108 protein-coding genes, 1 tRNA gene and 2 pseudogenes (1 of these 111 running past the window's edge) are annotated in these 112,085 nt (G+C 60.9%); 50 read left to right on the plus strand and 61 right to left on the minus strand.

Annotated elements, in window-relative coordinates; genetic code table 11:
* Positions 1-75: 75 nt before the first annotated feature.
* Genes HMPREF2808_RS02765 through HMPREF2808_RS02785 form a run of 5 tightly spaced genes read right to left on the minus strand, consistent with a single transcriptional unit; the run spans position 76 to position 6,420 of the window.
* Entirely contained in the window at positions 76-1,848 is a 1,773-nt protein-coding gene (locus tag HMPREF2808_RS02765) for an ABC transporter ATP-binding protein (protein WP_029158873.1), read from the minus strand.
* Complete coding sequence (locus HMPREF2808_RS02770) at positions 1,841-3,589, minus strand: ABC transporter ATP-binding protein (RefSeq protein WP_070529421.1); 1,749 nt, start codon at positions 3,587-3,589, stop codon at positions 1,841-1,843. Before HMPREF2808_RS02770 ends, HMPREF2808_RS02765 begins: the two co-directional genes overlap by 8 nt.
* A 7-nt stretch (positions 3,590-3,596) precedes the next feature.
* Entirely contained in the window at positions 3,597-5,066 is a 1,470-nt protein-coding gene (locus tag HMPREF2808_RS02775; protein ID WP_070623601.1) for an ABC transporter ATP-binding protein, read from the minus strand.
* Positions 5,063-5,788 carry an energy-coupling factor transporter transmembrane component T family protein gene (locus HMPREF2808_RS02780; protein WP_010187692.1) on the minus strand — a complete coding sequence of 242 codons (726 nt, stop codon included), beginning with the start codon at positions 5,786-5,788 and terminating at the stop codon, positions 5,063-5,065. Before HMPREF2808_RS02780 ends, HMPREF2808_RS02775 begins: the two co-directional genes overlap by 4 nt.
* A complete protein-coding gene (locus tag HMPREF2808_RS02785; RefSeq protein ID WP_012714931.1) occupies positions 5,785-6,420 on the minus strand; it encodes an MptD family putative ECF transporter S component in 636 nt (211 codons plus the stop codon). Before HMPREF2808_RS02785 ends, HMPREF2808_RS02780 begins: the two co-directional genes overlap by 4 nt.
* A gap of 140 nt (positions 6,421-6,560) precedes the next feature.
* Here HMPREF2808_RS02785 and HMPREF2808_RS12925 point away from each other — a divergent pair.
* Positions 6,561-6,838: pseudogene (locus HMPREF2808_RS12925) on the plus strand (IS481 family transposase); the annotation flags it as partial.
* Between the two features lie 21 nt (positions 6,839-6,859).
* On the opposite strand, the gene HMPREF2808_RS02795 reads toward HMPREF2808_RS12925, so the two are convergent.
* The 5 genes from HMPREF2808_RS02795 to HMPREF2808_RS02815 form a co-directional block, all read right to left on the minus strand.
* Positions 6,860-6,932, minus strand: a tRNA-Arg gene (locus tag HMPREF2808_RS02795).
* 71 nt (positions 6,933-7,003) lie between these two features.
* Positions 7,004-7,297 (minus strand): mycoredoxin, encoded by a 294-nt coding sequence (locus tag HMPREF2808_RS02800; RefSeq protein WP_010187687.1) that lies wholly within the window; start codon positions 7,295-7,297, stop codon positions 7,004-7,006.
* Positions 7,297-7,842, minus strand: coding sequence for a dihydrofolate reductase (locus HMPREF2808_RS02805; protein ID WP_070623605.1), 546 nt, complete (start codon positions 7,840-7,842; stop codon positions 7,297-7,299). The genes HMPREF2808_RS02800 and HMPREF2808_RS02805 overlap by 1 nt, the downstream gene beginning before the upstream one ends.
* On the minus strand, positions 7,842-8,666 hold the full coding sequence (locus HMPREF2808_RS02810; RefSeq protein ID WP_070623608.1) for a thymidylate synthase: 825 nt from the start codon (positions 8,664-8,666) through the stop codon (positions 7,842-7,844). The genes HMPREF2808_RS02805 and HMPREF2808_RS02810 overlap by 1 nt, the downstream gene beginning before the upstream one ends.
* Before the next feature lie 70 nt (positions 8,667-8,736).
* On the minus strand, positions 8,737-9,609 hold the full coding sequence (locus HMPREF2808_RS02815; protein ID WP_070563304.1) for an NAD-dependent epimerase/dehydratase family protein: 873 nt from the start codon (positions 9,607-9,609) through the stop codon (positions 8,737-8,739).
* A 104-nt stretch (positions 9,610-9,713) separates the two neighbouring features.
* Here HMPREF2808_RS02815 and HMPREF2808_RS02820 point away from each other — a divergent pair, with 104 nt between their 5' ends.
* Positions 9,714-10,382, plus strand: coding sequence for a TetR/AcrR family transcriptional regulator (locus tag HMPREF2808_RS02820; protein WP_070563307.1), 669 nt, complete (start codon positions 9,714-9,716; stop codon positions 10,380-10,382).
* Positions 10,383-10,423: 41 nt separating this feature from the next.
* Here the strand turns inward: HMPREF2808_RS02820 and HMPREF2808_RS02825 are convergent, their stop codons facing one another.
* Positions 10,424-11,182, minus strand: a complete 759-nt coding sequence (locus HMPREF2808_RS02825; RefSeq protein WP_210386592.1) for a 3'(2'),5'-bisphosphate nucleotidase CysQ — start codon at positions 11,180-11,182, stop codon at positions 10,424-10,426.
* Positions 11,183-11,216: 34 nt separating this feature from the next.
* Between HMPREF2808_RS02825 and HMPREF2808_RS02830 the strand changes: the two genes are divergently transcribed.
* The 5 genes from HMPREF2808_RS02830 to HMPREF2808_RS02850 all read left to right on the plus strand — a co-directional run bounded on the left by HMPREF2808_RS02830 (position 11,217) and on the right by HMPREF2808_RS02850 (position 19,891).
* The gene (locus tag HMPREF2808_RS02830; protein ID WP_070623611.1) at positions 11,217-16,142 is read left to right on the plus strand and encodes an ATP-dependent helicase; all 4,926 of its coding nucleotides are present in this window, start codon (positions 11,217-11,219) and stop codon (positions 16,140-16,142) included.
* An 87-nt stretch (positions 16,143-16,229) separates the two neighbouring features.
* Complete coding sequence (locus HMPREF2808_RS02835) at positions 16,230-17,498, plus strand: alpha-hydroxy acid oxidase (protein ID WP_070623613.1); 1,269 nt, start codon at positions 16,230-16,232, stop codon at positions 17,496-17,498.
* Between the two features lie 27 nt (positions 17,499-17,525).
* Positions 17,526-18,347 (plus strand): DNA-formamidopyrimidine glycosylase family protein, encoded by an 822-nt coding sequence (locus tag HMPREF2808_RS02840; protein ID WP_070623615.1) that lies wholly within the window; start codon positions 17,526-17,528, stop codon positions 18,345-18,347.
* 10 nt (positions 18,348-18,357) lie between these two features.
* The gene (locus HMPREF2808_RS02845; RefSeq protein WP_049155174.1) at positions 18,358-18,771 is read left to right on the plus strand and encodes a YccF domain-containing protein; all 414 of its coding nucleotides are present in this window, start codon (positions 18,358-18,360) and stop codon (positions 18,769-18,771) included.
* 52 nt (positions 18,772-18,823) lie between these two features.
* Positions 18,824-19,891, plus strand: coding sequence for an HNH endonuclease signature motif containing protein (locus HMPREF2808_RS02850; protein ID WP_070520636.1), 1,068 nt, complete (start codon positions 18,824-18,826; stop codon positions 19,889-19,891).
* A 142-nt stretch (positions 19,892-20,033) separates the two neighbouring features.
* On the opposite strand, the gene pgi is transcribed toward HMPREF2808_RS02850, so the two are convergent.
* The 3 genes from pgi to HMPREF2808_RS02865 all read right to left on the minus strand — a co-directional run bounded on the left by pgi (position 20,034) and on the right by HMPREF2808_RS02865 (position 23,103).
* Positions 20,034-21,668, minus strand: coding sequence for a glucose-6-phosphate isomerase (pgi, locus tag HMPREF2808_RS02855; protein ID WP_070623618.1), 1,635 nt, complete (start codon positions 21,666-21,668; stop codon positions 20,034-20,036).
* Between the two features lie 101 nt (positions 21,669-21,769).
* Positions 21,770-22,501, minus strand: a complete 732-nt coding sequence (locus HMPREF2808_RS02860) for a S1 family peptidase (RefSeq protein ID WP_239248570.1) — start codon at positions 22,499-22,501, stop codon at positions 21,770-21,772.
* Between the two features lie 239 nt (positions 22,502-22,740).
* A complete protein-coding gene (locus HMPREF2808_RS02865) occupies positions 22,741-23,103 on the minus strand; it encodes a chorismate mutase (protein ID WP_070520647.1) in 363 nt (120 codons plus the stop codon).
* A 121-nt stretch (positions 23,104-23,224) separates the two neighbouring features.
* Between HMPREF2808_RS02865 and pcrA the strand changes: the two genes are divergently transcribed.
* Positions 23,225-25,750, plus strand: a complete 2,526-nt coding sequence (gene pcrA / locus HMPREF2808_RS02870) for a DNA helicase PcrA (protein ID WP_070520652.1) — start codon at positions 23,225-23,227, stop codon at positions 25,748-25,750.
* A gap of 4 nt (positions 25,751-25,754) precedes the next feature.
* On the opposite strand, the gene HMPREF2808_RS02875 is transcribed toward pcrA, so the two are convergent.
* The 5 genes from HMPREF2808_RS02875 to HMPREF2808_RS02895 all read right to left on the minus strand — a co-directional run bounded on the left by HMPREF2808_RS02875 (position 25,755) and on the right by HMPREF2808_RS02895 (position 31,864).
* Complete coding sequence (locus HMPREF2808_RS02875; protein ID WP_070520656.1) at positions 25,755-26,510, minus strand: M23 family metallopeptidase; 756 nt, start codon at positions 26,508-26,510, stop codon at positions 25,755-25,757.
* A 386-nt stretch (positions 26,511-26,896) separates the two neighbouring features.
* Positions 26,897-29,593, minus strand: coding sequence for an FtsX-like permease family protein (locus HMPREF2808_RS02880; protein ID WP_070597470.1), 2,697 nt, complete (start codon positions 29,591-29,593; stop codon positions 26,897-26,899).
* A 1-nt stretch (position 29,594) separates the two neighbouring features.
* Complete coding sequence (locus tag HMPREF2808_RS02885) at positions 29,595-30,311, minus strand: ABC transporter ATP-binding protein (RefSeq protein WP_070520666.1); 717 nt, start codon at positions 30,309-30,311, stop codon at positions 29,595-29,597.
* The gene (locus HMPREF2808_RS02890) at positions 30,308-30,859 is read right to left on the minus strand and encodes a PadR family transcriptional regulator (protein ID WP_070520673.1); all 552 of its coding nucleotides are present in this window, start codon (positions 30,857-30,859) and stop codon (positions 30,308-30,310) included. The genes HMPREF2808_RS02885 and HMPREF2808_RS02890 overlap by 4 nt, the downstream gene beginning before the upstream one ends.
* A gap of 252 nt (positions 30,860-31,111) precedes the next feature.
* Complete coding sequence (locus tag HMPREF2808_RS02895; protein ID WP_070520676.1) at positions 31,112-31,864, minus strand: M23 family metallopeptidase; 753 nt, start codon at positions 31,862-31,864, stop codon at positions 31,112-31,114.
* Between the two features lie 366 nt (positions 31,865-32,230).
* Here HMPREF2808_RS02895 and HMPREF2808_RS02900 point away from each other — a divergent pair, with 366 nt between their 5' ends.
* From HMPREF2808_RS02900 to purH, 3 genes are read left to right on the plus strand one after another with little or no spacing between them, the layout of a single operon-like run.
* Complete coding sequence (locus tag HMPREF2808_RS02900; RefSeq protein ID WP_246818499.1) at positions 32,231-33,943, plus strand: cell division protein PerM; 1,713 nt, start codon at positions 32,231-32,233, stop codon at positions 33,941-33,943.
* A gap of 41 nt (positions 33,944-33,984) precedes the next feature.
* Positions 33,985-34,590, plus strand: coding sequence for a phosphoribosylglycinamide formyltransferase (gene purN / locus HMPREF2808_RS02905; protein WP_070531639.1), 606 nt, complete (start codon positions 33,985-33,987; stop codon positions 34,588-34,590).
* A gap of 39 nt (positions 34,591-34,629) precedes the next feature.
* Positions 34,630-36,162, plus strand: a complete 1,533-nt coding sequence (gene purH / locus HMPREF2808_RS02910; RefSeq protein ID WP_070520683.1) for a bifunctional phosphoribosylaminoimidazolecarboxamide formyltransferase/IMP cyclohydrolase — start codon at positions 34,630-34,632, stop codon at positions 36,160-36,162.
* Positions 36,163-36,277: 115 nt separating this feature from the next.
* On the opposite strand, the gene HMPREF2808_RS12930 is transcribed toward purH, so the two are convergent.
* On the minus strand, positions 36,278-36,721 hold the full coding sequence (locus tag HMPREF2808_RS12930) for a hypothetical protein (RefSeq protein ID WP_232755556.1): 444 nt from the start codon (positions 36,719-36,721) through the stop codon (positions 36,278-36,280).
* Positions 36,722-36,998: 277 nt separating this feature from the next.
* On the opposite strand from HMPREF2808_RS12930, the gene HMPREF2808_RS02915 reads away from it, so the two are divergent.
* Both HMPREF2808_RS02915 and HMPREF2808_RS02920 read left to right on the plus strand, forming a co-directional pair.
* Positions 36,999-37,913: a hypothetical protein gene (locus HMPREF2808_RS02915; protein WP_070520686.1), complete on the plus strand. Its 915-nt coding sequence runs from the start codon at positions 36,999-37,001 to the stop codon at positions 37,911-37,913.
* 17 nt (positions 37,914-37,930) lie between these two features.
* Positions 37,931-38,872 carry a serine hydrolase gene (locus tag HMPREF2808_RS02920; RefSeq protein ID WP_246818500.1) on the plus strand — a complete coding sequence of 314 codons (942 nt, stop codon included), beginning with the start codon at positions 37,931-37,933 and terminating at the stop codon, positions 38,870-38,872.
* Positions 38,873-38,889: 17 nt separating this feature from the next.
* Here the strand turns inward: HMPREF2808_RS02920 and HMPREF2808_RS02925 are convergent, their stop codons facing one another.
* The gene (locus HMPREF2808_RS02925; protein WP_070623621.1) at positions 38,890-39,573 is read right to left on the minus strand and encodes a hypothetical protein; all 684 of its coding nucleotides are present in this window, start codon (positions 39,571-39,573) and stop codon (positions 38,890-38,892) included.
* A gap of 144 nt (positions 39,574-39,717) precedes the next feature.
* On the opposite strand from HMPREF2808_RS02925, the gene HMPREF2808_RS13875 reads away from it, so the two are divergent.
* From HMPREF2808_RS13875 to HMPREF2808_RS02935, 3 genes are all read left to right on the plus strand, one after another.
* Complete coding sequence (locus tag HMPREF2808_RS13875; protein ID WP_256388838.1) at positions 39,718-39,990, plus strand: protein kinase domain-containing protein; 273 nt, start codon at positions 39,718-39,720, stop codon at positions 39,988-39,990.
* Between the two features lie 5 nt (positions 39,991-39,995).
* On the plus strand, positions 39,996-41,039 hold the full coding sequence (locus HMPREF2808_RS02930) for a serine/threonine protein kinase (RefSeq protein WP_256388839.1): 1,044 nt from the start codon (positions 39,996-39,998) through the stop codon (positions 41,037-41,039).
* A 134-nt stretch (positions 41,040-41,173) separates the two neighbouring features.
* The gene (locus tag HMPREF2808_RS02935) at positions 41,174-41,854 is read left to right on the plus strand and encodes a DNA-binding response regulator (RefSeq protein ID WP_118854842.1); all 681 of its coding nucleotides are present in this window, start codon (positions 41,174-41,176) and stop codon (positions 41,852-41,854) included.
* On the opposite strand, the gene HMPREF2808_RS02940 is transcribed toward HMPREF2808_RS02935, so the two are convergent.
* The 6 genes from HMPREF2808_RS02940 to rpmB form a co-directional block, all read right to left on the minus strand.
* Positions 41,851-42,567: a TetR/AcrR family transcriptional regulator gene (locus HMPREF2808_RS02940; RefSeq protein ID WP_070520700.1), complete on the minus strand. Its 717-nt coding sequence runs from the start codon at positions 42,565-42,567 to the stop codon at positions 41,851-41,853. The two genes, HMPREF2808_RS02935 and HMPREF2808_RS02940, sit on opposite strands and share 4 nt — an antisense overlap.
* Before the next feature lie 88 nt (positions 42,568-42,655).
* Positions 42,656-43,450: a hypothetical protein gene (locus HMPREF2808_RS02945; protein WP_070623627.1), complete on the minus strand. Its 795-nt coding sequence runs from the start codon at positions 43,448-43,450 to the stop codon at positions 42,656-42,658.
* Between the two features lie 241 nt (positions 43,451-43,691).
* Positions 43,692-43,946, minus strand: coding sequence for a 30S ribosomal protein S18 (rpsR, locus tag HMPREF2808_RS02950; protein WP_010187626.1), 255 nt, complete (start codon positions 43,944-43,946; stop codon positions 43,692-43,694).
* Positions 43,947-43,961: 15 nt separating this feature from the next.
* On the minus strand, positions 43,962-44,267 hold the full coding sequence (rpsN, locus tag HMPREF2808_RS02955) for a 30S ribosomal protein S14 (RefSeq protein WP_010187625.1): 306 nt from the start codon (positions 44,265-44,267) through the stop codon (positions 43,962-43,964).
* Positions 44,268-44,270: 3 nt separating this feature from the next.
* A complete protein-coding gene (rpmG, locus tag HMPREF2808_RS02960; RefSeq protein ID WP_010187624.1) occupies positions 44,271-44,435 on the minus strand; it encodes a 50S ribosomal protein L33 in 165 nt (54 codons plus the stop codon).
* A 2-nt stretch (positions 44,436-44,437) separates the two neighbouring features.
* Complete coding sequence (rpmB, locus tag HMPREF2808_RS02965) at positions 44,438-44,674, minus strand: 50S ribosomal protein L28 (protein WP_005279911.1); 237 nt, start codon at positions 44,672-44,674, stop codon at positions 44,438-44,440.
* A gap of 474 nt (positions 44,675-45,148) precedes the next feature.
* Between rpmB and HMPREF2808_RS02970 the strand changes: the two genes are divergently transcribed.
* From HMPREF2808_RS02970 to HMPREF2808_RS03005, 7 genes and pseudogenes are all read left to right on the plus strand, one after another.
* Positions 45,149-45,418 carry a type B 50S ribosomal protein L31 gene (locus HMPREF2808_RS02970; RefSeq protein ID WP_070520710.1) on the plus strand — a complete coding sequence of 90 codons (270 nt, stop codon included), beginning with the start codon at positions 45,149-45,151 and terminating at the stop codon, positions 45,416-45,418.
* Between the two features lie 15 nt (positions 45,419-45,433).
* Entirely contained in the window at positions 45,434-45,607 is a 174-nt protein-coding gene (rpmF, locus tag HMPREF2808_RS02975; protein ID WP_010187615.1) for a 50S ribosomal protein L32, read from the plus strand.
* 239 nt (positions 45,608-45,846) lie between these two features.
* Positions 45,847-46,544: pseudogene (locus HMPREF2808_RS02980) on the plus strand (response regulator transcription factor).
* Entirely contained in the window at positions 46,541-48,151 is a 1,611-nt protein-coding gene (locus tag HMPREF2808_RS02985) for a sensor histidine kinase (protein ID WP_070623630.1), read from the plus strand. The pseudogene HMPREF2808_RS02980 and the gene HMPREF2808_RS02985 overlap by 4 nt, the downstream one beginning before the upstream one ends.
* Positions 48,152-48,262: 111 nt before the next feature.
* On the plus strand, positions 48,263-49,777 hold the full coding sequence (locus HMPREF2808_RS02995) for a S1C family serine protease (RefSeq protein ID WP_230307887.1): 1,515 nt from the start codon (positions 48,263-48,265) through the stop codon (positions 49,775-49,777).
* Positions 49,778-49,886: 109 nt separating this feature from the next.
* Positions 49,887-50,480: a MogA/MoaB family molybdenum cofactor biosynthesis protein gene (locus tag HMPREF2808_RS03000; protein WP_070597483.1), complete on the plus strand. Its 594-nt coding sequence runs from the start codon at positions 49,887-49,889 to the stop codon at positions 50,478-50,480.
* Positions 50,480-50,719 (plus strand): hypothetical protein, encoded by a 240-nt coding sequence (locus HMPREF2808_RS03005; protein WP_070520730.1) that lies wholly within the window; start codon positions 50,480-50,482, stop codon positions 50,717-50,719. Before HMPREF2808_RS03000 ends, HMPREF2808_RS03005 begins: the two co-directional genes overlap by 1 nt.
* A gap of 87 nt (positions 50,720-50,806) precedes the next feature.
* Here the strand turns inward: HMPREF2808_RS03005 and mscL are convergent, their stop codons facing one another.
* The 3 genes from mscL to HMPREF2808_RS03020 form a co-directional block, all read right to left on the minus strand.
* On the minus strand, positions 50,807-51,235 hold the full coding sequence (gene mscL / locus HMPREF2808_RS03010) for a large conductance mechanosensitive channel protein MscL (RefSeq protein ID WP_070623639.1): 429 nt from the start codon (positions 51,233-51,235) through the stop codon (positions 50,807-50,809).
* A gap of 374 nt (positions 51,236-51,609) precedes the next feature.
* On the minus strand, positions 51,610-52,254 hold the full coding sequence (locus HMPREF2808_RS03015; protein ID WP_070623642.1) for an SAF domain-containing protein: 645 nt from the start codon (positions 52,252-52,254) through the stop codon (positions 51,610-51,612).
* Positions 52,255-52,309: 55 nt separating this feature from the next.
* Positions 52,310-52,876 (minus strand): 5-formyltetrahydrofolate cyclo-ligase, encoded by a 567-nt coding sequence (locus HMPREF2808_RS03020; protein ID WP_070623646.1) that lies wholly within the window; start codon positions 52,874-52,876, stop codon positions 52,310-52,312.
* 70 nt (positions 52,877-52,946) lie between these two features.
* Here HMPREF2808_RS03020 and HMPREF2808_RS03025 point away from each other — a divergent pair, with 70 nt between their 5' ends.
* From HMPREF2808_RS03025 to glpR, 4 genes are all read left to right on the plus strand, one after another.
* On the plus strand, positions 52,947-53,876 hold the full coding sequence (locus HMPREF2808_RS03025; RefSeq protein ID WP_070623649.1) for a UTP--glucose-1-phosphate uridylyltransferase: 930 nt from the start codon (positions 52,947-52,949) through the stop codon (positions 53,874-53,876).
* Positions 53,877-53,964: 88 nt separating this feature from the next.
* The gene (gene glp / locus HMPREF2808_RS03030; RefSeq protein WP_070520746.1) at positions 53,965-55,257 is read left to right on the plus strand and encodes a molybdotransferase-like divisome protein Glp; all 1,293 of its coding nucleotides are present in this window, start codon (positions 53,965-53,967) and stop codon (positions 55,255-55,257) included.
* 18 nt (positions 55,258-55,275) lie between these two features.
* Entirely contained in the window at positions 55,276-55,992 is a 717-nt protein-coding gene (locus HMPREF2808_RS03035) for a GNAT family N-acetyltransferase (protein ID WP_070623652.1), read from the plus strand.
* Between the two features lie 160 nt (positions 55,993-56,152).
* Positions 56,153-57,382, plus strand: a complete 1,230-nt coding sequence (glpR, locus tag HMPREF2808_RS03040; RefSeq protein ID WP_371325873.1) for a divisome protein SepX/GlpR — start codon at positions 56,153-56,155, stop codon at positions 57,380-57,382.
* Between the two features lie 19 nt (positions 57,383-57,401).
* Here the strand turns inward: glpR and HMPREF2808_RS03045 are convergent, their stop codons facing one another.
* Positions 57,402-58,019 carry a DNA-3-methyladenine glycosylase I gene (locus tag HMPREF2808_RS03045; RefSeq protein WP_083299262.1) on the minus strand — a complete coding sequence of 206 codons (618 nt, stop codon included), beginning with the start codon at positions 58,017-58,019 and terminating at the stop codon, positions 57,402-57,404.
* Between the two features lie 41 nt (positions 58,020-58,060).
* Entirely contained in the window at positions 58,061-58,690 is a 630-nt protein-coding gene (locus HMPREF2808_RS03050) for a methylated-DNA--[protein]-cysteine S-methyltransferase (protein ID WP_371325872.1), read from the minus strand.
* Between HMPREF2808_RS03050 and HMPREF2808_RS03055 the strand changes: the two genes are divergently transcribed.
* On the plus strand, positions 58,653-59,066 hold the full coding sequence (locus HMPREF2808_RS03055; protein WP_070520761.1) for a DoxX family protein: 414 nt from the start codon (positions 58,653-58,655) through the stop codon (positions 59,064-59,066). The genes HMPREF2808_RS03050 and HMPREF2808_RS03055 overlap by 38 nt on opposite strands.
* Positions 59,053-59,742 carry a zf-HC2 domain-containing protein gene (locus HMPREF2808_RS03060; RefSeq protein WP_070520764.1) on the plus strand — a complete coding sequence of 230 codons (690 nt, stop codon included), beginning with the start codon at positions 59,053-59,055 and terminating at the stop codon, positions 59,740-59,742. Before HMPREF2808_RS03055 ends, HMPREF2808_RS03060 begins: the two co-directional genes overlap by 14 nt.
* On the opposite strand, the gene HMPREF2808_RS03065 is transcribed toward HMPREF2808_RS03060, so the two are convergent.
* The gene (locus HMPREF2808_RS03065) at positions 59,739-61,352 is read right to left on the minus strand and encodes a dolichyl-phosphate-mannose--protein mannosyltransferase (RefSeq protein ID WP_369815741.1); all 1,614 of its coding nucleotides are present in this window, start codon (positions 61,350-61,352) and stop codon (positions 59,739-59,741) included. The genes HMPREF2808_RS03060 and HMPREF2808_RS03065 overlap by 4 nt on opposite strands.
* Before the next feature lie 38 nt (positions 61,353-61,390).
* Between HMPREF2808_RS03065 and rsmI the strand changes: the two genes are divergently transcribed.
* From rsmI to HMPREF2808_RS03095, 6 genes are all read left to right on the plus strand, one after another.
* Positions 61,391-62,239 carry a 16S rRNA (cytidine(1402)-2'-O)-methyltransferase gene (gene rsmI, locus HMPREF2808_RS03070; RefSeq protein WP_070597491.1) on the plus strand — a complete coding sequence of 283 codons (849 nt, stop codon included), beginning with the start codon at positions 61,391-61,393 and terminating at the stop codon, positions 62,237-62,239.
* A 296-nt stretch (positions 62,240-62,535) separates the two neighbouring features.
* Positions 62,536-64,377: a BCCT family transporter gene (locus tag HMPREF2808_RS03075; protein ID WP_070623665.1), complete on the plus strand. Its 1,842-nt coding sequence runs from the start codon at positions 62,536-62,538 to the stop codon at positions 64,375-64,377.
* A 77-nt stretch (positions 64,378-64,454) separates the two neighbouring features.
* Entirely contained in the window at positions 64,455-66,287 is a 1,833-nt protein-coding gene (gene metG / locus HMPREF2808_RS03080; protein ID WP_070623668.1) for a methionine--tRNA ligase, read from the plus strand.
* A gap of 4 nt (positions 66,288-66,291) precedes the next feature.
* A complete protein-coding gene (locus tag HMPREF2808_RS03085; RefSeq protein ID WP_070623671.1) occupies positions 66,292-67,485 on the plus strand; it encodes an MFS transporter in 1,194 nt (397 codons plus the stop codon).
* A gap of 100 nt (positions 67,486-67,585) precedes the next feature.
* Positions 67,586-67,867 (plus strand): type II toxin-antitoxin system RelE/ParE family toxin, encoded by a 282-nt coding sequence (locus HMPREF2808_RS03090; protein ID WP_070565735.1) that lies wholly within the window; start codon positions 67,586-67,588, stop codon positions 67,865-67,867.
* Positions 67,868-67,901: 34 nt separating this feature from the next.
* Positions 67,902-68,162 (plus strand): HigA family addiction module antitoxin, encoded by a 261-nt coding sequence (locus HMPREF2808_RS03095; RefSeq protein ID WP_070520778.1) that lies wholly within the window; start codon positions 67,902-67,904, stop codon positions 68,160-68,162.
* A 183-nt stretch (positions 68,163-68,345) separates the two neighbouring features.
* On the opposite strand, the gene HMPREF2808_RS03100 is transcribed toward HMPREF2808_RS03095, so the two are convergent.
* Positions 68,346-68,849 (minus strand): GNAT family N-acetyltransferase, encoded by a 504-nt coding sequence (locus tag HMPREF2808_RS03100; protein WP_070563396.1) that lies wholly within the window; start codon positions 68,847-68,849, stop codon positions 68,346-68,348.
* A gap of 8 nt (positions 68,850-68,857) precedes the next feature.
* Positions 68,858-69,352 carry a GNAT family N-acetyltransferase gene (locus tag HMPREF2808_RS03105; protein ID WP_083299263.1) on the minus strand — a complete coding sequence of 165 codons (495 nt, stop codon included), beginning with the start codon at positions 69,350-69,352 and terminating at the stop codon, positions 68,858-68,860.
* Positions 69,353-69,376: 24 nt separating this feature from the next.
* Here HMPREF2808_RS03105 and HMPREF2808_RS03110 point away from each other — a divergent pair, with 24 nt between their 5' ends.
* From HMPREF2808_RS03110 to HMPREF2808_RS03125, 4 genes are all read left to right on the plus strand, one after another.
* Complete coding sequence (locus HMPREF2808_RS03110) at positions 69,377-70,201, plus strand: TatD family hydrolase (protein WP_070565737.1); 825 nt, start codon at positions 69,377-69,379, stop codon at positions 70,199-70,201.
* 246 nt (positions 70,202-70,447) lie between these two features.
* On the plus strand, positions 70,448-71,596 hold the full coding sequence (locus tag HMPREF2808_RS03115; protein WP_070623674.1) for a resuscitation-promoting factor: 1,149 nt from the start codon (positions 70,448-70,450) through the stop codon (positions 71,594-71,596).
* 33 nt (positions 71,597-71,629) lie between these two features.
* On the plus strand, positions 71,630-72,472 hold the full coding sequence (rsmA, locus tag HMPREF2808_RS03120) for a 16S rRNA (adenine(1518)-N(6)/adenine(1519)-N(6))-dimethyltransferase RsmA (protein WP_070623677.1): 843 nt from the start codon (positions 71,630-71,632) through the stop codon (positions 72,470-72,472).
* Complete coding sequence (locus tag HMPREF2808_RS03125; protein WP_070623680.1) at positions 72,469-73,407, plus strand: 4-(cytidine 5'-diphospho)-2-C-methyl-D-erythritol kinase; 939 nt, start codon at positions 72,469-72,471, stop codon at positions 73,405-73,407. Before rsmA ends, HMPREF2808_RS03125 begins: the two co-directional genes overlap by 4 nt.
* Positions 73,408-73,434: 27 nt before the next feature.
* Here HMPREF2808_RS03125 and HMPREF2808_RS03130 read toward each other — a convergent pair whose 3' ends face one another.
* The gene (locus HMPREF2808_RS03130) at positions 73,435-74,745 is read right to left on the minus strand and encodes a hypothetical protein (protein WP_070623684.1); all 1,311 of its coding nucleotides are present in this window, start codon (positions 74,743-74,745) and stop codon (positions 73,435-73,437) included.
* A 91-nt stretch (positions 74,746-74,836) separates the two neighbouring features.
* Here HMPREF2808_RS03130 and HMPREF2808_RS03135 point away from each other — a divergent pair, with 91 nt between their 5' ends.
* Positions 74,837-76,672: an ABC-F family ATP-binding cassette domain-containing protein gene (locus HMPREF2808_RS03135; RefSeq protein ID WP_070623687.1), complete on the plus strand. Its 1,836-nt coding sequence runs from the start codon at positions 74,837-74,839 to the stop codon at positions 76,670-76,672.
* Between the two features lie 52 nt (positions 76,673-76,724).
* Here the strand turns inward: HMPREF2808_RS03135 and HMPREF2808_RS03140 are convergent, their stop codons facing one another.
* The gene (locus tag HMPREF2808_RS03140) at positions 76,725-77,618 is read right to left on the minus strand and encodes a LysR family transcriptional regulator (RefSeq protein ID WP_232755559.1); all 894 of its coding nucleotides are present in this window, start codon (positions 77,616-77,618) and stop codon (positions 76,725-76,727) included.
* Positions 77,619-77,697: 79 nt separating this feature from the next.
* On the opposite strand from HMPREF2808_RS03140, the gene HMPREF2808_RS03145 reads away from it, so the two are divergent.
* Together HMPREF2808_RS03145 and HMPREF2808_RS03150 are read left to right on the plus strand one after the other, a co-directional pair.
* Positions 77,698-78,597, plus strand: coding sequence for an EamA family transporter (locus tag HMPREF2808_RS03145; RefSeq protein WP_070520801.1), 900 nt, complete (start codon positions 77,698-77,700; stop codon positions 78,595-78,597).
* On the plus strand, positions 78,594-79,247 hold the full coding sequence (locus tag HMPREF2808_RS03150) for an NAD(P)-dependent oxidoreductase (protein WP_005291837.1): 654 nt from the start codon (positions 78,594-78,596) through the stop codon (positions 79,245-79,247). The genes HMPREF2808_RS03145 and HMPREF2808_RS03150 overlap by 4 nt, the downstream gene beginning before the upstream one ends.
* A gap of 202 nt (positions 79,248-79,449) precedes the next feature.
* Here the strand turns inward: HMPREF2808_RS03150 and HMPREF2808_RS03155 are convergent, their stop codons facing one another.
* Positions 79,450-80,364 carry an AEC family transporter gene (locus HMPREF2808_RS03155; RefSeq protein WP_070520804.1) on the minus strand — a complete coding sequence of 305 codons (915 nt, stop codon included), beginning with the start codon at positions 80,362-80,364 and terminating at the stop codon, positions 79,450-79,452.
* Positions 80,365-80,521: 157 nt separating this feature from the next.
* Between HMPREF2808_RS03155 and HMPREF2808_RS03160 the strand changes: the two genes are divergently transcribed.
* Together HMPREF2808_RS03160 and HMPREF2808_RS03165 are read left to right on the plus strand one after the other, a co-directional pair.
* Positions 80,522-81,112 carry a hypothetical protein gene (locus HMPREF2808_RS03160; protein ID WP_070520808.1) on the plus strand — a complete coding sequence of 197 codons (591 nt, stop codon included), beginning with the start codon at positions 80,522-80,524 and terminating at the stop codon, positions 81,110-81,112.
* A gap of 99 nt (positions 81,113-81,211) precedes the next feature.
* The gene (locus HMPREF2808_RS03165) at positions 81,212-81,532 is read left to right on the plus strand and encodes a putative quinol monooxygenase (RefSeq protein ID WP_070520811.1); all 321 of its coding nucleotides are present in this window, start codon (positions 81,212-81,214) and stop codon (positions 81,530-81,532) included.
* Positions 81,533-81,600: 68 nt separating this feature from the next.
* Here the strand turns inward: HMPREF2808_RS03165 and HMPREF2808_RS13585 are convergent, their stop codons facing one another.
* The 3 genes from HMPREF2808_RS13585 to HMPREF2808_RS03175 all read right to left on the minus strand — a co-directional run bounded on the left by HMPREF2808_RS13585 (position 81,601) and on the right by HMPREF2808_RS03175 (position 85,433).
* Complete coding sequence (locus tag HMPREF2808_RS13585; RefSeq protein WP_246818502.1) at positions 81,601-84,168, minus strand: acyltransferase family protein; 2,568 nt, start codon at positions 84,166-84,168, stop codon at positions 81,601-81,603.
* 160 nt (positions 84,169-84,328) lie between these two features.
* Complete coding sequence (locus HMPREF2808_RS13590; RefSeq protein ID WP_210386953.1) at positions 84,329-84,550, minus strand: hypothetical protein; 222 nt, start codon at positions 84,548-84,550, stop codon at positions 84,329-84,331.
* Between the two features lie 85 nt (positions 84,551-84,635).
* Positions 84,636-85,433 (minus strand): HAD family hydrolase, encoded by a 798-nt coding sequence (locus HMPREF2808_RS03175; RefSeq protein ID WP_256388844.1) that lies wholly within the window; start codon positions 85,431-85,433, stop codon positions 84,636-84,638.
* A gap of 99 nt (positions 85,434-85,532) precedes the next feature.
* Here HMPREF2808_RS03175 and HMPREF2808_RS03180 point away from each other — a divergent pair, with 99 nt between their 5' ends.
* The gene (locus tag HMPREF2808_RS03180) at positions 85,533-86,567 is read left to right on the plus strand and encodes an enoyl-CoA hydratase/isomerase family protein (RefSeq protein ID WP_070565755.1); all 1,035 of its coding nucleotides are present in this window, start codon (positions 85,533-85,535) and stop codon (positions 86,565-86,567) included.
* 3 nt (positions 86,568-86,570) lie between these two features.
* Here HMPREF2808_RS03180 and HMPREF2808_RS03185 read toward each other — a convergent pair whose 3' ends face one another.
* The 3 genes from HMPREF2808_RS03185 to HMPREF2808_RS03195 are packed head-to-tail and all read right to left on the minus strand — an operon-like array spanning position 86,571 to position 90,073.
* Complete coding sequence (locus HMPREF2808_RS03185; protein ID WP_070623693.1) at positions 86,571-87,707, minus strand: DUF6882 domain-containing protein; 1,137 nt, start codon at positions 87,705-87,707, stop codon at positions 86,571-86,573.
* A gap of 20 nt (positions 87,708-87,727) precedes the next feature.
* A complete protein-coding gene (locus tag HMPREF2808_RS03190; RefSeq protein WP_070623696.1) occupies positions 87,728-88,870 on the minus strand; it encodes a glycosyltransferase family 4 protein in 1,143 nt (380 codons plus the stop codon).
* Between the two features lie 6 nt (positions 88,871-88,876).
* Positions 88,877-90,073, minus strand: coding sequence for an NAD-dependent epimerase/dehydratase family protein (locus HMPREF2808_RS03195; protein ID WP_070623699.1), 1,197 nt, complete (start codon positions 90,071-90,073; stop codon positions 88,877-88,879).
* A gap of 246 nt (positions 90,074-90,319) precedes the next feature.
* Between HMPREF2808_RS03195 and HMPREF2808_RS03200 the strand changes: the two genes are divergently transcribed.
* Positions 90,320-90,976, plus strand: a complete 657-nt coding sequence (locus HMPREF2808_RS03200) for a hypothetical protein (RefSeq protein WP_070520829.1) — start codon at positions 90,320-90,322, stop codon at positions 90,974-90,976.
* A gap of 128 nt (positions 90,977-91,104) precedes the next feature.
* Here the strand turns inward: HMPREF2808_RS03200 and HMPREF2808_RS03205 are convergent, their stop codons facing one another.
* Together HMPREF2808_RS03205 and HMPREF2808_RS03210 are read right to left on the minus strand one after the other, a co-directional pair.
* Positions 91,105-91,650 (minus strand): gamma carbonic anhydrase family protein, encoded by a 546-nt coding sequence (locus HMPREF2808_RS03205; RefSeq protein ID WP_070623702.1) that lies wholly within the window; start codon positions 91,648-91,650, stop codon positions 91,105-91,107.
* Between the two features lie 6 nt (positions 91,651-91,656).
* The gene (locus HMPREF2808_RS03210; protein WP_070597528.1) at positions 91,657-92,064 is read right to left on the minus strand and encodes a hypothetical protein; all 408 of its coding nucleotides are present in this window, start codon (positions 92,062-92,064) and stop codon (positions 91,657-91,659) included.
* A 35-nt stretch (positions 92,065-92,099) separates the two neighbouring features.
* Between HMPREF2808_RS03210 and HMPREF2808_RS03215 the strand changes: the two genes are divergently transcribed.
* Entirely contained in the window at positions 92,100-92,969 is an 870-nt protein-coding gene (locus HMPREF2808_RS03215) for a patatin-like phospholipase family protein (protein ID WP_070623705.1), read from the plus strand.
* A gap of 122 nt (positions 92,970-93,091) precedes the next feature.
* Positions 93,092-94,657 (plus strand): aspartate-alanine antiporter-like transporter, encoded by a 1,566-nt coding sequence (locus tag HMPREF2808_RS03220; protein ID WP_070623708.1) that lies wholly within the window; start codon positions 93,092-93,094, stop codon positions 94,655-94,657.
* Here HMPREF2808_RS03220 and HMPREF2808_RS03225 read toward each other — a convergent pair.
* From HMPREF2808_RS03225 to pth (HMPREF2808_RS03235), 3 genes are read right to left on the minus strand one after another with little or no spacing between them, the layout of a single operon-like run.
* Positions 94,654-96,285 carry a peptide chain release factor 3 gene (locus tag HMPREF2808_RS03225; protein ID WP_070623711.1) on the minus strand — a complete coding sequence of 544 codons (1,632 nt, stop codon included), beginning with the start codon at positions 96,283-96,285 and terminating at the stop codon, positions 94,654-94,656. The genes HMPREF2808_RS03220 and HMPREF2808_RS03225 overlap by 4 nt on opposite strands.
* 24 nt (positions 96,286-96,309) lie before the next feature.
* On the minus strand, positions 96,310-97,167 hold the full coding sequence (locus tag HMPREF2808_RS03230) for an SDR family NAD(P)-dependent oxidoreductase (protein ID WP_070563471.1): 858 nt from the start codon (positions 97,165-97,167) through the stop codon (positions 96,310-96,312).
* Between the two features lie 41 nt (positions 97,168-97,208).
* Positions 97,209-97,889 carry an aminoacyl-tRNA hydrolase gene (pth, locus tag HMPREF2808_RS03235; RefSeq protein WP_070623715.1) on the minus strand — a complete coding sequence of 227 codons (681 nt, stop codon included), beginning with the start codon at positions 97,887-97,889 and terminating at the stop codon, positions 97,209-97,211.
* 39 nt (positions 97,890-97,928) lie between these two features.
* Between pth (HMPREF2808_RS03235) and HMPREF2808_RS03240 the strand changes: the two genes are divergently transcribed.
* On the plus strand, positions 97,929-98,912 hold the full coding sequence (locus HMPREF2808_RS03240; RefSeq protein ID WP_070565794.1) for a nitronate monooxygenase: 984 nt from the start codon (positions 97,929-97,931) through the stop codon (positions 98,910-98,912).
* 64 nt (positions 98,913-98,976) lie between these two features.
* Positions 98,977-100,431 (plus strand): glyceraldehyde-3-phosphate dehydrogenase, encoded by a 1,455-nt coding sequence (locus HMPREF2808_RS03245; protein ID WP_070565795.1) that lies wholly within the window; start codon positions 98,977-98,979, stop codon positions 100,429-100,431.
* Positions 100,432-100,616: 185 nt separating this feature from the next.
* On the opposite strand, the gene HMPREF2808_RS03250 is transcribed toward HMPREF2808_RS03245, so the two are convergent.
* The 12 genes from HMPREF2808_RS03250 to HMPREF2808_RS03305 all read right to left on the minus strand — a co-directional run.
* Positions 100,617-102,149, minus strand: a complete 1,533-nt coding sequence (locus HMPREF2808_RS03250) for an ABC-2 family transporter permease (protein WP_070623718.1) — start codon at positions 102,147-102,149, stop codon at positions 100,617-100,619.
* Positions 102,142-102,885 carry an ATP-binding cassette domain-containing protein gene (locus tag HMPREF2808_RS03255; protein WP_070447115.1) on the minus strand — a complete coding sequence of 248 codons (744 nt, stop codon included), beginning with the start codon at positions 102,883-102,885 and terminating at the stop codon, positions 102,142-102,144. The genes HMPREF2808_RS03250 and HMPREF2808_RS03255 overlap by 8 nt, the downstream gene beginning before the upstream one ends.
* Positions 102,886-102,971: 86 nt before the next feature.
* Complete coding sequence (locus HMPREF2808_RS03260; RefSeq protein ID WP_070447113.1) at positions 102,972-103,643, minus strand: response regulator; 672 nt, start codon at positions 103,641-103,643, stop codon at positions 102,972-102,974.
* Complete coding sequence (locus HMPREF2808_RS03265; protein WP_070447110.1) at positions 103,624-104,829, minus strand: sensor histidine kinase; 1,206 nt, start codon at positions 104,827-104,829, stop codon at positions 103,624-103,626. Before HMPREF2808_RS03265 ends, HMPREF2808_RS03260 begins: the two co-directional genes overlap by 20 nt.
* Before the next feature lie 30 nt (positions 104,830-104,859).
* On the minus strand, positions 104,860-105,765 hold the full coding sequence (gene ppk2, locus HMPREF2808_RS03270) for a polyphosphate kinase 2 (RefSeq protein ID WP_070447108.1): 906 nt from the start codon (positions 105,763-105,765) through the stop codon (positions 104,860-104,862).
* A gap of 75 nt (positions 105,766-105,840) precedes the next feature.
* Complete coding sequence (locus HMPREF2808_RS03275; RefSeq protein WP_246818433.1) at positions 105,841-106,305, minus strand: PepSY domain-containing protein; 465 nt, start codon at positions 106,303-106,305, stop codon at positions 105,841-105,843.
* A 95-nt stretch (positions 106,306-106,400) separates the two neighbouring features.
* Entirely contained in the window at positions 106,401-107,279 is an 879-nt protein-coding gene (locus HMPREF2808_RS03280; RefSeq protein ID WP_070565799.1) for a fumarylacetoacetate hydrolase family protein, read from the minus strand.
* A gap of 5 nt (positions 107,280-107,284) precedes the next feature.
* Positions 107,285-107,833, minus strand: coding sequence for an aminoacyl-tRNA hydrolase (gene pth, locus HMPREF2808_RS03285; protein WP_070565801.1), 549 nt, complete (start codon positions 107,831-107,833; stop codon positions 107,285-107,287).
* Positions 107,834-107,932: 99 nt separating this feature from the next.
* Positions 107,933-108,589, minus strand: coding sequence for a 50S ribosomal protein L25/general stress protein Ctc (locus HMPREF2808_RS03290; protein WP_070565803.1), 657 nt, complete (start codon positions 108,587-108,589; stop codon positions 107,933-107,935).
* A 209-nt stretch (positions 108,590-108,798) separates the two neighbouring features.
* Positions 108,799-109,773 carry a ribose-phosphate diphosphokinase gene (locus HMPREF2808_RS03295; protein WP_070520869.1) on the minus strand — a complete coding sequence of 325 codons (975 nt, stop codon included), beginning with the start codon at positions 109,771-109,773 and terminating at the stop codon, positions 108,799-108,801.
* A gap of 36 nt (positions 109,774-109,809) precedes the next feature.
* Entirely contained in the window at positions 109,810-111,261 is a 1,452-nt protein-coding gene (gene glmU / locus HMPREF2808_RS03300) for a bifunctional UDP-N-acetylglucosamine diphosphorylase/glucosamine-1-phosphate N-acetyltransferase GlmU (RefSeq protein ID WP_070563486.1), read from the minus strand.
* 64 nt (positions 111,262-111,325) lie between these two features.
* On the minus strand, positions 111,326-112,085 hold the 3' portion of the coding sequence (locus HMPREF2808_RS03305; protein WP_070623721.1) for an MFS transporter. Its footprint extends 482 nt past the window's final position; the window shows 760 of its 1,242 coding nt (coding positions 483-1,242); the start codon falls outside the window, past its right edge; its stop codon occupies positions 111,326-111,328.

The raw sequence follows: 112,085 nt of genomic DNA on the forward strand, positions 1-112,085 counted from the left end.
CTTCAAGCGGAACTGCCAACAACGTAATGGGGGAGAAGGGTGCCCCCGCAAACAACGCCGATCTCGGTGCCCGCGTTAATCGCGTCCCGAACTGATTTTCCACCCGCGTGCTGCTTTGCGTTGCTGCCAGAAGTGACGGTAGATACCGGGGACATCGGAAAGCTCAGAATGCGTGCCCAGCTGGCTGACTTGCCCGTGTTCATCCAAGACTACGATTTGATCAGCAGATTTGATTGTATCCAGCTTATGGGCGATGACAATAAAAGTAGATTGCTCCCGTAGCTCGTCCATCGCAGCAAGAATGTTTGCCTCATTTTCTGCATCGAGCGCGGAGGTAGCCTCATCAAAGAGTACAATCGGCGCTTGCTTGAGAAGCGCGCGAGCTACAGATACGCGCTGGCGTTCACCACCGGATAGAAGCCGACCGCCTTCACCAACAGGAGTATGCCACCCTAGGCGGTTGGCAATAGAAGTCACGCCTGAAAGATCAGCTGCGCGGAAGACTTCCTCATCGGAGGCGTCGGGACGACCAACGCGGATATTAGCGATTAACGAGTCGTCGAAGAGGTAGACATCCTGAAAAACCATGGACAGTCTGGACATTAACTGTTCGGTTCCAAGCTCGCGGATATCTACGCCGTCAACCATCACCGCCCCGGAATCTACATCCCAGAATCGCGAAATAAGGCGCGCAATTGTGGTCTTTCCGGAGCCAGAAGGACCGACAATGGCGGTAACGGTGCCTGGTCGAGCATGGAAAGCGATATCTACCAATACTGGTTTATCGCCGTATCCAAACGTGACATTACGCAGCTCTACACTTCCCGAACCATCGCCTGGGCGCGGAGTAGTGGGTTCCGGTAGGGAAGGGGCATCGGTGATGAGCTCAGTTTCTGTGAGCGCGATACGGCCGGCATCTAAACCGACGAAAGAAGAACCCAGCTGCTCAAGCGTGCGGGTAAACCTCAAGCTGATTCCGATGATCGCAATTGTTTCTAGTGGCGATAGGGCGCCTTCAACGGCAAGATCCGCGGAGACCATAATGAGAGCCACAATGAAGATCTGCACTACTATGCCGTTGAGTAGCAAAGCTAATGTGGATACCCATAGCTCGCGTATTCGTGCTTTATGGTCGATTTCTAGCGCTTGCTCTAGTGGCGCAAAAACTTGTGATTGTCCTGCCGCGCGCAGGGCTGGTTGACGGTTAGCAAATTCTACGATGCGCTGGGAGAGCTCTTTACTCGGCCCCAGTGCGCGGTTCGATGCTTTCTCACGAATCCATGCAGCCAACTGCATCACCACGAGCGCCAATGGTGCGATGATAAGAAGGACCAAGCCCAGCTTCGGGTTCCAGAAACACGCTCCTACTAACAAGGTGACAAGTGCCGCGCTATCGCGGTATATCGTTCCTTGAATATGCGCAATGGTCTCGGCCGCCACCATAAAGCGATCTGAAACGAGGCGAGATAGGCCGCCGGTATTAGCCGGTACGAACCAGCCGAGCGGTAGCGTTGCTAATTTATCGCCCACAGTCGTGTGCGCGGCTCGGATGAAATCCAAGGCCGTGTGGTAAGAGGCCATGGTTGCGAAAAATCGTAGCGCAAAAGCTACGAGCGCAATTGCCAAAAGCGTCCACATCCATGGTGCGATCGTCGTATCCCCATCGAGTGCCTTTGTAAGTGGCACGAGCGTGAGAACGGCGAGGCCATCAAGCACGCCAACGATAAGCGATAGACAAGCATACCTTTTATTGAGCTTATGGCCTACAGGACTTTGCAGCTTTTTGACACTGCGAGTGAGTAGCGGATCACGAAGACGCGAACTAACAGGCGTAGTGGCATTAGACATGAGAATTATCCTTCATAGGCTTGAGGCAGATTATTTGGTCTGCTCCTTGGATGGACTCCGGCTTGTGGGCGATGACTAAGACGGTCTTGCCTCTGACGAGTGTGGCTAGAGCTGCTTGAATTTCTGCTTCGCAGTCAGGATCAGTTGCCGCAGTAGCTTCATCCAGGATCAAGATTGGGGCATTGGTAATGATTGCCCGGGCAATAGAAATGCGTTGCTGTTGTCCACCGGATAAAGAGGTGTCCTCACCAACAACGGTGTCGAGCCCAGCCGGTAAAGCGCGAATATCAGCAGCTATGTGCGCAGCCTCTGCGGCTTGCCAGATCTCTTCATCGCGGGCTTCTGGGCGTGCAAGGCGAATGTTTTCCCGAATACTCATACGCAGTAAGTGAGGATCTTGTAAGACGAAAGCCACAGTGCGGTACAAACTGTCGAAAGTGAGATCACGGATATCCACGTTGTTGATAGTGATTGTGCCCGAATCTGGATCCTGGAAACGCGCCAACATCGTTGCTGCTGTGGATTTGCCAGACCCGGAGGGGCCAATCAATGCCGTGACAGTGCCTGCATTTAGTTGCGCAGAAAAGTCTTGGAGGACTGGTGTGTCTGGGGCGTAGCTAAAGCTGACCTTATGGAACTCCACCTCCATGTCTTGACTATTGGCGTCGAGGCTCTTTTGGCCTTCTTTCACATGGGAAATTGTCATGACTTCATCAAGGCGCAACGCCGCATTGCCAGCGAGCTGGTAAGACCACATCATTTGGCCGACGGTTTGAATCGTGCCCGGGAGCACCAGCGCAATTAACGTTGTTGCGATGACTTCAGCGACCGTGACATAGCCACCAGCTATCAGCAGGGAACCGACTCCTAGATTGATAAGGATGAGGACAGGAACCGCCACCACAGACTCTGAGATTGCGGAAACACGCAGAAGCGGACGTACCCACTCGTAATAGAATTCCGCGAATTTTTGGGCAGCTTCGCGATATCGAGCGTGGGCTTTGCCAACGGTGCCGAAAGCCTTGACGACGGAAATACCTTCGGAGAACTCCACCGCAGTCGCAGAGACCTCACCCAGATAATTATCCATTTCCGCAGTTTTTGTGCCCATATCTTTCATTGAATATGCTTGGATTGCTAGGAAAATGGGCACAGTGGCAATAGAAAGTAGACCAAGGCGCCAATCCAAGATAAAGGCATAAACCAGAAGCGCGAGGGGCGTAAAGATCGCGGCGACCTTCTCTACAGGAGCATGGGCTGTCAGGGTGTGCAGAGTTAACGTATCGTCCTCGACGGCTTTGCGGACTTTGCCGGAATTAGTCTGGCTAAACCACGAGAGTGGTGCTTTCGCAATAGCGGTAATAATTCGGCGCCGGTTAATCCCCACCAACTTTGCATCAGCGAAGTGGGTGATTGCAAGGGCAAGGAAATAGAAGAATAGCTGGCCCAAAAATGCAGCAAGTAGCCATTTCACAATGGACGCGACGTCATCAGTATTGCCGTCGATTAGAGCATTTCCCAGTGCCACCAACGCGACGTAGGGTGCTACGGCGAGTACCGAGGATATAAGCGCGAGAAACTGTGCGAAGTAGATGGTTGTTTGCACTGGGGCCAGTAGTTTTTTTAGAGCGACCTGGCCGGCTTTTAGTTTTGCGCGAGCCTCTTCTTCCGGTGACGCACCGTGTGATTCTGGTGCGTGGGTTCTGCTTGATTCTGTGGAACTTTGTTTTAGTTCAGACATTTCTTTCTCAATTCTTGTTGATGTCAGTCATATCGATGATTCTGGTGACTGATTCTTGGATGAATTCGTGGTCATGGGTGATGACGATGACCACTGCTCCGCTTGCTGCAAGAGATCGAAGTAGCGCAGAGATGGATTGCAGTTGGCGCCAGCCCACGCCAGAGGTAGGTTCATCGAAGATGTAGATCGCTGCTTGCTCGGCTTGGGCTGAAGCTATGGCTAAGCGTTGCCGTTGCCCACCGGACAGAGACTGCGGATGCCGTTGGGCCATTCCTGCCAGATCGAGGCGATGGAGAATCTCATTGACATCGATGTGGTCCCGCTTCTTCTTTGCCAGTCCGAGCGTGACTTCTTCTTCGGTGGTGGCTGCGAATAATTGGCGGCCAACATCTTGCATCACCATGTACGCGGCACGTCTGCGGGCAGCCGCTCCTACTCGTTTGCTGTTCAAACGGAGACTACCGCCGCGTTTGGGAGAAGCAAGACCACAAATGATCCTGGCGAGGGTGGTTTTTCCAGCGCCGTTGGGCCCGATTAAGGCGGTGACTTCGCCGCTGGGGAAAAATGCGTGGTCAATGTTTAATACCTCATGTGCGCCATAAGAAAAACAGATGTTGCTTAGCTCGAGTCCGCTCCGCTGGGGATCGGCGTTTTCGAGCGTGGGTGGTACCGGCACGCTCGCGGGCAGGGGAACATGGTGTAAGCTGCGTAGCCCCAATTGTTTGCGTTCGGGTTCGTCTAAGGCATAAAACTCCTGAGCGCGGAAACTCCGCGTTATTTTTCCCTGAGTCAAGTAAATAACTTGGTCAGCGATATCTTTTAAGAAAAAGAGACGGTGATCAGCGATAATGATCGTTGTGCCTAATTCCTTCAAGCGGTGTAGCACGCGTGCAAGAATATCGATGCTTTCCATAGAGAGATTGGACGTGGGTTCATCGAGAAGCACGAGACTGCCCGGGGACACAAGCGCGCATGCGCATGCCACGGTTTGTAACTGCCCACCGGATAATTCTTTGAATCGCCGGCCCCAAAGATCGTTAATGCCTAGTAGCTCGACCGCTGATTGAATCCTCGACTCAATTTCTTTGGGATCTACACCAAGGTTTTCTAGCCCGAAGGCCAATTCTGCATTGACGCTTTCAGTGAAAAATTGTGTCCTTGGATTCTGGAATACTGAGGCGCTGAACTCGATGGCTCGGGACAGCGGTTCTTCCGCAGGGGTAAAAGCCTGGTCATCCTTTATAATAGTGATGGTGCCTAGTAGCTCTCCTGGATTGAAATGGGGGATGAGTCCGTTGATCAACTTGAGTACCGTGGACTTTCCCGATCCGGAATCACCGGTAATCAGTAGACACTGTCCTGGAGAGACAGAAAAAGACACATCAGATACACCTTGAATACCTGGCCGAGCTCCCAATGGATATGTAAAAGAAACGTTGTGGGCGTCTACACTGGTTGCGATACTGCGTTCGTTCATAAGTGGACCTCCGTGGGAAGCCAGACAGAGGCAACAACGAGGCCCAACCCAGCTAGTGCAGTTGCATCGACAAGCTTGAAGGAAAGATCGGCGGTGGTGGTTGGGCGTGCGGGTCCTCCCAATCCCCGGACAAGAGCAGAGGCAGCGAGCTCATCACCAGCGCGGACGACGGCACCTAATAAGGGGATGATCAACATCGCGGACGATTGTGTGGGCTGTGTGATCCAGCTTTTTACTCCAGGCTGGAGACCCCGAAGGACCATGGCATCGCGGATGGCTTTGGCTTCTGCCACGATGATCGGCAAAACGCGCAGGAATACCGCCGGTGGAATGGTGGCCCAGCCTGGTAAACGCAGGTCCCGCAGTGCTGAGGTCAACGTGGATGGTGTGAGAGTGAGCAAGCCGAATGTGCCGATGGACATGCTGATGACAAAACGGCTTAGCCACGAAAAAATTGCCGCTGAAAAAGCGAAAAATGTGGAGCCAGGAAGCTGTAATAGGCCCCAGTACCCTAGATAGGATAATGCAAAAGCGAACAGGCAAATAAGACCATAGTGTGGCTTTACTGTAGCTAGTGCGATGGAGCTGAAAGCGATAGAAATCAGCAGTGTCGGTAGGTGGCCGTGGCTGAGAGCTACCGCATTGATTACTAGAACAGAAAGCAGCACGGTCCGTGGATCGATCGAAGATCGATGAAGCACGCCCTGTTTTTGCAGGCTCACAGGAGACCAGCGCTTTCAAAGTGTTTGCGGCTGACGCGAACTCCGACCTTTCCTCCGATAAAGCCGACGATGAGCGCACAAATGGCCAGTACTCCAATGGTCCATGGCTGGAAGATATCCGACATGGCATCGGCATATTCTTGACCCATTTGGTCTGCGATATCGACGTAGTAGGAGTCCGTATCCAGAATTAGCGGGATAAAAGGCATAGAAATCCAGACACAGAAGACGCTGTAGGCAATAGGGAAGGATTTGGCAATACTGAGGTGGCTTTTTGTAATAATCAAATCCGCGATAAACCCTAGAATTATGCTTCCCAGCAGGGTCCAGAAGTAGTGTCCGGTGAGCATGAATGCTAGTCCGTTAATACCACCGACGAGGGTGAAAGCACCCATTTTGGGCGTGCGGGCGGCATAAAGCGCTAGCACGATTCCGTTTGCGATTGCCGCGATGAACCATCCAATAAACATGAATTGTGGTCCTGCGAATCCAATCATTCCGCTTACAAAGGTGATTACAAAGTAAAGTGCAGCAAAGATGCCAGCGTTGATGAGATCTCTGGTGTTTAAACGTGCCGTCGACCCACTGGATGAGCTTGCACTCCGTGCGGGCGTAGAGGACTGTTGGGTCATAGTAAACCTCGATTTATGAACAGCAGGAAAGGTAAGGCTTACCTAAGTTAGGTAATACTGTTTATAAAACATTTCAAGTTTTGATCTGAAGATTCACCCTTAATGGGGGTGAATGCAGATAAGTAGACATCAAACCAGACCACGACTACCGACTAAGTACCGACAAAATCGGCACCAACGGCAAGACAACCCTGCGATGGGGAGGCAAACTACGCCGCCTCTACATCGGACGCAGATGGGGCGGGGAACCAATCACCATGGTCTGCATCGACAACCACGTCGACGTCAAAATAGCCATCACTGGGGCACAAATCGCCGCCTACACACTCACCGAAGAAAAGATCTACTACAACTAGAAAGACAACGAACTCAACCCCAGTCGGGGCAACTAAAAAATCTCGAGACACCGACCGGAACGATGTCTCGAGACTTCACAGCGTGCCCCAGAGAAGATTCGAACTTCCGACACCGGCTTTAGGAGAGCCGTGCTCTATCCCCTGAGCTACTGGGGCGGGGGTGCGTTGCGCACCTAGGTAAGACTAGCAGCCCCGCGTGGGGCGGCGTTAAATGCGTCGCCTTTCGTTTATTCGCCGGCCAGCTCCGCGTACTTGGCGCGGACCTCGCTGGCGGAAGGGTTGGTGGCGTGGGTGCCGTCGGAGTAGAGGACGGTGGGCACGATGCGGTTGCCGTCGTTGACGGACTCGATCCAGGCGTTGATGTCGGCGGTGTCGGGGGAATCCGCTTCGACGTTGACGAGCTCGTATGGGGTTTCGGTGCGGTCCAGGTTTTTGATCAGCTTGGCACAGAACGGGCACCAATCGGCGAAGAAGATGGTGACGTGCTCAGTGGTTTCGGGAGTGGCAACGTTGGTGCTCATTAAGCAGCAGCCTTTCTGTCGTAGGTGAGGAAACGGTATTTCATCGGCAGCTCGCTGGGCGGCTGGCCGGGAATGGTGAGGTGGCCTGATTCGGAGGTCAGCCAGTCACTATCGGCAGATAGGCTGAATTCCTCCGGAACGCTCGGGGCGAGGACGACATCTGCGCCGTAGGCATCGCCCACTTGCACACCCATGAGGGTGAGCTCGATTGTATCCACGCGGTCGAGGGCGGAGCTATAAAGTTGGCCGCCGCCGATGATCCAGGCGTCGTCAAGCGTGGCGTCAAGTGCGGCGTCGAGGTTGTCCACCACGGTGGCACCCGCGGACCACTCGCCAGGTTCGCGGCGGGACAAAATGATGTTCTCTCGACCGGGTAGCGGGCGGAAGTTGGGGTTGAGGGACTCCCAGGTCTTGCGGCCCATGATGACAGGCGCGCCCATGGTGACCTCTTTGAAGTGCTTGAGGTCCTCCGGCACGTGCCAGGGCATGACCACGCCGTCACCAATGACACTGTCGAGGGACTGAGCCCAGATTGCGCCCAGCATTAGACGGACACCTGAGCCTTGATAGTGGGGTGGGGGTCGTAGCCGATGACCTCGAAATCCTCGAAGTCATAGTCAAAGAGGCTATCGGCCTTGTGGAGGTTAAGCTGCGGGTATTCGCGGGGCTCGCGGGAAAGCTGTTCTTTGACCTGTTCGATGTGGTCGTTGTAGATGTGGCAATCCCCACCGGTCCAGATGAGCTCGCCCACCTCGAGGCCTGCTTGCTGGGCAAACATGTGGGTAAGGGCGGCATAGGAAGCCAGGTTGAAGGGAACGCCGAGGAACATGTCCGCCGAGCGCTGGTAGACCTGCATGGAGAGTTTCCCGTCAGCGACGTAGAGCTGGAAGAGCAGGTGGCAGGGCATGAGCGCCATTTTGTCCAGTTCAGAAACGTTCCACGCGGAGACGAGGTTGCGGCGCGAATCCGGGTTGTTCTTGAGCGTGTCCAAGGCGACCTGGATCTGGTCGATGTGCTGGCCATCCGGCGTGGGCCAGGAGCGCCACTGCACGCCGTAGACAGGGCCCAGCTCGCCGTCCTCATCGGCCCACTCGTTCCAGATGCGGACCTTGTTTTCCTGCAGCCACTTCACATTGGAGTCGCCGCGCAGGAACCACAGCAGCTCACCAATCACGCCGTGGAAGTAGACCTTCTTGGTGGTCAGCAGGGGAAAAGACTCCGCCAAGTTATAGCGCAGCTGGGCGCCGAACAGGGAGAGGGTGCCGGTACCGGTGCGGTCGCCTTTGGGTGCGCCTTCTTCGAGGACACGGCGCAGGAGGTCCTCGTACGGTGTTTTGAGGGATGAAGAAGCAGTGGGATTTTCACTCATGACGTCCAAGTGTAGAGCGTTCAAAAAGTCTTAGGTAGTGAGGTAGGGCTACTAGTGGTTGGATTTGTCACTACGCCGACTGAGCTTGATGAATAGCCTTTAATGCTTCGTCGGTTGGGGTCGCCTGCCATGCGGACTTAGCTCCGGTAAGAATGGAGGGACGGTCCCACAGGTAGCTCATTTCTTGTAGGCCTCGCAGGTCCGTGCTGACAATGCCACCTAGCTTCAGCATCCATGGGCGAATCGTGATGGGGGAGTGTTGGCATCCGGCGCGTCGAGCAAATTCAGCTTGGGTGAGCGCGGGCGCGCAAGGCGTGGAAACTATAGGGGGTGTCGATTCGTTCAGTAGTGCGTCAGCTAGCGCACGGGCGAAATCGGGAAGGTACGTGACCGAGTGTTTAGCGTGTGCGTTAAAAAGAGCAAGGGGACGCTTCTTCCCAATGATGAGCTGATGGTAAACGCATCCGGGGCCGGCATCGGGTCCGTACAGATCGGCCGCGATTACCGAGGTAGTGCGCGAGGGAGAGGCTAAGCGGTTCTCGATTAGGGTCGCTCGAACACCGGGTTTGCCATTGTGGGATCGGGTTCGGGGCGTGTCAGGCGAAATTACCTCGTAAGTCTGGTCGAACCCATACATCGATTCGGGAAAGACAACGGGGATGCCCCGTTGGGCGGCTACCTCTAGCACGGTTTCTTCAGCTGGAATGAGCAGGTCGCGCCACTTTTGTGCGTCGTATGGGGCATGGATGCAGTGGGCAATTCCGTCGATCTGTTCTGGGTACGCGTCACTGTGTGTTGCATCGCCTTTCTTGAACTGCACGTTCCTACTGGCGGCGAAATGGGGCTGCCGTCGCGTCATGATTGTGCATGTGTGCCCTCTTTTAGCGAGTTCGCGTGAAAGTGATCGGCCCACGGGGCCTGCCCCGGTGATGAGAAAATGCATTAGGTGACCTCTGCTCTAAATAGTGACTAGTGCTCTCTAATTCTATAATTGCAGTTACTCAGATTCAAGAGCAGTGCTCTCTTTCTTGTTGATATAGTTTCTATATGTCAATGACCCCAAGAGCGCGTGCTCGCGAACAGACGATGTTGCGCATTGTTGAGGTAGGGCGGGAGCAGCTTGATAAAGGCGGCCCAGAAGCCTTGAATCTTCGTGCAATTGCACGTGATTTGGGGATAGTTTCTTCGGGTATCTACCGCTATGTGCCCGACAGGGCCCACCTATTAACGATGCTGATCGTTGATGCGTTTGAAGCACTTGATGATGCCGTCGCGCGAGGAATCGGTGAGGCTACCGAGACGCGGGACAGATTCCTGCGCCTTGTGTTTGCTATGAGGGCGTGGGCCTTGGAGTTTCCTCAAAGGTGGGCGCTTATTTATGGCACACCCATCATTGGATACGAAGCGCCTGCTTCAGAGACAACGGGCGCGGGTACGAAAGTTAGTAGGCGTCTGGCCGCGTTGTTAACTGAGGCCTCGGTTAAAGAGCTAGAACCGCGTTCATCTCAGTTCTCGCAAGACCTTGCGGCGACCTCTGAGGAGCTTGATGTGGAACTTCCCACTGACGTCATGGAAAAGGCGCTTGAGGTGTGGATACAGATAATTGGCGTGATTAATGCCGAGGTATTCGGTTACCTCGGCACAGACACGCTGCATGACTACCATGAGTTTCATGCTCGAATGGTTTCTCGTCTGGCTGACGAGTTGGGAATCTGACTTTCTTGCGCTGCGTAGGTAGCTAGCGCAGCGCGTGGGGCTTAGTAGCCGCCGTTGGCCTCCGCGTAGGCGGCGGCGTGCTCCAGAATCTCGTCTGCTAGCTCCGGGCGGCAGATCAAAAGATCCGGGATGAAGGTGTCCTCGTTATTGAACTTGATGGGGGAGCCGTCCAGACGCGAGCAGTGCAGGCCCGCGGCCAGAGCCACGCCCACCGGGGCGGCCTGGTCCCACTCGTACTGGCCACCGGCGTGGATATAAGCGTCATAGTCACCCAAGAGCACGTGGATGGCCTTCGCGCCCGCGGAGCCCGCGCCGACAGTTTCAAAGCCCATCTTCTCCGCGACATAACCCGCAACCTTTGGCGGGCGGTTGCGGGAGACCACGAACTTCTTCGACAGCGGGCCCGTCACCGCGCGCACATCGGAGGACTTAAATGTCACGCCCATGTCCGGCATGCCGACGGCCGCGTGGATCGGGGTGCCGTTTTCTACCAGCGCGATGTGGACGGCCCAGTCCTGGCGGCCGGTGGCGAATTCCTTGGTGCCGTCGAGCGGGTCAATGATCCACACGCGGTTCTTCTTCAAACGGCTCAAGTCATCGGCAGCCTCTTCCGACAGGACGCCATCCTGCGGGCGGTGCTGCTCAAGGACGCGGGCGATCCATTCCTGAGCGGCTTCATCGCCGGCATCACCCAGCGCCAAGCCGCGCAGCAGGCCACCGTTGCGCACGCCTTTGAGGATCTCGCCACAGCCATCGGCGAGGGAGTTGGTTAGACGAGAATCAGAAATCTCAACGGTCATAGTGACCAGATTAGCGCGCGCGATACAGTAGGGCATGTCCAAAAACGTTCTGGCGAAGTTCCGCCCGCAGGTGGCCGGTTGGTTCCAGGACGTTTTCGCCGCCCCCACCCCGGTCCAAGAGCAGGCGTGGGAGGCGATTTCCGGCGGCGCGAACGCACTGGTTGTGGCGCCAACCGGTTCCGGTAAGACGCTCGCGGCTTTCCTGTGGGCCTTGAATTCCTTGGTGGAGCGCGAAGGCCAGACCGCCCTGCCGCTGAGCAATGAACCCTCCCGCGAGGGCGCGCATGATGGCGTGAGAGTGCTGTATATCTCACCACTCAAGGCTTTGGGCGTGGACGTCGAGAACAATTTGCGCGCCCCGCTCAACGGCATTGCCCGCACCGCTGAACGGCTGGGCCAGGAGGTGCCGGATATTACCGTTGGCGTGCGCTCCGGGGATACCCCGCAGGCAGAGCGCGCCCGCCAGGTGCGCAAGCCACCGGACATCCTCATCACCACGCCGGAATCGGCCTACCTGATGCTCACCTCCAAGGCGGCGGGCATTTTGAAGACCGTGGATACCGTCATCATCGATGAAATCCACGCCCTGGCCGGCACTAAGCGCGGCGTGCACCTAGCGTTGACTTTGGAGCGCCTCGGGCTCATCGCAGGGGAGTTCCAACGCATCGGGCTTTCCGCCACGGTGCGCCCGCTGAGTGCTGTCGCGAACTTCTTAGGCGGCGACCGCCCCGTGGATATCATCGCCCCGCCCGCAAAGAAGTGCTGGCAGCTCGACGTCCACGTGCCGGTCGAGGACATGTCGGACCTGCCCACCCCGGAGCAGGGCTCGCCCATCGGGGAGGCGACTGTCGACGACCCCCTTGGCATCACCGAAGGCCCCCAGGATGCGTTGCGCGTGCAACGCGGAGTGGGAGACTCCGCCCTGCCCACGGCGAAGTCCATCTGGCCCTTCATCGAAGAAGAGCTCTACGCCGAAGTCATGGAGCACCGCTCCACGCTCGTCTTCGTCAACTCGCGCCGCACCGCCGAGCGGCTCACCAGCCGGCTCAACGAGCTTTATGCCCAGGAACATGACCCAGAGTCCTTGAGCCCAGCGACCCGGCGTGATCCGGCCCAGCTGATGAAGCAGGTCGATGTCGCCGGGAAGGCCCCTGCCGTCATCGCCCGCGCGCACCACGGTTCGGTATCCAAGGACGAGCGAGCGTTGACGGAAACCATGCTCAAAGAAGGCACGCTCAAGGCCGTGGTCGCCACGAGCTCCCTGGAACTGGGCATCGACATGGGTGCGGTGGAATTGGTGGTGCAGGTGGAATCCCCGCCATCGGTGGCCTCGGGCCTGCAGCGCGTGGGCCGCGCCGGGCACTCCGTCGGCGCGGTCTCCCACGGTTCCTTCTATCCCAAGCACCGCGCGGACCTCGTGCAATCAGCACTCACCGTCGCCCGCATGGAGGAGGGCCTCATCGAGGAGATGCACTCCCCGCGCAATCCGTTGGATGTCTTGGTACAGCAGACGGTGGCGGCGGTAGTGGCGTCGGCAAGCGCGGGCACGAGCGAGGGACTCGAAGCCGACGAATGGTATGACACGGTGCGCCGCGCCTGGCCCTATAAGGACTTGGCGCGCGAGGTCTTCGACTCCGTGCTGGACCTGGTCAGTGGTGTGTACCCCTCGACGGATTTTGCGGAGCTGAAACCGCGGGTGATCTATGACCGCGTGACGGGTGTGCTGACTCCGCGCCCCGGCGCGCAGCGCGTGGCGGTGACCAACGGCGGCACCATCCCGGACCGCGGCATGTTTGGGGTCTTCCTCGTGGGAACTGGTGAGGCCGGTTCCGCGCCGCGCCGCGTGGGTGAGCTCGACGAGGAAATGGTCTATGAAACTCGGGTGGGGGATATCTTCACGCTCGGCGCGACGAGCTGGCGCGTGGAGGAGATTACGCGCGACCAGGTGCTGGTGACACCCGCGCCAGGGCATACGGGGCGTTTGCCTTTCTGGAATGGTGACTCCGCGGGAAGGCCCTATGAGTTGGGTAAGGCGTTGGGCACGTTTCGGCGTGAAGCATTTTCGGACCCGTCCGTGGTGCGCGATGCTGATGAGCGCGCCCGCCGCAACATCGCCGCCTACTTGCAGGAACAGCACGAGGCCACCGGGCTCATCCCGGATGAAAAGACGCTGCTGCTGGAGCGCTTCACGGATGAGCTGGGGGATTGGCGCGTGCTGCTGCACACCCCGTTTGGCCGGCCGGTGAATGCGGCGTGGGCGCTGGCGGTGGGGCAGCGCGTGGCGGAGCGTACCGGGATGGATGCCCAAGCCGTGGCGGGCGATGACGGCATCGTGTTGCGCCTGCCGCAGGGTGAGGCGGACCCAGATGCCGCGCTGTTTCTTTTCGACGCCGATGAGATCGCGGACATCGTCACCGAACAGGTGGGAAACTCCGCGCTCTTCGCCTCTAGGTTTAGGGAGTGCGCGGCGCGAGCGCTGCTTCTGCCGCGGCGTAACCCGGGCAAGCGCGCGCCCTTGTGGCAGCAGCGCCAGCGCGCGGAGCAGCTTCTCGACGTCGCCCGCAACTACCCCTCGTTCCCCATCATCCTGGAGACCGTGCGCGAGTGCGTGCAGGATGTCTACGACCTGCCGGCGCTCACGGAGGTCATGCGGGAGCTGGCGCACCGGCGCATTCGCATCGCGGAGGTCACCACGGAGCAGCCTTCGCCGTTCGCATCTTCGCTGCTGTTCAACTACACCGGCGCGTTCATGTATGAGGGGGACTCGCCGCTGGCGGAAAAGCGCGCGGCGGCCTTGGCCCTAGACCCCGCGCTGTTGGCGAAGCTTCTGGGCACGGTGGAGCTGCGCGAGCTTCTCTCCGCTGAAGTTATTGCTGAAGTCCACGCCCAGCTGCAGCGCTCCACTCCAGAACGTCAGGCGCGCACCACCGAGGAGGTCGCGGACCTGCTGCGCGTGCTGGGCCCCATCCCGGTCGAGGAGTTCGGCGCGCACGCCACGGTGCCATTGAGTGCACTCGATGCGCTCGGTGCGCGGATCATGCGGGTGCGCATCAACGGCCGCGAGCACGTGGCCCAGGCGCTTGATGCGCCGCTGCTTCGCGACGGCCTGGGCATCCCCGTCCCGCCCGGCATCCCCGCCCAGCAAGCCACGATTACCGACGCCCTGGATCAGTTGGTCAGCCGCTGGGCGCGCACGCGCGGGCCGTTTGTGGCGCGCGATGTGCAGGAGGCCTTTGGCCTGTCGGCCGCGGTGGCGTATTCCACGCTCAACGGTCTGGACTCCATTTTGGCTGGCCACTACCGCCAGGGTGTGGAGGAGCAGGAGTACTGCGCGGCGGAGGTGCTCAAGGTCATCCGTTCGCGCTCGCTGGCGGCCGCGCGGGCGGCCACGCAGCCGGTTTCGCCTGCGGCCTTTGGGCGTTTCCTCCCTGACTGGCAGCAGGTGGCGGCGGTGGGCCGGCGCCCGGTGCTGCGCGGGGTGGATGGCGTCTTCGCCGTCATTGAGCAGCTGGCCGGGGTGCGCCTGCCGGCCTCGGCCTGGGAGAGCCTCATCTTGCCTGCACGCGTAGGTGATTATTCGCCGACGATGCTCGATGAGCTCACCGCCAGCGGCGAGGTTCAAATCGTGGGCGCGGGCAAGGCCGGCTCCAACGACCCGTGGATCATGCTGTTGCCGGCGGACTATGCCGCGCAGCTTGCCCCGCAGGTTTCTGCGGAGGAGGTGGGCTTGTCTATGCTGCAGACCCAGCTGCTGGAGGCCTTGCAGGGCGGTGGCAGTTACCTTATCTCCGATATTCAACCGCAGCTGAGCGGTACGTCCGAGGAGGTTCGCGAGGCTCTTTGGGGTCTGGTGGAGGCAGGGCTAGTCAGCCCCGATTCCTTCGCTCCTATCCGGGCCCACCTTGCCGCAGGCGGTCCCGCCGGGCGTGCGGCGCATCGCGCGCGGCGCAGACCATCGCGCTCGCGACTGCGCATGGGGCGCACTTCCTTTGCGCAATCGCTCAATGTGTCTGGTGCGCAGGCCGCACCAGACGTGGTGGGGCGGTGGTCGCTGTCCGTGCCCGCCGCCACGGATGCGACGTCGCGTTCCATCGCGCACGGCGAGGCCTGGCTGGACCGGTATGGCGTGCTTACCCGCGGATCCGTGGTGGCCGAGGACGTCCTGGGTGGCTTCGCCCTGGCTTATAAAGTGCTCTCCGGTTTTGAGGAATCCGGCAAGGCCATGCGCGGCTATGTCATTGAAGGCTTGGGGGCCGCGCAGTTCTCCACGCCTGCGGTCATTGATCGCCTGCGTGGGGTGGATGATTCCCCCGACGTCACGGGCTGGCCCTCCGGCACCCGCGAGCCGCAGGCCTATGTCCTCGCCGCGACCGACCCGGCCAACCCCTATGGCGCGGCGCTGTCGTGGCCCACTACCGACGCCGGCGAATCCGCAGCCCGCCCGACCCGCGCCGCGGGTGCCTTGGTGGTGCTCATGGATGGCTTGCCGGTGGCGCACCTGACCCGCGGGGGAAAGACGCTGACCACGTTCTTCAACGCTCTGCCCGAAGGAATCGAGCGCACCGAGGTACTAGCCGCAGTGCTTGCAGGCCTCAACGAGCTGGTTGCCGCCGGGCGCTTGAACAAGGTGGTTATTGAAAAGGCGAACGGGCGGCCTATCTTCGAGTCGAAGCTCGGCGGCGAACTGCGTGCACTGGGTGCGGCACTGACCCCGAAGGGCGTGCGGATTACTGGGGCTGCCCACACCGCCTCTTCCGGCCGTGCAGGACAGCACGGCCAATCTGGAGAAGCCGCGCGCTCCGCCGAGTCTTACCGTCCCGCACGTCACGGTGGGCGCCGTGCTGTCGAGGCGATGGAGGAGCTCACCTTCGATGATCCGGAGGATTCCACTGAGTCTGGTGGCCCATCGACTGCACCGGGCAGCCCAGGTGGTTTCCGCCCGCGCCGTCGACGCCGCTGAATGATATTCACCTTCATTTAGCCCACGGGCTTTTCATGGGTCTAACCTCAAAAGCTGATAGCCCAATAGAAAAGGAGTCTTATCGCCATGCGGCTGAAGCGCCAATTGCCTAACGTGTCCGAGCTGAAGAACCTCATGCGGTTCGAAGCGCCCAACCTCGACCGCCGGGCAGCACGCCTGGCAGAGGCCGCTGATGTGTGGGATCTGCGCAAGATTGCCAAGCGCCGCACCCCGAAGGCGGCCTTCGACTACGTCGATGGTGCCGCCCGCGATGAGGTCAGCTACCGCGAATCCCGCGACTTCTTCCGCGACGTTCGCCTCATGCCCAACGTGCTCAACGGCGCGCACGACATCTCCTTGAGCACTGAGATCGCCGGCGAGCCCGCGGCCCTGCCTTTCGGCATCGCGCCAACCGGCTTTACCCGCTTCATGCATGCCGAGGGCGAGGACGCCGGTTCCCAAGCCGCCCGCGACGCAGGCATCCCGTTTACGCTCTCCACGATGGGAACGCGCTCGGTGGAGGAGGTCGCGGCGTCGCAAGGCAATAGCGGTCGCCGCTGGTTCCAGCTCTACCTGTGGAAGGACCACTCCGCCTGCCAGGAGCTCATCGAGCGCGCTGCCGCCAACGGCTACGACACCCTCGTGGTTACCGTCGATACGCCCGTGGCGGGCCAGCGTCTGCGCGATACCCGCAACGGCATGCGCATCCCGCCGCGCCTGACCGCCGGCACGGTCTTCGACGCCGCGTGGCGCCCCGAGTGGTGGTTCAACTTCCTCACCACGGACCCGGTCACCTTCGCGTCGTTGACCTCGACCACGGGCACCCTGGGCGAGCTGGTCAACACCATGTTTGACCCAGGCCTCAACTTCGAGGATCTGGCGTGGATTCGCAAGCAGTGGACGGGCACGCTCTTCGTCAAGGGAATCGTCAACCCCGAGGATGCACGCAAGGTCATCGATCTTGGCGCCGATGGCATCGTGGTGTCCTCCCACGGCGGGCGCCAACTCGACCGCGTGGTCAACACCCTCCAAGCCCTTGAGGCCGTGCGCGCAGAGGTGGGACCGGACGTGGAGATCATCTACGACTCCGGCATCATGTCCGGCGTCGACATCGCCATTGCGCTGGCTCTGGGGGCGGACTTCGTCCTTATCGGCCGCGCCTACCTCTACGGGCTGATGGCCGGCGGCAAGGAAGGCGTGGACCGCGTCATTGAGCTGTTGGCAGAGGAGTTCAAGAACACCCTCCAGCTGCTCGGTGTGAAGAGGATCGAAGACCTGTCTCGCCAGCATGTGGTCACCCCGTGGGAGCCGGGCGCGTTGGCATTCGGTGAAGGAAGGAACACGCCGGTAGAGTAGGCACCCGTTTGGTGAGGAGGTTCTGCTGTGCCTGAGGGTGATTCGGTTCTGCAGCTGTCGAACCGGCTGCAGTTCATGGAGGGCCGGCGCGTGACCTCCTCCTCCCTGCGCGTGCCGCGCTATGCCACCGTGCGTTTCGACGGGCTGGTATGCGAGGAAGTCTGGCCCTATGGCAAGCACCTCTTCATGGATTTCGGCGGCGAGCTCATCCTTCATACCCACCTCAAGATGGAGGGCACGTGGGCCATCCACTATGCCGGGGACCGCTGGCGCAAGCCCGGTCACAGTGCACGCGTGGTGCTACAGATAGAGAACACCCCGCGCGATATTGAGTTGGTAGGGCATTGGCTAGGGCTGGTCGAGGTCTTTCCAGCCCGCGAGTTTGAGCAGCGCATGGCGTACCTAGGTCCCGACATCCTCGCGCCAGAATGGGAAGAAGGCGGATTCGAGGAGGCCGTTCGCCGCATCGAGTCGCGCCCCCAACGCAGCATCGGCGCCGCACTCTTGGACCAGCGCAACGTGGCGGGCTTGGGCAACGAATACCGCGCCGAGATCTGCTTCCTGGCCGGCGTTCATCCAGCAACACCTGTAGCGCTTGTCGACGTCCCCCAGATCCTCACCATCTCCCGTCGCCTCATCTGGGCCAACCGAGACTCGCCGGTACGTGTGACCACCGGCGTGAAAAGGGCAGGGGAGACCACCTATGTCTTCGGACGCAACCGTCAGCGCTGTCGGCGCTGCGGAATGCTCATTGAGAAGTCCACGCTGGGTGGTGTGGACGCCGGCGGCGACGAAGGAGAGTTGGAGCGCGTCATCTGGTGGTGCCCACACTGCCAGCCGCGTCGCTAGGCTGGGATGCATGAAGATCATTTTGAACATCATCTGGTTGGCAACTGGTGGCCTTGTCCTCGCACTGGGCTACTTTCTCCTAGGCATCCTGGCCTGCATCCCCGTCGTGACGATTCCTGCCGGTGTGGCCTCGATGCGTATGGCGAATTTCGCGCTGTGGCCCTTTGGGCGCTCCGTCATTCAACCGGTCAAAGGTACCGGTGGCATGTCTCGGTTCTCCAACGTTGTCTGGTTCCTTGTCGCTGGCCTGTGGTTGGCTATCGGCCACGTCACCACTGCAGCGGCGCAGGCCGTGACCATCGTGGGCATCCCGGTGGCTCTGGCCAACCTGAAGATGATCCCGGTGACGTGCTTCCCGTTCGGCCGCAAGATCGTGGACTCTGACCACATCCCCTTTGGCTGGGAATCGATGATTAAGCTCTAACGAGTATCTCTCCGGTTGCGGGGTTGCCTGGGGTGCCTTAGGGTTCTGAGTCATGGGGGATTTAGAAACCTACTTCTCCTACCGCAACTCGGGGATCACACTGGTGAAGCAAGCGGTAGGAGGCGAGAAGCGATTACGCGCACTCGGCGCTTCATCAGCTGACGCCGTCGAACTGGCGCGCTTAAACTACATCTACTTCGGCGCCACCAAGTTCACGGGTAAGCAACGCACGGCCCGCAGCCGAGCTTTAGAACAAGGCCATGACCTGGCCACGCTGAGCCTCATCGAGGCCTACACGAAGAAGCTGCAGAATCAGCTTCATGTGTGGAACCTGCGTGTAAAGCTCGCCGGCACGCCCGCCCACAGCATTCCCGCCGTGGCGGCAAAGCGCTTAAAGGAGCTCAAGCCCAAACGTATTCCCACGCCTGGGGTGCGCATGACCTACCGTGCTGATGGGCCGCACTCGCTGACCATTACTGATGACCCTCTGACTGTCACCGAGATGCGCGGCGTGCTGGAATCCATCAACCAGAGCAATCTGCTGGAAGCAGCCAACCACGTCTTCTTCAATAAATCCCACGGCGGAACCAAACCTGCTGTTCTCACCAGCGTGGTCGTCACCTTGGACAAGCTCGACAAAATTGTTAGCGGCGATGGTGATGACATCGTGCTTGAGCTAACTAATGGCGGCCGGATGACCGGCGCGGAGTTTCTGAACTACAAGTTCGCCGAGATCGGCTACGTAACCCTCATCCACCCCACGATCGGGCCGGTGTGGCTGCACCGGATGAAGCGTTTAGCCGGGTTTGAGCAGCGCATGATGGCCAGCGCCGAGCATCCCACCTGTGCCAGGAAGGGATGTAATAAACCTGCTGATTATGCCCAGGTGCATCACCTAGTGCCGTGGAAAGCAGGAGGTACCACCGATCCACCGAATCTGACAATGTTGTGTGCCTATCACAACGGCGTTAATGATGACGACCCAGAGAAACCAACAGGTGCTGGCTACGTGTTTAGGATTCGCGGCGGTGTGGACTACATCCCGCCCTGGGGAGAACCAATCACCGCTCAAGTGGCATATCAAGCCGCGCAACGCGGACTCGGACCGCCCGGCGGGTAAACCGCCACGAAATACAAAGGACACGCACCACCACGCGGATGCCCACAGGGCATCCGCGGCCTTGGCGATCTCGCACGTCGATTGCCCGCTAAAAACGGGTGAGCCCCCGACCGTTCGGCCGGGGGACGTCGCCAAGCAGTGCTTAGCGGTGGTTGCGATACCAACCGATCAGAGCATCGGTCGAGCCGTCGCCGGATGCGGCCTCCTCCTTGCCGGAGACTGCCGGTGCCAGGTCATTGGCCTGCTGCTTGCCCAGCTCCACGCCCCACTGGTCGAAGGAGTTGATGTCCCAAATGATGCCCTGGGTGAAGACGATGTGTTCGTAGAGTGCGATGAGCGCGCCGAGGGCCTGCGGGGTGAGCTCCTCCGCCAGGATCGTGGTGGACGGGCGGTTGCCCGGCATTACCTTGTGCGGGACCACAGCCGGGTCCACGCCCTCGGCGGCAATCTCTTCCGCCGTCTTACCAAAAGCCAGCACCTTGGTCTGTGCGAAGAAGTTACCCATGAGCAGGTCATGCATCGAACCGGTGCCGTCCGCGGTGGGGAAGTCTTCCTTCGGACGGGCAAAGCCGATGAAGTCCGCCGGGATGAGCTTGGTGCCCTGGTGCATGAGCTGGAAGAAGGCATGCTGGCCGTTGGTGCCCGGCTCGCCCCAGTAAATCTCACCGGTCCCGGCGCTCACGGCGGTGCCGTCGCGGCGCACGGACTTGCCGTTGGACTCCATGGTCAGCTGCTGCAGGTAGGCCGGGAAGCGTCCGAGGTCCTCGGAGTAGGGCAGCACCGCATGGGTCTGCGCGCCGAAGAAGTTGGAGTACCAGACGCCGAGCAGACCCATCAGCGCCGGAACGTTTTGCTCCAGGGGCGCGGTGCGGAAGTGCTCATCCATGGCGTGGAAGCCCTCGAGGAAGCGCATGAAGTCCAGCGGGCCGATGGTGCACATCAGCGACAGACCGATGGCGGAATCGACGGAGTAGCGCCCGCCCACCCAGTTCCAAAAACCAAACATGTTCTCAGGATCGATGCCGAACTCCGCGACCTTCTCCGCGTTGGTGGAGACCGCAACGAAGTGCTTGGCGACGGCCGACTCATCACCATCAAACTGCTCAATCAGCCAGCGGCGAGCGGCATGGGCATTGGCGAGGGTTTCCTGGGTGGTGAAGGTCTTGGAGGCGATGATGAAGAGGGTGGAGCCGGCATCGAGGCCGTCGAGAGTCGCGGCGAGGTCCGCCGGGTCGACGTTAGAAACGAACTCCGCGCTGATACCCGCTACCTCGTAGGAACGCAGCGCCTTGGCAGCCATCGCGGGGCCCAAGTCGGAACCGCCGATGCCGATGTTGACGACCTTCTTGATGGTGTGGCCCGTATGCCCCAGCCACGCACCGGAGCGCAGCGCAGTGGCGAAGTCACGCATGCGGCCCAGAACCTCGTGGACGTCGGCGGCGACGTCTTGGCCGTCGACGCTCAAGTCCTTCTCCACAGGCAGGCGCAGCGCGGTGTGCAGCACAGCACGGTCCTCGGTGTTGTTGAGGTGCTCGCCGGTGAACATGGCGTCGCGGCGGCCCTCGACGTCCGCGGCGCGGGCAAGATCCACCAAAGCGGTGACGACTTCCTCATCGATGAGGTTCTTCGACAGGTCCACGTGCAGGCCCGCAGCATCGAAAGAAAAGTCTGCGGCGCGGGAAGCGGAGTTGGCAAAAAGCTCACGCAGGTTGAGGTCCTTCTTGCTCTCAAAAAGCGAGGTGAGCGCGGCCCACTGCGGCTGAGCGGTGATGTCCATTGCAAAAGCCTTTCTGGCAGGTAGCAGACATGAAACTTACTGTGTCCACCGTAGTCCAGAAATCTCTTCGGTGCCGAGACAGAAGGCTGCGCTGGGTTGAGCTAGGCGTAAAGCTTGAGGCCGAATTGCTTCATTGTGTTTGCGATCTCCATGGCGCCCGTCTCGGAGCCGGAGTAATCGTAATAGTCGCCAAAGGACACGACTCCTGCTGCATATAGTTTGCCGTCGATGGAGGCGTAGACAGGACCACCGCTATCACCGGTATCGCTGTAGCTGCCGAAGGTGAAAAGCCCTTGAGCACCGAATCGGTCGATGAAAGGGTCGCAGGCAATGCCTGCTGTGGAACCGGCAAAGCACAACGTGGGCTTCTTTCGCGTGATTTCTTCCAGGCTCATCCATCCGGCTAAAGGCGCATTGAGCGCCGGTGAGGTAGATACTTCGGCGTCGGGGTTGGACACTTCGATCAGCGCAATGTCGGCCGAGTTGATGCTATCTGTGTTGGTGTTGCTGGCCTTCATTACCATCTGGCCTATCTCTACCTCGCTGCCGGAGCGATCTTCATAGTAGAAGCTGTCGCCCTTGTCCCCGCAGTGTCCGGCGGTAAGGATAAAGAGGCGCTGCCCATCGCCGGCGAAATGACCGGTAGAGCACCGGCCATCATTCGTGCGGTTATAGATAGCCGCACCCGGCGTCAATACTCCCACGTCCATGTAGTAGTCGGCTTTTAGTGCGTTGTACAAGTTATTGCGGGGCTCAAGCAGCTCTGCATGGGGGATTTCAGTGGAGTTAACCCAGAGCGCATCGCCGTCGAGGACCTCTTCGGAGCCTTGCATTGTTCCGGATGCTCCGGAACCTTGTCTGCGTTCGGAGTCGCTGACGGAGGGATGGTCGAGTGGAGTAGCGGAATTTGAGGTCTCAGGTGAAGAAAAGCTGCCGCAGGCGGTCAACACTAAGGCAGTGGCAACTGCGGTGAGAACTACAGCGGAGCGAGAGTACACATGCATGCTGAGAGCCTAAAACACCGCTACTTCAGGTGCGCGTGCGTTGGGGATTAGTCCGAGTTGGTGCTAGATTAGCCGAGCTTGCCGCGCCCCAACCGCAGCAGGGCAGAGGCAATCGCGGGGCCCTCCTCGCCAAGCTCGTCGCGGAACTCATTGAGGATGGCAATTTCGCGGGTGTGTACCAAACGGGTACCGCCCGAGCTCATGCGCGTCTTACCAATCGTGCGGGAAATATCGGTGCGGCGCTTAATAGCGTCGAGGATCACGCGGTCGAGGCGGTTGATCTCCTCGCGGTAGCGTTGGATTTCAGCATCGCTGAGCGGGTCATCCGTGCCCGAGGGCATGCGGATGTCGAGGCCGTTGTCCACGACGTTGGGGTCTTGGTGCTCGGGGGTTAAGCCCGAATCTGCGGTGTCAGGATGTGAAGCGCTCATGAGTGAAGATTGTGCCACCACGTTAAGACAAACGGGAATCGCGTGCCGTGACGTCGGTATTCGTCGATAAGAAGCGGCGTGGACGGCAATGTCCGGTGGTGCTAGTAGGTTGGAGAGCATTATGAACAACACTTCTCCGTTTAGGCCTCGTTCTTCGTCTGATCCTTCCGCCGACACCTCCGCCGGTGGCCTGTTTCCCGCGTCCGGGCACAACGCGGATGCCCCTTCCAGCCAGGGAAATGATCTTCTGCTGGAAGGTTTAAACCCGCAACAGGAGGAGGCCGTGACACATTCGGGCTCGCCGTTGCTCATTGTGGCCGGCGCGGGCTCGGGAAAGACCGCGGTGTTGACCCGTCGCATTGCCTATCTCATGCGCGAGCGTGGGGTAGCGCCGTGGCAGATCCTCGCCATTACCTTTACCAACAAGGCAGCCGCGGAGATGAAGGAGCGCGTCGGCCAGCTTGTCGGCCCCGTGGCGGAGCGGATGTGGGTGTCAACCTTCCACTCCATCTGCGTGCGCATCCTGCGCAACAATGCTCAGCTGGTGCCGGGGTTGAACACGAACTTCACCATTTATGACGGCGATGATGCGCGCCGGCTGCTCACCATGATTGCCAAAGACATGCAGCTGGACCTGAAGAAGTACTCTGCGCGTGTTTTGGCTAACCAGATCTCGAACCGCAAGAATGAGCTCATTTCCCCGGAGCGGGCCCGGGCGGAGGCAGAGCGGACGAAGAATCCTTTTGAGCTCACTGTGGCGAGCGTGTACGAGGAGTATCAGCGCCGCCTGCGCGCCGCGAACGCGGTGGATTTCGACGACCTCATCGGGGAAGTGGTGCGCATCTTTAACCAGCACCCACAGGTGGTGGAGTTTTATCGCCGCCGCTTTAAGCATGTGCTTATCGACGAATACCAGGACACCAACCACGCGCAGTACGCGCTCGTTTCGGCCTTGGTGGGCAGGGGCGAGCTGCCGCCGGATGCCCCGGAACTTTGTGTGGTGGGTGATTCTGATCAGTCGATCTATGCCTTCCGCGGAGCCACCATCAGGAATATCCAGGAGTTCGAGCGGGACTACCCGCAAGCGCACACGATTCTGCTTGAACAAAACTACCGTTCGACCCAGACCATCCTGAACGCGGCGAATGCGGTGATTGCGAAGAATGAGGGCCGCCGCGAGAAGAATCTGTGGACCGCCCACGGCGAAGGCGACAAGATCGTCGGGTATGTGGCGGATAACGAGCACGACGAGGCGCGGTATATCGCCTCGGAAATTGATTCCCTGGCGGATAAAGGCACGGCGTATTCCGATATTGCGGTGATGTACCGCACCAATAACGCCTCCCGCGCGTTGGAAGATATCTTCGTGCGCTCGGGTATCCCGTACAAGGTGGTTGGCGGCACGCGCTTCTACGAGCGCCGCGAGATCCGGGACATGGTGGCTTACCTGCGCATTATGGATAATCCGGATGACACGGTGAGCTTGCGCCGCATCATCAACGTGCCAAAACGCGCCATCGGTGACAAGGCGCAGGCGCAAATCGCTCTACATGCGGAGAACCTTGGCGTTAGTTTTGGGGCGGCTCTCCGTGATGCGGCCGAAGGAAAGGTCGCAGGCCTTGGCACGCGGGCGGTCAATGCCGTCACCAAATTCAACGAGATGATGGACGGCGTGCGCGCACAGATTCCGGGCATGGTCAATGAGGTGACGGGCCAGCCGGATTTGGGGGAGCTGCTCAACGCGCTTTTGGACGCCACCGGCTACCGCGCGGAGCTGGAAAACTCCAATGACCCGCAGGATGGGGCACGCCTAGACAACCTCAACGAGTTGGTATCGGTGGCCCGCGAGTTCAGCTCTGAAGCCGCCAATGAAATGGCCTTTATGGGCGCGGACGCAGAGGCAGCCCCGGAGCTTTCGGAAGGCGAAGCCGCGCCGGGCTCGCTTCAAGCGTTCCTCGAAAAGGTTTCGCTCGTGGCTGATGCGGACCAGATTCCAGATCATGAGTCCGGGGTAGTAACGTTGATGACCCTGCACACCGCGAAGGGCCTTGAGTTTCCCGTCGTTTTCCTCACCGGTTGGGAGGATGGCCAATTCCCGCACATGCGCTCCCTGGGAGACCCGAAGGAGCTCAGTGAGGAGCGCCGCCTTGCCTACGTGGGCATTACGCGTGCTAGGGAACAGCTCTACCTCACGCGTGCGATTCTCCGCTCGTCTTGGGGCAACCCGGTGACGAACCCGGCCAGCCGCTTCCTCGCCGAGGTCCCTGAGGACCTCATCGACTGGCGCCGTGAAGAACCGGACAGCTCGCTGTCCAGTGCGTGGGGCGGAGATGATTCCTACCAATACGGGCGAACCTTCGGCTCAGATAGCGGGTTCTTCCGTTCCCGTGGCGGCGGCTATGGCTCGCGGAGCGCTGCGTCTTCCCCTTCGCAGCGCTCGCGCAAGCCAGCTTCGGCGACATCAATGCCGAAGAATAACCATCTCAATTTAGTTGTGGGGGACCGTGTCAACCACGCAAAATACGGGCTAGGCACGGTCATCGAAGCCTCCGGTACCGGCGCGCGGGCGACAGTCACCGTGGACTTCGGCTCAGCAGGCAAGGTCCGCCTCATGCTCATCGGTGGTGTGCCGATGGAAAAGCTCTAAGGCTTTAGATGTGGATGCCGCGCTCGCTGAACCACTCCACCGGGTCAACGGCTGCGCCGCCGCCCGGGTGAACCTCGAAGTGCAGGTGCGGGCCGGTGGAGTGGCCCTCGTTGCCGATGACGGAGATTTGGTCGCCGGCCTCGACGCGGTCGCCGACGTCGACCAGCAGCTGGTCGCTGGGCATGTGGCCGTAGACGGTGATGGTGCCGTCGTCGTGCTGGATGCGGATCCAGTTGCCGAAGCCCTGGGCTGCGCCGGAGGAGATGACCTCTCCATCCATGACGGCGTAGATGGGCGTACCGATTGGGTTCGCCACGTCGATGCCATTGTGGAAGGAACCCCAACGCGGTCCGAAGCCGGAGGTGAAGGTTCCGGAGGTCGGAAAGACCACGGTGTTACCGTTTGCGTCCTGGCTGCGGGTAGGGGTGAGGCCGGAGTGATCGCCTTGCGGCGCGAAGGCTTCAGCGAGTCCGGGAATGCTGGAGGGGTCGAGGACGATATCGAGGCCGTCCTGCGTGGAGTTGATCTCTGGAGTGGATGCCCCGTTGAGGGCCCCGGCCGTCGAAACGAGCAGCCCGGAGAATGCTTTGAAGAGGTCGGCCTTGGAGTCTTCCTTGACTTCGACGTCGTCGGCAGTCGGGCCCTGGCTGGACCCGTCGGAGACATCCACGCTTGCTGCCGGTTCGGCAGCGAACGCTGGGGCCGTCACGGTGGCGGTGGTGACCGCCATGGCGGCGAGTGCGCTGAGCGTGCGCTTCATTACTTCACGTCCTTAAGTCCTGCGGTGGCTCGCTTCCGCCGTCGTAGCCGGCGGAAAGCCTGTGAGCGATAGGATGCGGCCATATCAGCCGCGTTGTGCCTCGAAGTCTGCGACACGCCGGTGCGGTTTCGGCCGTGTGCTGAGCTTCCGTGGCAACGAGATACAAACTATCCCGTGCTATCACCCTGCGCAATGCGCAAAAATGCAGGTAAATACAGGAATTGTTCGAAAAACTATCGAACAGCCCAGCGTGTTACGTGTGTGAAAGAAGTGAAAATTGTTACAGGGGTAAAGTGAAGGTTTAAAGAATGGGGGTAGGGGTTGGGGGTGTGAAAAGAGTTGTTCCCCGGCCGAAGGCTCGGTCGGGGAACGGTGGGCCACGAAGGCTAGGTCAACGAACGCGACTCGCTGCGATCCCGTGCGGTGAGCGGGGCTGTCTTATCGCTGCGATTGACCGCGGCCGCTATAGCGGCGGCTATGAGCGGCACAACAAGCACGGCGAGGAACTGCCACCAATCCGGGGTGAAGTAGTCCTGCGGGCGCAGGCCATGTGGGGGTTCAGAGAAGGTGAAGGCGGACCTATCAGTGAAGAGGAACGTGCCAAGGTGTCCCGCGATCACTCCGAAGAGCATGCTTGCGGTGGCCACTATCCAGGTTTGCCACGCGGCTACCTTGGACATCAGCGAGGGGTGCGCGCCAATCGACTGCAGCACGGTGCTTTCATGGCGCATGGTGTTAGCCGCATTGGCGATGATGAGCGCGAGCACGATGAGGCAGATGATTCCCATTCCTAGGCCGAGGTAGTAGCGGAAGCTCTCGGGGGAGGAGACACCGAACTCCAGTGAGTATCGCGACTGCGAAGCGCTCGCTGTTAGGTCTCGCAGCTCCTCTCGCTCTGCTTCGCTCGGCGCCTCATCCAACGCCAGGGCCTGGCCTACGTAGAAGGGCTTCATGTTCAGCTTTTGAGCGGCCTGCTGGCTAATCAGGACCACGTCACGATCCACGGTAGGCAAGGCCTCAACAACTGGCAGATCGGCGTTGTGGGCTCCGCTTGGCTCTTGACTGTCGACGCGGTTATACGTCTTTACGGTTACCGTGCCGTGTGTCTTGTCCCCGACGTGGCTGCTGTGGGGGAGCACGATGCCGCCGGCCTCCAATGTTTGTGCCGCCGCACGTCGATCCTCTTCCGAGTCGAACTGCCACAGCTCGAGCTGCGAGGAATCAGCTTGGATCATCCTGCTTTGATAGATCAACGGGCTATAAGGGAAGGTCGTCATCAACTCGTGCGCGCACTCTTGGCGGGCCTCCTCGGACTCATCGGTGCGCCGCCCTTGGTTGTCCACGAAGACTGCCCTCTCAACCGGTTTGCTGAGATCGACCTGTGAGCACTGGTAGTCAAATTCGGTGCTGAGCTCATAGAATTCACCATCGTCAGGAAGGCTAAAAGACGTGGTCCACGAGGGGAAAGCATAGAAGGAGTGTGTGCGAGCACCGGTAGCCTGCTGGATGGCCTTTACCGCTGCGCGTTCTTCCGGCGTAGAAGCCTGCGTAGGTTGGTCAAACGTCGTCTCCTCAATCAGCGCTGTGGTCTCCGGCATAACAAGCGCTTCTTCGGCTACGCTCTTTGCGCTATCGGTCATGACGCCTACACCAAACAGGGAGGCTGTGAAGGAGACCGATACGAGAGCGATGGACGTCGGCAAGGCATGCATGCTGCGCCGGGTAAGGCCGCGCCCGGCAAGGCGCAATGCGAGTGGGCCTCGGCGAGACAACAGGGAGCACAGGAAGACCAAGGCCGGGGCAGACGCGGCAACCGCGATGACTCCGAAGAGAGCCAGCACCGTGGGGATGTACTCTCCCCAGGGAGTGAAGCTGAATAGTACGAGCAGAAGAAGGAATGCAGGGCCGATGGCCATCCACTTCCTAAAGCGCAGCAGGCGGTCGGGAGAGGCTCCCTGGATTGCAGCGGAGAGGGCACCACGTTGTGCCAACCATGCGGGAACGATGGAGACAATGACACAGCCTGCCACCGCCACGAGCCACGCGAGAGCAATCGCTAGGAAGGGCAGGCGTGCAGCAAAGTCCGGATAGCGGGCTGTCCACCACACCCACGAGACCGTGAGGCCAACGATCCCACCGATGGTGGCGCCGATTAGTCCCATCAGCAGGCCATAGGCCATCACTGCGAACATGATGTGGCGTGGTAATGCACCCTGGCTCGACATCAGCGCGTACAGGCGCGTATTGCGTCCGGTAGCCAGCGTGAAGACGGGCGCGAGAAGGAAAAGGATGAGCAATCCGGCGATGGCGTAGAGGCCGAAGAAGAAAAGCACGAAAAGAATGCTGCTCAGGATTCCACCAAAGGAATCCGACTCAGAATCGGGTCGGTCCGTATCTCGCAGCTCCGGTGCCCAGATTTCCAGCCCAGCTTCATGGGCGCGGTCGGCGTCCTCTTTGGTCAGCGGCGTGTCACCCACGATGACCCAGGAGGTGCGTATCTGAAAGGACGGGTCGCTGAGAGCGTCATTGAGGGTGGGGGAGGTGACAAAGTCATAGTTTTCGGGAGCAATGGCCGCGACTGTGGCTTGGCGATCGCCGCTGAGGGCGTTGGTGCGCACGGTGATGACGTCTCCGACGGAGGCGTCGATCTTGCGTGCGGTCGAACGCGACAGAACTGCCTGGTTGGGGCCAAGGTTGAATTTATCGACGGCCTCCTGTGCCGGTTCCGGCGGATTCTCTGTGTCGAACTGATCTACCCAGGAGTTGGTTGACTTCCCATTATGGATAAGTGACGTGCTAGAAAAAGTGGTGACCGGGCTGACGCTGAGGCCTTTTGGCAGCACCTGGGCGGCCAGGCGGGGAACGTCTTCGTTGGCAATGTCCTGACGCTCGTTGCTCACCTGAAGGGACCGATCGGGCGAGCTCAAGGCTGCGGAGAGCCGTCCGGAGGAATTATCAAAGAGCGCAATTCCGATGACTAGGGCCACCGGCAAGGCAATGAGCATCACGGCGGCCAGAGTGCGCCATGGATGAAGCTTGAGATCACGCCTCGTCGGGCGGGTAGCGGCATTAATGCCGGACATATTAGCGCACCTCCTCGCCGGTGAGGCGCCCGTCGCGAACCATAACGACGCGGTCGGCCCAGCCCGCGAAACGCGGCTCGTGGGTGACCAGAATGCCGGAAGCACCGGCGTCGATACGCGCGCGTAGAACCTTCATGATCTCCTCGCCCGTCGAGGTATCCAAGGCACCGGTGGGCTCATCCGCGAGCAGAACTTTGCGCGGTCCAATGAGCGCGCGGGCAATCGCCACGCGCTGGGCCTGACCACCGGAGATTTCCTCGGGGAAGCGGTCAATGGTGCCGTCGAGGCCGACCTCGCTCAGCGCTTCCTCTGCTGCCTCACGGCACTGCGCAGGCGATAGGCCATCGAGTTCAAGGGGAAGGGAAACGTTTTCACCAACGGTCAGGGAAGAAACCAGGTTGAAGTGCTGAAACACGAGGCCCAAGTGGCGGCGTCGGGCAATTGCGGCCTTGGCTTTGGAGAGCTGGGAGGCATCGGCGCCGTCGAGAAGCACGCGTCCCGATGTCGGCGGTTGCAACAGTCCTGCGACGTTGAGCAGGGTGGATTTGCCGGAGCCGGAGGGGCCCATGACGGCTACCAACTCGCCCGGTTGTAGCTGCAGGTTGACGGAATCCAGCGCGGTGACCTGGCGAGCGCCGCTGCCGAAGATACAGGTGATGTTTTCGAGTTCGAGCGGGAAAGGAATGTGCTGGGTGGTGGGCACGGAGTCGGGGGTCATCGCGGTTCCTCCTCGGCGGCGGTGGGGGTGGTCGGGTTGGTCAGAGATTCCACGCGGTCGAGCCAACGTGAGAGAGATTCCAAGTCGAAGATTTGGCGCTCCACGGCCAAGCGCTGGGCGCTGCGCTCCGCAGGCAATTCCGAGGCTCGGCGGTTGAGTTCGCGGAGCTGGCGAACGGTGGCGAAACGCTGGGCGTCAAGGACGGCGATAACGTCGACGTCGGAGCGCCGAGCGGCAAGGGACACTTTGAGCACGAGCTCATCGCGTTCGATGGCGTCACTGTGCAAGGTGGACTTCCACCATTGCGAGAGCTCTGCGCGCCCGTCAGGGGTGATGGCGTAGCTGGTGGCGCGGCGCCCGGTGGGGCCGGTGAGCTCGCCGTCGGTGGCGATGAGCCCATCGCGCTCTAAGCGGCTTAGGGTTTGGGCTACTTGGCCCATGTTGAGCGGCCAGAGGTTGTCGAAGGTCTCCGCAAAGCGGGTCTTGATGTGGCTGGCTGTGGAAGGTTGATCACTGAGCAGCGCAAGAACGGAGTGTTTGACGGACATGGTCACCTCCTGCGCGGAGGACAAGGGGAGGATTAGTTAGGTGCATACCCGGTAAGTTACCGGGTAACTATCGGCTTGGCAAGAGGTTCCGGAACGGAGAGTGGTGTTTACCCCCGCCCGGTGTCCCGCGAGGTGGCGCGCGACCCTACGCGCCTGACCATCGGTGAGTGGGGTGAAATACGCAAAAGACGGCATAGAGCAGATTCGCTCTATGCCGCCTACGTGGTGTTGGAAGGTTTGGTCGCGTGAGTTTTAAGCGACGTCGATGCCGCGCTCTGCGAGCCACGGAACCGGGTCCACGGCACCTTCACCGGTGGGGTGAATTTCGAAGTGCAGGTGGGAGCCAGTAGAGAAGCCGAGAGAACCCATGCCGGCGATCTTCTGGCCAGCGTGGACGCGCTCGCCAACAGCGACGTCAAGGGTCTGCATGTGGCCGTAAACGCTCATGGAGCCGTCATCGTGCTTGATGCGGATCCACTGGCCGTAGCCGGAAGCCGGGCCGGAATCGATGACGGTTCCATCCATAACGGAAAGGATCGGGGTGCCCACGGCATTAGCGATGTCGATGCCGGAGTGGAAGGAGCCCCAGCGGGGGCCGAAGCCCGAGGTGAAGGTACCTTCTGCCGGGCGGGCTACGGAAGGCGCGCGGTTTGCCTCATCGGCGGCGGCGCGGGCATCAGCGGCCTGAATGGCCTTATCCAGCTGCGTGGACAGGTCAGCGACCGGCTTGGTTTCCGCGATGGAGAGGATCTGCGGTGCTGCGTCCTCGACGGCGGCCTGTGCGTCCTTGAGCGGATCGGTGTCTGCCTGCAAGGTGTAATCGATGGACTGCGCCTTGGTCTCGCCGGTGCCGGCGGATTGAATGGTGCCAGCTGCGGCACCGCCAACGCCTGCGGTAGATACGGCACCAGCCGCGATGGTCATAACCGCCAGGCGTCCCTTTGCGGTCTGCGAGGTGGTGATTTTGCGGTGGCGACCTGCGCTTCGCTGAGTCTTGCTTCGCATGAACTCTTCTTCCGTCTTAATTCACTATCGTCCAACCAAAATAATCGTTACGTCTAAATCTGGTTGGTTATCCGATTGTGACCTTCCTGTTACCAACGAGATGTAACAGTAGCGTCTCGACGGGTGCAGAGCAACCCGGATTGCAGTTTTTCTTCTGAATATGCCGAAAGATTTCTATGTCATGATACGACAGCTGTTTCCTGTGAATGAAGTGAAGCTATGGTCAGGGAACCGGGCAGTCAGCGCAGAGGACGCAAGTAAAGGAGTCCCGCAGAGTTGTTGATTCGGGGGTGTATCGGATCAATCGGATCGGATATCGACGCGCCACCCCCGGTGGGGGAGGTGCTCGTGGCAAAGTGGACGCCGATGAATAAGAACACGAGCCCCCAGTCCAGGACGTCAGCTCGCCCCCGCGCGCATGTGCGTGGACGCGGCGATGGCGCTGAGCGCTCTGAGCGAGGCTACCGGCGAGACCGCCGGGCTCCTGCTGAGCGCATCAAGGGAATTGAATCGGATAAGGCTCGCGCTCGTCGCGCGCAGGCCCCGACGACGTTGCGCGGGCGAATTCGCCGCATGCTTATCGTCGTCGGCATCCCGCACCTCGTCGTGGTTCTGGGCATACTCGTGGTCGCTATCGCCGCGCTCCTCCTCACTAGCTCCCCCTTCGCGTGGCTGAACACCATCGTGGGGGAGGCGTGGATGGTGTTTAACCTGGCTCCAATCCGCGCTGGCGGGATTGATATCGGTGTCCTACCTGTTCTTCCTGCCGCCTTCTTGGCCTGGCTGGTAGGCCGCCGCGTTCGAGCGGCGGTCAAGGACAAGGTGAGTATTAATGACTTGCTTGTCCTGAGCTGCTGCGTGCTGGCAGTGCCGGTGGTTCTGACCATTATTGCGTGGTTGATGCTCTGGGATGCCGGAAAGGTTTACGACGTCTCTCCGCCGGAGTTGTATCGCGTTGTGCCCCGCATGCTCCTTCTGCATGCCGCTGCTCTCATTGGAGGCATGGGCCCGCGCTTGTGGAAGGCCTTGGCTAAGCGCAGCGGAGTTCCCCGCGTATTCGTCGACGCCGCCCAAATCGGCCTGAGCTACCTTGGCTACCTTGGCGCCGCAGGGCTGGTTCTCGTTGTGATTATGTGGGGGTGTGGCTGGTCGCGCCAGGCTGAGATGCTCGCTAGCTATCCGGTTCTCACAGCGATGGGGACCGTGGGGCTTTTCCTGCTAAGTATTCTGTACCTCCCGAATGCCGCAGTTGCTGCGGGGGCGGTGCTGAGCGGCTCGGAACTGCACATTGGTGAAGGTACTAGCGTGAGTCTGTTCAGCGGCCACGTAGTTCCACTTCCGCCGCTGCCGTTGGCCGCAGCCGTTCCTCCTTCCATCAGCTCGTGGTTCGCGGTTCTCTTGGTTGTTCCAGTACTCGCTGCGGTGGCGGCGTTTTATCGTCGCCGAGCGCTGGTGTCTTTCCACGTAGCGCTTGTTGCAACCATCACTGTTGCCGTGTCCTCTCTCGTGGCGTACTACGCCGTGTCCGGCGCGCTAGGCGTGTACGGCTACACCGGGCCGGAGCTGTGGACAGCGGTGGGGCTGAGCTCCCTGTGGTGCCTCGTCGTGGGGTGTGCCTTTGCGACGTCTCAGGCGGTGTCCGCATCGCGTGCTCGCCGCGCTACCGCCCCGGCTGCTGAGGCAGAAGCCCCCGCGGCTGCCGAGGAGACGACGACAGACTCCACCGACACTGCTCAGCCGGAGCAGGATTCTGCAGTGCTTGGCGACGCCACCGCTGCCGAAGCGGAAGAAGCAGAGACTGACGCGGAGGAATCCAACCCCGACGAAGAAAGCGAAGCCGAGGCCGACGCTGAGGACGAAATAGAGGACGAGCAAGAGGGCCAGACTAAGGAGCAAGCTGAGGCGCCAGCTGAGGAACAGGTCGAAAGCCAGACTGAAACCGACGTAGTTGACGCAGAAGTCGTGGACGTAGAAAGTGCCGAAACCGAGGCTGAAACCGATGAGACCGCTGAAGCCACGGGGAAGCTCGACACAGACGCAGAGGAACACCAAGAAGCTGAAGGCCCCACAAAAGAGTAAAAATTCCGCGGTTCACGGCGGTAGCGGCTAGGCTGTAGCGCGTGACTACACCGCATCAGCCCGCTGCTATTGCCCACCTCAACGTTGTTGTTCTGGTTTCCGGAACTGGCTCGCTATTGCAGGCCATCGTCGATGGCCAGGATGAGCATTACAGCGTCGTGAAAGTCATCGCGGACGTGCCTTGCCAGGGCATTGAGCGCGCGAGGGCGGCGGGAATTGCCACCGAAGTCGTAGAGATGGGCGCTGACCGCGCCGAATGGAACCAACGTCTGGTTGCCGCAGTGGATGCTGCGCAGCCAGACGTTGTTGTTTCTGCAGGCTTTATGAAGATCTTGGGCAAAGATTTCCTGGATCGCTTCGAAGGTCGCACCATCAATACCCATCCAGCGCTCTTGCCTGCCTTCAAAGGCGCGCATGGCGTACGCGATGCGCTGGCTTATGGTGCCAAGGTCACAGGCTCGACCGTCCATTTCGTTGATGCCGGCGTCGATACCGGCTCCATCATTGCCCAGGAACCCGTCCGGATTCTGGCAGAGGATGATGAGGCCAGCTTGCACGAGCGCATCAAAGTGGTCGAAAGAGAACTTATCGTTAGCGTTCTCCGCGCGGCGCGCGTGGAGGGCGAAGCACTCAGCATTCAGCTCTAATTAATTCATTACCGCAAGGAAGGCTTAAGTCCCCGTACCATGAGCGAAGATCGTAAGAACATCAAGCGCGCGCTGATTAGCGTTTATGACAAGACCGGTCTAGAAGACCTCGCCCGGTCCCTCGATAACGCTGGCGTGGAGATTGTTTCCACCGGTTCCACCGCGAAAAAGATCGCAGACTTGGGCATTGACGTCACGCCCGTCGAGAAGCTCACCGGCTTTCCAGAGTGCCTTGAGGGCCGTGTGAAGACGCTGCACCCCCGCGTGCATGCGGGAATCCTGGCGGATACCCGCAAGGACGATCACCTCAAGCAGCTTGAGGAGCTGGAGGTAGAGCCCTTCCAACTCGTCGTGGTGAACCTGTATCCCTTCCGTGAGACGGTGGCCTCCGGAGCCGACTTTGATGGCTGTGTCGAGCAGATCGATATCGGCGGCCCGTCCATGGTGCGCGCGGCCGCCAAGAACCACCCCTCCGTTGCTGTGGTTGTAGACCCTGCGCGCTATGGCGAGGTCGCAGACGCCGTGGTCAACGGTGGCTTCACGCTGGAACAGCGCCGCGGCCTAGCCCGCGATGCCTTCCTGCATACCGCTGATTACGACGCCGCGGTGTCTGCGTGGTTCGTCGATCAGCTCAGCGAGGGCGAGGAGACCACCCCGCTGCGCTACGGCGAGAACTCGCACCAGTCCGCGACCGTGACCCGCATCGGTGCCAAGGGACTGGCCAATGCGACGCAGTTCAACGGCAAGGAAATGAGCTACAACAACTACCAGGATGCTGACGCCGCGTGGCGCGCCGCCTGGGATCATGAGCGCCCGTGCGTGGCAATCATCAAGCATGCCAACCCGTGTGGCATCGCGGTGTCTGACGAGTCCATCGCGGCTGCTCACCGCGCGGCCCATGCCTGCGACCCGATGTCCGCATTCGGCGGCGTCATCGCTGTGAACCGCGAGGTCACCGTGGAGATGGCGGAGCAGGTCAAGGAGATCTTCACCGAGGTCATCGTGGCCCCGTCCTACGAGGAGGGCGCCATCGAGGTTCTTAAGGCCAAGAAGAACCTCCGTGTGCTGCAAGCTGAGTACGAGGCTCCGCAGGTGGAGCGCAAGTACATTTCCGGCGGTGTGCTCACCCAAGAGCCGGATACCTACCAGGCGGAGGGCGATAACCCGGCCAACTGGACGCTGGCTGCGGGCGAGGCCCTGAACGAATCCGATCTAGCGCAGCTCGAGTTTGCTTGGCGCGCCGTGCGTGCGGTGAAGTCCAACGCCATCCTGTTGGCTAAGGATAATGCCACCGTGGGCGTGGGCATGGGCCAGGTCAATCGCGTCGACTCCGCCAAGCTCGCGGTTGAGCGCGCCAACACGCTGGCCGACGGCACCAACCGCACCGAAGGTTCCTTCGCTGCATCGGACGCCTTCTTCCCGTTTGCGGATGGTCTCGAGGTTCTCCTCGATGCCGGTGTCAAGGCCGTGGTTCAGCCGGGTGGTTCCATTCGCGATGAAGAAGTCATCGAGGCCGCTAAGAAGGCTGGCGTGACCATGTACCTCACCGGAACCCGCCACTTCTTCCACTAGAGCCTGAACCAAAGCGTTCCAGCAAACTTCAACTGCCCTAGCTGACGAATCTAGCCGCGTAATTCGACGCGGAAGCGCAAGATTTGGCGGCTAGGGCAGTTATGATCTCAGTTTCTTAAGCGCCCGTGATGGTCATAGGCGTGGTCGCAAGCGCGGCCGTCGAGGTTGGCTCGGAGCTTGTACCAGTCTGCTCCGTATTGGATGATTCGCGGCCCCAGATAAACCACGCGCCGACGCCAAGGACGACAGCCAGGATGAGGAGCAAAGCAATCAGCGCCGCGATGGCGCCGCTGAAGCGCCCTGTGCCTTTCGGCGGGGTAGGAGCGGCATAAGAGTTGGGCTGGGGTGGATTTGGGGGTGTTGGCGCGCCACCACTGAACGGCTGCGGGGCGGGGCTAGCGGGGTGCCCACCGAACGGGGGAGTGCTTCCGAATCCGCCGCTCGGACCATTTGTGCCGCCGGGATGGCCCGGGCGGCCAAACCCGGGAGCAGGTGAACCGAAGCCGGAGGAACCGGAGTCGCGTGGAGGGGTGCCCGAAGGACCAGTAGGAAATGACATGGCGGGAGATCAGCAACCTTTCCGTGCACAGGAAGTTAGAGCATCGAGATACCTCTAACAATCTAAACCCTTAAGCACCGTCCGTGGGGACTTCAATGGAAGCTCGTGGGAATACTCCCCAGTGGGGCAGGAAGCGCTGGCAGCACAGCAGAGCACACACTGTGCAAAGCGCGAGTAAAGACGTAAACGCTGCGCAGAGAATTGTGACTGTGCAAAGATAGGACAGATAGAAAACGCCTATTGGCAATTGCAAACGTCACGATCTACGGAGGCTTCGGTGACTGATTCAGATCGCAATCATGGATTCGGCGCGCATCCCCAGCAGGGAAACGGCAGCCAGCCACAGCCTTCTCATCAAGAAACCCACCCGGAAACCGCGGATTTTGAAGCCCCGCCAACACAACAGCGCCCAGTACAGCCCCAGCAATACCCCCAAAACATGGGAAATAATCCGGGCTACTCGCAATCGGGTGAGCACAACTACTCAAATCCTTTTGCTCCCTCCGGATCCCAGGGCCAGTATCCTCAGCAGCAGCAATTCCCCACGCAACAGTTCCCGCCCCAGGCGGCGCCGCAGGACGGATTTGGCCAGTACGATCAGCAGCCGGCTGCCTATGCGAATTCCTATGCACAGGACGATGCCGGAAACCATGGTTCCTCTAATTCCGGAAAGCTTGTGCTCATCGGCGTGCTGATCTTGGCAGTAATCCTCGTTATTGCCGCGTTGGCCTACCTCATTTTCTTTAAACACGCTGACTCAGGATCCCAGGCTGAATCGCCCCAGGCGCCAGCCCAACTCACCGAGCAGAATGAGGGTCCACAAGACAGCACTTCAGCTGCGGAGGAACCTGAGAAGACCTCAGAGCAGTCCACGACGACCTCCAAGGCGCAGAAGCGCCCCGAGCACCCTGACCTGCCCGCGGGCGCTATCCCGGCGAACGACGCCGCGCGTAACAACGAGCCCGGCGGCAACTTCAACAGTGTCTATCGCGGCACTGAGGTGACGACGGAGCCGTTCGCCAACTCCGTGCGCGATGAATACGTCAAACACTACGTCGATACCCACGAGTTTGACGCCACGATTAGGGCTTTTAGCCCGAAGACCAAGCTGTTCTACACCATGGATTGTTCCGATAACGGCGAGTATGTGACCTGCACTGGCGGCAATAATGCGGTTGTATACATCCTCTAATGTGTAAGCGAGTATCGATGAAATTCGGAACACGACCAAGCCGCACGCATGAACACCCGCGACGCCGGCCGGCGGCACTGGCAGCGCTGGTGGGGATCGCGGTGGCGTCGCTCAGCGCCTGCACCATTGGGGACGTCTCTCAGCCGGAACCAAGTGCTCCAGCAAGCAGCCCGCAGCCTTCCCTTCCTGATTCTGGATCCGGCTCGTCCGCAAGTCCTGCCCCTGATTCCATCCTCGACAAGGAACCATCCGTGATTAAGGCCACCGACCTTCAGGAAGCCGTCGACGCCATCGCCGCCGACAACCCAGGAACCGGAATCGCGGTGGCTGGGTCACAGACCGTCGCGGCTGCCGGCATCACCGACCCGCGGCCCGCATGGTCCACGGCGAAAGTCCCCCTGGCCATCGCCGCCGAACGCGCCGGGGTAGCGGATCCGGACGCTGTGTCTCGAGCAATTACTTTTTCCGATAACGCTGCGGCAGATTCTCTCTGGGAAGCCCTCGGCGGGGGAGCGCAGGCGGCACAGGCTACCCAGGAAATCATCGGAACCGCCACCGTTCCCGCCACGCCACCGCGCCCCGGGTTTAGCGCCTTCGGCCAAACTCAGTGGCCGGTGTCCGAGCAAGCAAAATTCGTCGCCGCGCTGGGATGCCAGGAAGGCGCAGATCCCATCCTCGCGGCCATGGGTGACGTTGATCCGGCACAGCAGTATGGCCTTCGCACCCTCGACGGGGCGGTGGTGAAGGGCGGCTGGGGGCCTGCCGAGGACGGTTCCTATGAGGCCCGTCAGATGGGGCTTATCACGCTAGGTGGACACACGGTGGCGGTGGCAATTTTTGCCGCAGCACCATCCGGTGATTACGGCGAAGCCCAGCAGATGCTCACCCGACTAGCCAGGCAATTAGAAACCGCTCAGGTGGAGTGGCCGGACGCGGGATGCCAGCAGGAAGCTGTCTAAAAGCCCTAGTGCGGTTCCTAGTGAGGCCAGTAGTCCTCGAATTTTCCGGCCTCCCCGTCGATGTCATAGTCCGTACCCCGGATGTTGAGCACGGAGCCGGTGTCATCCCCGCTGGTGGGATCGAGGATTGTGGCGCTAAAGGAGCTTCCCTCACCGCGCGCCGGGCCAAAGGCAGCACCGCTGGACCAGACCCCGCGGTAGAAAAGGGAGTCCTGCTTTTCGCAGACCACAATGTGCGAATCGGGATCCGAGCCATGGGCAGCGAAAATCATGCTCTCGCCTTGCTGGCAGCGTGCCTCTGGGTAGTCGGACCATCCGGCCGCGGTGAGTCCTTCGGGGACATCGGCAGCATCAGGATTGAGAGAAGTCTCCGGTGCCTGCTCATCAGCGGCTTCCTCGTCGCCAGCAGTTTCCTCGTCGTCAGCTGTTCCTTCTTCTGCGGCCGTTTCCTCCGGCGCAGCCCCGCCTACGCGGGTGGGTTCCTGCTCCGTTGCGCTGCCGGCTTCGGGGCTTGCCTGGCTGGTGGAACGGACATCATTCCAAATCACGATTCCGGCAATCAGCAGTGCGATAAGGATCGCAATGGCGCAGATGATCGGAACGAGGTTGCGCTGCTCTGACTGGGGCCGTTGAGTCTGGCCCGACGCCGGCGTAGGGGGCTTATTCGCGTAATGGTTAGTGCCAAATCCTGGGGTGCTCATAGGGTCCTTGGAAAACAGTAGAGAACTACAGGTAGCATATCTGGCTCCGCACAACCAGACGGAACTGCGGGGTAGCACCCTCCATTTGGGGGCGATGGGACATGGCAACCTCAAGCCTTGCTATGCATATGGTGCAATGGGGCGGTGACTAATTCCTACTTCGTGCAATGGCTTACCCAGCAAAAGCGGTATACCACCGTGTACCTGCTGGGCGAGGGCGGCATGGGGCAGGTTTTTCATGCTACGGATCCGGATCTGTCCCGTGAGCTCGCGGTTAAAGTGCTGCTGGATGATGTCCGGGATGAGGCCTCTCGAGCCCGTTTCCACAACGAAATGAAGGCTCTCACCAGGATCGGTAGCCACCCGGGGGTGGTTCAGTTCTATTCCAAGGAATCGAGCCGCGCGGGGATGACGTGATGGTCATGGCGTTCATCGACGGTGGAACCTTGGCGCAGGCGATCCGGGAACGAGCCAACAAGGGGAGGGGATTTACGGTCGCCGAGGTGGCGTACTACCTCAAACCGATTGCCGCGGCGCTGGACTATATGCACCACGAGCTGCACCCCGGGTGGGTGCATCGGGACATCAAGCCCGCCAATATCTTGCTGCGCAAGAACCCTGGTAGCTTGGCACCGGCTGTGCTGAGTGACTTCGGAATCAGTATCGAGGAAGGCCAGTCGCGCCTGACCAAGGTCGGTCACATCGTGGGTACCGAAAAGTATTTGGCCCCAGAGAACAATGGCCATGCTTATGGTGATGATGACATGTCGGCGCGCGCGGACGATTACTCGCTGGCACTTATCGCTTTCGAGATGCTCACGCTTCACCACCTCAAGGACACGATGCCGCGCAGCGAGTGGGAAGGGCAGCGCCGTATCCCGGATCTGTCCAGCGATGCCTTCGCCGCATTCCTTGCAGAAGACACTGCCCGCGTTGCCTCGGAGGTACAGACCGTGCTGAACAAGGCGCTCAACAGCGTGCCCATGCAGCGTTATGCGCGGGCCCAGGACTTCATCGCCGCGCTTGACGACGTCTCCCGTTCCCGCCCCTCCCAGCCCGCTTCCGGCCCTACTTCCTCTGCCCTGCGTAGCGCCCCAGCACCGCAGCCTTCGTCGCAACCAGAGCAGCCGCGGAATGCACGAAGCACTGCGCGGACGGGACAGTTTGGCCAACAAGGGCAATCACCCCAGCGTTGGCCGGAGCCCTCCGCCTCCTTTGGGTCCATGGATCGGGCAAGGCCAACTGGCTTCGTCGCTCCCTCTAACCCGATCGCGTCTTCGGGAACCGTGTCACCCTCCACACCAGTTACCCCGGCGATGCCAGGGTCTACGGTGCAGCGACGGTCTACTCCTCAACGGGCAACCCGCAAGCCGGCCGCGAAGGATAATTCGAATGCCCTCATCATCACGGTCACCGTCGTGGTCATCATCCTTATTTTCTTAGTGACGTGGGCTATCGTGGCCTAGCGCCAGCTGAGGTGGGGTGTGGCTTAGCACGCCGAAACAAAGTGAATGCCGCTACACTGAAGAGCACTGTTTGAAGGCGCCTCGCCGACATACCCGGCGAAGAGCGCGAGTTGTCCAGCCCTACGGAGGTGTCCATGAGCCAGCAACAACCACGCACGCCGCAGAACGCACCGCGGGGGCCCAGGCTGCGCATCGATGACCTGATCGGCGGCGTGAAGGTTATTTCCCCGGGGGAGGAACTCATCGTCGGCCGCGCCGGTGACTTCCGGGTGGGTGAGGAGGACCTCAGCCTGCACCGCCAGCTCTTCCAGCTGTGGTATGGCGGCCAGGGGTGGATGATCTGCAACGTGGGCAGTCACATCCCACTGCGCATAGAGCTGCGCGGGGTCAAAGGATTTTCGCGCATTGATCTCGGCCCCCGCTCGGTCGCGGCGGTACCCCCAGGGCCATCGAGGGTTACCTTTGAGACGCCAGAATGCCCCTACGAGCTGTATATCGACGTAGAAAACAGCAACTATTCGCGCCGTACCAAGCGCGAGCAGGACGTTGATGAAGAGCGCACACGCACCCGTCACGTGCCCAATGATGAGCAAGAAGAGCTGCTGCGCCAGCTAGCCAGCTACCTCAAGAAGCCGGGCTCCACCGACGCCGATATCCCCTCGGTGCGCGACATTGCTGAGGCGCTGGGGTGGACCGAAAAGAAGACGAACCACAAGATGGATCGCCTCGTCGATAACCTCCGCGCTGACGGCGAAAAGGCCTACAAGCCTTATAAGACCTTCTTGGCGCACTACGCCATTCGACACGGCCGCTAGCGGGCCGACCTCTTGCGGTCCGCGGCGGCCGCGGCGGCGGAAGAAATAGAGTCGTTGCGGTTCTTGAGCAGCTCCAGGGTGGTCGCCTCAGCATCGTCGGGAGGGGTGGCACCGAGGACTGCTAGGGCGGCGTCGGCAAGCATGGCGGACTGCTCCGGCACGCGCTGCGAGGCATCAAACGGTGCGTTGCCATCATTGGGACGCATTTCAATGACGGAGAGCGCGATGTGGAAGGGGAGCTCGATGCGCGGATCGTCCGCGCCCACAATTCCTGCGGCGGCAGTACGGAAGTGATCCTTGAGGCGGTCGCGCTGCTCGTGATATTCACCGAACTCGGGGGAATTAGCCACCGGCAGCTGATAAAGGCGGCCGACGTTCCACGCCGAGGTCAAAAGCAGGCGAGATTCGGCTGCTACCAGTGACCACAGGCGCTGCGCCGGCGCGGCATCGGAGGCCGCAAGCTCATCCGCGAGCTCCAGCGAGGGCTCGATGGTGGAATTCAGCAGGGTGAGGAAGATATCGGTCTTCGAAGGAAAGTGATAGTACAGCGAAGCCTGACGGATGCCGACGGCATCAGCAATTTGGTGCGTGGAAGTTGTAGCAAAACCCTGGGTGGTAAAAAGCTCGGATGAGGCATCCAGGATTTCTTCGCGCGCGGTGTTACCCCGGCGGCGTGGGCTATTCTTCCGTGGCCTGCCAACGCTACCTGCCATGAGGCGGACTCCCTTCGATAATGTTCATGTAATAACTGACGGCAAATCAGTAATCGTACACTCCGCCGCAAACGGCGATTGCTAAAGCTCAGCTTTCACTACTGCTAACCACATTACCGTGCCGAATCATGATGGATTCAAAGGCAGCGGAGACTGTGCGGCACGCCGATCCATAGGCGGTGCGGTCCAGTGGGGGCAGATCCCCGAGCACGACACTGTGCTGGACGACGCCCTCATACCACCGCCCCAACTCCAGCGCGATGCCCGTGCCCCAAGCGAGACTCAGGCCCTCTGCCTCCGCGGTAGTGAGCAGCTCACGCTCCACGCCGATGGCAAGACGGTCTTGGGTGGGGCGGGGCGCTGGTGCTGCCCAACGCGCGATGGCAGAAATGGGCGCCAGCAAAGAAAAACGAATGGACACATCGGCTAAACGATCGGGGAGACCATCCACGAGCTTGAGCGGTGCTGGGCGCTGTGACACAGCCTCGGCGTAGAGCTCCTCCTCGCCGCCAGACCCCAGTGGGAGGCCAGCATCGGCACGGGTTGATGCGCAATCCTGTACCGCGCCGCAGGTCAAACCAGCCTCGGTGATGACCTTCTCTAGCTGTTCGTCAGTGCCTAACCACGTGATGGGTAGTGAGGGGAGGAGGTCGCCGCGGGCAGCGGCGCCGGTGAGTCGAACCGGGCTGGCGAGGCCTGGAGAACGGACGATGTCCGTGATCACGCGAGAAAACCACGCAGCGAGTTCCACACCGTCTCCCCGGTGGGCAGTTGCGTTGCGCATCAAATCCTGCGCTTCTTCCAACAAGCCGCGTGCATGGGCGGGGGACTGGCAGTGGGTAGCGAGTTCGCTGAGGTCTGTGAGTGATTCGTGCAGTGGCATAAAGGCTTAAGTTCCCTTTCCATCAGGGGCGTTCTAACCCTTCAATGTAGCACTCGGGGGTGCCAGTTCTGAGTAAGACAGGTGCGGTGCACGATCCCCAAGAGGACAGGCGGAAAACGAAAGCCGCCGCCTACCGTGCCCCTTAAACGGGGAGGTAGGCGGCGGCTTAAAAGCTCTTTTGTCCTGTCCTAGTGAGTCACGAGTACAGCGGCAAAAGTGCGCTGTTGAAACCAGCTAGTGTTTAGCGGGACGTGAACGGCAGGAGAGCCATTTCGCGAGCGTTCTTGACGGCAGTAGCAACCTGGCGCTGCTGCTGCGGGGTCAGACCGGTGACGCGACGGGAGCGGATCTTGCCACGATCGGAGATGAACAGACGCAGGGTCTTGATCTCCTTGTAGTCAACCTTCTCAATGCCCTCGGCCTTGAGCGGGTTCTTCTTCGGGCGACGGGTCTGCTCCATACGGAACTTCTTGTGATTATTACGCTTGACAGCCATTGTATGGGTACCCCTTTACCAGCTGGACTTGCGAACGCCCGGCAGCTCACCACGGTGAGCCATGCCGCGCATACGGACACGGGACAGACCGAACTTGCGGAGGTAACCGCGCGGACGTCCATCGGCGGAGTCGCGGTTACGGACGCGGACGCGAGCGGCGTCGCGCGGCTGACGGTTCAGCTCGAACTGCGCCTCGAGGCGCTCTTCGTCCGGGGTGTTCGGGTTCTTGATGATTGCCTTGAGCTCAGCGCGACGCTCCGCGTAGCGGGCGACGATTTCCTTGCGCTGCTCGTTCTTGGCGATCTTTGACTTCTTAGCCATAAATTATCGCTCCTCGCGGAATTCGACGTGCTTGCGGACGATCGGATCGAACTTCTTCAAGGTGATGCGATCCGGGTTGTTGCGCTTGTTCTTACGGGTCACGTAGGTGTAACCGGTGCCCGCAGTGGACTTCAGTTTGATGATTGGACGGATGTCATTACGTGCCATCTTTAGATCTTCTCCCCACGTGCGCGAATCTTGGCCACGACGGACTCGATGCCGTCACGGTCGATGATCTTCATGCCCTTGGTGGAAACATTCAGGGTGATGGTACGGCCCTCAGAGGGCAGGTAGTACCGACGACGCTGCACGTTGGGGTTCCAACGGCGCGAGGTGCGGCGGTGCGAGTGCGAGACCTGCTTGCCGAATTCCGGCTTGCGGCCCGTTACCTGGCAAATAGCCGACATGGGTCTTCTTTCTCCTAGCCGCCCACATCGAAAGCGACTAACGGAGTGCCTATATCCGCGGTGAGGCGCGGCGCTCTAAAAAGTGAGGTTGAGCAGGAGGCTTAATCCGTTGAACACCAGTTGATGGGGCGTAAAACGATTACTTTGACAACAGCAAGGGGAAATCTTACATGCCGCGGCCTACAGAACCTAATCACCGCCGTCGTGCAACCCGGCTTTGATACCTATTATCCAGGCGCCATTTCCGTCGAAGGTGCTGGCGGGGTGATTGTTTGTGCTTGCCGTTGCGTTGCTCTGAGGAGTATGAACTGCGGCGATTTCGATTTTGGTGCCTGCGGCCTGTAGGATGTTTCAAGTTGTCGGCGCGAGCCGCACGTTTGTAAGTATAGAGACCCAACTCGGGCACGATCCTTTCACGCTCTCATGCGTCACGGAAGGAACCGACCCGTAGTTCAACCCTGAGGGAATCGACATATGAAGAAAGATATCCACCCGGATTACCACCCGGTGGTCTTCAAGGACGCCGGTACCGGCCACTCCTTCCTGACCAAGTCCACCGCTACCTCCGAGCGCACCGTTGAGTGGGAAGACGGCAACGAGTACCCGCTCATTGTCGTCGACGTGACCGCTGAGTCCCACCCGTTCTGGACCGGTGCGCAGCGCGTTATGGATACCGCTGGCCGCGTTGAGAAGTTCAACCAGCGCTTCGGTGCAATGGCTCGCCGCAAGAAGAAGAACGCGTAAGGAGGATAGGAAAAGATGGCAACTCCTAAGTTTAAGAAGTCCCGCGCGAACACCCACTCTCGCCGTTCCCAGTGGAAGGCTGACAATGTCGCCCTCCAGGAAGTCACCATCGACGGTCAGACCGTGCGCATCCCGCGCCGCCTGGTCAAGGCTGCAAAGCTTGGCCTGGTTGACGTCGAGCAGTTCTAAGGCCTCTTAGGTCTTCAGTCTGTGACTGTAGCCCCGAAGATTCACCGCTTTGAGTGAATCTTCGGGGCTTTTGTCGTGCGCATGTAGTGCGCGCTCGCAGTGCTCCCTGATTGCTAAGGCGTGGGCCGCCGAGGCGGTCTTGAATTTTTTGGGGAAACTAGCGGCCTAAGGGGGTATAAGGGGGCGAAAGAATGCGGCCTACTTCGTGAAAACGTCCTAGATAGGACATAATTGAGATTATGAAGATTCTTGTCGTGGATGACGAGCAGGCCGTACGTGAATCGCTTCGGCGCTCCCTGAAGTTTAATGGCTACGAGGTTGTGTTGGCCGCCGACGGCGTTCAGGCTGTCGAGATGGTTCACAGTGATAACCCCGAGCTACTGATCCTCGATGTGATGATGCCGAACATGGACGGCCTTGAAGTCTGCCGCACCCTGCGTAGCGAAGGCTGGGACCGCCCCATTCTCGTGCTGACGGCTCGTGATGGCGTGTCCGATCGCGTTGCAGGTCTCGATGCGGGCGCCGACGATTACCTGCCCAAGCCATTCGCTCTGGAGGAGCTTTTGGCTCGCGTGCGTTCTTTGGTTCGGCGTGCCGCCGCGGACTCCATCGGGACGAAGCAGCCGGTTGAGACGCAGCTAAGCTTCGAGGACCTCAAGCTTGATGCAGATACGCGTGAAGTTACTCGCGGCGACCGTCCCATTTCTCTGACCCGTACCGAGTTTGCTCTCCTGCGTTTGTTGATGGAGAACCCCGCAAGGTGCTCTCCCGCAACACCATCTTGGAAGAAGTGTGGGGCTATGATTTCCCCACCTCCGGAAATGCGCTTGAAGTGTATATTGGCTATCTCCGCAAAAAGACCGAGGAGAATGGTGAGCCGCGTCTTATCCACACCGTGCGCGGTGTTGGCTATGTCATGAGGGAGGCTATCGCGTGATTTTGCGGAGGCCCGCGCCTGATGCGGTGCCTTCTGAAGACCTGGATACCACTGCGTGGTTAGGCCGCTCAGGCCGACGCGGCTGGGCTTCACGGGCGCCGCTTCGGTGGCGCCTTTCTTTGGTTACCGGCGTTGTTGTCGCCTTCTCCGTGGCAGTGATGACGTTTGTGACCTATTGGCTTGTCGCGGCGTCGATGACGGCGAGCGTCGATAAGCAGCTTATTCAGCAAGCCGACGTGCTCATACAGCAGGCGCAGGATCCGGCCTTCGTGGAGAACATCGACCAGGAAATTTCCTCATTCAAGCTCTATAACCCCTCGACTCGAATCTCAATCTCCCCACCGTCGGTGGCGTTTGCATTTGGTGACGCACTGCCCGTGGGCGGCGATTTTAAGCCCGACGGGGACACTATGGAAAGCTCCATCCGTACTTTGGGCGGGGAGCGCGTGCTGGCTAAGCATGAGGACGGCGGGACCACGGTAGTCCTGGCTAAGGACCTAGGACCGACCGAGGAAATCGTTTCCGCGGTGGGCTCGGCTCTGCTCATCATCGTGGCGTTCGGCGTGCTGCTTTCCGTTTTTGCGGGAATGGTGGTGTCCAAGACCGGCATGGAACCCATCGCACGCCTCAAGCGCGCGGTAGATTATGTGACGCAGACTAATGACTTGCGGCGGATTGCGGTGGAGAGCAATGACGAGATGTCGCAGCTGACGGTGTCCTTCAACCGAATGTTGTCTGCCCTGCAGCATGCGCGCGTGCAGCAATCGCAGTTCGTGGCAGATGCCGGCCACGAGCTGAAGACGCCGCTAACCTCCATGCGTACCAATATCGAGCTGCTCATGATGTTGAATAAATCGGGCGGCGGATTCGGCATCAGCGAGGAAGATCGCCGTGATTTGGAAGACGACGTGATGGCGCAGATGTCGGAGTTGTCGACCCTGATCGGTGACCTCGTGGACTTGGCGCGCGAAGATGCCACTGAGAAGGAACCGGAACCGGTCGAACTGCACGAGGTCCTGGAGAATTCCCTTAATCGTGCCAAGCGCCGGCGCCCTGACGTGGACTTCCGCGTGAGGTTTATTCCGTGGATGTTGGATGGTGACCCATTTGCCTTGGGGCGTGCCACGCTCAATCTCATGGATAACGCCGCGAAGTGGTCGCCGCCGACGGGTACCGTGCGCGTTTCCATGCGGCAAGTGGCAGAGGACAAGGTGCGCCTGCGTGTGGATGACTCGGGCCCCGGTATCGCGCCCGAGGAGCGCGACAAGGTGTTTGAGCGTTTCTACCGTTCGGCCGAAGCTCGTGCAATGCCTGGATCCGGATTGGGCTTGGCCATCGTGAAATCCGTCGTTGAGCGGCACAATGGAGAGATCACCATTAAGGATTCTGCGGACGGTGGAACACGCATGGAGGTTATCCTGCCGGGGCATCCCACCGAGGGGGATGCCATGGTGGATGGACTGGAAGAAATTCCGAACGAGTTTCAGCCAGAATCCTTCGATGCGCAAGAAGCAGAGGAGACATCTCAGGAGCCAGCCGAGGAGCACTCGGAGAACCCGCACGACCGGGGTCATATTTTTGCGGAGCGGTGGTTTAACCAAAGCTAGTCTTCCAAGTATCGCCCCAGTTCAGGGCGCACAGGAAATGTACAGCTTTTCCTAGCGCACTGGCAGAGCAGAGACAGATACACCCCAGCGCGATGGTGCACACTACCTGACATGAATATGAGGAATTCGAACATGGATAATCCCATGGATACCCCGCAGAACTCTGATGGACGGGGACAAGCACAGCAGCAGGGCGGGGCGCCTTCTGCGGGAAGCTCATCAAACGGCTGGAATCAGCCGCGCTCGGACTCGTGGGCACAGGGAAGGCAGCAGCAAGCGCCCTACGGTGCACAGGGCGGGCCGGGAAGCCCATCGTCGTTTGGCACTCAGCCCCCTCAGGCTCCAAACGCGGGGCAAGCACCGTATGGCGGCTCAACCTATGGCTTCGGTCAGCAAAGCCAGGTGCGACAGAGTACAGCGCAACCATATGCAGGACAGCGCTACGGTGCTGCGCCCGAGGGGCATCAGAACGAACACTTCGCTGGTCAGCAAGGCGCAGGCGCGCACGTCGTGGAGCCGGGAAGCGAACCGAAGAACAAACGCAAGGTAGGAATGGGCACCGCGTTGGCGATGATGCTTGTTGTAGCCATTGCAGTTGGCGGCGTCACCGGTGCCGTGGTTGGCAAAGCCGGTGACGATAAATCCTCCACCTCGACGGTCAACGAGGTTCTCGAGCGCCAGCCGGTGGCCAATAACACCGGTAACGAGCCGGCCGCCGGCTCTGTGGAGGACGTAGCATCGAAGGTTCTGCCGTCGGTGGTGTCGATCTACTCCATGACCCGCTCTGGCGGTGCCGAGGGCTCCGGTTCAATTATCTCCCCAGATGGTTATGTGCTGACCAACCACCACGTGGTTGCTGGCGCGGATCAAGGCGGGAGGCTCGAAGTGACGATGAATGATGGTTCGCGCCATAGCGCTACGTTTGTCGCGTCCGATGCGACGACAGACGTCGGGGTCATCAAAATCGACGACGTCAGCGATCTTCCTTTTCTCCAATTTGGTGATTCGGACGCGGCCGCAGTGGGGCAGGAGGTAGTTGCCGTTGGCTCCCCGCTGGGGCTCAACGCCACGGTGACGTCCGGAATTGTGTCGGCCAAGAACCGCCCAGTGCGTGCGTCACAGGAAGGTGGGGAGTCCTCGCTTATCGACGCCATCCAGACCGACGCAGCCGTCAACCCCGGTAACTCCGGCGGTCCCCTGGTGGACATGGAGGGCAACATCATTGGCATGAACTCGATGATCGCCTCGCTATCTGGCGGCTCGAATGCCGAAGGCGGCTCCATCGGCCTGGGCTTCGCCATCCCCTCAAATTTTGCTAAGCGGATGGCCGATGAGCTCATCAATAACGGCAAGGTCAAGCATCCCACGTTGGGCGTTAAGGTCCGTGCGCAGAGCGATACACTTGGCGCGGAAATCGTTGATGTGGAATCTGACAGCCCGGCTGATAAGGCAGGACTGAAGTCCGGTGACGTGGTCACCCGCGTCAACGACAGGCTCATTGAAAGCTCCGATGCCCTGATTGCAGCAACCCGCTCGCAGGAATTTGGGGCAACCGTGACACTGGAAGTTAAGAGCCGCGACAACGAAGACGTGAGAAAGGTAGAGGTAACGCTGGCGAGCGAGTAAGTTTACAAATACTCGGGCGGTGCGCAAGCACCGCGTGAATACCGCACCCAGACACCTTTTTAAGCAACTACTTCCGGAAGATTCCGTCCCACCTTTAAGGAGAACCTCCGTGGCAGACAACACCGACGCAACTGAGCTGTTGGGGCGCGATGCCTCACACGAACTTGATGATGTTACCGAGCCCGATGACGCCTTCCTCATTGCGAGCGAACAAGAACAAAGCGTTCAGGCGCCGCGTCGCGCGCTCGTCGTGATCGTTACCGACCACCCAGATGAGGCAACGGAGGACACATCGCGTTTGGCGGGTGAATTGCTGGCCGAAGCCGATTTCACCTTTGACGGCGCAGTGATTGTTCGCTCCAAGAAATCCAAAATCCGGCAGGCGATTGAAACCGGTGTGGTCGGGGGAGTTGACCTCGTACTGACTATCGGTGGCACGGGCGTTGGCCCCCGCGATAAGACCCCTGAGGCAACCCGCGCGGTGCTGGATCAAATGGTTCCGGGCGTGGCGCAGGCGCTGCGCTCTTCCGGCCAGGCATGCGGCGCGGTGGATGCCTGCACCTCCCGCGGTATTTCAGGAGTGTCCGGATCGACGGTCATCGTCAACGTGGCTTCGTCCCGCGCGGCGGTGCGCGATGGTATGGCAACGTTGACTCCCTTGGTGCATCACCTCGTGGATCAGCTGCAGAAGTCCAGCGTCTAATGGCTGATTCCGCACCACGTGCCCGCCGTCGTCGTGCTCAGCGCCCGTCGACCGCCCAGAATTATGACCGCAGCTTCGACGTGCCCGGCGGGCCAGTATCGCAGGCGGCTGGTACCTCTGCTGGGGCTGGCGCCGATGAGCTGCGCATCGTAAGCCTTGATGGCAACAGCGAAGACGAAGTCACCGGTGAGGCTTTCTACCGCGAGAATATGCCGCCGCACTTTGGTACTACGCAGTAGCGCGTCGAGGGCCTAGAGCGCATAAGGAAATCCCGCAGAGCTTCAGCATTGTGCTGGCTCTGCGGGATTGCAGGTTTTGCTTGTGAATTAGAAGCTGGAACCTGGCTTCTCAGTGGTGGTGCCACCGTTCTCAGCAGCGAGCAGGTCGCGGATCTCAGCGAGCAGCTGCTCGGCGGTCGGAGCCGGCTCCTCCGGGTCAACACCCTGGCGGCGCTTAGCGTGCTCGGTGACGGCATTGAGCGGAGCGACAATGACGAAGTAGATGACGGCAGCGACGAGCAGGAAGTTGATGAGTGCCGTGATGACCGCACCAAAGTCAAGGAAGGTCTCGGGATTGTCGGTAATCGCGAAGCCCAGGCCACCGAAGTCCGGGGAACCGAAGGAGTTGATCAGCGGCTGGATGAGGTGGTCCGTGATGGAGGTAACGATTGCGGTGAATGCAGCACCGATGATGACGGCCACGGCCAGCTCGATGACGTTGCCGCGCAAGATGAAATCTTTAAAGCCCTTAAGCATGGGAATATGTCCTTTTCTGCGGAGTAAATGCTTCTTCGGTAGTGCGCGGCTGCGGCGCAGCGCGCGGTGAGAGAACCAACGCTGTTCAATGAGGCGGTACCTAGCACGTGATGAGCCGGAAGGGGCCGAAAGGAGCGAGATTCTTGAAGCGGTAGGAGTGCCTACTTAGGAAGAAGCATCGGGGGAAATTGCTGGAATAGAAAAGACCACTGTTGAGCGCTCACAGCATGCGTTGCCACGCCGTTGTGAGACAGGAAAGACACACAAACATTAGCGCCTGAGTGGATGCGCCCATACTAGGCAGAGATTGTTGGTGGTGGCAACATCCCGCGGCACCATTGATGCGCAAACGCGGCGATCTTCACAGTGTCATCTTAAGTGTGGGCACGGTCGCCCACGATGATGACCGTGAGCGGTTGCGCAAGGGAAGCGGCAGCGACGTCCTCGGCCGCCTCGGCGGGGAGGGCAACGAGCAACGATTGTGTGCGTGCATCATCTCCGCCTGTTCCTACCGACACGACGCGAGCGCCACGGGCAATAGTCTTTCCGCGTGCGGGGGCGGTACCGTCGGGCCCATCCTCGACCGTGCCGACGATGTTGACCGTATCTCCATGGTGGAGATTACGAGAAATCTCCGGCTCAGCCAGCGTAAGCGGGATGAGGTGGCCGTTGTCCATACCGAAATCTGCGACGAGATCTGAGCTGAGTAGGCGAGTTGTGGTCAAGATTTCGCCAGCGCTCGCGGCCGCTACCAGCACGCGTCCCACGGCATCCTCTGGGGTATTTCCCAACGCCGTGGCGGGAAGAGCGGAGGAGGGGACGCGGGCCACGGAGACATCGCCAAGCGCTAGCGTCTCCCCGGCCGCCACGTCCCGGGCCATGACCACGACGCGGGGCTGCTCACGCGTGGAAGCGAGCGCACTGGCCGCGGCGGTCACGAGCAGGACAGCTGCGATAACGCGGCGCAGGAACACGCTGCGGCGATGTCCCGGGGTGCGCAGAACATGTAGAAAATCCATACCTTCTTAGACTGCGCGTGGCGCCGCGTGGTTCCCGGGCGGGGCCCGAAAGCGATTAAAGCCAGCGCATCCCGCGCTCGGTCAGGACGCCATCGACTGGACGGTCGTGCTCATCGAAGGGGACATCGCGGATCTCGCTGGAATGCACCAAGGCGACGACAGGCGGGCGCCCAGTGGGGAGTGGGGTGAGCGCGCGGTCGTAGTAACCCGCGCCCTTTCCAAGACGCATGCCGGATTCGCTGACTGCCATCGCGGGCGCGAGGATGAGATCGAGCTGGGCTAGGATTTCGCTGCTGTGGCGCTGGCCGACGGGCTCCGCAATCCCCAGCGCCCCCGGGCGCATGGCCTGTGGGCCGGTATATAGCGTCCACAAAAGCTCCCCGTCTGCACCGGAAATAGGCAGGTAAACCTCTTTGCAGAGCTGTGCCACGGTATCCACGAAGCTGGGTCCGCCCGGCTCTGTGCCCAGTGGGTGGTAGGCGGCAATGCGCATCGCGGGAGTCAGGAGCTCTCTCACACCAGCACACCACGCGGCGTTGTCGTCAGCACGCTGTTCAGAGGTGCGTTCGCGGCGGGCGCTAAGGAGTGAGGCTCTCAAGGCGTCCTTGGGGGAGGTCGTCATGGTTGTTAATCATAATGTGACGGCGTAGCGCAGCGCAGGAGAGCGGTGGGTGCATTGTAAAGTGGAACTTATGGCTATTGCACACGAGGATTCCCACACCGGGATCGCTACGGTCGTTGTCCCCGCTGCTGGCATGGGCACTCGCTTCCTGCCTGCCACCAAGACCGTGCCCAAGGAGCTGCTCCCCGTCGTTGATACGCCGGGCATCGAGCTTATTGCGGAAGAAGCCGCTTCGGTTGGTGCGCAGCGCCTCGCGGTGATCACCGCACCAAACAAGCAAGAGGTGATGCGACACTTCGAGGAGTTTCCGGATCTGGTTGAGACACTCGACGCCCGCGGCAAAGACGAGCAGGTTGCTAAGGTCAAGCGCGCTGCCCAGCTGATCCACCCGATTTCGGTGGAGCAGGAAAAGCCGCTTGGGCTCGGTCACGCTGTGGGCTTGGCGGAATCCGTGCTTCAGGATGACGAGGAATTCTTCGCCGTCATGCTGCCGGATGACATTGTCCTGCCGGCCACAGTCATGAGGGAGATGGCCCGTGTTCGCGCAGCTCTAGGCGGCAGCGTGCTGTGCGCCTTTGAGGTCGCGCGCGAGGAGACCTTTAACTACGGTGTGTTCGACGTCGAAGACACCGACGCGCCGGGAGTGAAGAAGGTTGTGGGCATGGTGGAGAAGCCGGATCCGGCTGATGCGCCGTCCAACCTCGTGGCCACCGGGCGCTACCTGCTCGACAGGAAGATCTTTGATGCGCTTCGCCGTATCAAGCCGGGCAAGGGTGGGGAGCTGCAGTTGACCGATGCCATCGAGCTCCTCATCAAGGAGGGACACCCGGTTCACGTCGTAGTTCACCAAGGCAAGCGTCACGATCTTGGCAACCCGGGCGGTTATATCCCAGCCAACGTGGACTTTGGTCTGCGCGATGAGAAATACGGTCCCGCGCTCTACAAGGCGATTAAGAAGATTGTGGAGGATTACGAAGAAGAAAATGGGCTGAAGGGCTAAGTCTTGACGCACCAAGCGCGCTAAGCTCTACTCCAGTAACTTCCATCCCTTTAGGCCCCACATACCCCAGAGCAAAGGTAGGCGGTACATGCGTTCGGTCGATGACCAGATGGCGTTCATTCTTGATGCAGCGATGACTCCGGAGCCGGTACGCATCGCCATCGCGAATGCGCTGGGTCTCAAGTGCGCGGAGGAGGTGCAGGCTAATCAGCCGCTGCCGGGCTTCCCGCAGGCGGCGATTGATGGCTACGCCGTGCGTGCTGTGGACGTCGGGGGAGAAAAAGCCCTCAAGGCGCGCACTCGCCACGACGCTGAGGATGCAGATGCTCCTGCCTCGGAGACTGAGATTGAGCGCTCGCTTCCGGTGGTGGGGGAGGTGCCTGCAGGCTCGCGTCAGCCTTTGCGTTTGCAGCCTAAGCAGGCGGTGCGGGTGTATACGGGTGCGCCTTTGCCCACGCTTGCCGACGCCGTCCTTCCCCTCGAGTGGACCGACCGCGGACGCAAGCGCGTGACCTCACACCGGCCAGTGCGCTCGGGAGACTTCGTGCGCCGCGTGGGCGATGACATCCAACCCGGCGATGTGGCAGTGTCCTCTGGAACTGTCTTGGGGCCGGCGCAGATTGGCCTGCTCGCGGCGGTGGGGCGCTCGAAGGTGCTGGCGTACCCACGCCCGCGCGTGACCATCGTCTCTTACGGCAAGGAGCTTGTCGACGTCGACCGTGAGCCCGGCCTGGGCCAGGTCTTCGACGTGAACTCTTACTCACTCGCAGCGGCCGCGAAGGAGGCCGGCGCGGACGTACATCGCGTGGGCATTGCTGCCGGTGAGCCGCGCCGCGTGCGGGAGGCCTTGGAGACTTACCTGGCGCGCAGCGAGGTGTTGGTGATTTCCGGTGCCGTGGGCGGTGCGGGGGCGGATGAAATCCGCGAAGTCCTCGATGAGCTGGGGGATGTCGATACTACTCGTGTGGCAATGCACCCCGGTTCGGTCCAAGGTTTTGGTCTGTTGGGTGAAGAGCGCATCCCCACCTTCCTGTTGCCTTCGAACCCCGTGTCTGCGCTCGTCATCTTCGAGGTTTTTGTGCGCCCGCTGATTCGGTTGTCCCTAGGCAAGCGCAGCGGTCAGCGTCGCGTCGTACGCGCACGCGTGCTCAACCACATGGAGTCCCGCCCGGGCCGTCGCGGATACATCCGTGCCCGGCTGATGCGTGACGCCGAGACCTCCGATTACCTCGTGGAAGGGCTAGGTGGCGCGGCGGGCGCGCCGGCACACCTGCTCGCCGGGTTGTCAGAAGCGAACGCGATGATTCGCATCCCGGAGGAGGTCACCGAGATCCGCCCGGGAGATGTGGTCGACGTCCTCTTCCTGACCCAACGAAGCTAGCCGGCAGCTACGCACGCCATGCTTGATCCTTTTGGTACTGCCGCAGGGAGGTTTTCCACCCCCGCCAGCGGTGAGGCGCACCCCGAGCATCCGGGGTGGCCTGAGGCGACCCCTGCGGTGCGGCTGCGAGGCTCCAGCGTTTTCCCGCACGGAGCGACGGTACGCCTGCGCCCGCTGTTGCGTCGGGATGGCGAGGCGTGGCGGCAGCAGCGCATAGCGGATCGGGATTTTCTTAAACCCGTGGAACCTACGCTGCCGACGTCGTGGGGTGCGGCGCATTCGCAGTCTGCGTGGTGGAATCACCTGATGTTTTTGCGTGATTCTGCCCGCGCTGGAACGGTGGTGCCGCTCGTCATTGACGTCGATGGGCAATTTCGAGGCCAATTAACCCTGGGAAATATTCAGCACGGAGGGGTTAGTGAATGCTGGATAGGCTATTGGGTCCATTCCGGGGTACACGGCGCCGGCGTGGCCACCGTTGCGTGCGCCCTCGGCGTGGACCACGCTTTTTACCGCGTGGGGCTGCATAGAGTCACCGCCACCTACCTGCCGGAGAACCCTGCTTCGGGCAAGGTGCTACACAACAATGGCTTTCGGGATGAGGGATTTCTGCGCCGCAACTTACACATTGCCGGCGCATGGCGGGACCACCACTTCTTGGCGCTCAATCGTGAGGATTTTGCCTCGAGCGCGGTGGAGCGCCTGCACGCGGCGGGGCGGATCCTCGGCCTCTAGATCGTGCTTGGATTAGTTCAACTACCTCTGTTTTCACTTAAGTAACAACCTTGTAATTTATGGGCTCGTTGATGCCCATGGAGCCGGTGTGGGCGGCTAGAGTAGGGGCCTAGTTATATTCCCTTTTCGTCGACCCCTGAAAGTGGGACACAGCCGCATGATGACTGCCGTGCCGATCATTCTCGTAATCGTGTTGTGGCTCTTCATCCTCGCCCCGTTGCTTTTGCGTTCGCAGCGTCCGATGAGCCACACGGGTGAGGCCTTTGAAGAGACCCGCGTGCTCTTCGAAGGTGATTCCGGCTCTGTGCCGGGCCGTCGCAAGCCGCGCCTGGGCAAGGAAGATATCCGCCCGCGCGCCCAGGCAGGAACGGGGGCTGCAGCGGACGAAGCGGAGTACGAGCTGGTGGAGGCCGAAGGCGTAAGCGAGGATTCGCAGTCCTCTCGCGCTGAAACCGCTACCTCTGATGAAGCTGCTTCGGACGTCGCGGAGACGATTGACGGCGAGGTTGTTGAGGAAGACGCCGTTGAAGAGGACTTCGAGCTCGAAGCGGAGCCCGCCCACGTCGCCGAGGCTGAGCAGGAAGCAGGACTGGACACCAAGGACGTTGAAGCAGATTCCGCTGAAGTGTTTACAGCCCCAGCAAATGCTGAGGTGGCGGAGGATGCTTATGACTTCGACGACGCCTACACTTCTCCGGTCGATTTGATGTACCCGGGTGCTATTGACGCTGTGGAGGAGGCGCCGACGACGCCCAACGCCGAGGATTCAGATGGGGCTGATGATGCTCCCGACGCGGAAGAATCCACGGCGGCGGAAAGCGAGAACGCTGATGCCGCGGAGCTGAACGCCGAGGACTCTGAGGCCGGCGGCAGCGATACCGAGCTGTCTGAGGACGAGCTCGCCTTCGCACAGCGCCGCCTTGGCCGCGGCGGCTGGGATCCGGTGAAGGAGAAGGAAGCTTCTGCCACGCGTTACCAGCGCCGTCAGCGCACGCTCATCGGATTGGCGGTAGCAGTGGTAGCTACGGTATGCTTCGGCATCGTCGTGGGTGGATGGACGTGGTGGCTGGCGGCTATCGCTGGTGTTATGACCACGGTTTACCTGGTTGCGCTGCGCGCCCAGGTGCGTCGTGAACGGGAGTTGTTGCGGCGCCGCATTTACCACCTACGCCGCGCCCGCCTGGGAGTGCGTAACGCGGAGAACCCCGCCGAGTCGCTTCCGCCGAAGCTGCGCCGCCCGGGCGCGCTCATCCTGGAAATCGATGATGAAAGCCCGGACTTTGACTACCTTCCGGTGTACTCGGAGGATGATTCCGACGGTGGGTTTGACGGTCCTCATCCCACCCCGCGTCAACGGCGTGATGATTTGGCGGAGCGTCGAGTTGGCTAAGCACTCAGTCGGTTAAGCGTTAGGCCGGCCACACACCGGATGTGCCGCGACGGTGCGAGCCCACGAGGTGGGCATCGACCATGCCGATGGCCTCCATGAGTGAGAAGCACGTTACTGGGCCGACGAACTTGAAACCGGCCTTCTTTAAAGCCTTGGACATGTCCAAGGCTTCTTGTGTGTATTTAGGAATGTCTTCTTCGCGCTCCGGTGCGATGGTCTCTTCCGGCAAGAAGCTCCAGATGAACTCATCGAGTCCGCCCTGCTCTCTTAAGGCCACCGTGGCCTTCGCGTTGGCGAGTACCGCATTGATCTTGAGGCGGTTCCGGATGATTCCAGGATTATTCATCAGGCGCTCCACTTCCTCCTCGCCGAAGCTTGCCAGAAGGTCAGCATCAAACCCTACGAAAGCGGCGCGGAAGGCTTCGCGTTTGCGCAGAACGATCTCCCAGCTCAGCCCAGCCTGGAAGCCCTCCAAACAGAGGCGCTCTAGCAGTGCGGATTCCTCATGGATGGGCATGCCCCATTCGGTGTCGTAGTACTCCTTGAGGAGTGGGGAGGTCATTGCCCAAGCAGGGCGGCCGAGCCCCGCGGAGTCAAAAACAAGTCTCGTATCGTTTGCCATCTGTGTACTAGTCATGTCTTTTTAGACTGCAGAAGTTATTCATCGGTTCCCCAGAGCTACCCGTGGTTGCCAAGGGCTCTCTGCGGATTAGTGTCGCAGCATGCGGCCTCGTGGTCCAGAAGCATCTGCTTCGCGGCTGCGCCGCCGCGATAGGAACCCACACCGCCGCCAGCCGGTACGACGCGGTGACACGGCACCACAATCGGAAGCGGGTTGGTGGCACAGGCGCTCCCCGCGGCACGCGCGGCCTGCGCGCTACCGGCGGCGGTGGCAAGAGTCGAATAGGTCCAACGTTCCCCGAAGGGGATGTCGCGCAGAGCACGCTGCGCCCGATCCCGGAAGGTGCGCGGGGACTCAGGCACGGCGAGAAGCAGCTCAAAATCCCTCCGCGTGCCGGCAAAGTACTCGGCAATTTGTTGAGAGGCGTCGACAAGCACCGTGCCCGCAGAGCCAGGTTCGGTGGCATCCGTGAGGCGTTGCATGCTTCTAAGATCCGGAGATTCGCCGTCGAAATACACGTGAGATAAACCCCGCGCAGATCCCACGAGGGTGAGGCAGCCTAAAGGCGTGTTCGTAGTGGTCCACGTAAGCATGCTGGGTGGGGAGTCCTTTCGGAGGGAGGTGGCTATCCAGGGTAGTCTATGAACCATGAATAGACCCGCCGTACGCGATGCCGCGCTCCTCATCTTCCGCGCGGTGCTGGGAGTAATCTTCGTGGCGCACGGCGTGGACAAGATGTTCTTTAGCGGTATGGACGAAATTACCGGGCAGTTCTCTGCCATGGGGGTCCCACAGCCGCAGACCTCGGCATACTTGGCTGCCTTCGCGGAAATGCTGGGCGGGGCGGCCCTGGTGGTAGGCCTTCTCACGACCTTTGTTGCGGGGGCTTTAGCGCTGCTCATGGCGTGCGCATTGTATTTCGTGCACATCGGTAACGGTCTCTTCGCGGCCGATGGTGGTATCGAGTACCCGCTGGTTCTCATCGTGTCATTGCTCATGATCGTGGTCTTCGGTTCCGGCCGGGCGAGCGTGGATGGAGTGCTGAGCCGTGCTGACGCATGAGCAAGTGCAGGCAGCGATTTCCGCGCAGCTAGACGGGGAAGCCCCGCAGCTGTCGCCTGACGTCATCGAGGCACACGTTTCCAGCTGCCCAGACTGTGCAGCCTTCCGGGACAAGGCAGCGGCTCTATCGCGCTCGTTGAGCCTTGTGGAACCGGATGGAGCACCGCCGCAGGATCTATCCGAGGTTATCCTCGCTGGCGTGGAGCCAGAATGGCAGCGAGCTTCGAGCACTCGCCAGGCTTCGCTGTCGTTGGCGCGAGTAGCCCTCGGTGTGCTGTCCGTGGCATTTCTTGTGTGGGCGATTGTGGTCGTCGTCAGTGCTTCGGGCTTGACCACCCTGGAGAGCGAAGGGACCCTTGCAGAAGGCGCTGACCCGGAGCGCGCGCGCCTGTTGATCGAGGCCGCAGCACTGCGCTTCGGCCTTGCCAGCGGTTTGGGTTTTGCTGCATGGCGCCCTGCCTCAGCGCCCGGATTGCTGCCGGTGGCGTGCACAATGTTCGCGTTCCTGTGCGGCTTTACCATGCGCGATTTTGCCCTGGGCAGCGTCGCCGCGGGGCAGCTTTATATCCTCATCGGCACCGGGCTCGCCACCGCCTGCCTGGGCTGGGCTTGGGCGGCGGACCGGGGGTTCCTGCTGCGGGACGTTTATCGGACGCTATCTGCTAGCCCGCGTTAGGTCCACGACGGCAGCCACATGATGGAGTTGTACCAAGAATCCGGGATCATGTAGCCGTAGAGAATCGGGGAGAAGTAGGCAAACATCGCTACAACGAGTGCGGCGTAGCACACCGTGATGAAGGTGCCCAGCGGCATCGCGGAACCGAAGAGCCTTGTGAGCCAGTGCCATTCCAGTTTGCGGCCGCGCCCGATCATTTGGCCCAAGGCCAACGCGATGAGCACGATGATGAACGGGATAAACGCCGTGGCATAAAAGAAGTACATCTGGCGGTCGAAGACCGCTAGCCAGGGTAGGAAACCCGCCGCGGCGCCCACGAGCGGAATGAGGAAGGCGCGGTTGCGGCGCACGAGCAAGGACCACAGCCCCCACAGCACCGCTGGAATGACCAGCCACCAAATGGCCGGGGTGCCAAACAGGTACAGCATCTTGCGGCAGGAACCGCCGTCGCCACAGGAAATGTCAGTGGAGGAGTAGTAGAGGATGGGGCGCGCGGCCACCAGCCAGGCCCACGGCTTGGAATCCCAGGGGTGGCTGTGGCCGCCTGAAGTGGTCAAGGAGGCGTGGAATTCCAGCACGGAGGAGTGGTAGTAGAACCAGCCGGCGAGCGGCTCGGGGAGGTTGAGTAGCCAGGACCCTTCTTCGATAGTGCCGTCCACCTTGGCGTGGCGGTAGACGGCGGTTTCATCGGCGAACCAAGCGCGCCATGACCACGCGTAGAGCGCTACAGGAACCGCGACGATGGAGGCGAGGGCCGCGGGCGTATCGCGTACCAGCGTGCCCACGATGTAGCGGCGCACTCCATAAAGACGGCGCAGCGCGAGGTCCGAGAAGACGCTCATGAGGCCGAAGAACATGATGTAGTACAGGCCCGACCACTTCACAGAAAGTGTTAGCCCCAGGAAGACACCGGCCGCAAAGCGCCACCACCTGAATCCAAAACGAGGACCGAAGTCGGAATCACCCATGGTGCCCGAAAGGAAAGCGGCGTGGAGGCGCTCGCGCATCTGCTGGTGGTCGCGTGCCAAGGCCCACGCGGCGGCAACCACAAAGAAGACTTGGAAGATGTCGAGCATGCCAAACTTGGAGGCCACGAGAAGCACACCATCGCACACTGCGAGCAGACCGGCTAGGAAGCCAACCTGCCACGAACCGGACAATCGGCGAGCCAGCGCCATAGTCAGCAGGACCGTGCCCACGCCAAAGAGCGCGGCCATGCAGCGCCAGCCCAATGGGGTGTAGCCGAAGAGGGCCTCTGAAATCGCAACAATCTGCTTGGCCAGCGGTGGGTGGACGACGAGGCCATAACCCGGATTGGACTCAATACCGCCGATAAAAAGGTTATGCCAGCTGGTAACCATGTCCCAGGCCTGCGGCACGTAGTGCTTCTCATCGAAGACGGGCGTGCCTTCGGAGACCGGGGAGGTCAGGCCAATGAAGCGCGTGAGGAAAGCCAGCGCCGCGATGATCGCGGTGCTGATCGTGTCAGCCGTGGTCCAGACATAGGGCCGGGGAGCAGGAGGCGCTGGCCGGGTATGGGCGCCGCGTGCGATAGACGGACGCGGGCGCTTGATGCGGCCAGATCGATCGGTAGGGGTTGCGATACTCACTCGGATGAGTCTAGCGTGCGTGTGCCATGCTGGGGAGTATGAGTCTTCAGCTTGAACCCTTGCCGCGTGGGGTCATCCTTGCCGCCACGCCGCTGGGAAACCCCGGTGACGCTTCGGCCCGCTTGATGCAAGCATTGGGCCACGCAGATGTAATTGCCGCAGAAGATACCCGCCGCGTTCGCAATCTGGCCCAGGCGTTGGGGGTGGAGATCCGCGGCAGGGTGGTGTCCAATTTCGACCACAACGAAGAGGAGCGTTCGCGCGCTCTCGTCGCCGCCGCCCGGACCGGGACAGTGCTCGTGGTGTCCGACGCCGGTATGCCCCTGGTGTCTGATCCTGGGCACTCCATCGTCACCGCAGCAGTGGAAGCAGACGTGCCCGTGACCTGCTTCCCAGGACCCTCGGCGGTGCCGACGGCTCTTGCGCTGTCTGGTTTGGGGGTGGGGCATTTTCTCTTCGATGCCTTCCCACCGCGCAAGCCTGGGCCGCGCAAGGCGTGGCTGGAGTCCTTGGTGGGGGAGCAGCGCGCGATTGCGTTCTTCGAGTCCCCGCACCGTTTGGCACAGACGCTTGGCGACGCCTCCGCGATCCTCGGCGCCGACCGTCGCGCTGCTGTGTGCCGAGAGCTGACGAAGACCTACGAGGAGATTAAGCGAGGCTGCCTAGGCGAGCTCGCGGAGTGGGCTGAAGAGAATGCGCGGGGCGAAATCACCGTAGTAATCGAGGGCGGTGAGGCCGCGCCCGTGTCGATGGAGACCCTTGTTGAGCAGGTCCGTGCAGAAGTAGAGCGGGGTGTGCGTGCCAAGGATGCGTGCAAGAAGGCGGCGGCGGGAACGGCATGGTCCAACCGTGAGCTCTATGACGCTTACCTTGCTGCGCGCGGCTGAGCACCATCGCAGTTTTCTGGTGATGACCGTCTCTTTTCGGGCAATCGTTATGGCATCGTTATTCGCATAAAGGTTGAGGGAGCCTGGGCGGTAGCCGGAGACAGAGACGGATTGTATGGACACGCTGCACAGTTGGCGCACAGAATGGTGCTGAAGGGTGTGCACTGTGTGGAGAAGTGCATGGAGGAAATTGCCCGCCTTCCGAGCGCTGCGGCTGTGAAATAAGCCCGCTGTGCAGCTTTTTTATGAGCGCTATGGTTTGACTAGTTGATGGGACAGCACCATGGTTTGAAGGTATGACAGACTCGACCAATACAGACAATGTGAAGGACACGGGGGTGTCTTCGGCCGCCTCCCAAGAACAAAGCTCGCCGGCCGCGTCGGATGATTACCGCACTGTCGACGAGCGCCTAGAGGCGACGTCAGCTACGAGCCAGCTTCAGGACATGCTCACCAATAAGGAGTTTGATCCTTCGGCTGCAGCTTTGCCCGTAGAAGCAGAAGAGGACGACAAGTTTGGGCCCGGTGGCATCGACTCACCGATTGATTGGAGCATCGTCGGTATCGCGGGCCTCCTCATCGCTGCCTTCGTGGCATGGGGACTGGTCGCGCCGGAGAGCTTCGGTTCATTCTCCAGCAACGCTCTCAACTTTGTGGTGACAAACTTTGGCTGGGCTTATGTGCTCTTCGGCACCATCTTCGTTATTTTTGTCATCTGCATCGCGGCCTCTAAGTTCGGCACCATTCGTTTGGGCAAGATCAACGAAGAGCCGGAATTCTCCACGGTCTCGTGGATTGCGATGATGTTCGCGGCTGGCATGGGCATCGGCCTGATGTTCTACGGCGCTTCCGAGCCGCTCAACTATTTTAAGAACGGAGTTCCCGGACACGGTGAGCACGAGGTAGGAACCTCAATGGCTACGGCCATGTTCCACTGGACTCTGCACCCGTGGGCGGTTTATGCCATCGTTGGCCTCGCCATCGCTTATTCCACCTTCCGTATCGGCCGTAAGCAGCTGTTGAGCCAGGCCTTTGTGCCGCTCATCGGCCAGCGTGCTGCCGATGGCGCCGTGGGCAAGATCATTGATATCTTGGCCATCTTCGCCACTGTCTTCGGTACTGCCTGCTCGTTGGGCCTAGGCGCTATGCAGATCCAAGCGGGGCTGGAAGCGTCCGGGATTATTGAGAACCCCACGCAGAGCGTCGTGATTGGCATCGTTGTGGTACTGACTTTGGCCTTTATCTTGTCGGCCATGTCTGGTGTGGGCAAAGGTATTCAGTACCTCTCTAACACCAACATGGTCCTGGCAGCCCTGCTGGCCATCTTCGTGTTCATCTTTGGCCCGACGGTGTCGATTCTGAACCAGATTCCGGGTTCCATCGGTAACTACCTGGCGAACTTCACCGAGATGATCGCTCGTACCGCTGAGTCCGACAATGGAACCGCCGGCGAATGGCTGTCGACGTGGACAATCTTCTACTGGGCGTGGTGGGTTTCCTGGTCGCCGTTTGTTGGTATGTTCCTTGCGCGCATTTCCCGCGGCCGTTCCGTCCGCGAATTCTGCATTGGTGTGCTCTTGGTTCCAGCCGGCGTCTCCACCGTATGGTTTGCCATCTTCGGTGGTACCGCTATCCACATGGAGCAAAACGGCAACTCCATCTCTGGCGACTCTGCTGAGCAAGAACTGTTCAACCTCCTGCAGAACTTGCCTGGTGGTTTCGTTGCGGGCATCGTTGCCGCCCTGCTGCTGGCCACGTTCTTCATCACGTCGGCCGACTCGGCGTCGACAGTCATGGGCTCGATGTCCCAGTCTGGCGCCACCACCGCCAAGCCGTGGCTATCTGCAGCATGGGGCGTGTTGACCGCAGCCGTCGGTCTGACGTTGTTGCTGTCGAGCGAGGATTCCCTGTCGAACCTGCAGAACGTCACCATCGTGGCAGCTCTGCCATTCCTCTTCATCCTTGTCGGACTGATGTTCGCTATCTTCAAGGACTTGCGCAATGACGTGATTTACCGCGAGTACCGCGAATCCCAGGCCTTCCAGCGCAAGATGGCGCGTGAGCGTCGCCTGCACCGCGAATTCCAGCGCGAACAGGCCTTCAAGGCCCGCCGTCGCCAGCACAGCCACAAGAACTAGTTCTGGCGCGCGAGCTTTTCTCCTCTGCACCCCCTCACTGCATTGCCGGTGAGGGGGTGTTCGATAGAGTAGAGGCCATGACTGAGACAGTTGTCGTTAATGTTGCTTGGCCCTATGCCAACGGACCCCGCCACATCGGACACGTGGCGGGCTTCGGTGTTCCTTCCGACGTGTTCGCCCGGTTCCAGCGAATGCGTGGCAACGACGTCCTCATGGTTTCTGGTACCGATGAACACGGCACCCCGCTGCTGGTTCAGGCGGACAAGGAAGGCGTGACGGTGCGTGAGTTGGCGGATCGCTACAACCGCCAGATCGTCACCGACCTGGCTGGGCTCGGCCTGTCTTATGACCTCTTTACCCGCACCACGACGCGCAACCATTACGCGGTGGTGCAGGAGCTGTTCAAGGGGCTCTACGAGAACGGCTACATGATTAAGGAGACCACCCAGGGCGCGATCTCGCCGTCCACTGGCCGCACTTTGCCGGACCGCTATATTGAGGGCACCTGCCCGCTGTGTGGCGCCGATGGCGCGCGCGGTGACCAGTGCGATAACTGCGGCAACCAGCTCGATCCGGTGGACCTGATTAACCCAGTATCCAAGATCAACGGAGAGACCCCGGAGTTTATTGACACCGAGCACTTCCTGCTGGATCTGCCTGCGGTCAAGGAGGTCCTCGAAGAGTGGTTGAAGACTCGTGAGGATTGGCGCCCCAACGTTCTCAAGTTCTCCCTCAACCTGCTGGAGGACATGCGCCCGCGCACCATGACCCGAGACATCGACTGGGGAATTCCCATTCCAGTCGAGGGCTGGGAGGACAATGGCGCGAAGAAGCTCTATGTGTGGTTCGACGCGGTCATTGGTTACCTGTCTTCTTCCATCGAGTGGGCACACCGCACCGGCAACCCGGATGCGTGGAAGGACTACTGGCAGAACCCGCAGGCGCGCCACTACTACTTCCAGGGCAAGGACAACATCACCTTCCACTCCCAGATCTGGCCGGCGGAGCTCTTGGGCTACGCAGGCAAGGGTTCTAAGGGCGGTGAGCTGCATACCTATGGTGAGCTCAACCTGCCGACGGAAATCGTGTCTTCGGAATACCTGACCATGTCCGGGTCCAAGTTCTCCTCTTCCAAGGGCGTCGTTATCTACGTCAAGGACTTCCTTGAGGAGTTTGGTCCTGACGCGCTGCGCTACTTCATTGCCGTTGCCGGTCCGGAAAACAACGACACCGACTTCACCTGGGATGAGTTCGTGCGCCGCATTAACAACGAGCTCGCCAACGGCTGGGGCAACCTGGTTAACCGCACCGTGTCGATGGCTCACAAGAACTTCGGTGAGGTGCCGGCACCGGCCGCGCTGGAGCAGGCAGATAAGGACATCTTGTCGCTTGCAGAGGAAACCTTTGCCACCGCCGCGGGCTTCCTCGAGCAGTCCAAGTTTAAGCAAGCCATGACCGCCATCATGCACGTCGTGGGTGAGGCCAATGCCTACATCGCTGCTATGGAGCCGTGGAAGCTGGCCAAGGATGAGACCCAACGTGAGCGGCTGGCCACGGTGTTGTGGACCGCGCTGCAGGTGGTCTCCGATTGCAACGTGATGCTGACCCCGTTCCTGCCCTTTACCGCCCAAAAGGTGCACGAGACCCTGGGCCGCGAGGGAGTGTGGGCCGCACAGCCGCGCATCGAGGAAGTGGCGGATGACATGCCGGTTGAACTTGTTGGCGTAAACCTTCCGCCGGAGAATCACCCGTACCCGATCATCACGGGTGACTACTCCGCGCAGCAGGCCGCGTGGAAGCGATTCGACATAACCCCGGGGACCGCGCTGCAGAAGCCGAAGCCGCTGGTGGCTAAGCTTGACCCAGAGCTCGGTGAAACCGGTCCTGAATGGGCTCCCGTTCAGAAGTAAAGGGGTGGGATCGTCCTTGCAGCGCTCCCTTGCGCCTGTCCTACTCTTCATAGTTGTTTGCCTGACCGCGCTGAACCTGCGCTCCGGTATTGCTTCGGTGGCACCGGTGCTGGGGCAGATCCAAGACTTCTTTGGAATCAGCTCTGGGCAGGCAGGCTTGTTGACCGCACTGCCGGGGCTGTGTTTTGCCGCCATGGGGTTGGCGGCGGTTCCCATCGCGCGCCGCGTGGGCCTAAGCCGAACCCTAGCCGGCGGCACGGTGGCCTTGGTTGCGGGGCTCGGCCTGCGTCCATGGGTCAGTAGCTTTCCGCTTTTCGTCGCGCTTACTCTGTGCGTTGTTGCCGGCATCGCGCTGGCAAATGTGCTGCTTCCTGCATGGATCAAGCAGCATGGGTCGGGCCGCACGTTGGTGGCGCTGATGACCACCTACACCACGATGTTGGGCGTTTCCAGTGCACTCGGCCCATTGTCCGCGGTGACACAAAAATCGTGGCAAGGTGCGTTGTGGATTTGGTGCCTGCCCGCCATCGCCCAGCTGGCGGCTTGGATAGTGGTCCTACCCAAGGCCGGCAAGGACGTCGCCCACGGCACGGTTGATGGCGCGGAAGTGCAACGCCCCATGTTCACCTCACCCACTGCGGTGGCCATGCTCTTTTTCTTCGGATTGCAGTCCACCATGGCCTATGTCCAGATGGGCTGGCTGCCGCGCATGCTGGTAGAAAAAGGCGTGAGTGAGAACACCGCCAGCGTGGCGCTGGCCGTCATCGGAGTCTTCAATATTCTCGGCGGCGTAGTCATGCCGTGGCTCATCTCGCGTCTTAACCGCCTGACTCCCGTTCCCGTGGTGCTTTCTTTGTGCACGTGTGCCGGGTGGGGTGGAGTGCTCGTGGCTGCCGACGCCGCCCCGCTGGCCTGGGCCTCGTTGATGGGGATCGGCGGTATGTGCTTCCCATTGGCGCTTGCTCTGCTCACTGCCCGCACGCGCACCGCGCTCACCACGGCGCGGCTCTCCGGCTTCGTTCAGCCGGGCGGCTACGTCTTGGCGGGCCTCGTACCGTTGTCCGTGGGAGTGGTGCGCGGGGCCACCGGGGATTGGACCGCTGTGCTCATTGGTCTCATGGTGCTCTGTTTCTGCATGCTGGTCGCGGGCCTGCGTGCGACGACGCGTGTCTACATTGACGACGAGCTCGCTGCCTAGCAGGTCCTCGCCAGTTGCGGTAGCTTTTGTGTTACAGCGTTAGTTAGAGTTAACGTCTCGCGTTATTGACGCGTCGCGTTATGGGGGGTATGGTGCGTTTATGATTCAGTCGTTCGCGGATAGGGCCACTGAGCGTCTATGGAATCGAGAGAGGGTGCTCTCGATTGATTCACGTATTCACTCGGTAGCTCTTCGCAAGCTGAGGCAATTGGGCTACGTTCAGAGGCTCGATGAGCTTCGGATTCCTCCAGGAAATAGGCTCGAAGCTTTGAAGGGCGATCGGCGGGGTCAATACAGTATTCGTATCAATGACCAATGGCGGATCTGCTTCCGGTGGACCGCTTTAGGGCCAGAGGAGGTTGAGATCGTTGACTACCACTAACAAGCTCCCCCCAGTACACCCAGGTGAAATCCTTATGGAGGACTTTCTCAAGGACATGGGGATTACCCAACACAAACTCGCTGTTTCGATAGGGGTCCCGCCTCGACGTATTAACGAAATCGTCCACGGAAAGCGGGCTATTACCGCCGATACGGCTCTTCGTTTGGCTAAATATTTTGGAATGTCCCCACAGTTCTGGCTGGGACTGCAGACTCACTACGATTTGGATGTCGCGGAAGACAAAATTCTTGCTGAGTTGGACGATATTGTGCCGCTTCAGGCAGCGTCGGCTTAACTTGTGCGCGGGGAGTGACTGAGCAGCACAGTGTGAGTCTCTTGGGTTGAAACTGCCGTTGTTGCCAAAGTTTCCCGCTTCGTCTCAGGATCTGGCCAGATCTTTGGCAACAATGGCAGTGCCGTCACTGAGGTGGGGCGTAGGGCAGTGCCGTCACTGGGGTGGGGCGGCAATCAAGCCGCTTTAGGAGCGGTTGAAGTCGCGCTGCAGGTGCACCAGCCCTAGCCGCACGCCGTCCTTGGTGTGGATATTGGGCATGCGGCCAGTCTCCACAAAACCGAACTTCTTGTGTAGGGCGATGGAGGACTCGTTGGTGTCCACGATGTAGGTGATCATCGTCTCCACGTAGTCATTTTCCTTTGCGTGATCCATGAGCGTGTCCATGAGCTCGCTGCCCACGCCCTTGCCGCGCGCTGATTCCGCGATGTAAATGGAGTCCTCTGCCGTGCCGTAGTAGATGGCTGGGGTGACGAATTGGAAGTAGGCGGCCCAACCGACAATTTCGTCGTCGTCCACGGCGACATAGACCGGATAGTTGTCCTTTTCCATCTGCGCCAGCCACTTCTCGCGGTCCTCTACGGACTCCTGCCATGTGACGAGGTTGGCGGCCGGTTTCGCGGCGGAGGCGGAGTTGTAGATGGCGGCGATTGCGGAGGCGTCGGCAAGCTCTGCGGGACGGACGTGCATGATGTTCCTTAAACCATGAGTTGCAAGTGGGTGAGGTCTATCCAGCGCCCAGCTTTGCGGCTGACTTCTTTTAACGTTCCTACAGTGGCAAAGCCGAACTTTTCATGCAACTTGATGGATGCGGCGTTGTCCGCCACGATGAGTGCCAGCAGCGTATGGACCTGCTCTGCCTCGCGGGCATGCTCAACGACTGCACCGAGCAAGCGCGTGCCCACCCCGCGGCCGTGCGCTGCGGGATCAACGTAGATCGTGGTCTCGTAGCATCCCAGCCACACCTTGGGATCGCGGTAGGGGCGGTAGAGAGCCCAGCCCAAGTACGTCCCGTCGTCAGTGAAAGCCACGAAGCAGGGGCAGCCGTCGCGGCGTAGCTGGTGGAGATACTCGGTGCGCTCTTCCACCGTGGCGGGTTCGCTGCGAAAGATGAAGTGGGTCTCTCGGATGGCCCAATTCAGCGTGGCGGTCATCGCGGGGACGTCGGCGTCCGTCGCTTCACGGATAATCATGCGCGCAAGACTACACTCGCAGCCATGTCTAAGAAGAAGCCACGCCCCACGCCCGTTCCCGCCGAAGGTTTGAGCCAGCTTATCGACGCCCACACGCACCTCGCCTCCTGCCGCGACGATGATTCCGAGCTCGTTGAGCGTGCTCGTGCTGCTGGTGTTGAGCGCATCGTTACCGTGGGTGATGGCTTGGCTGAGGCGGAGAAGGCTTTGGCGGCGGCGCAGGAATTCGACAACGTGTATGCCGCGTGCGCCATTCACCCCACTAAGGCGGCTGAACTTAATGAGGCTGCTCGTTTGCGCTTGAGCGAGATGGCTGCGGATCCGCGTTGCGTGGCCATCGGGGAGACAGGCTTAGATACCTATTGGATTCACCACGAGCCGGAAACCACCGCGCCCCTCGAGGTGCAGGAAGAGGCTCTTCGTTGGCACGCGGAATTGGCGGCCAAGGTGGGAAAGACGCTGATGATCCACAACCGCGAGGCCGATGAGGACCTCATGCGTGTGCTGGGGGATTGCCCCGAGCCGCCGACGGTGATGCTGCACTGCTTTTCCTCGCCGCTCGCCGTGGCCAAAGAAGCCCTTGAGCGCGGCTATGTTCTGTCTTTCGCCGGCAACGTTACTTTCAAGCGTAATGAGGAAATGCGCCAGGCCGCTGCCATTGCCCCGGCAGGGCAACTGCTGATTGAAACGGATGCGCCGTACATGACGCCGGAGCCTTTCCGGGGAGCGCGTAATGAGCCCTCCTTGATTGGGCACACGTATCGTTGTGTGGCGCAGGCGCGTGGTCAAGAAGTGGAGGATCTCGCGGCGGAGGTGGCCACGACCTTCGCGCGGGTCTTTGGCGTGTGAGGATTTTCACTTTATCTAAAGGTGCTGCTCAGTGGTGGCGCACGTGTTTGTTGTGACGAGTGTGCTGCTAGTGGCCGCGGCGCGTGAATGCATTTTCTAAGTTACGTTCTGTTACCGTATTGTTATTCAAAGTTAGTCCGGTATTGATGTCGTCGGCGGGCGCGCGTGGGGCGCGCCGTGACAGGTGTTCAGAATGCGGGTTGCTGCATTGTGAATACGAAGCATCGTGAAGACGAGTAAAGGTTTATGTCCCCGAAGAAGCAGATCAAGCGAATCAACAATTCCCGCTCTTTGCCGCTGCGCATGGCTACCGGTGGTGTGCTTGGCACCCTAGCCGTGGGCGGCGTCGTTGCCGTCAGCACGCAGAAGGACATCACGCTTGACGTGAACGGCGAGACCACTCAGCTGGCCACTTTCGCCGGTGATGTCAACGCTGCCCTCGAGGCTGCCGGAGTCAAGGTTGGGGGAGAGGACGTTGTCTACCCGGCCCTGTCGGAGCAGGTTTCCGACGGTGACTCGATCACCGTTCGCACCGCCAAGCCTGTCGCGGTTACCATCGATGGCGTCGAAAAGCAGCTCTCCTCTACCGATCTCACAGTGTCTGACCTGCTGGGCGGCCTCGATGGAATCGCCCCGGGTGCTGCCATCACTTCCGGTTCCAAGACCGTGGAGGAGGATGAAACGGTGACTGAGGGAATGAACCTTGAAGTGGTGTCCCCGAAGATCGTCAAGCTTACTGACGGCGGTTCCGTTTCCTATGCCAGCGTTGCGGCCAAGACTGTGGGGGACGTGCTCGAGGCTCGTGGAATCACGGTGGGCAAGGATGACCGCGTATCCCCAGCTCTGGATACGCCGGTGAAGGCGGGTACCGCCATTACTGTGGACCGCGTCGAGATCTCCGAAGAGGAAAAGACGGAGGACTTTGACGCGCCGGCTAATTATGTCGATGACCCAGAGCTCGAGGAAGGCACTGAGGAAGTCCGCGAGGAGGGAACCCCCGGTTCGCGCGCCGTGACCCGCAAGATTGTCAAGGTCAACGGCAAGGAAGAATCCAACGAGATTATCAAGGAAGACGTGCGCAGGGAGGCCGTTGCTGCCGTGATTGCGCGCGGAACCAAGCCGAAGTCCACCGCGCCGGCCGTTGCGGATGGCTCCGTGTGGGATTCCATCGCACAGTGTGAGGCAACCGGAAACTGGGCAATCAACACAGGCAATGGTTTCTCCGGTGGCCTGCAGTTCACCCCGTCGACCTGGGCTGCTTTTGGTGGCACCGAGTATGCCCCGGAGGCATGGCAGGCTTCTCGCGAGCAGCAGATCGCTGTGGCAGAGAAGGTTCAAGCCGCGCAGGGCTGGGGTGCATGGCCTGCGTGTACCGCCAAGCTCGGCCTGCGCTAAAGCTTACGAGCCACGCGTATTAGTCTGAGTGGTATGACTCAACCCCATCTGCTGGGCCCAGTGGAGATCCGCGAACTCGCCGCTGAGCTTGACGTGACGCCGACGAAGAAGCTGGGCCAGAACTTTCTGCATGACCCGAACACCATCCGCCGCATCGTTGCTGCTGCCGACTTGTCCCCAGAGGACCGCGTGGTTGAGGTGGGCCCCGGGCTGGGTTCGCTGACCCTGGGGCTGTTGGGGGAAGTTGCGCACGTGACGGCCGTGGAGATTGACCCGCGTCTGGCTGGCAAACTGCCGGATACCGTGGCCGCGCGGGCAGCCGACTTTGCGGATCGCCTTTCCGTGGTGGAGAAGGATGCGCTCACCGTTGAAGCAGGTGAGTTGGGGGACCCCACCGCCTTGGTGGCCAACCTTCCCTATAACGTCGCGGTACCGGTGTTGCTCCACCTGCTGGAGGTCTACCCATCCATTCGCCGCGTTTTGGTCATGGTGCAGCTGGAGGTTGCTGAGCGCCTCGCCGCCGCGCCGGGCAACAAGGTCTACGGCATTCCTAGTGTGAAGGCATCTTTTTATGGCCCGGTTAGGCAAGCCGGGACAATCGGCAAGAACGTGTTTTGGCCGGCGCCGAAGATTGAGTCGGGCCTGGTGCGCATTGACTGCACCCGCCCCTTCGACGAGGCGCTGCGCCCGCGGCTTTTCGCGCTGATTGACGCCTCCTTTGCCCAACGCCGCAAGACCCTCCGCGCCGCCTTGGCGGGCTTTTATGGCTCCGCCGCGGCAGCCGAGGAGGCGCTGCGCGCGGCGAATATCGATCCGCGCCTGCGCGGCGAGAAGCTAGGTGTGGAGGACTTCGTTAGATTGGCGGAAGCCTCATGAGCAAGGCGGTAAACGAGTCTCCGCAGCTCTGGCAGGCGCGTGCCCACGCCAAGGTTAATCTGCACCTGGGTGTGGGCGAGGCCCGCGCGGATGGTTTCCACGAGCTGGCCACCGTGTTCCAATCCCTCGATGTACACGACCGCGTGAGCTACCGCTGGGGCGAGGGCTGTGCCGTGGAGGTCACGGGTAACCACGCGACAGGTGTGCCGGCATCGACCGAGAACCTGGCATGGCGCGCGGTGGAGCTGGTGACGAAAAACCTCATGCTACCGGCAGCTGGCACGCTCACGATGGAAAAGAACATCCCCGCTGCCGGCGGGATGGCCGGCGGCTCCGCCGATGCTGCCGCGGCCCTGCTTTTGGCCAATCACGCGCTGAGCGCTGAGTTTGGTCGGGAGCCTCTCAGCATGGAAAAGCTCTACGAACTCGCCGCGGAACTCGGCTCCGATGTGCCTTTTACCCTCATAGGCGGCACGGCTTTGGGACGCGGCCGCGGTGAGCTTCTGACCCCGATGCTGGCGCGTGGGCGCTATATCTGGGCGATCATCACCAATGCTGAGGGCTTGTCGACGCCGTCGGTATTCCGCAAGCTGGATGAGCTGCGGGATGCCGGACGCGGAAGCGCCCCGCACCTCGATACTGAAGCCGTGGGGCAAGCCCTCGTGGGTGGCAACCCCCGTGAGCTCGCCGCAGTGATGCACAATGACCTCCAGCCAGCAGCACTCTCGCTGCGCCCGGACTTGCGCAAGATTCTGGATACTGGTGAGGCCGCCGGTGCCCTCAAGGGAATTGTCTCCGGTTCTGGTCCTACCTGCGCCTTCCTCTGCGAAGACGAGGAGACCGCGCAGGAGGTGGTGGCCCAGGTGTGCGCCGATAACCGCGGGACCCGCGGATTGGTGACCTATGGGCCGGCTACCGGTGCAACGCTGGTCTAGCACCAGCAGGGTGAATGGTGGAGGCCCTTAGAGGACGGCCATCTCTACGGGCTTGACATCGAGCTTGTAGCGCTGTGGTTCTTGGTCGCCGAGGAGGTCAAGAACGACCAGTTCCTGCTTGTTTGCGTCGGTGACGTAGGCATAGCCATTGGCTGCCTTCAGGATCGGCCCTGGTTGTTGCCACTCCTCGTTTTCCTTCCACTGGGAGATGGCGTCAATCTTCTTGGTTAACTCGCCGGAATCCGGATCGATGATGTTGAGCTTGCCGTCGGTCGTGAGTACCAGTGCCTCACCCAAGGGCCCGCGGGCCAGGGAACGGAACCAGTAGGACTCGCCGAGCTCGACCTTCGTGGCGGAGTAGTCCTCCGTATTGATGAGGGTCACTGAGGTGGGGCGCTCGAAGTCGGCATCCTTGTCGGTCTTGTTATCCGCCAGGATGACGTTGGATTCCTCTGAGCCCGCGGAGTTGCCGGAGCGCTGGTAGCCGTCTTTGCCTGCATAGGCGGAAGCGTCGATCTTGTGGAATTCAGTTCCGTCGAAGACGACGGGCCCGTCCTCGCATCCGAAGAAGAGGGAGCCATTGCCAGCGGCAGCTTCGCCGTGAACACCAGGACACTCGGTGGTTTCCGCAAGGACCTTGCCAGACTTATCCAAATGCTGGATGGTGTGGCGCTCATCTTCGGTGCCCTTTGTGGTGACCACGGAGCCGTCTTTCAGCGGAACCGCGACGCCGTGGTGCGCGGCACCTGTCTCGACGGTGTTGACCGGCTGGGCGTCTTCCTTGCCGAAGTCCTCGGTTTTGTAGATCTTTGCTACACCATCTCCGTCGGAGAAGAGCGCGGTAAAACCATCGTGGTGAACCACGTGGCCGGCGTGAGGTGCGTCGATGGAAGCGTCGTCAAGCTGCGGCTGTGCCGCGTAGTAGTGCTTGTGGTCTCCGTGTGGCTTGGTGATGCGCCCGGTGTCGTAGGTGAGGAAGCTATCGCCTTTGGTCACCATGATGTGGCGGTTATCGCCGGCATCGCTAAGCCGGAGAAATGCTTTGAGTTTTTCGTTGTCGATGACCTCACCGGTCTCTCCATCGAGCGTGGTGAGACCGTCCTTATGGGAGATGAGGACACGAGGTGGAAGCTCTGCCACCTCGGTTTCGCCAGCAGAGGCTTCGAAATCGTCATGGCTGTGCTCTCCGTTATGGCCTTCGCCGTGTTCGGCATGCGCGTGGGAGGCTGCAGCGCTGGAGGGCGATGAAGCTTCGTTGCTTTCGGGGGAGGAACAGGAGGTCAGCGTGATGATACTTGCGGAAAGTGCGGCGCACAGGATGAGACGTTCTCTTTTCATGGTGTTGCAGAGTATTGAAAGTGAAAATCAATAGCAATAAAGGTAATGGTGCGGGGGTAACCGTGCTGAAGCACTAAGATGAACTCTCGATATGGCGAACCTTATTAACCTCGAAAACGTAACCAAGTCCTTCGGGCTCAAGACCCTGCTGAATGGGGTCTCCCTCGGCGTGCAAACCGGTGATCGCATCGGCATCGTCGGCGTCAATGGCGGTGGCAAAACCACTCTGCTGGAAGTTCTCACCGGCATTGAGCCGCCGGACGCGGGCCGCGTATCCCACAACTCGGATTTGCGCATGGCGGTGGTAACCCAGCGGTTCGAGCTGGAGGAGTCCCTCACCATCGCCCAGGTCATCATCGAACCGCTCGGGCTGGAAACCTTCGAGTGGGCTTCTAACGCCAAGGTGCGCGATGTCCTCGGCGGCCTCGGTATTGTTGACCTTGGGCTGGACACTCCCGTTGGTTCACTTTCCGGTGGTGAACGCCGCCGCGTCAACCTAGCCGCCGCACTCGTTCAAGACCTCGACATCGTAGTGCTCGATGAGCCGACCAACCACCTCGACGTCGAGGGCGTGCAATGGCTGGCCAGCCACCTGCTTTCGCGCAAGCTGGCGGTCGTCGTCGTCACGCACGACCGCTGGTTCCTCGACACCGTTGCCACCACGACCTGGGAGGTCCACGACGGTGTCGTCGATGCCTACGAGGGCGGCTATAACGACTGGACCTTTGCCCGCGCTGAGCGCGCCCGCCAAGCCGATGCCATCGAGCAGCGCCGCCAGAATCTGGCGCGCAAAGAGCTGGCGTGGCTGCGCCGCGGGGCGCCTGCCCGTACCTCGAAGCCGCGCTACCGCATTGAGGCAGCCGAGGCACTCATCGCGGATGTTCCCGCGCCGCGCGACAAGGTCGAGCTCATGGCCTTCTCTAAGCAGCGCCAGGGGCGGGTCGTCATCGAGCTTGAGGATGCAAAGGTTACGACACCCGATGGGCGCACGCTGGTGGATCACCTCACCTGGCGGCTGGCGCCGGGCGAGCGCATCGGCCTCGTCGGCGTTAATGGTTCCGGTAAAACCACGCTGCTGCGCGCCCTTGCCGGTGAGGTGGAGCTTGCCGCTGGCAAACGCATCGAGGGCAAGACCGTGCGCCTGGGCTGGCTGCGCCAGGAGCTCGATGACCTGGATCCACAGCGCCGGCTTCTCGACGCTGTCGAAGACGTCGCCACCTACGTCCACCTGGGCAAGAAAGAGCTTTCTGCCTCCCAGCTGGCCGAGCGCCTGGGCTTTTCCGCCAAGCGCCAGCGCACACCCGTCGGTGACCTATCGGGCGGTGAGCGCCGCCGTTTGCAGCTGACCCGTGTGCTCATGGCGGAGCCAAACGTGCTGCTTCTCGACGAGCCCACGAATGACCTCGACATCGATACCCTCCAAGAGCTTGAATCCTTGCTGGACTCGTGGCCGGGAACCTTGGTGGTCATTTCTCACGACCGCTACCTCATTGAGCGCATCGCGGACAACACCTATGCGCTGTTTGGGGATGGCAAGCTCACCAACCTGCCGGGCGGAATCGAGGAGTACTTGCGCCGCCGCCAGGAGATGGAAGCCGCCACCGCCGGCGGTGTGCTCGACTTGGGCGAGGCCTCGAAGAACGCTGACGATCAGCGTACGGAAGCCGCCCCGGTAAAACGGCTGAGTTCTCAGGAGGAGCGCGAGCTGACCAAGAAGATGAACGCGCTGGAGCGCAAGATGGGCAAGCTCGACGACAAGACAGCGAAGCTGAATGAAAAGATGGCGCAGGCCGCGGAGAAGATGTCTTCCGGAGAGGGAGACAGCGGCGAGCTGGCCAAGCTCGACGCCGACCTCAAAGCGGTGGCCGCCGAGCGCGAGGAGCTAGAGATGGAATGGCTGGAGCTGGGGGAGAAGCTGGAAGGCTAGTGTTCGATGGCTAGTTGTACTGACCGGAGACGTTGATCGAGGCGATCTGGCATCAGTCGACCATGTGCAGGGCGATTGATTCCTTGACCTGTTCGATGAACGCTCGAGCGGCGGGGCTCGGATTGAAAGATCCCCACGCGATGTACTCGGTCCGGCAAGGGCCATCGACCACGGGAATGGCTCGCAGCGCTGGGTTGGCTGGCACACAGTCGACGGGCAGCAGGCAGACGCCCAACCCGCGTTCGACGAGGGCGAGCATGAACTCGGTCGACATCGCCTCGAAGCCCACGCGGCGTTGAAGGCCTGCGGCAGCGAATGCCCGATCGCCTTGGAGCCTGCCCGGTGACCCGGCCGGGAAGTCAACGAACGTCTCGTCGGCCAGGTCGGCCAGGGCTAAGGTGCCCCTGTGTGCTAGCCGATGCTGTGACGCCATAACAGCGACGAGACGCCCTCGGGCGATCTCGTGCGCGGTGAGTCCGGACGCTGGGGTGACGTCGGCGTCCACGCCGAGGAATGCTACGTCCAGTCTCCCGCTGCTGAGATCGCGCATGAACTCATTGCTTCCCCCGCTCCGCACGGTGAGATCCACGTGGGGATAGCTGGCGTGGAAGGCTGCGACGATGTCGGGCACGCTGACGGCTGTGACCGTCGGGATCACACCTACCGACAAGCTTCCGCGGACCTGGTCCACGGCCTCGGCGGCGACCGCCACGGCGCGGTCAGCGGCTGCGAGGCTGATCCGTGCTTCCGTGAGGAAGGCTTCGCCGGCGGGGGTCAGCTCGACCCGGCGGGATGAGCGCACGAACAGTGCCGTGCCGAGTTCCTTTTCGAGGGCCTTGATCTGGTGGCTCAGGGCTGACTGCACGACGAAGCAGCTTTCTGCTGCTCGCGTGAAGTTGCGTTTCTCGGCGATCGCCACGACGTACCTGAGCTGTTGGAGTTCCATCCAATCATGATAGCAGCTCATTGTTTGGGTGAGAACAATGTGTTGGACTCACTACTGGTGAGCGACTGATGATGGATGCATGAACACTTCTTCTCATGGGCGCCGCGGTTCGTTGCTTTGGACCTGTTTGACGGCGCTGGCCCCCGCTACGTGGGGGACGACATACATCGTGACCACCCACCTCCTCCCAGCCGGGCATCCATTGTTTGCTGCGTTCATGAGGACGCTGCCGGCAGGGATCATCGCCTTGTGCCTGTCGAGGCAGCTGCCGCGCGGTTCGTGGAGGTGGAAGAGCTTCGTGTTGGGCGGTCTGAACATGGCCGCGTTCTTCCCCCTGCTGTTCTTGTCGGCGCAGCGTCTTCCGGGCGGGGTAGCGGCCACGCTGAATGCGGTACAGCCCATCATCGTTGCCCTGCTGGCCGTGACTGTCCTCCACGAGCAACTCTCCGGATGGCGTCTGGGATGGGGTGTCGTGGGTGTCGTGGGCGTGGCCCTCGTGGTTCTCGGTCCAAGCGCTGCTCTGGACCCGGTGGGCGTGGTTGAAGGACTCGGCGGCGCAGCGGCCATGGCCACCGGCGTGGTCCTCACCAAGAAGTGGAAGCTCCCGGAAGGTGTCTCGCCCGTCGCACTGGCCGGTTGGCAGCTGACGTCCGCCGGCCTGCTGCTGGCGATCCCGGCGCTGCTGGTGGAGGGACCACCGCCGGTAATTCCTGTCCATGGCTGGCTTGGGTACGCCTGGCTCGGCCTGGTCGGAGCGCTGGTCTCCTACAGCCTCTGGTTTACCGGCATCCGGCGGCTTCCGGTCACGTCCACAGCCCTCCTGGGACTCCTCTCGCCGTTGGTCGCCGCCCTGCTCGGCGCCCTGATCGCGCATGAACACCTCGGAGCCGAGCAGTACCTCGGCTTCGCGATCGCCCTGGCTGCCATGGTCTGTGGCCAGCTCCCCGCCCCCACCAATTATCGAAAGGACAATTCATGAACATCACGATTCTCGGAGCCACCGGCATGGCCGGTACCGCGATCGCGCAGGAGGCCACACGCCGCGGCCACCACGTCACTTCCGTATCGCGCAACCCACCGGAGACCAACGACCCGCATACTACCGTCGCTCGTCTCGATCTGACAGATCTCGAGGCACCCCTGCAGCCCGTCCTGAACGACGCAGACGCCGTCGTGCTCGCCGTGCGCATGGCCCCCGGCGATGAGAGCAGTGTGGCTCCGCTGACCAGCCATGTCCTCGACCACGCCGCTGTCGCGGGGGTTCGGGTTCTGGTCGTAGGAGGAGCAGCGCCCTTACGCTCACCTCACGATCGGGAGTTACGCGTCCTGGACGACCCCACCTTCGTGCCGCCCCAGTGGCGTGACGTCGCATCGGCCAGCCTCGACCAGTTCAACGCGTGTACAGAACATCCGAACCAGAACTGGACCTACCTGAGTCCGTCGGCAGTCTTCGAGCCCGGACAGGGAACCGGCGCTTATCGCCGAGGCGGTGACACGCTTCTGATCAACCACGACGGTACGTCGCGGATCACCCCTGCGGACCTGGCCCTGGCCGTACTCGATGAGCTGGAACAGCCCAGCACCCAACGTCACTTCACCGCCATCGAGCAAGCAAAGGGTCTGGCCTAAAGTTAGCGGTTCACAGAGGAATCCTCGCTAACAACCGTGAGGGGGTCGAGTTATCGGCCCCCTCCGTCTATTCCAAGGGGACGCTCTTGCTCCACGCCAACGCAACACTGGCCTCACACGGCTTGCGGGAACCAGCCGCCCTTCTCACGATTGACCAACGTCTCCGGTCAGTACAGCTAGTGCTCGCCAGCGAGGGTCAGCTCTACCCGAAGAATGCTGCGATGGCGAGCATGGCCGGCAAGGAGAGAAAAGTGGTGAGGAAGACCGTATCGCGCGCCACCGTCTCTCCCGATTGGTAGGTCGCGGCGTAGTTATAAACGTTCTGCGCGGTCGGAAGCGCAGACAAGATGAGTGCCGCGTATAGCTCCTTGCCGCTCAGGCCCAAGGCTAGGCCCGTCGCCAAGGCGATGGCTGGCATGGCTACGAGCTTGAGCACGGTGGCGGTAATGGTTGGTAGGCGGTCGCTAGCCAGCAACCCGTCTCCAGTGAGGGAAGCTCCGAAACTCATCAGGATCATTGGGATGGAGGCCCCGCCGAGGATCTCGAGGGGCGCCATGATGACCTCTGGCACGTGCCAGCCTGCCGCAGAAACGATGAAGCCGGCGACGGCAGCGATGACAACCGGTGCCGTAAGCCCAGAGAACACAGAGCTGCTTATCGAGCGCAGGCTTGTCCCCTGTGCATTGAGACCGGCGATGATGAAGGGGGAGAGCACTGCCATCTGGAGCACGAGTGCTGGCACCACAAAGGTGGCATCACCGATGACATAGGTGGCGATGGGCAGCCCGATGTTGACGGAGTTGTAATAGCTGGCCGCGGCCGCTCCGGCCATCGTCTCAGCCCCGCTCCGCCGGAAGAACAGCGCACTGAGCAAGCCATACAGCGCCATCGTGGCAACCGAGGCAATCGCTATGACAGCGACAACCGGAGACATAAAAGCAGAGGTATCCGAGGTGGCCACGCTGGAGAAGATGAGCGCCGGAGTCGCAGCCCAGAACGCTGTGCGGTTGAACTGCAGGCGCGCCTCACCGTGGCCGATAATGCCCCGGTGTCCCAGAAAGAACCCCACACCGATAACCACAAAAATGATGGCAAATCCGGTTAAGACATCCAGCACCAGTGAACAACCTCTCGAAGAATCCTAAAAGCAAGTCTCCGGTCATTCTTCCACGCCGGTCTTTTCCACCGGCAGCTGATAACAAAGTGATATCGAAAATGCCGTATGACCGGGAAGTCTTTTTCAAGGCGGGCGGACTTATGGCACGGTGGTAGTTATGAATTCTTTGCGTCGTGTTTCCCGCCTGTCCGCTACCTCCGCCGTGGCAGTATCCCTCACCGCCCTTCTTTCGGTCTCCGCGGCCCAGGCCGCCCCGGCTAACCCATCGTCCGCACAGCCCCAGGAACTGAACCAGCTGTCTTCCCAGGCTATGGAGCAGGTTAACTCTTTTGAAGTTGAGCTTCCTGCGCAGGCTTATGACCTGGCTAAGCAGTACAACGTCCAGCTGCCGGACTTCATCAAGAAGCCGACCCCGGCGGTGGCCGATGAGCTCGTTGGCGCAACCCATGCCCACCTGATTAAGCAGGGCCACCACGAAGATGCCAACGCCAAGAACATCGCCCAGGAGTGGGCAAACCAGGCTGCGGCCGGCAAGGTTACCTTCCAGGACAATGCAGGCGATGGCCTGACTCATTTGGAAGAGGGCAGCGGTAACATTTACAAGCTCACGGAGCAGGAAGCTAAGGATCGCGTGAACTGGCTCAACCGCGATGTTCCTGTGACCAAGACTGACGGCACCGGCTTCGGCGTTGCGCAGGCCTTCGACGGAACCCACGTCTACGTTGCGGAGTACTTCTTCAACAAGTAGACCTTCACGCGGCCGGTGATAAGCCGCTTTTACAAAAGGCCCTGCCGCTACAGGCAGGGCCTTCTGCACGTTTTCGCGTAGAAGGTTACAGTGGGGCCCATGATTTTGATCAACGTACAGTTCCACGTCAAGCCCGAGTACGCCGATACCTTCCTGGAAGAGATCGACTGGTACACCAAGGCCTGCCAGGCAGAGCCCGGCTGCATTGACTTCAAGTGGTTCCGCGATCCGGAAGACAAGCAGCGCTTCCTGCTCCTCGAGTCCTACAAGGACGGCACTGATGTCGACCACGTCAACACCGAGCACTTCAAGCGCTCGTGCGAGGAGCTGCCGAAGTACCTGGTGGAGACCCCGGACATCATCAACACTCACATCGACGGTAAGACGGAATGGGACAAGATGGCTGAATTTTCGGTCTAAACCCTACGCGTTGACAAAAGCCGCCCGGCAGAAGCCGGGCGGCTTTTAGCGATGATCGGGGCTTTTAGCTAGCGGGAGCAGACGGTGGTGAGGTCTTTCTCCTCGTTGGCGTATTGCTCCACGGCGTCGTACAGCGCATCCGCGTAAAGATGTGCGCCTTCGGGGAGCGGGTGGACGCCGTCGTCGTAAAGCATGGCCGGGTTCTCCTGGGCCATGCCGCACCAGTCTGCGATGTAGACGTTGTCGTGAGCAGTCGCGGCGTCAATGATCTCGGCGCGTGCCTGTCCCATCCAATCGCGCTCGCCGTAGGGCAAGACGAGCACCAGCGTGCGCTCGGGGCCGACGATGTCGATGAGCTCGTCCATCTGGCCCTCAAACGTAGCCCCGTTGGTTCCCAAACCCACAAACACGGTGGAGCGCAACTGCCCGGAATCCTTCTGTGCCTTGATGACAGGAAGGGCTGCCGAATAGTGGCGGGAGATCGTGGCGTCGATGCTAATGCCCGGGAAACGCTCATTGAGAGCCTCGGAGGCAGCGAGCATGACGGAATCACCGATAGCACTAATCTCGTTTCCAGTGGGAAGCGCACGCTTTTCCTTCGGCTTCGTGGTCTCGGAAGGCTTTGCGGGGGCGGACGATGACTGTGCCGGGGCAGAATTCTCCGCCTGTTCGTTGGACAACGCCATGCGCTCGAGCTCGCGCTCCAGTTCGCTCTTATCCTCCGAAGTCACCAGCGCGTAGCCCACGCCCAGTACGGAAAGAACAACGAGGACGGGAACGGCAGGCCACATGGCCTTGCCAAAACCATCCTTGACCTCTTGCGCGCTGGGGCGTGCAGCCCAGTAGGCGCGCCACGTAGGGCGGAATCCGGCGCGGCGGAAGGGGTTTTCTACAAACTGGTAGGTCACCTCAGCCAGCACGCAGCTCAGCGGAAGCGAAAGGAGGCCTAGGAGCCAGGAGGGGGCGTCGGACAGCGCGTGGACAATCATTACCACTGGCCAGTGCCAGAGGTAGAGGGAGAACGAGCGCTGGCCCAGCCACCGCATCACACGGGTGCGGAAGATCCACGTGAGGGGACCAGATTCGCGCACCACTGCCCAAATCATTGCCGCGCCGAGGACGCTGGTAAGGACGAGGCCGCCGCGGTAGGTGAAATCCCGATCCGCGCCCATCCACACCAATTGCGCGAGGTAACCAACTAATGCGAAGGAACCAACGGTTCCGGCGAGTATGCCCTTGTTTGCGGCCGGCCAAGAATCCGCGTCCATGTCCTTGTCAGTGGAGGTCATGAGGAGGGACAGCATCGCGCCGATGAGGAGACCGAACGCGTGGGTATCGGTGCCGTAGTACACACGCGTGGGATCCTCGCCTGGGCTATAGAGCAGTGCCATGGCGACGGCCGACGCACTTGCGAGGATGAGCGATACGGCGATGGGCAGACGCTTGGGCTTGCGGCGGGAAATGGCAAAGACGCCAAGCATCAAAAGTGGCCAGATCAGGTAGAACTGTTCCTCGACGGCCAAGGACCAATAGTGCGCGAAAACCTGTACTTCATTAGGTGCAAAATAGGTTTGGCTCGTGGCGATTTGGGTCCAGTTGTTGACAAAGAAGAACGTGCCCAAGAATTGTTCGCGGATGCCAACGGCCAGGTCCCCACCAATGAGCGCCACTATCGCCGTGCATATGGACAGGACTATGAGCGCGGCCGGGAGGATTCGCCGGAAGCGGCGGAGCCAAAAGCCTTTGAGGCTGATGCGTCCAGTGACGTTGAACTCGCGAACAAGCAGCGAGGTGATGAGGAACCCGGAAAGGACAAAGAACATGTCCACACCGAGGTAGCCGCCGGGGAGAATATCCCCGAAGAAGTGGTAGATCACCACGGCGAGAACCGCTAGACCGCGCAGACCATCTAGGCCCGGCACTTGGCGCAGGCGGGCACGCGCACGGCGCTTTGAGCCAGCGGGGGCAGTGGGGGCAGTGGGGCCAGAGGCGGCTGCGTTGCGGGCGGACGCAGAAGCAGCTGCTGGAGCTGCGGCGGCTGTGCCCGCCGCGACGGTTGCGGTTGCAGGGGCGGCTGCAGCGGCGGCAGTGGGGGAAGCCTGTGCTACTCGCCGCTTTTCTGATCGGCGTTTTTCCTGCTTGGCGCTTAACGCCCCGATGGATTGCGAGCGGCGGGCCAGAGCACGCGAAATCTCGTTCTCGGTGCCGGGCGAAGCCTTCTTCTCAGGCTGCTTGGATTCCCCAGCTTCTTTGCTCTTCTGAGGCGTTGTGGTTTCCCGGGGCTTTGCGGCCGCCTCGGTCTTTGTCTCCTCCTTGGCCTTTGCAGTCGCCGGGGCTTTCTTGGGTTTCTGGGCCGTCGTGGCCTTTTCGGCTCCTTCTTGCCGCTTGGGGTGCGCTGGAGCCGGGGAAGGAGACTGTGCTTTGTCGCCGTGTGCAGGTGGCTGCTTCGCAGCGGGCTGAGTTTGTGAAGGCTTGGTTGTTGAAGCCTTGTCGGCGCTGAGCGTTGCAGGTGCCTGGCGTCGTTGGGCGGGGGCCTGCGGGCTCGGATGCCGCGGAATGGCCCGACGTGGGCCGCGCCGACCGGCCGAAGCTACTTCGGCTTCCTCACGGGCCTTAACTAGTTTGGCCTTTTTCACCGCCGAGGCTTTGGGAAGTGCATCCGGAGCCAGATCTAGAGTGAAGTCTTCAGCCGAACGGGGGCGTACGCGGCCAGGCCGAGCAGCAGGACGCTGGGGATTACGCGGGCCGCGGCCAGTGGCTGCCGGTGGTGTCTTAGGGGCGCTTGCCTTAGCTGGCTTATCGCTCGCGGTAGGCGCGGTGGGCTGAGCAGGCGGCGGGGACTGAGAGGGCGTAGCAGGCGCAGTGCGCGCGGAAGCTGCAGCGGGTGAAGGCGAGGTAGTTTTCGAGGAATCCGCCGAGGAGGACGGAGCGGGACTCGATGCAGACGACTCGCCCTTTGCCAAACGTGACATCATCGACCGCAAAAACTTCTTCACTACACACTCCGCAGGTAGACACCGGGGTTCGGGTACTGAGGCTCAGTAACCCGAGTAATCCTACTCTGTGCGTGCGGGCTACTCGGGCAAGGCTGCGGGGGAGCGTGTTAGGTGCGCAAAAGCTGGCGTAGTACGGTGCTAACCCCGTTGTTGGTATTAGCTGGGGCGATGATATCTGCGATTTCCTTCAGCTGAGGATGCGCGTTTTCCATGGCCACAGCCGTCCCGGCGGCGCGCAGCATCTCGAAATCATTGAGGTAGTCACCGAAGGCCACAGTGGCTGCGATCGGAATACCGGCGAGCTCAGCGAGCTTAGTTAGCGCCGTACCTTTTTCCACGCCGCGGGCCATCACATCGAGCCAGACCTTGCCGGATACCGCGACATTGTCCTCCGGGACGGCGCGGACGATGGGATCGTAAATGTGCGCCTCAGAACCAGATTCGCAGAAAATAGCAATCTTGATGATGTTGCTATCCGGCACTGCATCCAAGTCATCGACCCAAGTGACCGCCTTGTAGTACTTTGCAATCTCTGTACGTGCCGCGTCTGACACATCCCGTGCAACGTAGGCGGTCTCCGGGGAACATAGAACTACGGTATGTTCCACGCCGATGGCCGCAGCAGCCTCCCGTGCCGCGTGCACGGTGGATTCCGCAAGCGGGAATGCCGCGATGATCTCACCGCCGCGCATGATGACTGAGCCGTTTTCGGCGATAAACGTTTCGCCTTTCGGGAACATGTCCTTCAAGGTGGCCAGTTGGCGCCCCGAGGCCGGAACCAGCTCGCAGCCGCGGGCAGTGGCTAGGTCCTGGAGCTCCGAAAAGTCTGCAGGGAGTTGGCCATGCGCGTCGAGGAGCGTGCCGTCCATATCAAGGGCAACAAGTTGTGGGAGCAAGTAAGTCACACCAATCTAATAGTGTTGGGCTAGAGGCGGGGAACCATGTCCAACGTAGCGCCAAGAAATAGGTGGCTGAAACTTTTGTGATATGGAACACTGGTGCGCATGACTACGACTGATCCAGTACTCGTTTCCGTGCGCAACCACACCGGTGTTCTCGAACTCAACAGGCCGAAGGCCCTGAACTCTTTGAACCCGGACATGATTGACATCATCCGCCGCTCCCTCGAAGCGTGGGCGCAGGATGACGACATCGAGCAGGTCCTTATTTACTCCAACAGTCCCAAGGCATTCTGCGCTGGCGGCGATGTGCGTCACGCGCGGGAGGGAATCGCGGAAGGCAAGCTGGAAGAGGTTGATGCCTTCTTCGCCAGCGAGTACCTCACCAACGGCGATATCGCCGAGTTTCCGAAGCCCTATATCGCCGTCATCGACGGCGTCGTCATGGGCGGTGGATTGGGCATTTCCCTGCATGGTTCGCACCGCGTGGTGACAGAGAAGGCCTTCGCTTCGATGCCCGAGATGAACATCGGATACGTCACGGACGTCGGAGTAGCTTATGCGGCCCAGCGCATGGTGGGCACCCGCGGCGTAGCTTCGCCGGGTTTGGCAAAGTTTTGGGGGCTGAGCGGGTACCGCATGTATGCCGCCGACATGCTGTGGACGGGCGTGGCAACCCACGTGGTCAAGGATGCCGCCGAGCTGATTGAAGCCGCTATCGAGCGCGGTATTGATGCCGCACTGGAAGAGCTGGCCCTACCCGCGCCACAGCAGCCAGCACCGCTCGAGCAGGTGGCTCAAGACCTGGAGGAGACCTTTGCGCTGCCCACGTGGGAGGAGATTTCCGCGGAGCTGGACAAGCGCCCGCAGATCGCCGGCGAGGTGCGTCGCCTCATGGCAGCCGCGTGCCCAGCCGCCATCATCGCGGCCAATGAGCTCTATGAGGCGGAAGCCGCTGTCGACGATATCCGTGAGGCGCTCCTGCTAGAACTCAAACTGGGCATGCACATGTACCGCCGCCCCGACTTTTCCGAAGGCGTGCGTGCGGTACTGGTGGACAAGACCCAAGACGCAGCGTTTAACCCGGCGACCACGGAGGACGTTGACGTCGAAGAATTCCGCGCGGTGCTCAGCTCCTAGTGGTTATAGCGGGCGTGCCCGCTGGTATGCGGCGCGCGCCCGTTGCTCATCCACTCCCGCCGGCACCGCAACATTGAGCGTGGCCTGCGCGGTGGCCCGTGACGGCGCGGGCAGGTGAAACGCGGGGGCGTCGGACAGTGCTAGCCCTTGGCGGCCGTCGGGTAGCTGCACTGGCAGCAGGGTCCACAGCCCCAGAATTGGCATTGCTAGCTGCGGCAAGCGCAGAGAGCGTGCCTCGGGGATGGGTACGCGGGCGCGAATCAGCTCGGGGATGGCATTGTCATATCCGAAGCGGCGCAGGTTCGCCGCGGCGTGGGCGGACATGGAACCGGAGAGCTCGTCCGCCCATGCCCACGTAAAGGTGTTCGTCGTGGCGTTGAGGGTGGCGATGAGATGGGAGGGAACCGTAAGCGAACCATAATCGGAGTTCACCACGGTGCGCGACGTGTCAGGGTCAAGGTCAGCCCACAGGTTGGGGAATCGGGCCTCCAGGAAGAAATTGTGCTCGGTGGCCATAAAGTGGGCGTCGGCCAGCACATCGCGTGCGCTGAGCCCACCGCGGCCTGAGGGATGGGGGAGAGTCGCGATCCGGGTGCCGTGGAAGTGCGCGAGGCCTTGTACAACATCTGCTGCCACGCCCACATAGGAGGCGAGCTCGGCGGTGGCGAGGCGTTCGTCGACGCCTCCCTCAATATCCCCCGTATGCTCAAGCCCGGCCAGGATGCTGACACGGGGATCCGGGTGGATCTCCGCGAAGTCGACGGCGACGAGCGCCTCGCCCTCGCCCTGCGGGACGCGGATGACTGGGCGGTCACCCACCAGCCGCCGCGCCAAGCCGCGCAGCAGGGCGGAATCGGGTTGCGGGCCGTGGAACTCCGGTTGCGGCGCGTGTTCCGTCAACCCCGTAGACCAGTGCAAGCGGCCATCCTGGATTGTGGCTAGGCGCAGACCATCGAAATCATAGGTCCCAGAGGCGGTAGTAAAACGCACCACCGCGCGCTGATCGGTGGCGGGCTCGGAGTCGGAAGATGCAAAGTTCACCTCGACGTCGCGCACGTCGCCCAAGCGTGAGGAGAACGCGGCGTCGATGCCGGCTTGAATGAAGGCGCCAGCGGAGTACAGGTCCTGGGCTGAGTCCATTAGTGCTCCTTGACTTGGTTTTATTCCCTGAAGAAGGGATGCTCGATAGCCTCCTCATAGGCCTGAAGGAGGGCTTGGGTGGATTCTACCCAGGAATACTTTTCGGATTCGCGGCGGGCGGCAGCACCCATCGTCTCCCGCCGCGTGGCGTCACGAAGAAGATTGACGGTCGCGCTGGCCCAGGCCTCATCATCGGCATCGGGTTCGATGAGATGTCCTGTAACGCCCTCCTCAATGACGAAGGGAATACCGCCGGCATTCGTGCCGATGACCGGCACACCCGAGGCGAAGGATTCCAGCGCCACAAGGCCCAGTGTCTCCGTGGCGGAGGGGAAGAGGAAGACATCTCCGACAGCGAAGGCAGCGGCGAGCTCCTCGCCGGACAAGTAACCGGTGAACACGGTGTGCGAAGGATCGAAGTTGGCCTTGAGCCCCTCCAGCGCAGGGCCATCGCCGACGACGGCAAGGCGGGCGTCACCAAGCTCTGCCCGAACCAGCTGCATCACGTGGTCGAGGCGCTCCAAGTCCTTTTCCTTGGAGACCCTCCCGATATAGGTCACCAGCGGGGAGTCCGGGTTACCACAGGTGAGGCGCTCGCGCATCTGCGCGGTGGCGCGGCTGGGGTGGTAGGCCTGCGTATCGACAGCCTTGGGCCACAGGTGCACGTTGTGGATCCCCACCTCCCGAGCCTTATCCACCATGGGGCCTGAGGTGCAGAGGTTCACAGCTGCCTGGTTGTGTAGATACTTCAGAGCGGCCTCAGTCAGCGGACGGGTCCACCCGATGCCCAGCGCATCGACGTATTCAGGAACGTTGGTGTGGAAGCTGGCCACCAGCGGCACGGCATCGCGCTGCGCGGCAAAGACGCCGAGGGCCGCTGTCCAAATGGGATTGACCGCGTGGATGACATCGGGATCGAAATCCCTGATTTCCTTAAAGAACCTCCACGAGGGCAAGCCGAATTTGATCTCCGGGTAGACCCACAGCGACAGACTGGGTATGCGGGTGACCTCGAAGCCGGCATAGGTTGCAGGGGCCTTGCCCGTGGCAAAAATCCGCACCTCGTGGCCCGTCGCGGCCAGCTGGTCCAGAGTGCGCGTCAGGCGCGTGACCACGCCGTCGATCTTGGGCAGGAAGACCTCGGTAACGATTGCGATGCGCACGGAGGACTAGGCCTCCGAAGAGGGGACGCCGGCGTGCTGCTGGCGCGTCCACAGCGATTGCGCCGGAATCTTGGAGCGGTCGGCGCGGTCGGCATACTTGCGCGCGACTTCTTCGACCTCGTGCAGCAGCCCTTCAGACAAGGTGGTCGGTTCCAGCCCCAGGTTGAGGAAGGTGTCGTTGGTGACGTGGAGTTCATTTTCCGCGGATTCCTTGCGCGGGTTCGGCACGTAGGCCACCTCTGCGCCAGAGATCTTCGCAACCAACTCCGCTAAGTCACGCACGCGGTGGGTCTCCGTCATCTGGTTGATGATCTTGACGCGCTCACCGCGCGCCGGCGGGTTTTGCAAAGCTAGCTCGATGCAGTGCACCATGTCACGGATGTGGATAAAGGCGCGGGTCTGGCCACCGGTGCCGTGCACGGTCAGCGGGTAACCAATGCCGGCCTGGATGAGGAAGCGGTTGAGCACCGTGCCGTAGTCGCCGTCATAATCAAAGCGGTTGATGAGGCGCTCGTCCTTCTGGGTCTGCTCCGTGTGAGTGCCCCAGATGATGCCCTGGTGCAGATCGGTGATGCGCAGTTCATCATTCTTGGCGTAGTAGGCAAAGAGGTGCTGGTCCAGCACCTTCGTCATGTGGTAGACCGAGCCCGGGTTGGAGGGGTAGAGGATTTGCTGCTTGACGACGCCCCCCTCGCCCGTATCCACCTGCACGTCCAGGTAGCCTTCCGGGATCTTCATTCCGGCGGTGCCGTAGCCGTAGACACCCATGGTGCCCAAGTGCGCGACGTGGATATCCTGCTCAGATTCCACGATGGCGGCGAGTAGGTTGTGGGTGGCGTTGATGTTGTTATCCACCGTGTAGCGCTTGGTGCGCGAATTCTTCATGGAGTAGGGGGCGGCGCGCTGCTCAGCGAAGTGCACCACGGCATCCGGGCTTTCGGTGTTCAGGAACTCGAGCAGGTCGTCGTAGTCCTGGGCCACGTCGAGGTTGCGGAAGCCAATGGTCTTGCCGGAGACCTCGGTCCACGCGGCCAGGCGCTCTTCAATGGAAGCGATAGGTGTCAGGGATTCTGCGCCCAACTCCTCATCGATGGCGCGCCGGGAGAGGTTATCCACGATGATGACGTCATGGCCTCGGTCGGAGAGATAGAGGGAAGCGGGCCAACCACAGAAGCCGTCTCCGCCGAGAATCGCTACCTTCATTTTTATCTCTCCACATCACTGTCGGGGGCATGAGTTAGGGTGCCGCCGCGATGGGGGAGAAACCCGTCGCGGCGGCAAGCACTTTTCAATACCTTACCGTTTACGGCCTTCACATGAGGGCCCTTAACGGTAAACAGTGAGTGAATGTTTCCTCAGGCTAAACCTTTATGCCGAGGCCTGGCGCAGGGCGCTGAAGGCCAGGTGCCCAGAGCAAGTTCTGGAAGGGCGCCCTGTACACTGGCGCGCATGCTTGAAGCCGTGCTCAATGCCTTTGCCGATTCCGTCAACGCCTTATTGATCGGAATCTTGGTGGCCATCGGCATCATGCTTCCGCGGGGCAGCTACCGCAAGATTGCGGCCCTCGTCATCGTTGGTGACTGGTTTGGCGTGCTCACCGCAGCCGCCGTGGTGATGTTCATCTTCGTCGGTATCCAGGACAAGGTTGCCGCGGCCTTGGAATCGCCTCTGCTGGGGTGGGGGCTGGTAGTCATTGGCCTTGCTCTGGGACTTCTAGCCTGGCGCTCCCAGGGCGAACCCAACGATATGGTGCAGAAACTGCTCGGCCCGCTGCGCACTCCTTCGGATAAGACCGTTGTGGTGGGCTATGCCATGGGCGTTATCCAGTCCTTGACCTCCGTGCCCTTTTTCTATGGCCTGATGCACCTAGCGGCCGGGGACTTTAGCAATACCGTTAAGTACGGTGGCCTCTTTTTCTACGCCACGTTTGCGCTCTCGCTGCCGACGGTGTGCGGATTATTCATCGCCCTGGTGCGGGCGAAGCCACAGTCCTGGGCCGGACGCGCCTTTGCGTGGGCCCGGGAGAACTCCACCACCGTGGCATTGTGGAGCGGCTACGGCGTGGCCGCTTTCCTGGTGGTCATGGGCATCTTCGCTCTGCTTTAGGGGCTTGCCTTCAAGGCGACTCGGCAGCTGTCCTAGCTTCGCGGTGGTGGAACTGCCCTAGTTGCCAAAATTCTGGCCAGATCGTGCGGCAGGCTCGGGAGTTTTGGCAACAACGGCAGTTGCGACTGCTAGTCGTAGAGGACGGCGTCGAGAGGGAGGGCGTCGCCAAGCAGCGCCTGATTTTTTGAAATTTCGACGTAGCGCGCGGCGTGCGGTATGAAGGCGGCGGATTCCTCAGGGCTCAGCTCGCGCCGCACCTTGGCTGGAACCCCGGCGGCTAGTGTGCCGGCGGGAATGTCCTGGCCTTCGAGCACCACCGCGCCGGCGGCGATGAGAGAGCCAGGGCCCACGGTGGAGCCGGAGAGCAAGGTGGCTTTCATCCCGACGAGCGTGCCCGCGCCCACCCGCGTGCCGTGGAGCATGGCCATGTGGCCCACGGTGACGTCATCCTCCAGCACGCAAGGCTCGGTGGATTCAACGTGGATGACGCAGTTGTCCTGGATATTGACGCGGGCGCCTAGACGGATGGAACCAACGTCCCCGCGCAGCACGGAGCCATAAAACACGGAGGAGTCAGGGCCGATGGTGACGTCACCGATGATGGTGGCATTCGGGGCGATCCAGGCGCTGCGGTGGATGCGGGGCGTACGCCCTTGGAAGGGGAGGATGAGCATGGCAGGCTAGCTTTCTTCAGGGGTGGTTTCGATGGAGACCGCAAGCGACTCGGAGACCTCATAGTCGCCGGGCGTGGCGCTGATCTGGGCCAGCGTGTCCCGTTCCGCAGGGGATAGCGGGATGGCCCAGCCCCGCTTGGGATCATGGACCGGACGCTGTGCCTTTGTCGTGGGGGAGAGGTGCACCGTGGTCTTAGAGCCATTTAAGCGCGCGGGCTCGCCGGAGCGCGCCACCTCACTGAGTATTTGTGCGCCGGCTGGGGAGGTAACCAGGATGATGAGGCTGCCGGCCGTGTGGACGGACAGGTGGTCTATAGAGACCTCGACGGCGTGGGGATCCGGGGAGGCCAAGCGGACGGTGGGGGAGCCGCCGAGCTTATCGACGATATCCTTTACCGCGGAAAACAAACTCATGGCGCGATCCTAGCGCGGGGGTACCATCGTGCAGTGTGATTGACGCGAAAGATACAGCACTCGTCATTGAAGGCGGCGGTATGCGCAATTCCTATACCGCCGCGTGCATCGTCAAGCTCTTAAAGGAGGAGGTGGAATTCGGCTGGGTCGGAGGCGTGTCCGCGGGCTCCTCGCACACCGTGAACTTCCTTTCCCGCGATGTGGTTCGCTCCGAGGAATCCTTCGTGGACTTTGCCAAGAACCCCAGCTTCGGCGGCCTGGGCTCGCTGTTGCGCGGTAGCGGCTACTTCAATGCGGAGTTCATCTACGAGAAGGCTGCGGACCAGGACATGCCCTTTGACTGGGAAGCCTTTGACGCTAACCCGGCGCAGGTGTGCATTTCCGCCGCGCGCGCAGATACGGGGGAGAGCGTGTATTGGGGGCGTGAAGACATCAAGACGCAGGAAGACCTGATGGTGCGTGTGCGCGCCTCCTCGACGCTGCCGTTGATCATGCCGATGCGCGTCATCGACGGTGCGCCGTATGTCGACGGCGCCATGGGGGAATCCGGCGGCATCCTTATCGAGCAGGCGGAGAAGGCCGGGTTTGAGAAGTTCCTGTTCCTGGGGTCGAAACCGCGTGGCTACGTGCGGCCTGAGGTGGGGCGGCCGGCGGCGCTGCGACGAATCTTCCGAAAGTACCCTGCCGTAGCGGAGGCGATGATTGCTCGGCCGGCCCGGTACAACGCCTCCAAGGACCGGCTTCTGGAGCTGGAAAAGGAGGGGAGCGCACAGCTTTTCTTCCCGGAGGATATGCAGGTGGCATCGACTGAGCGTTCTGTGACAAAGCTGCGCTCCAACTATGAGGCTGGGCGCGCGCAGACCTATGCCGAATGGCCGGCGTGGAAGGAATTCTTCAGCAGTTAGTGAGCTCAGCGGGGTCGTGCGCGACTCACTTTTGCCAACACGGTGTGAGTCGCGCCTCGTCTGGGGAGGAGAAGCGCACCCATGCATGGAGTTTTCTGAGTGTTTTCTTACAATGATTTCCCGTGTTGGCACTATTTGACGGAAATATTTGGCTGAGCATTTTCTTTATTGCTTTGCTCGGCACGCTATTTGGCATGATTCCTTTTGGCCCGCTGCGCTTCGGCGCAGCCGGCACCTTGTTCGTGGGCTTGGCCATCGGCGCCTTTATCGATCTCGACGGCACGATCCTCAGCAGCCTGCAGGAGATGGGCCTTGGCCTCTTCATCTATATGCAGGGTTTGTCTGCCGGTGAGCGCTTCTTCAAAGGCTTCTCTGAGCAGCTCAAGCACATGATTACTGCCGCAATAGCGGTGATGGGTGCTGCCGCCGTGGCGCTTCTCGCGGGCGGCTGGTTGGGACTGTCGCCCTTGCTCTCCGTGGGCGTGTTCTCCGGTGCGACGACCTCGACGGCATCGCTGGCCGTGGCGCAACAGCAAACGGGCGAGGAACTGCCGGCCGTGGGCTACTCCTTGGGCTATCCGGTAGGCGTGGCCGTCGCTATCCTCCTAGTAGCTTTTCTGCTCAAGCAGTCCTGGCCGGCCACTAAGGACAAGGACAATTCCGCGGAGGAGGTCTTCCGCTCCCGGACTATTCGGGTAACCAAGAACATCACCTACGAGGAGCTGGTGGAGCGATTCGAGGATCAGTTTGTTATCGCCACGATTCGCCGCGGCAATATCCGAACCGTGGCCGGGGACCATCCGGAGATTCGCAAGGGTGACATCCTGCGCGTACTCGTGACGAAGGCGAAAAAGCACGAGCTTACCGCTGCCCTAGGCAAGCGCCAGCCTCAGGTGCCCTTCGTGGACAAGCGTTTGGTCATTGAAACCGTGGTGGTGTCGAACTCTGATATTGCTGGTCGAACCGTGGAGGATCTCAACCTCTTCAAGCGCTACGGTGGCCGCATTGTCCACGTGCAACGCGGTGATGAAGAGTTCCTGGCTAGCTTCGATACGCACCTCGATGCCGGTGACCGGGTGACGGTGATTGTGGATCAGGATCGCCTGGGCGATATTCGTGATTACTTCGGTGACTCGGTTCAGGGGTATTCCCAGCTGAACTGGGTTGCTGTCGGTGGTGGTCTGTTCTTGGGCTACCTCATCGCGCTCATTGTGGTTCCGCTACCAGGTGGTGCGTCCTTTGAGCTTGGCTTTGCGCTGGGCCCATTGATTACCGGACTTGTCCTCGGTGCTCTGCACCGCACGCGCCGCGTGCCCTGGAAGGTTCCGGCTTCAATCAATCTGGCTCTTCAGCAGTGGGGCCTGGTTATCTTCTTGGCTTCGGTGGGCTTGGCCTCAAGTGAGGCTTTCCAGTCCACGGCATTCTCCTGGATGGGCCTGAAATGCATGGCTCTCGCCGCCATCATTACCGTGGTTGTCGTCGTCCTCTTCGCTGTGGTTAACAGGTTCCTTGGCCAGTCAGAAACCCGCACCGCGGGCGGCGTTTCCGGCATCTTTGGCCAGCCTGCCGTGGTCGACTACGCCACAGGAATCAGCACGGATTCCCGCATTATGACTGGCTATGCGGCCACCATTGTGGTGGCGCAGATAGTCAAAATCGTGGTCATTCCGTTGATGCTCACGGTCTAATCCGCCACAAGTGTTTCGATGGTGAGCTCCGGGTGCTCCTTCTCAATGAAGGCCAGCTTCCATTTATCACCAAAGAGCGCGATGAGCTCGCCGTCGGTGCGGGTAAAGATTTCTACGCCGCGCTGGCGGCCCAGTTCGGGCGCGGATTCGGCGTCGGTACGGCGGGCCACCGAGTAGGGGATGGACTCGGTGATGGTCTCCACGTTGTACTCGACCTCCATGCGAGCCTGCATGACCTCGAACTGCATGGGGCCCACCGCAGCCATGACCGGGGCGGCATCGCCACGCGTATCGTTGCGCAGAATCTGGACCACGCCTTCCGCAGCCAGCTGGTCCAAGCCCTTGCGGAATGCCTTGTAGTCACCCAAAGACTTCGCGCGCAGGATGCGGAATGCCTCCGGCGCGAACTGTGGCATGGGCTTGAACTGCACCTTCTTGCCCGTGTAAATCGTGTCACCAGGTGCCAAGGAACCGGCATTGACCAAGCCCACGATGTCACCCGGGTAAGCCGTATCCACGGTGTCACGCGTGCGGCCGAAGACCGTCAGAGCGTACTTAGTGGAGAAGCTGCGCCCAGACTGCGCATGGTTGACCTGCATGCCGCGCTCAAACTCACCGGAGACGACGCGCATGAAAGCCAGGTTATCGCGGTGCTTGCGGTCCATACCCGCCTGCACCTTGAAGATGACGCCCGCGAAGTCATCGGTGACCTCACGTACCTCATCGATGGCGGAGGTAGCGGCCTCGATGGCCTGCGGATCTGATTCGCGCGAGCGCGGAGCCGGGGCGATGGCGCACAGAGTATCCAGGATCTGGTGCACGCCGAAGTTCAGCATCGCGGAGGCGAAGATGAGCGGGGACGTCACGCACTGTTCGAAGAGCTCCTGGTCGTGCAGGGCGCCGTCGGCTGCCAGCAGCTCTGCTTCCTCCACGGCCGTCTCCCAAGCGTCCTCTTCCTTCGCGGCTGCATCCTCAGGCGCGTAGTGCTCCTCCGGGGCGATGGTGGAACCACCGGCGGTGCGCAGGAAGTGCACGTACTCATCAGCCTCGCCGTCATCGTTGATGTGGGCCAAGCCGCGGAAGTCGCCAGCGATACCCACCGGCCAGTACAGCGGGGTGGGCTGCAGCTGGATTTCGTTGACGATTTCGTCGACAAGCTCCAGCGGCTCTCGTCCCACGCGGTCCCACTTGTTGATCACCGTAATGATCGGCAGGCCGCGGGCCTTACACACGCGAAACAGCTTGAGGGTCTGGGGCTCGAGGCCCTTGGCGGCGTCGATAAGCATGACGGCGGCGTCCACCGCCGTGAGCACGCGGTAGGTATCCTCCGAAAAGTCCGCGTGGCCCGGGGTGTCCACCAGGTTGATCATGTAGGGCTCGCCCTCGTGACCCTCGGGCGCGTACTCGAACTGCAGGGCCGAGGAGGCCACGGAAATGCCGCGTTCCTTCTCCATCTCCATCCAGTCAGAGACCGTGGACTTGCGGTTGCCCTTGCCGTGCACCGCGCCAGCTTCGTTGATGACGTGCGCGTGAAGTGCCAGCGCCTCCGTCAGCGTGGACTTACCAGCATCCGGGTGGGCGATGACGGCGAATGTGCGGCGGCGGGAAGCTTCGGAGGCAATACTCATGCGGGCTAGTTTAGCCGCTGGCTGTTACCACTCCACATTGAGCTGGCGGCCCAAATCATCGAAGACGCGCCGCGCCACCGAGAGCTTCTTCGCAATCGGCCTCTGCAGGCCTGGCTTGCGCTTGTTGTTGTAGTACTCGCCGGAATTGAAATGGATGCCCGGAGTGCCGCTGAGGAAATAAGCAAGGTTCTCGCCGCCCTTGTCCGCCTTGCCCAAGAAATGCTTGGCTGCAGTGGTCGAATACAGCTTGCTCGTCCTACTCGTTGAGTTCTGCCCGAAGCCAGTATTCAACACGCCCGGGTGGAAGGCCACGGAGGTCAGACCATGTGAGTCGAGGTAGCGGGTCAGAAGAATATCGCCCAACTTGGCGTTGCCGTAAGCGCGCTCCGCGGTGAATTTTTCAAAGGTATTTGGGTCACCGGGGTCGAAAGCGGAATACAGGACGTTGGCCAACGAGGCGGTCTGCACCACGGTGGCATCGCTGGCCCGCAGGGTATCGCGCAATAAAGAGGTCAGAAGAAAAGGCGCCACAACGTTGATCTGCCACGTGCGCTCGAAGCCATCGGCGGTGGCGAAGGGGCCGTCGAACATGCCGCCGGCGTTATTGCCCAAGGCATCGATCTGCGGGTACTGGCTCAGCTCTTCCGCGAGGCGGCGAACCTGGCCCAAAGACTCGTAGTTGGCCACGTGAAAGGCCGCACCAATTTCTTCGGCTACGGCCTGCGTCTTTTCCGGATTCCGGCCCACGAGCACGAGCGAATCCTGCGGGCGGCGCTGGTGAAGAATGCGGGCAGCGGCCGCGCCCACCCCGCTCGAAGCACCGGTAATGACAATTGTTCGAGGGTCATGATTAGAAGGCAGGTTCTTGCTCGCGCGGCTCATACTTGGACAGTGTAGGGCGTTGAGCGCGGCCGCGCCGGGGTTTATTTCGACCGGGAATGGATTTCCTGCTGGGCCTTGTTGAGGCCCTCAGCCACGATGAGGCGTGCAGCCTCGGCGGCGGTAGCGATGGTGGAATCGAGCTCAGCGCTGGCGTCGACAGGCGCGAGCACCCAGTCCGGGATGGAACCGCCCTTGGGCGGACGGCCGATACCGATGCGTACGCGCAGGTAATCGCGCGTGCCCAAGCGCTCGCTCAGCGACTTCAGCCCGTTATGGCCATTCTCGTTGCCGCCCTTCTTAATGCGCACCTTGCCGGCGGGTAGGTCGAGCTCGTCGTGGATGACGATGATGTTTTCTGCCGCAACCCCCAGCTGCGTGGCCAAGGGTGCGATGGGATCGCCGGAGAGATTCATGTAGGTGTGTGAACGCAAAACCACGACCTTCGTGCCCCCGAGCTCGAGCTGTGCGGCGCTGAGCTGGTGACCGGTAACAGGCTCAAGCATGTCGCCGGAATCCGCGAGGAGGTCATCCACCGCCATGTATCCTACGTTGTGACGGGTAGCTGCGTATTTCGCGCCGGGATTGCCCAATCCCACGATGAGCCACTCGGCGCTAAGATCCGCTGGGTTTAGTCTGGGGGCGGCGGCCTTCTTTGCCTTCTTATTCGGCGCTTCATCGGCGCGGCTAAAGAGGCGGGTGAAAAAGTCACGGATGGCGGACACAACAACTCCCTTGATGGTTTTTCTTTAGGCTGGGGGACCATGAGTCAACTTCTTGAGGCTATCACCTGTCCCGTCCTACCTGCCCCGATGGCCGGTGGGCCCACCACGCCTGAACTGGTTGCCGCCGCTGAGGCCGCCGGTTCCTTTGGCGCGCTGGGTCTGGGGAGCTCTTCGGTCGACGCCGCGCGGGAGGCCATCGCTGCGTGCGCCGGCACGCGCTTCGGCGTCAACCTCTTTTATCCGCAGAGGGAGCTGACAGAATCGGAGCTCGCGGCTGCACGGTCTCTTGCCGCAGAAGAGGACGCCGTGCTTGGCGACGTCCCCCTGGACTTCGGTTGGCAGGACAAGCTCGACGCCGCGCTGGATGGTGGGGCAGCGGTGCTGTGGTCGATGTTCGGGGTGTTTGAGGAGGCGGACGTAGCGCGCATCCACGCCGCTGGGGCTGAGGCGTGGACCACGGTCACCACCCCGGAGGAGGCGCAGTCCGCGGCCGCGCGCGGCGTCGATGTGTTGTGCGTGCAGGGGCCTGAAGCCGGGGGACACCGCGGAGTGTGGGACCCGAGTGCGGAACCCGACCAGCGCCCGCTTAAAGAACTTGTTGCGGCGGTGCATCAAGTCACGGATCTCCCGCTCATTGCCGCGGGTGGGCTGCGAACTAGGGAGGATGTCGCCGAGGCCTTGGCGTGGCCGGGGGTAGAGGCAGTCAGTTGCGGCTCTGCTTTCTTGCTGTCCGATGAAGCCGGAACGAGTGAGCACAACCGTGGCCTTCTGCGCCGCGGCGGCCGGACGGTGTCGACCCGCGCATTCTCCGGGCGCTACGCCCGTGGGCTGGAGACCGCCTACACACGGGCACACCCGGACCTGCCTTTGGTCTACCCCTATCTCAACGCGTTGCTGAAACCGCGTCGTGCGCAGCTCGACGCCGACGTGGACTATTGCCTCGTGGGCGTCGACGTGGAGAAAATCGGCGGGGGTAGTGTGGCGGAGATCCTCGCGCAACTACACCCAAACGGGCATGAATAGGGGTTAAGATTTACGAATGGACATAGTTTTACACCCTTTTTGACGAGTAAAGGATACAAAGTACGTGACTTCGAACGCGCACATTGGGCACGAGGATTGGAACGAGCGCCTGGAGCTGGCCCAAGAGATGATCCCGCTCATCCACCAGCTGCACCGCAATAACAACGTTGTCACCTCTATCTACGGCCGCCTGCTCATCGGTGTGACCGATATCGACATCATCAAGGCGCACCGCTACGCCCGCCGCATCGCTGAGCGTGAGCTTTCCACCGCAGAGACCCTGCCCATCCTCAAGGAACTGTGCTCGATGAACCTGGGCACCGCTTCCATCGACTTGGGTCGCCTGGCCACTGGCTTCCAGGAGTCCGGCTCCGATAACCTGCGCAACTACCTCGAGGAGACCCTCGTGGATCTCGTCGGCGCTGGCGTGGACAAGGAATCCACCGACGTCGTGCTTTATGGCTTCGGCCGCATCGGCCGCCTGCTGGCCCGCATTCTGATTGCCCGTGAGGCTGCCTATGGTGGCGTGCGCCTGCGCGCCATCGTCGTTCGCAAGAAGGGGGACATTGACATCTTCAAGCGCGCCTCCCTCCTGCGCCGTGACTCTGTCCACGGTGCTTTCAACGGCACCATTGCCGTCGACGAGGAGAACGAGGTCATCTGGGCCAACGGCACCAAGATCCAGATGATTTACGCCAACAACCCCGCGGAGATCGACTACACCCAGTACGGCATCGATAACGCCATCGTTGTGGACAACACTGGTGTCTGGCGCGACCGCGAGGGCCTGTCCCAGCACCTGCAGTCCAAGGGTGTGGCTCGCGTGCTGCTCACCGCACCGGGTAAGGGCGACCTGAAGAACATCGTCTACGGCATCAACCACGGCGATATCGAGGACTCCGACCAGATCCTCTCCGCCGCATCCTGCACCACCAACGGCATCACCCCGGTGCTCAAGGTCATCAACGACCGCTACGGCGTGGTACACGGCCACGTGGAGACCGCACACTCCTTCACCAATGACCAGAACCTCATCGATAACTTCCACAAGGGGGACCGCCGCGGCCGCGCAGCCGGCCTGAACATGGTGCTCACGGAAACCGGTGCAGCCAAGGCCGTGTCCAAGGCTCTGCCGGAGTTTGAGGGCAAGCTCACCGGCAACGCCATCCGCGTTCCTACCCCGGACGTGTCCATGGCTGTGCTCAACCTCGAGCTGGAGAAGGAAGCTGACCGCGACGAGGTCAACGACTTCCTGCGCAACGTCTCCCTGCACTCCGACCTGCGCCAGCAGATCTCTTACATCGCCTCCCCGGAGGTTGTGTCCTCCGACTTCGTGGGCTCCACCCACGCTGGTGTGGTCGATGGCCTCGCCACCATCTCCTCCGGCAAGCACCTCGTGCTCTACGTGTGGTACGACAACGAGTTCGGTTACTCCAACCAGGTCATCCGCATCGTCGAGGAAATCGCCGGCGCTCGCCCGGTGGTGTACCCGAAGCGCGTTGACGTCTCTGAGCTCTAATCTAAGAGCTAGGAAACCTAACACCGCCCTCGCTGCATGGCGTGGGCGGTGTTTCGCTGTTTTAGGCTCCTGCTCGGTCTGCGACCTAGCTTTGCCAGGATGCTTCAAACGCGCAACTGCCCGATCTGCCAAAAGTACGGGCCAAGATCGAAAAATCTAGACTGCTTTTGTCAGATTCGTCAGTTTTAGCGGGGAGACAGCGCACGCGTGTGGAGCAGACGCCGTGCGAGCAACGCGGCAGCCGCACAGAGCACCACAGTCAGCGTCATGGCGATGGCGTAGCGCAGAGACGAGTACGCAACTAAGGGCCAAGCAGGGAAGGCGAGTATCCACAGACCGGTATCTGCCAAGACGTCGCCGCCTAAGGTGACGGAGACGATAGTCCCCACGATGCTGAGGGCGATAGCGCTTACAATGCCGAGGCGAACCACCAGGATGAGTGATACTGCCGCGATGGCAAAGCCCACCCCAACCGTAAGGGGAAATGCCGGAAGCTGGGCCGCGACATCGCCACCTGCGAGCGCACTGGCCAGGTATGCGGCAGCGCATACCGCCAGGATGACACACAGGAACCAGAGGAGAATCCCGGATGTGCCGAACCGTGTTTCCATATGGACCAACGGCCATGAATCAGCTACACGGGGCCAAACGAGGACCGGCAAGATACCTGCGCCGACCGGAAGCAGAAAGTAGTGAAAGAAACCTTCGACGTAGTTAGCGGGATATTGCAGGGCGACAAACCCTAGCGCCAGAATGCTGAGCATCAAGCAAGAGAACACCGCTGAGCTAAAAGCTGCACGGTGGAGTCCTAGCAACGTGGACCACAGCGAGGACTGTGCCGCCGCACGGGGGTGTCTCGTTGGCTGCCATACTTGGGCTTCTTCCATGGTGGTATTAGCAACGTCGGCATCAGTCTGGGCCGTTGTGGAACGCGCGAAACGGTGTCGCAGCGAGAACATTGGCCGGTATCGTCGCGGCGTGTAGACTGCGGCTAATGCTCCGAGAACGGCGAGGATGACGCACAATATGAAAGCCGGTAGTGGACTGCTGGTGAGAAGTGGGTCTTGTGGTTCAAGAGGCACCGAGTTCTGGTGAATACGCAATGCGCGCAGAAGCAATCGTTGCGGCCATGCTGGGGGAAAGGCCCACCACCTGCCTGATTCGACAGTGCACGGAAGGATGCTGATTATTTGCCATAGGGCCGCGGCTACCAGCGTTAAGCCGAAGCCCAGTCGGCGGGCACAGGCAGCGGAAAGCCCGGCAATGCCAAGCGCGCCAAGGAAGGAGTAGAGCCCAGCTACGAGGATAAGTTCATGATTCTCCCGCCCCTGGGCAGCGACAACGAACCAAGAAACACCAAAGTTCAGAATATGGAAGACCCCAAGGCTGACAATGACAACGATAAAGCGGGCAGCATTCTCGAGACGCGGGTTGAGGTTTCTCCATTGCGTTCCGCCGCTGCGAGTGATGGTCTCGCGGCGTTCTGGAATGGCAGCGAACAGCCCAGTAAGAGGGGAATACATGCCGGTAACAAACAAGGATTGCCAAGCCAAGACGCCCGTGGCATCAGTGCGTGCTGAGGCCATTGAGGAGAAAATGATTGTCATGATGACCAGCGGTAGCGCCAGCAAAGGCAACCACTGTAAGGCGCTTCCACGGCTGCGCAGTAGTTCTGCTGAAAGGTAACTCGGGCGAGGGGCAGTAGTGTGCTTAGGCACGTGACTCTCCTTCCCGGTTGGTAGGCGCTTGGGAGGGGTGGCTCGGTGAGGTAAGTCGGAAGAATTCTTCCTCCAACTGACCACGTGGAGCTAGCTCGTGCAGGGAACCGGAATAGCGAATCGTACCCTCGGCCAAGACGGTGATGTCATGGGCAAGGTGCAGGACCTCTCCAAGCTGGTGGGAGCTGACGATAACGGTGTGCCCAGCCGCGGCTAGTTGTTGTAGTAGCTCTCGCAATTCCATGATTCCTTGGGGATCGAGGCCATTCTGGGGCTCATCAAGAACAAGAACCTCTGGATCGCCGAGGAGAGCTTGCGCTAACGCTAGGCGGGCCTTCATACCAGTGGAAAAGGATTTCGCCTTCTTGGAGCCAACGCCGCTGAGCCCAGCGATGGAGAGAACCCGGTCAATCTCAGAGTCGGGAAGCCCCAGAAGTCGAGCGTGAACGCGAAGATTCGCCGCGGCAGACAGATGACCATAAAAGGCTGGCCCGTTCACTGAGGCACCAATGCGGCGAAGCACATTGCGGTTCCAAGGTTGGCCCGCCACGCTGATGGAGCCCGAGTCAGGAGGCAGGAGGCCTAAGAGGATGGAGAAGATTGTTGATTTTCCTGCCCCGTTGCGCCCGAGGAGCGCATGCACGCGGCCAGGGGAGATGTGGAAGGAAACATCATCGAGGACTCGTTGCCGACCAAAAGACTTCGAGATGTGCTCAAAAGAGATATCGCAATTCATAAAATGCAGTATCGCCGGGGCTCATCATAAAGGAATCCGCCTGCATGATGGTCTTCAGCGAGCAGACCTCCTACCGTGGTAGGAGCTTAGGCAACCCCAGCACGCTGCGCTAAGAGAACGAGGGCCACTCGGTCACGTGCGGCGAGTTTAGACATGAGCGCGGAGACGTGAGTTTTCACCGTGGTTTCTGCGATGACCATGTCGGCGGCTATCTCCGCATTTGTAGCACCACGCGCGATGAGCGAAAGCACTTCCATCTCGCGGCGCGTTACAAGACTGAGTCCTTGGCGTTCCTGGGCGCTGAGGTTTTCGCGCGTCAGCGCCGAGCGATAAGCCTCCAGCACTGGGCCGGTTACCTCGGCGGCCAGCACCGATTCTCCTTGCGCCACGTTGCGAACGGCGGTCACAAGAACCTCTGGGTCGGCATCCTTCAGCAGGAAGCCGTGGGCGCCAGCGGAGATGGACCGCGCCACGAGCTCTTCATCATTGAATGTGGTGAGCATGATGATGCGGCACTCGGGCTTGCGCTCGAGTATGGCTTGCGCCGCTGCAATGCCGTCCATGCCAGGCATGCGAATGTCGAGGATAGCCACATCAATGTGGTGGCTTATTGCTGCTGCCACGGCATCCGCCCCCGTGGCCGCGGTGGCCACGACCTCGATGTCTTCTTGCGCAGTGAGGATGGTAGACAGTGCTGAGAGCAGCATTGCTTGATCATCGGCCAACAAGACGCGGATTCTAGAGCTGCTGGGTTGCATCCATTGTCTCCTTCATCGGTATCTGTGCGTGCAAGGAAAAGGAATGAGCATCGCCGGAATAGTCGAGGCGACCGCCAAGCGAACGAGCTCGTTCCGCCACTCCGACTAAGCCCACGCCGCTGCCCGCGACGTTGCTTGGCGTGGGATGAGGATTGGTGGAGATGAGGGTGAGCGCGGCGGCGTCATCAAGTACAAGCTCAACCACGACATGCGTGCCGACGCCCTGATGGCGCAGAGCATTCGTCAAGCCCTCCGTGGTAATGCGCACCAATGCCATCTGCACCAACGACGGCACGGCGTATTCAGCTGGGAGGTTTGCGTCGACTTTCAGCCCGGCAGCGCGGAAGCCTTCGAGGATTCCTTCGATGTGCTCAAGTTGTTGAGCAGGCTCTAGAGCCGTGGGGCCGGGTGAGCGCAAGGCAGCGACGATTCCGCGAACCTCGCCCAAGGCGGTATCCGCATTATCGCGGATCGAAAGAAGTGCTTCTTCAGCCGCGCCGGAGTCCGTATTCGCTGCAACGATGCCTGCATTAGCCTGAACCTTAATCAGGGTGAGGGAATGGGCAAGGACATCGTGCAGTTCCCGTGCAATGAGGAGGCGTTCTTCTTCTTGTGCCTGGTGGAAGCGCTCGCGGGCTAGTATCTCCCGTTGGCGATCACGGTCAAAATACCGGGCAGCGATGAAATACGTGCTGCCCAGCACTGCCCAATGGGCCACCACCATGGCAAGGAAGGGTGTGTCTACCTCATAGCGCAGAAGGTAAGTCTCAGTGTCGATGCGCCACATGAAGGGGGAGATAAAGGTACCGAGTGCGGTGATGAGGAGGACCACCCGCGGAACCAGCCTCTGGGTGATGTACCGCGAGGTGGTGTACACGGCCATGGGGGCGGTCAGCGCCCACGGGGTGAGGCCGCTATTGGTGGGGAGCTGGTTCATCCATATGACAGCCCAGGCCAGGAGCAGAACTAGGAATCCTGTTGCGCTCACGATTGGCCTCGAGCGCCACACGAGGAAGAACGGTATGAACAGCAGCGACAAGAGAGCCTCGAGTACTTCCACCGTTCCGGAAGAGGAAAACGCCAAGGCACAATAAAAGGCCGCTACGAGCCCCGCGACTCCTGCGAGTAGCGCGTCCCCCAAATGCACCGAGGACAGGAAGGTACGCGCGGTGCGGGAAGAGCTCATAGACGGCCATGGTAGTACATGCCGAAAGTACTACTTCTTTTTCTTGTCCTTCTTGCCCTTCTTTTTCTTTCCCTGCTTCTTGCCGGAGCCGTTGCCGTTGACCTTGTCGCGCTCCAAATCGGCTGCGACATCTGGTACGTAGGCAAATTCATTGCGCGGCGGGCGTACGTATTCGGCCTCGAGCTCGGGGCGATCCGGGATCTCAGGAACATCCTGCTCTACGTGCTGGTACGGAACCATCTTGAGGATGTGGTTGATCACGTTGATGCGCGAGCGCTTCTTGTCCTCGGATTCCACGGTGTACCACGGGGAGGACGGGGTATCGGTGTGGACGAACATTTCATCCTTGGCACGCGAGTAGTCTTCCCAACGGGTAATGGACTGCAAGTCCATGGGGGAGAGCTTCCAGCGGCGCAGCGGATCGTTGCGGCGGGACTTAAAGCGTGCGAGCTGCTCCTCATCAGAAACGGAGAACCAGTACTTAAGAAGGATGACGCCATCCTCGATGAGCATGTGCTCCAGCAGCGGAGCCTGGTGAAGGAAGCGCACGTATTCTTGCTGGGAACAGAAGCCCATGACACGCTCCACGCCGGCGCGGTTGTACCAGGAACGGTCGAAGATGACGATCTCGCCGGCGGTGGGCAGCTTCTCAATGTAGCGCTGGAAATACCACTGGCCCGCCTCACGGTCGGTGGGCTTCGGCAGCGCCTCGATGCGGCAGGTACGCGGGTTCAGGTATTGCGTAATGCGCTTGATGGCGGAACCCTTGCCGGCGGCGTCGCGGCCTTCCATGATGATGACCACGCGGGCGCCGGTCTCAACGACCCACTGCTGCATCTCGACGAGCTCTGCTTGGAGGCGCTTGAGCTCGTCCTCATAGGCTTGCTTATCTAGCTTCGGCGGCTTGGTGGCAGACTTCTTAGACTGTGAACTCATACCTCTAAATTTACCGCTTAGCTGGGAAAATACCTAACCGCGGGGGTTAGGTAAGTGGGGCGAATTGGGAGGTATTTAGTCAACCTCGTGTTGCGTCACCGCGCCGCTGGCGGCGTCGACGTCGAGTTCATGTTCCTGGCCATTAGCCTTGAATTCAATCTCCCAGTGCGGGCCCTTGCCGTCATCACCATCGTCGTAGTCGACTTCCTTCTCCGTGACGGCCTGGGCATCAACGCCGGCATGGGCTAAAGCTTTCTCGAATGCGTCATCGCCGGTGAGTTTCCCAGAATCCACTGCATTTCCGGCGTCCCCGGCAGCAGCGGTGTCTGCAGGCTGCTGGGCGTCGTCATCGCGGTCATCGTCGTCATCATCATCGCCCTGGTCCGCGCCAGTTGCAACGGCTGTTTCCGTCACGGTTTCCACAGTCGCGGGAGTCGGCGTCGGGGCGGGATCGGCCTCTTTATCTGAAGAGCACGCAACCAGCGCGGTGCTGGCGCATAGTGCGAGGCCTGCGGCGGTGAAGCGGGAGCAAAGAGTCATTGAGGCTCATCCTCCTTGGTCAGTCGGGCACGTGTGGTGTCCCACCCTAACGAAGCCTGTCAGTTTTCGCTGAAGATCCTGGATAAGGCTGAATGTTAACGGCCGTGACAGGTACAGTCTTCGCCGCAGCCCCCGGCAGCGGGAGGTTCGCCGAAGCGCGTGGTGTTCTCAATCGCGCCGAGCCCTTCGATACTGATGCGGGTGCGGGAGCCGTCGCCAAGCAGTGCTTCCTCGCCGCGCGCGAAGCCCACGCCTTCCGGGGTGCCGGTGGCAATAACATCGCCTGGATTCAGAGGGTAGAGGGAGGAACAGAAGGCGATGAGCTCGGCCACGGAGAAGATGAGGTCATCGGTGTTATCGTCCTGGCGGACTTCACCATCGACGGTCGTGACTAGCCGCGCGGCCTTGCCCGGGGCCCATTCATCAGTCGTGGTCAACCACGGTCCGAAGCCGGCGGTGCGGTAGAAGGATTTACCGGCGTGGAACTGCGTGGTGGCGCGCTGATAATCCCGCAGAGTGTAATCGTTCATAATGGCATAGCCGGCCACGTAATCCAGCGCATCTTTCGCACTCACCCGGTGCGCGCGGCGGCCCATGACTACGGCGAGCTCTCCTTCATAGTCCAGCTTCTTCGTGGCATAGTCCGGCACATAGACATCGTCGAAGGGCCCGGTCAGAGCCTCCGGGAACTTGATGAAGAGCGTGGGCTGTGTAGGCAGCTCGCGGCCCATCTCACGGGCATGCTTGGCGTAGTTGACGCCAACACAGATGATCTTTCCTGGGTTCGGGATGACGGGGGCGAGGTCGGCGTCGTCGAAAACCACGGGCTCACCGGAGAGCTGCGCAGCTTTGTACCAATCGGGGCTGGCGAGCAGTTCTCCTACGTCCTCATAATCCAGCTCGGTGCCCACGTTGGGGCCGTCAATACGGATAGCGCAGGTGCCAAAACTGGTGCGGAGGGTAGCGAGTTTCATGGCAGTTAGTCTAGCGCGCGAAGAATCTCATCGACCGCGTCGGCGCACATGATGGGGACCTCCTGCGCCTCCTGCTTGTTCCATGTTTTAAGCACAAATGCGGCTGGGTCCATGCGCCCGGGCGGGCGGCCGATGCCGACTGAAAGGCGCTGGTAGTCCTTGGTTCCCAGAGATTTCGTGGTGGAGCGCAGGCCGTTATGGCCGTGGTCCCCGCCGCCGAGGCGTCGCTTGATGGTGGCGAAGTCGAGCTCCAGCTCATCGTGGACAACGATGATGTGATCATGAGGAACGTTGAAGTATTGGGCGAGGGCCTTGATGGGTCCGCCCGACAGGTTCATAAAGCTGCGCGGCTTGGCGACGATCACCTTGGTGTCCCCACGCCGCGCTTCGGCGATATCGGTGTTTGTCTTCTTATGAACGGAAAAGGAAGCGAACAACTCGCGGGCTAGTTCATCAGCCACGTCAAAACCGATGTTGTGGCGGGTACCGGCGTACTTCGGGCCGGGGTTTCCTAGGCCAACGACGAGAAAGGGAGAAGAAGTCACGCTGCCCATTCTAAACAGCGTAGGGGCGAAAAACGGCGAACCGCGCCCGTCTCCCCGAATGCAGGGAAACGGACGCGGTGCGCTAGATAGGTGAGGGGGAGGGGAAGTTTACTCCTCGTCCTTCTTCTCCTCGGAAGCGGACTCGTCGGCGGACTCGCCGCCAGCCTCAGCGCCACCTTCCTCAGCAGCCTCAGCGGCAGCCTCGACGTCCTCATCAACCTCCGGCTCGGAGATGGAGACGATGACGGTGTCTTCCTCGGCAGCAAGGGTGGTGCCCTCCGGCAGGGAAACCTCGCCAGCGGTGACAACGGTGCCGTCCTCGAGGCCCTCGATGGACACGACGATCTCTTCCGGAATGTTGAGCACGTCTGCCTCGACGAGGAGGACGTCGGCATCCTGGATGGACATGAGGCCCGGAGCCGGCTCGCCCTTGAGGACAACCGGAACCTCGACCTCAACCTTCTCGCCACGCTTAATGGAGAGCAGGTCGATGTGGTCGATGTTGAAGGTCAGGACGTTCTGGTCAATGTGCTTGACCATGACCAGGTGCTGCTCGCCCTCGAGCTCCAGCTCGAACACGGCGTTGACGCCGTGGTTACGGACCAGTGCGGTCATTTCCAGGCGGTCAACGGCGAAGTGCAGAACGTCGACGGCGTGGCCGTAGACGACGCCCGGGATCTTGCCTGCAGCGCGCAGACGACGAGCGAAGCCCTTGCCGAACTCGGAACGGACTTCAGCCTTCAATACGGGGCGCTCAGAAGCCATAAGTAAATCTCCTTAAAGTATCGTTGTGCGGCAAGGACTGTTGTAGGACCATGTAGATACGACAAAAGCCTGCCGATGGACGTCTTGGACGAGTCATCGCAGGCTTAATACAAGATTCACTGCTTAACTTGTGCTATCGCGTCGATAACGGATTTCTCCCTCGCCGAGACGCACAAGATTTTAGCAGCAGCGTTGTCGCAGAACCAAATCTAGTGAGTCTCAAACAGAGTAGTCACGGAACCGTTCTCGAAGATCTCGTGGATGGTGCGAGCCAGCAGCGGGGCGATGGACAGGACCGTGAGGTTGTCCCAGCCCTCGGTGGACTGCGGCAGGGTATCGGTGGTGATGACCTCGACAGCACCGCACTCGGACAGGCGCTCGCGGGCCGGGTCGGAGAAGACACCGTGGGTACACGCAATAACCACGGATTTGGCGCCGGCTTCCTTGAGCACGCGGACAGCGCCCGCGATGGTGCCGCCGGTATCAATCATGTCATCGAGCAGGATGCAGTCCTTGCCCTCGACGTCACCGACGACGCGGTTGGACACCGTCTTGTTGGCCTCGGTAGTGGAGCGGGTCTTGTGAACGAAGGAGAGCGGGGCGTCGCCAAGCTCGTGCGCCCACTTTTCCGCCACCTTCACGCGGCCAGCATCGGGGGAGACCACAGCGAGGTTGTCCAGCGGGTACTTGGACTTGATGTAGTCCACCAAGATCGGCATCGCGTGCATGTGGTCGACCGGGCCATCGAAGAAGCCCTGAATCTGGTCGGTGTGCAGGTCCACGGACACGATGCGGTCGGCACCAGCAGCAGCCAGCAAGTCTGCCACCAGGCGGGCGGAAATAGGCTCGCGTCCCAGGTGCTTCTTGTCCTGGCGTGCGTATGGGTAGAAGGGCAGGATGGCGGTGATGCGCTTAGCGGAGCCGCGCTTGAGCGCGTCGATCATGATGAGCTGCTCCACCAACCACTTGTTGAGCGGCTGAGTGTGGGACTGCATCACGAAGCAGTCGGCACCACGGACGGACTCCTCGAAGCGAATGAAGATCTCACCGTTGGCGAAATCGCGCGCGGTGGTCGGAACCAGATCGGTCTTGAGCTCCTTGGCCACAGCCTCAGCCAACGCTGGGTGAGCGCGCCCAGTGAAGAGCATCATGTTCTTGCTGCTGCCGGTAACCTTGCCAGTCATAGGTAGATATCCCTTTACTTGTCGTTAGTTAGTGGTCTATTCGTCAGCCTCGGCGTCCTGTGCCTTGCCGGCGGCTTCTGCTGCCGGCGTGCCCGGACGCTTCTTTTGCACCCAACCTTCGATGTTGCGCTGCTTGCCGCCGGAGACCGCGAGCGCTCCCGCAGGAACGTCGTCCTTAATCACTGTACCCGCACCGGAGTAAGCGCCATCACCGACGGTGACGGGGGCGATGAACATGGTGTCCGAGCCGGTGCGCACGTGGCTGCCGATGGTGGTGTGGTGCTTGTTGACGCCGTCGTAGTTGACGAAGACGGAGGAAGCACCAATGTTGGAGTAATCACCCACGGTGGCGTCACCGATATACGTCAGGTGAGGCACCTTGGTGCCGCGGCCGATCTGTGCTTTCTTAGCCTCGACGAAGCCGCCCAGCTTGCCTTCTTCACCCACGATGACGCCGGGGCGGATGTAGGTAAACGGGCCAATCTGTGCGTTGCCGCCAATGACGGAGTCGAAGCCGTGCGTGCGCACCACATGTGCGCCTTCACCAACCTGCATGTTGGTCAGCGTGGTGTCGGGGCCGATTTCGGCGCCATCGGCGATGGTCGTGGCACCCCACAGCTGGGTGTTGGGGTGAATGGTGACGTCTTGGCCAATGGTCACGTTGACGCCGATCCAGGTGGTGTCGGGGTCAACGATGGTGGCGCCGCCGCGCATGGCTTCCTCAACCACGCGGCGGTTGAGCAGGCGGCCGGCTTGAGCTAATTGCACGCGGTCGTTGACGCCGGAGAGCTCCTCCGGATCGGCGGCGACGTGCGCACCAACGCGGTGGCCGTCTTCGCGGGCAATCTCCAAAACATCGGTGATGTAGAGCTCGCCCTGGGCGTTATCGGAGTTGAGCTTCGTCAAAGCGTCGCGAAGCACGGCACCGTCGAACGCGAAGACGCCGGAGTTGACCTCGCGCACCTTTCGTTGTTCCTCAGAGGCGTCCTTCTGCTCCACGATGGCGGTGACGGATCCATCCTCGGCGCGCAGCACGCGGCCGTAACCGGTGGGATCCTCCAGCGTCATGGACAGAACTGTTACGGCATTGCCCTCGCCGGTATGGGCCTCCTGCAGCTGGCGCAAAGTCTCCGGACGCAGAAGTGGAACGTCACCGTTAGTCACGATGACGGTTCCGTTAAAGTCCGGCAGAGCGCTCAAGCCGCACTGCACGGCGTGGCCGGTACCGTTCTGTTCCTCCTGGACCGCCTGGGATACTGCACAATCCAGTTCCTCGGCGATGGCATCGACAGCAGGGGAAACCTGGTCGCGCTGGTGGCCCACGACGACCACGAGGTGCTCCGGATTCAGACCGGCGGCTGCGTGGAGGGCGTGGCCGAGAAGTGACCTCCCGCCAATCTCATGCAACGTCTTTTGGGTTGAGGATTTCATGCGGGTACCTGCGCCTGCTGCCAGGACAATGGCGGCGCAGTCAGTTACTTCAGCCACGAGTGTGTGCTTCTCCTGTGATTGGGGGTCAGGACTTACTGTGTTTCATCATAACGCGTGCTGCCTACTTCCCGTGTGACACCTCCGGGAGCGCTCGGGCACGCCATGCGCCAATCAGGCCGATGCACGCTAAGAACAGAATGGCCGCCGAGGGGCCCGCGAGTGCAATGACGGCGGAGATACCGCCAACGACGAGGAGGATGACGCCCATCATGGTGTTTGCAGCCCCGACGTAGCGGGTGCGCTTATCCTCACCAGCCATGTCCACCACATAAGTCTTGCGCGCCACGCGGATGGCGGCGTGCGCCAAATTGACCAGGAAAAATCCGAGGGGAAGCGCCCACATGCTCACAGCCGTCGGCGCCCACGCGGCACAGGCCACGATGGCCAGCAAGATGATCGCCGCGGCACCCGCAGCCCAGGACATGACCAGGCGGGAGGACTTATCGGACAACACACCGGAAACCCGGCCGCCGACGAGACTGGCTAAGCCCGAAGCCAGGACGAAGCCGCCGAGCCCACTGAGCGCCTGCGAGCCGATGTTCTGCGAAAGCACCACGATGAAGGATGTGGACAAGGCGGAGACCAGCAGCAGGGCGCGGACGTTAACGAAGCCACGGAAGCGGGCATCCTGGGTGTATAGCTGCCACGTGTCCTTCCACCAGCTGCGGTTTATCCCCTTCTGGCCGGAGCTTTCCGGCACAGGCTCCTCGATGCTGCGAAAAACCGCCGCCGCTAGAAACCACGTGGCCGCGCCGATGGCCAGCAACACCGCCAAGCCCCAGCGCGGGAGTTCGCCCAGAACGGCGAGGACGCCACCGGTA

The organism is Corynebacterium sp. HMSC078A10 (assembly GCF_001811565.1).
GTDB lineage: Bacteria > Actinomycetota > Actinomycetes > Mycobacteriales > Mycobacteriaceae > Corynebacterium > Corynebacterium hesseae.

Bases quoted from the DNA above. Each gene is read 5' to 3' on its own strand.
- HMPREF2808_RS03180 (WP_070565755.1), top strand. From the start codon at position 85,533: ATGACTACGACTGATCCAGTACTCGTTTCCGTGCGCAACCACACCGGT.
- HMPREF2808_RS02850 (WP_070520636.1), top strand. From the start codon at position 18,824: ATGGGGGATTTAGAAACCTACTTCTCCTACCGCAACTCGGGGATCACA.
- HMPREF2808_RS03125 (WP_070623680.1), top strand. From the start codon at position 72,469: ATGAGCAAGGCGGTAAACGAGTCTCCGCAGCTCTGGCAGGCGCGTGCC.
- HMPREF2808_RS03045 (WP_083299262.1), bottom strand. From the start codon at position 58,019: ATGACTAGTACACAGATGGCAAACGATACGAGACTTGTTTTTGACTCC.
- HMPREF2808_RS02995 (WP_230307887.1), top strand. From the start codon at position 48,263: ATGAATATGAGGAATTCGAACATGGATAATCCCATGGATACCCCGCAG.
- HMPREF2808_RS03290 (WP_070565803.1), bottom strand. From the start codon at position 108,589: ATGGCTTCTGAGCGCCCCGTATTGAAGGCTGAAGTCCGTTCCGAGTTC.
- glpR (WP_371325873.1), top strand. From the start codon at position 56,153: ATGACTGCCGTGCCGATCATTCTCGTAATCGTGTTGTGGCTCTTCATC.
- rsmI (WP_070597491.1), top strand. From the start codon at position 61,391: ATGAGTCTTCAGCTTGAACCCTTGCCGCGTGGGGTCATCCTTGCCGCC.
- HMPREF2808_RS02930 (WP_256388839.1), top strand. From the start codon at position 39,996: ATGGCGTTCATCGACGGTGGAACCTTGGCGCAGGCGATCCGGGAACGA.
- HMPREF2808_RS02785 (WP_012714931.1), bottom strand. From the start codon at position 6,420: ATGACCCAACAGTCCTCTACGCCCGCACGGAGTGCAAGCTCATCCAGT.
- HMPREF2808_RS03275 (WP_246818433.1), bottom strand. From the start codon at position 106,305: ATGACTCTTTGCTCCCGCTTCACCGCCGCAGGCCTCGCACTATGCGCC.
- HMPREF2808_RS03205 (WP_070623702.1), bottom strand. From the start codon at position 91,650: ATGCTCATCCTCCCCTTCCAAGGGCGTACGCCCCGCATCCACCGCAGC.
- HMPREF2808_RS02835 (WP_070623613.1), top strand. From the start codon at position 16,230: ATGCGGCTGAAGCGCCAATTGCCTAACGTGTCCGAGCTGAAGAACCTC.
- HMPREF2808_RS02970 (WP_070520710.1), top strand. From the start codon at position 45,149: ATGAAGAAAGATATCCACCCGGATTACCACCCGGTGGTCTTCAAGGAC.
- HMPREF2808_RS02890 (WP_070520673.1), bottom strand. From the start codon at position 30,859: ATGTCCGTCAAACACTCCGTTCTTGCGCTGCTCAGTGATCAACCTTCC.
- HMPREF2808_RS02775 (WP_070623601.1), bottom strand. From the start codon at position 5,066: ATGAACGAACGCAGTATCGCAACCAGTGTAGACGCCCACAACGTTTCT.
- HMPREF2808_RS03140 (WP_232755559.1), bottom strand. From the start codon at position 77,618: ATGGAACTCCAACAGCTCAGGTACGTCGTGGCGATCGCCGAGAAACGC.
- HMPREF2808_RS03110 (WP_070565737.1), top strand. From the start codon at position 69,377: ATGTCTAAGAAGAAGCCACGCCCCACGCCCGTTCCCGCCGAAGGTTTG.
- purH (WP_070520683.1), top strand. From the start codon at position 34,630: ATGAGCGAAGATCGTAAGAACATCAAGCGCGCGCTGATTAGCGTTTAT.
- HMPREF2808_RS03225 (WP_070623711.1), bottom strand. From the start codon at position 96,285: ATGAGTATTGCCTCCGAAGCTTCCCGCCGCCGCACATTCGCCGTCATC.
- rsmA (WP_070623677.1), top strand. From the start codon at position 71,630: ATGACTCAACCCCATCTGCTGGGCCCAGTGGAGATCCGCGAACTCGCC.
- HMPREF2808_RS02830 (WP_070623611.1), top strand. From the start codon at position 11,217: ATGTCCAAAAACGTTCTGGCGAAGTTCCGCCCGCAGGTGGCCGGTTGG.
- HMPREF2808_RS02800 (WP_010187687.1), bottom strand. From the start codon at position 7,297: ATGAGCACCAACGTTGCCACTCCCGAAACCACTGAGCACGTCACCATC.
- HMPREF2808_RS02895 (WP_070520676.1), bottom strand. From the start codon at position 31,864: ATGCGAAGCAAGACTCAGCGAAGCGCAGGTCGCCACCGCAAAATCACC.
- HMPREF2808_RS03090 (WP_070565735.1), top strand. From the start codon at position 67,586: ATGATTCAGTCGTTCGCGGATAGGGCCACTGAGCGTCTATGGAATCGA.
- rpsR (WP_010187626.1), bottom strand. From the start codon at position 43,946: ATGGCTGTCAAGCGTAATAATCACAAGAAGTTCCGTATGGAGCAGACC.
- HMPREF2808_RS02885 (WP_070520666.1), bottom strand. From the start codon at position 30,311: ATGACCCCCGACTCCGTGCCCACCACCCAGCACATTCCTTTCCCGCTC.
- HMPREF2808_RS03115 (WP_070623674.1), top strand. From the start codon at position 70,448: ATGTCCCCGAAGAAGCAGATCAAGCGAATCAACAATTCCCGCTCTTTG.
- pcrA (WP_070520652.1), top strand. From the start codon at position 23,225: ATGAACAACACTTCTCCGTTTAGGCCTCGTTCTTCGTCTGATCCTTCC.
- ppk2 (WP_070447108.1), bottom strand. From the start codon at position 105,765: ATGAGTTCACAGTCTAAGAAGTCTGCCACCAAGCCGCCGAAGCTAGAT.
- rpsN (WP_010187625.1), bottom strand. From the start codon at position 44,267: ATGGCTAAGAAGTCAAAGATCGCCAAGAACGAGCAGCGCAAGGAAATC.
- HMPREF2808_RS03145 (WP_070520801.1), top strand. From the start codon at position 77,698: ATGAACACTTCTTCTCATGGGCGCCGCGGTTCGTTGCTTTGGACCTGT.
- HMPREF2808_RS03105 (WP_083299263.1), bottom strand. From the start codon at position 69,352: ATGATTATCCGTGAAGCGACGGACGCCGACGTCCCCGCGATGACCGCC.
- HMPREF2808_RS03135 (WP_070623687.1), top strand. From the start codon at position 74,837: ATGGCGAACCTTATTAACCTCGAAAACGTAACCAAGTCCTTCGGGCTC.
- HMPREF2808_RS02875 (WP_070520656.1), bottom strand. From the start codon at position 26,510: ATGAAGCGCACGCTCAGCGCACTCGCCGCCATGGCGGTCACCACCGCC.
- rpmG (WP_010187624.1), bottom strand. From the start codon at position 44,435: ATGGCACGTAATGACATCCGTCCAATCATCAAACTGAAGTCCACTGCG.
- HMPREF2808_RS02805 (WP_070623605.1), bottom strand. From the start codon at position 7,842: ATGCTGGGCGCAATCTGGGCTCAGTCCCTCGACAGTGTCATTGGTGAC.
- HMPREF2808_RS03260 (WP_070447113.1), bottom strand. From the start codon at position 103,643: ATGCAACCCAGCAGCTCTAGAATCCGCGTCTTGTTGGCCGATGATCAA.
- HMPREF2808_RS12930 (WP_232755556.1), bottom strand. From the start codon at position 36,721: ATGTCATTTCCTACTGGTCCTTCGGGCACCCCTCCACGCGACTCCGGT.
- pgi (WP_070623618.1), bottom strand. From the start codon at position 21,668: ATGGACATCACCGCTCAGCCGCAGTGGGCCGCGCTCACCTCGCTTTTT.
- HMPREF2808_RS02880 (WP_070597470.1), bottom strand. From the start codon at position 29,593: ATGTCCGGCATTAATGCCGCTACCCGCCCGACGAGGCGTGATCTCAAG.
- HMPREF2808_RS02770 (WP_070529421.1), bottom strand. From the start codon at position 3,589: ATGTCTGAACTAAAACAAAGTTCCACAGAATCAAGCAGAACCCACGCA.
- pth (WP_070565801.1), bottom strand. From the start codon at position 107,833: ATGGGCAGCGTGACTTCTTCTCCCTTTCTCGTCGTTGGCCTAGGAAAC.
- HMPREF2808_RS03025 (WP_070623649.1), top strand. From the start codon at position 52,947: ATGGCTATTGCACACGAGGATTCCCACACCGGGATCGCTACGGTCGTT.
- HMPREF2808_RS03265 (WP_070447110.1), bottom strand. From the start codon at position 104,829: ATGAGCTCTTCCCGCACCGCGCGTACCTTCCTGTCCTCGGTGCATTTG.
- HMPREF2808_RS03075 (WP_070623665.1), top strand. From the start codon at position 62,536: ATGACAGACTCGACCAATACAGACAATGTGAAGGACACGGGGGTGTCT.
- HMPREF2808_RS02825 (WP_210386592.1), bottom strand. From the start codon at position 11,182: ATGACCGTTGAGATTTCTGATTCTCGTCTAACCAACTCCCTCGCCGAT.
- HMPREF2808_RS03150 (WP_005291837.1), top strand. From the start codon at position 78,594: ATGAACATCACGATTCTCGGAGCCACCGGCATGGCCGGTACCGCGATC.
- HMPREF2808_RS02945 (WP_070623627.1), bottom strand. From the start codon at position 43,450: ATGCCACTGCACGAATCACTCACAGACCTCAGCGAACTCGCTACCCAC.
- HMPREF2808_RS03015 (WP_070623642.1), bottom strand. From the start codon at position 52,254: ATGGATTTTCTACATGTTCTGCGCACCCCGGGACATCGCCGCAGCGTG.
- HMPREF2808_RS03050 (WP_371325872.1), bottom strand. From the start codon at position 58,690: ATGAGGAGCGCGGCATCGCGTACGGCGGGTCTATTCATGGTTCATAGA.
- HMPREF2808_RS02820 (WP_070563307.1), top strand. From the start codon at position 9,714: ATGTCAATGACCCCAAGAGCGCGTGCTCGCGAACAGACGATGTTGCGC.
- HMPREF2808_RS02815 (WP_070563304.1), bottom strand. From the start codon at position 9,609: ATGCATTTTCTCATCACCGGGGCAGGCCCCGTGGGCCGATCACTTTCA.
- HMPREF2808_RS03185 (WP_070623693.1), bottom strand. From the start codon at position 87,707: ATGGACTCAGCCCAGGACCTGTACTCCGCTGGCGCCTTCATTCAAGCC.
- HMPREF2808_RS03195 (WP_070623699.1), bottom strand. From the start codon at position 90,073: ATGAAGGTAGCGATTCTCGGCGGAGACGGCTTCTGTGGTTGGCCCGCT.
- HMPREF2808_RS02845 (WP_049155174.1), top strand. From the start codon at position 18,358: ATGAAGATCATTTTGAACATCATCTGGTTGGCAACTGGTGGCCTTGTC.
- HMPREF2808_RS03055 (WP_070520761.1), top strand. From the start codon at position 58,653: ATGAATAGACCCGCCGTACGCGATGCCGCGCTCCTCATCTTCCGCGCG.
- glp (WP_070520746.1), top strand. From the start codon at position 53,965: ATGCGTTCGGTCGATGACCAGATGGCGTTCATTCTTGATGCAGCGATG.
- HMPREF2808_RS03160 (WP_070520808.1), top strand. From the start codon at position 80,522: ATGAATTCTTTGCGTCGTGTTTCCCGCCTGTCCGCTACCTCCGCCGTG.
- HMPREF2808_RS03020 (WP_070623646.1), bottom strand. From the start codon at position 52,876: ATGACGACCTCCCCCAAGGACGCCTTGAGAGCCTCACTCCTTAGCGCC.
- HMPREF2808_RS03295 (WP_070520869.1), bottom strand. From the start codon at position 109,773: ATGACTGGCAAGGTTACCGGCAGCAGCAAGAACATGATGCTCTTCACT.
- HMPREF2808_RS02865 (WP_070520647.1), bottom strand. From the start codon at position 23,103: ATGAGCGCTTCACATCCTGACACCGCAGATTCGGGCTTAACCCCCGAG.
- HMPREF2808_RS02935 (WP_118854842.1), top strand. From the start codon at position 41,174: ATGAGCCAGCAACAACCACGCACGCCGCAGAACGCACCGCGGGGGCCC.
- HMPREF2808_RS03255 (WP_070447115.1), bottom strand. From the start codon at position 102,885: ATGAATTGCGATATCTCTTTTGAGCACATCTCGAAGTCTTTTGGTCGG.
- HMPREF2808_RS02765 (WP_029158873.1), bottom strand. From the start codon at position 1,848: ATGTCTAATGCCACTACGCCTGTTAGTTCGCGTCTTCGTGATCCGCTA.
- HMPREF2808_RS03130 (WP_070623684.1), bottom strand. From the start codon at position 74,745: ATGAAAAGAGAACGTCTCATCCTGTGCGCCGCACTTTCCGCAAGTATC.
- HMPREF2808_RS03100 (WP_070563396.1), bottom strand. From the start codon at position 68,849: ATGCACGTCCGTCCCGCAGAGCTTGCCGACGCCTCCGCAATCGCCGCC.
- HMPREF2808_RS02810 (WP_070623608.1), bottom strand. From the start codon at position 8,666: ATGAGTGAAAATCCCACTGCTTCTTCATCCCTCAAAACACCGTACGAG.
- rpmF (WP_010187615.1), top strand. From the start codon at position 45,434: ATGGCAACTCCTAAGTTTAAGAAGTCCCGCGCGAACACCCACTCTCGC.
- rpmB (WP_005279911.1), bottom strand. From the start codon at position 44,674: ATGTCGGCTATTTGCCAGGTAACGGGCCGCAAGCCGGAATTCGGCAAG.
- HMPREF2808_RS02920 (WP_246818500.1), top strand. From the start codon at position 37,931: ATGAAATTCGGAACACGACCAAGCCGCACGCATGAACACCCGCGACGC.
- HMPREF2808_RS02940 (WP_070520700.1), bottom strand. From the start codon at position 42,567: ATGGCAGGTAGCGTTGGCAGGCCACGGAAGAATAGCCCACGCCGCCGG.
- HMPREF2808_RS02925 (WP_070623621.1), bottom strand. From the start codon at position 39,573: ATGAGCACCCCAGGATTTGGCACTAACCATTACGCGAATAAGCCCCCT.
- HMPREF2808_RS03095 (WP_070520778.1), top strand. From the start codon at position 67,902: ATGGAGGACTTTCTCAAGGACATGGGGATTACCCAACACAAACTCGCT.
- HMPREF2808_RS03240 (WP_070565794.1), top strand. From the start codon at position 97,929: ATGAGTCAACTTCTTGAGGCTATCACCTGTCCCGTCCTACCTGCCCCG.
- HMPREF2808_RS03280 (WP_070565799.1), bottom strand. From the start codon at position 107,279: ATGAAACTCGCTACCCTCCGCACCAGTTTTGGCACCTGCGCTATCCGT.
- HMPREF2808_RS03230 (WP_070563471.1), bottom strand. From the start codon at position 97,167: ATGAGCCGCGCGAGCAAGAACCTGCCTTCTAATCATGACCCTCGAACA.
- mscL (WP_070623639.1), bottom strand. From the start codon at position 51,235: ATGCTTAAGGGCTTTAAAGATTTCATCTTGCGCGGCAACGTCATCGAG.
- HMPREF2808_RS03165 (WP_070520811.1), top strand. From the start codon at position 81,212: ATGATTTTGATCAACGTACAGTTCCACGTCAAGCCCGAGTACGCCGAT.
- HMPREF2808_RS02900 (WP_246818499.1), top strand. From the start codon at position 32,231: ATGAATAAGAACACGAGCCCCCAGTCCAGGACGTCAGCTCGCCCCCGC.
- metG (WP_070623668.1), top strand. From the start codon at position 64,455: ATGACTGAGACAGTTGTCGTTAATGTTGCTTGGCCCTATGCCAACGGA.
- HMPREF2808_RS03200 (WP_070520829.1), top strand. From the start codon at position 90,320: ATGCTTGAAGCCGTGCTCAATGCCTTTGCCGATTCCGTCAACGCCTTA.
- HMPREF2808_RS03005 (WP_070520730.1), top strand. From the start codon at position 50,480: ATGGCTGATTCCGCACCACGTGCCCGCCGTCGTCGTGCTCAGCGCCCG.
- HMPREF2808_RS02860 (WP_239248570.1), bottom strand. From the start codon at position 22,501: ATGCAAGGCTCCGAAGAGGTCCTCGACGGCGATGCGCTCTGGGTTAAC.
- HMPREF2808_RS03035 (WP_070623652.1), top strand. From the start codon at position 55,276: ATGCTTGATCCTTTTGGTACTGCCGCAGGGAGGTTTTCCACCCCCGCC.
- HMPREF2808_RS03210 (WP_070597528.1), bottom strand. From the start codon at position 92,064: ATGAGTTTGTTTTCCGCGGTAAAGGATATCGTCGATAAGCTCGGCGGC.